This window comes from Streptomyces sp. NPDC046862 (genome assembly GCF_040704615.1).
GTDB lineage: Bacteria > Actinomycetota > Actinomycetes > Streptomycetales > Streptomycetaceae > Streptomyces.
On sequence record NZ_JBEYXP010000007.1, the window covers coordinates 69,361 to 152,556 of the forward strand.

Annotated in this window: 63 protein-coding genes and 1 tRNA gene (1 of these 64 only partly in view); 19 read left to right on the forward strand and 45 right to left on the reverse strand. The window is 70.8% G+C overall.

All coding sequences use genetic code 11. The features are described from left to right. Together AB0959_RS09730 and dacB are read right to left on the reverse strand one after the other, a co-directional pair. A protein-coding gene (locus AB0959_RS09730) for a zinc-dependent metalloprotease (RefSeq protein ID WP_366825787.1) crosses the window boundary here: on the reverse strand, positions 1 to 965 show its 5' portion. Its footprint begins 160 nt before the window's first position; only the first 965 of its 1,125 coding nucleotides appear in the window; it begins with the start codon at positions 963 to 965; the stop codon falls past the left edge of the window. A gap of 222 nt (positions 966 to 1,187) precedes the next feature. Continuing rightward, positions 1,188 to 2,759 carry a D-alanyl-D-alanine carboxypeptidase/D-alanyl-D-alanine-endopeptidase gene (dacB, locus tag AB0959_RS09735; RefSeq protein ID WP_366825788.1) on the reverse strand — a complete coding sequence of 524 codons (1,572 nt, stop codon included), beginning with the start codon at positions 2,757 to 2,759 and terminating at the stop codon, positions 1,188 to 1,190. A 79-nt stretch (positions 2,760 to 2,838) separates the two neighbouring features. Between dacB and AB0959_RS09740 the strand changes: the two genes are divergently transcribed. Both AB0959_RS09740 and AB0959_RS09745 read left to right on the forward strand, forming a co-directional pair. Then, positions 2,839 to 3,330: an inorganic diphosphatase gene (locus tag AB0959_RS09740; protein ID WP_366825789.1), complete on the forward strand. Its 492-nt coding sequence runs from the start codon at positions 2,839 to 2,841 to the stop codon at positions 3,328 to 3,330. A 290-nt stretch (positions 3,331 to 3,620) separates the two neighbouring features. After that, a complete protein-coding gene (locus AB0959_RS09745) occupies positions 3,621 to 5,321 on the forward strand; it encodes a threonine/serine exporter family protein (protein WP_366825790.1) in 1,701 nt (566 codons plus the stop codon). Between the two features lie 116 nt (positions 5,322 to 5,437). On the opposite strand, the gene AB0959_RS09750 is transcribed toward AB0959_RS09745, so the two are convergent. Then, entirely contained in the window at positions 5,438 to 6,346 is a 909-nt protein-coding gene (locus AB0959_RS09750; RefSeq protein WP_366825791.1) for a VTT domain-containing protein, read from the reverse strand. Between the two features lie 132 nt (positions 6,347 to 6,478). Between AB0959_RS09750 and AB0959_RS09755 the strand changes: the two genes are divergently transcribed. Further along, positions 6,479 to 6,844 carry a YbjQ family protein gene (locus tag AB0959_RS09755; protein WP_366825792.1) on the forward strand — a complete coding sequence of 122 codons (366 nt, stop codon included), beginning with the start codon at positions 6,479 to 6,481 and terminating at the stop codon, positions 6,842 to 6,844. A gap of 80 nt (positions 6,845 to 6,924) precedes the next feature. On the opposite strand, the gene AB0959_RS09760 is transcribed toward AB0959_RS09755, so the two are convergent. Continuing rightward, positions 6,925 to 7,686, reverse strand: a complete 762-nt coding sequence (locus AB0959_RS09760) for a MerR family transcriptional regulator (RefSeq protein ID WP_366825793.1) — start codon at positions 7,684 to 7,686, stop codon at positions 6,925 to 6,927. Positions 7,687 to 7,781: 95 nt separating this feature from the next. Here AB0959_RS09760 and AB0959_RS09765 point away from each other — a divergent pair, with 95 nt between their 5' ends. Continuing rightward, positions 7,782 to 9,200 carry a glutamate decarboxylase gene (locus AB0959_RS09765; protein WP_366825794.1) on the forward strand — a complete coding sequence of 473 codons (1,419 nt, stop codon included), beginning with the start codon at positions 7,782 to 7,784 and terminating at the stop codon, positions 9,198 to 9,200. 26 nt (positions 9,201 to 9,226) lie between these two features. Here the strand turns inward: AB0959_RS09765 and AB0959_RS09770 are convergent, their stop codons facing one another. The 3 genes from AB0959_RS09770 to AB0959_RS09780 all read right to left on the reverse strand — a co-directional run bounded on the left by AB0959_RS09770 (position 9,227) and on the right by AB0959_RS09780 (position 12,395). Continuing rightward, a complete protein-coding gene (locus AB0959_RS09770) occupies positions 9,227 to 9,868 on the reverse strand; it encodes a PadR family transcriptional regulator (RefSeq protein ID WP_366825795.1) in 642 nt (213 codons plus the stop codon). 83 nt (positions 9,869 to 9,951) lie between these two features. After that, positions 9,952 to 11,412: an aldehyde dehydrogenase family protein gene (locus AB0959_RS09775; RefSeq protein ID WP_366825796.1), complete on the reverse strand. Its 1,461-nt coding sequence runs from the start codon at positions 11,410 to 11,412 to the stop codon at positions 9,952 to 9,954. Between the two features lie 158 nt (positions 11,413 to 11,570). Further along, positions 11,571 to 12,395: a helix-turn-helix transcriptional regulator gene (locus AB0959_RS09780; protein ID WP_366825974.1), complete on the reverse strand. Its 825-nt coding sequence runs from the start codon at positions 12,393 to 12,395 to the stop codon at positions 11,571 to 11,573. A gap of 335 nt (positions 12,396 to 12,730) precedes the next feature. Here AB0959_RS09780 and AB0959_RS09785 point away from each other — a divergent pair, with 335 nt between their 5' ends. Continuing rightward, a complete protein-coding gene (locus AB0959_RS09785) occupies positions 12,731 to 13,255 on the forward strand; it encodes an ATP-binding protein (RefSeq protein ID WP_366825797.1) in 525 nt (174 codons plus the stop codon). Positions 13,256 to 13,366: 111 nt separating this feature from the next. Here AB0959_RS09785 and AB0959_RS09790 read toward each other — a convergent pair whose 3' ends face one another. The 4 genes from AB0959_RS09790 to rpmG form a co-directional block, all read right to left on the reverse strand. Beyond that, positions 13,367 to 13,627, reverse strand: coding sequence for a DUF397 domain-containing protein (locus tag AB0959_RS09790; RefSeq protein ID WP_366825798.1), 261 nt, complete (start codon positions 13,625 to 13,627; stop codon positions 13,367 to 13,369). A 273-nt stretch (positions 13,628 to 13,900) separates the two neighbouring features. Continuing rightward, positions 13,901 to 15,136: a GTP-binding protein gene (locus AB0959_RS09795; RefSeq protein WP_366825799.1), complete on the reverse strand. Its 1,236-nt coding sequence runs from the start codon at positions 15,134 to 15,136 to the stop codon at positions 13,901 to 13,903. 3 nt (positions 15,137 to 15,139) lie between these two features. After that, positions 15,140 to 15,388 (reverse strand): type B 50S ribosomal protein L31, encoded by a 249-nt coding sequence (locus AB0959_RS09800; protein WP_366825800.1) that lies wholly within the window; start codon positions 15,386 to 15,388, stop codon positions 15,140 to 15,142. 8 nt (positions 15,389 to 15,396) lie between these two features. Next, on the reverse strand, positions 15,397 to 15,561 hold the full coding sequence (rpmG, locus tag AB0959_RS09805) for a 50S ribosomal protein L33 (protein WP_366825801.1): 165 nt from the start codon (positions 15,559 to 15,561) through the stop codon (positions 15,397 to 15,399). 62 nt (positions 15,562 to 15,623) lie between these two features. On the opposite strand from rpmG, the gene rpmB reads away from it, so the two are divergent. The 4 genes from rpmB to AB0959_RS09825 all read left to right on the forward strand — a co-directional run bounded on the left by rpmB (position 15,624) and on the right by AB0959_RS09825 (position 17,516). Further along, a complete protein-coding gene (gene rpmB / locus AB0959_RS09810; protein WP_366825802.1) occupies positions 15,624 to 15,860 on the forward strand; it encodes a 50S ribosomal protein L28 in 237 nt (78 codons plus the stop codon). Next, the gene (rpsN, locus tag AB0959_RS09815) at positions 15,860 to 16,165 is read left to right on the forward strand and encodes a 30S ribosomal protein S14 (protein ID WP_366825804.1); all 306 of its coding nucleotides are present in this window, start codon (positions 15,860 to 15,862) and stop codon (positions 16,163 to 16,165) included. Before rpmB ends, rpsN begins: the two co-directional genes overlap by 1 nt. A 134-nt stretch (positions 16,166 to 16,299) precedes the next feature. Beyond that, a complete protein-coding gene (locus AB0959_RS09820; RefSeq protein WP_366825805.1) occupies positions 16,300 to 16,818 on the forward strand; it encodes a hypothetical protein in 519 nt (172 codons plus the stop codon). A gap of 137 nt (positions 16,819 to 16,955) precedes the next feature. Beyond that, complete coding sequence (locus tag AB0959_RS09825; RefSeq protein WP_366825806.1) at positions 16,956 to 17,516, forward strand: DUF4232 domain-containing protein; 561 nt, start codon at positions 16,956 to 16,958, stop codon at positions 17,514 to 17,516. 33 nt (positions 17,517 to 17,549) lie between these two features. Here AB0959_RS09825 and AB0959_RS09830 read toward each other — a convergent pair whose 3' ends face one another. Further along, positions 17,550 to 18,698 (reverse strand): DUF2786 domain-containing protein, encoded by a 1,149-nt coding sequence (locus AB0959_RS09830; RefSeq protein WP_366825807.1) that lies wholly within the window; start codon positions 18,696 to 18,698, stop codon positions 17,550 to 17,552. A 113-nt stretch (positions 18,699 to 18,811) separates the two neighbouring features. Between AB0959_RS09830 and AB0959_RS09835 the strand changes: the two genes are divergently transcribed. The 4 genes from AB0959_RS09835 (at position 18,812) to AB0959_RS09850 (ending at position 23,419) form a co-directional block, all read left to right on the forward strand. Then, positions 18,812 to 19,600, forward strand: coding sequence for an ABC transporter ATP-binding protein (locus tag AB0959_RS09835; RefSeq protein ID WP_366825808.1), 789 nt, complete (start codon positions 18,812 to 18,814; stop codon positions 19,598 to 19,600). Next, positions 19,594 to 21,852, forward strand: a complete 2,259-nt coding sequence (locus AB0959_RS09840; protein ID WP_366825809.1) for an FtsX-like permease family protein — start codon at positions 19,594 to 19,596, stop codon at positions 21,850 to 21,852. Before AB0959_RS09835 ends, AB0959_RS09840 begins: the two co-directional genes overlap by 7 nt. A 131-nt stretch (positions 21,853 to 21,983) precedes the next feature. Continuing rightward, positions 21,984 to 22,613: a LysE family translocator gene (locus tag AB0959_RS09845; RefSeq protein ID WP_366825810.1), complete on the forward strand. Its 630-nt coding sequence runs from the start codon at positions 21,984 to 21,986 to the stop codon at positions 22,611 to 22,613. Positions 22,614 to 22,678: 65 nt separating this feature from the next. Continuing rightward, positions 22,679 to 23,419: a Clp protease N-terminal domain-containing protein gene (locus AB0959_RS09850; RefSeq protein WP_366825811.1), complete on the forward strand. Its 741-nt coding sequence runs from the start codon at positions 22,679 to 22,681 to the stop codon at positions 23,417 to 23,419. A gap of 158 nt (positions 23,420 to 23,577) precedes the next feature. On the opposite strand, the gene AB0959_RS09855 is transcribed toward AB0959_RS09850, so the two are convergent. After that, a complete protein-coding gene (locus AB0959_RS09855; RefSeq protein ID WP_366825812.1) occupies positions 23,578 to 24,150 on the reverse strand; it encodes a hypothetical protein in 573 nt (190 codons plus the stop codon). 371 nt (positions 24,151 to 24,521) lie between these two features. Between AB0959_RS09855 and AB0959_RS09860 the strand changes: the two genes are divergently transcribed. Next, positions 24,522 to 26,219, forward strand: a complete 1,698-nt coding sequence (locus AB0959_RS09860; protein ID WP_366825813.1) for a bifunctional 3'-5' exonuclease/DNA polymerase — start codon at positions 24,522 to 24,524, stop codon at positions 26,217 to 26,219. 59 nt (positions 26,220 to 26,278) lie between these two features. Here AB0959_RS09860 and AB0959_RS09865 read toward each other — a convergent pair whose 3' ends face one another. From AB0959_RS09865 to AB0959_RS09875, 3 genes are all read right to left on the reverse strand, one after another. After that, positions 26,279 to 29,335 carry a BTAD domain-containing putative transcriptional regulator gene (locus AB0959_RS09865; RefSeq protein WP_366825814.1) on the reverse strand — a complete coding sequence of 1,019 codons (3,057 nt, stop codon included), beginning with the start codon at positions 29,333 to 29,335 and terminating at the stop codon, positions 26,279 to 26,281. Between the two features lie 476 nt (positions 29,336 to 29,811). Further along, positions 29,812 to 30,705 carry a glycosyltransferase gene (locus AB0959_RS09870; protein ID WP_366825975.1) on the reverse strand — a complete coding sequence of 298 codons (894 nt, stop codon included), beginning with the start codon at positions 30,703 to 30,705 and terminating at the stop codon, positions 29,812 to 29,814. A gap of 262 nt (positions 30,706 to 30,967) precedes the next feature. Next, positions 30,968 to 32,545, reverse strand: a complete 1,578-nt coding sequence (locus AB0959_RS09875; protein WP_366825815.1) for a long-chain fatty acid--CoA ligase — start codon at positions 32,543 to 32,545, stop codon at positions 30,968 to 30,970. A 534-nt stretch (positions 32,546 to 33,079) separates the two neighbouring features. Between AB0959_RS09875 and AB0959_RS09880 the strand changes: the two genes are divergently transcribed. The 4 genes from AB0959_RS09880 to AB0959_RS09895 all read left to right on the forward strand — a co-directional run bounded on the left by AB0959_RS09880 (position 33,080) and on the right by AB0959_RS09895 (position 37,412). Further along, positions 33,080 to 34,390, forward strand: coding sequence for an extracellular solute-binding protein (locus tag AB0959_RS09880; protein ID WP_366825816.1), 1,311 nt, complete (start codon positions 33,080 to 33,082; stop codon positions 34,388 to 34,390). 115 nt (positions 34,391 to 34,505) lie between these two features. Beyond that, positions 34,506 to 35,441: a sugar ABC transporter permease gene (locus AB0959_RS09885; RefSeq protein ID WP_366825817.1), complete on the forward strand. Its 936-nt coding sequence runs from the start codon at positions 34,506 to 34,508 to the stop codon at positions 35,439 to 35,441. Then, the gene (locus AB0959_RS09890; RefSeq protein ID WP_366825818.1) at positions 35,438 to 36,460 is read left to right on the forward strand and encodes a carbohydrate ABC transporter permease; all 1,023 of its coding nucleotides are present in this window, start codon (positions 35,438 to 35,440) and stop codon (positions 36,458 to 36,460) included. Before AB0959_RS09885 ends, AB0959_RS09890 begins: the two co-directional genes overlap by 4 nt. A 580-nt stretch (positions 36,461 to 37,040) precedes the next feature. Continuing rightward, positions 37,041 to 37,412 (forward strand): hypothetical protein, encoded by a 372-nt coding sequence (locus tag AB0959_RS09895; protein ID WP_366825819.1) that lies wholly within the window; start codon positions 37,041 to 37,043, stop codon positions 37,410 to 37,412. 91 nt (positions 37,413 to 37,503) lie between these two features. Here AB0959_RS09895 and AB0959_RS09900 read toward each other — a convergent pair whose 3' ends face one another. The 8 genes from AB0959_RS09900 to AB0959_RS09935 form a co-directional block, all read right to left on the reverse strand. Continuing rightward, complete coding sequence (locus AB0959_RS09900; RefSeq protein WP_366825820.1) at positions 37,504 to 38,757, reverse strand: extracellular solute-binding protein; 1,254 nt, start codon at positions 38,755 to 38,757, stop codon at positions 37,504 to 37,506. Then, entirely contained in the window at positions 38,754 to 39,782 is a 1,029-nt protein-coding gene (locus AB0959_RS09905) for a hypothetical protein (RefSeq protein ID WP_366825821.1), read from the reverse strand. The genes AB0959_RS09900 and AB0959_RS09905 overlap by 4 nt, the downstream gene beginning before the upstream one ends. After that, the gene (locus tag AB0959_RS09910) at positions 39,779 to 41,206 is read right to left on the reverse strand and encodes a VWA domain-containing protein (RefSeq protein WP_366825822.1); all 1,428 of its coding nucleotides are present in this window, start codon (positions 41,204 to 41,206) and stop codon (positions 39,779 to 39,781) included. Before AB0959_RS09910 ends, AB0959_RS09905 begins: the two co-directional genes overlap by 4 nt. 519 nt (positions 41,207 to 41,725) lie before the next feature. Beyond that, entirely contained in the window at positions 41,726 to 44,035 is a 2,310-nt protein-coding gene (locus tag AB0959_RS09915) for a tetratricopeptide repeat protein (RefSeq protein WP_366825823.1), read from the reverse strand. A 55-nt stretch (positions 44,036 to 44,090) separates the two neighbouring features. Beyond that, positions 44,091 to 45,563 carry a serine protease gene (locus AB0959_RS09920; protein WP_366825976.1) on the reverse strand — a complete coding sequence of 491 codons (1,473 nt, stop codon included), beginning with the start codon at positions 45,561 to 45,563 and terminating at the stop codon, positions 44,091 to 44,093. A gap of 164 nt (positions 45,564 to 45,727) precedes the next feature. Next, the gene (locus tag AB0959_RS09925; protein WP_366825824.1) at positions 45,728 to 46,111 is read right to left on the reverse strand and encodes a hypothetical protein; all 384 of its coding nucleotides are present in this window, start codon (positions 46,109 to 46,111) and stop codon (positions 45,728 to 45,730) included. 14 nt (positions 46,112 to 46,125) lie between these two features. Then, complete coding sequence (locus AB0959_RS09930) at positions 46,126 to 46,275, reverse strand: hypothetical protein (RefSeq protein WP_366825825.1); 150 nt, start codon at positions 46,273 to 46,275, stop codon at positions 46,126 to 46,128. 52 nt (positions 46,276 to 46,327) lie between these two features. Continuing rightward, the gene (locus tag AB0959_RS09935) at positions 46,328 to 48,793 is read right to left on the reverse strand and encodes an MMPL family transporter (protein ID WP_366825826.1); all 2,466 of its coding nucleotides are present in this window, start codon (positions 48,791 to 48,793) and stop codon (positions 46,328 to 46,330) included. Positions 48,794 to 48,914: 121 nt separating this feature from the next. Between AB0959_RS09935 and AB0959_RS09940 the strand changes: the two genes are divergently transcribed. Further along, entirely contained in the window at positions 48,915 to 49,529 is a 615-nt protein-coding gene (locus AB0959_RS09940; RefSeq protein WP_366825827.1) for a TetR family transcriptional regulator, read from the forward strand. 177 nt (positions 49,530 to 49,706) lie between these two features. Here the strand turns inward: AB0959_RS09940 and AB0959_RS09945 are convergent, their stop codons facing one another. The 21 genes from AB0959_RS09945 to AB0959_RS10045 all read right to left on the reverse strand — a co-directional run bounded on the left by AB0959_RS09945 (position 49,707) and on the right by AB0959_RS10045 (position 82,997). Then, positions 49,707 to 50,612 carry a ThiF family adenylyltransferase gene (locus tag AB0959_RS09945; protein WP_366825828.1) on the reverse strand — a complete coding sequence of 302 codons (906 nt, stop codon included), beginning with the start codon at positions 50,610 to 50,612 and terminating at the stop codon, positions 49,707 to 49,709. Continuing rightward, on the reverse strand, positions 50,612 to 51,670 hold the full coding sequence (locus tag AB0959_RS09950; protein WP_366825829.1) for a hypothetical protein: 1,059 nt from the start codon (positions 51,668 to 51,670) through the stop codon (positions 50,612 to 50,614). Before AB0959_RS09950 ends, AB0959_RS09945 begins: the two co-directional genes overlap by 1 nt. A 113-nt stretch (positions 51,671 to 51,783) precedes the next feature. After that, positions 51,784 to 53,028: an acyl-CoA dehydrogenase family protein gene (locus tag AB0959_RS09955; protein ID WP_366825830.1), complete on the reverse strand. Its 1,245-nt coding sequence runs from the start codon at positions 53,026 to 53,028 to the stop codon at positions 51,784 to 51,786. 98 nt (positions 53,029 to 53,126) lie between these two features. Next, a complete protein-coding gene (locus AB0959_RS09960) occupies positions 53,127 to 53,516 on the reverse strand; it encodes an SCP2 sterol-binding domain-containing protein (RefSeq protein ID WP_366825831.1) in 390 nt (129 codons plus the stop codon). An 854-nt stretch (positions 53,517 to 54,370) separates the two neighbouring features. Then, on the reverse strand, positions 54,371 to 55,024 hold the full coding sequence (locus AB0959_RS09965; RefSeq protein ID WP_366825832.1) for a response regulator transcription factor: 654 nt from the start codon (positions 55,022 to 55,024) through the stop codon (positions 54,371 to 54,373). A 4-nt stretch (positions 55,025 to 55,028) separates the two neighbouring features. Beyond that, positions 55,029 to 56,537, reverse strand: a complete 1,509-nt coding sequence (locus AB0959_RS09970; protein ID WP_366825833.1) for a histidine kinase — start codon at positions 56,535 to 56,537, stop codon at positions 55,029 to 55,031. Positions 56,538 to 56,631: 94 nt separating this feature from the next. Further along, positions 56,632 to 57,900 (reverse strand): Clp protease N-terminal domain-containing protein, encoded by a 1,269-nt coding sequence (locus tag AB0959_RS09975; RefSeq protein WP_366825834.1) that lies wholly within the window; start codon positions 57,898 to 57,900, stop codon positions 56,632 to 56,634. Between the two features lie 294 nt (positions 57,901 to 58,194). Then, positions 58,195 to 58,689: a hypothetical protein gene (locus AB0959_RS09980; protein WP_366825835.1), complete on the reverse strand. Its 495-nt coding sequence runs from the start codon at positions 58,687 to 58,689 to the stop codon at positions 58,195 to 58,197. Then, positions 58,686 to 62,288, reverse strand: a complete 3,603-nt coding sequence (locus AB0959_RS09985) for a CHAT domain-containing protein (RefSeq protein WP_366825836.1) — start codon at positions 62,286 to 62,288, stop codon at positions 58,686 to 58,688. Before AB0959_RS09985 ends, AB0959_RS09980 begins: the two co-directional genes overlap by 4 nt. 133 nt (positions 62,289 to 62,421) lie before the next feature. Beyond that, positions 62,422 to 63,000, reverse strand: a complete 579-nt coding sequence (locus AB0959_RS09990; protein WP_366825837.1) for a hypothetical protein — start codon at positions 62,998 to 63,000, stop codon at positions 62,422 to 62,424. Beyond that, on the reverse strand, positions 62,934 to 63,890 hold the full coding sequence (locus AB0959_RS09995) for a hypothetical protein (protein WP_366825838.1): 957 nt from the start codon (positions 63,888 to 63,890) through the stop codon (positions 62,934 to 62,936). The genes AB0959_RS09990 and AB0959_RS09995 overlap by 67 nt, the downstream gene beginning before the upstream one ends. A gap of 26 nt (positions 63,891 to 63,916) precedes the next feature. After that, complete coding sequence (locus tag AB0959_RS10000) at positions 63,917 to 65,167, reverse strand: hypothetical protein (RefSeq protein WP_366825839.1); 1,251 nt, start codon at positions 65,165 to 65,167, stop codon at positions 63,917 to 63,919. Beyond that, positions 65,164 to 67,437, reverse strand: coding sequence for a hypothetical protein (locus AB0959_RS10005; RefSeq protein WP_366825840.1), 2,274 nt, complete (start codon positions 67,435 to 67,437; stop codon positions 65,164 to 65,166). The genes AB0959_RS10000 and AB0959_RS10005 overlap by 4 nt, the downstream gene beginning before the upstream one ends. Before the next feature lie 695 nt (positions 67,438 to 68,132). Next, positions 68,133 to 68,209 (reverse strand) — tRNA-Thr (locus AB0959_RS10010). Between the two features lie 101 nt (positions 68,210 to 68,310). Next, on the reverse strand, positions 68,311 to 70,017 hold the full coding sequence (locus AB0959_RS10015) for an alpha/beta hydrolase (RefSeq protein WP_366825841.1): 1,707 nt from the start codon (positions 70,015 to 70,017) through the stop codon (positions 68,311 to 68,313). 192 nt (positions 70,018 to 70,209) lie between these two features. Beyond that, positions 70,210 to 71,415 (reverse strand): DNA polymerase III subunit delta', encoded by a 1,206-nt coding sequence (locus tag AB0959_RS10020; RefSeq protein ID WP_366825842.1) that lies wholly within the window; start codon positions 71,413 to 71,415, stop codon positions 70,210 to 70,212. A gap of 156 nt (positions 71,416 to 71,571) precedes the next feature. Then, on the reverse strand, positions 71,572 to 75,045 hold the full coding sequence (gene tmk / locus AB0959_RS10025) for a dTMP kinase (RefSeq protein ID WP_366825843.1): 3,474 nt from the start codon (positions 75,043 to 75,045) through the stop codon (positions 71,572 to 71,574). A 292-nt stretch (positions 75,046 to 75,337) separates the two neighbouring features. Then, positions 75,338 to 78,184 carry a type I DNA topoisomerase gene (topA, locus tag AB0959_RS10030; protein WP_366825844.1) on the reverse strand — a complete coding sequence of 949 codons (2,847 nt, stop codon included), beginning with the start codon at positions 78,182 to 78,184 and terminating at the stop codon, positions 75,338 to 75,340. Positions 78,185 to 78,523: 339 nt separating this feature from the next. After that, positions 78,524 to 78,721 carry a hypothetical protein gene (locus AB0959_RS10035; protein ID WP_366825845.1) on the reverse strand — a complete coding sequence of 66 codons (198 nt, stop codon included), beginning with the start codon at positions 78,719 to 78,721 and terminating at the stop codon, positions 78,524 to 78,526. Positions 78,722 to 78,819: 98 nt separating this feature from the next. After that, on the reverse strand, positions 78,820 to 81,228 hold the full coding sequence (locus AB0959_RS10040) for a protein kinase (RefSeq protein ID WP_366825846.1): 2,409 nt from the start codon (positions 81,226 to 81,228) through the stop codon (positions 78,820 to 78,822). A 197-nt stretch (positions 81,229 to 81,425) separates the two neighbouring features. Then, positions 81,426 to 82,997 (reverse strand): class I SAM-dependent methyltransferase, encoded by a 1,572-nt coding sequence (locus AB0959_RS10045; protein WP_366825848.1) that lies wholly within the window; start codon positions 82,995 to 82,997, stop codon positions 81,426 to 81,428. Positions 82,998 to 83,196: the final 199 nt, after the last annotated feature.

Sequence of the window (83,196 nt, forward strand, 5' to 3'; positions counted from 1 at the left end):
TGCCTGAGCTTGGCGTCCAGGCCCAGCAGCTTGCGCAGGGCGAGGTCCAGGCGCGAGGCCCCGCGGGCGCGGCGCTGCTGGAACTTCTCGCGGATCTCACCCACGGACGGCACGACGTCCGGGCCCACTCCGTCCATCACGAAGTCGGCGTGGCCCTCCAGGAGGGACATGACCGCGGTGAGGCGGCCGAGGATCTCGCGCTGCGCGGGCGTCTGGACGAGTTCCACGAGGGACCGCGACTCGTCGCCCTCCTCGCCCTCGGGGCGCCCGCCGGCGAGCGACTGGGCGGCCTCCCGGATGCGCTCCAGGACGGTCATGGGGTCGACCTCGGTCTCCCCCAGGAAGGACTGGATCTCGCCCTCCAGGTGGTCACGCAACCAGGGCACCGCGGTGAACTGGGTGCGGTGCGTCTCCTCGTGCAGGCACACCCAGAGACGGAAGTCGTGGGGCTCCACGTCGAGTTCCCGCTCCACGTGGACGATGTTCGGCGCGACCAGGAGCAGCCGGCCGCCGCCGTTCTCCCCTGCCGGGAGTTCACGGGTAGAGGGGGCGAAGGTCTCGTACTGGCCGAGGACACGGGAGGCGAGGAACGACAGCAGCATGCCGAGCTCCACGCCGGTGACCTTGCCGCCGACGGCGCCGAGCACCGCGCCGCCGGGGGTGCCGCTGCGACGTTCCTGCATCTTGTCCAGCAGCGGTTTGAGGAGTTCCCGGAACCCGGCGACGTTCGCCCGGACCCAGCCCGGGCGGTCGACGACGAGGACGGGGGTGTCGTGGGCCCCCTCGGTGCCCATACGGGTGAAGCCCCGGACGTGTTCCTCCGAGGACTTGGCGTGTCGGCGCAGCTCCGCGACGACGGCCCTGGCCTCGTCGCGACTCACCTCGGGGCCCGGCCGTACGAGCCGGGTCGCGGTCGCCACCGCGAGATTCCAGTCGACCATCTCGGCACCACCGATGCGCGTCATGAATCAACCGTACGGGAGCGCTGCCGCTGGGGGCAGGCCGTGGGAGGTGGGTGGGGGGACTGCGGTTTGGCCGAGTGCGGGTTGTCGGTGGCTGGTCGCGCCCACGCGGCGGAGCCGCGCAATGTCACAGCCCCGCGCCCCTAGGGGGTGGGTGGTTCCGCCGTCCAAGAGGTGCCGGTTGTGTGTGGGTGGTCGCGCAGTTCCCCGCGCCCCTGACAACCGTTACCGGCACCCGCACGTCGCCAGTGCCGAGGCCGTGGTGTCCAGGGCCCTCTGGGCGCCCGTGGGGTCCGATGTCTCGCTGGCCATGAAGGCGAACGCCAGGAGGCGGCCGTCGGTGTCGACCACTGTGCCCGCGAGGGTGTTCACGCCGGTCAGGGTGCCTGTCTTGGCTCGTACGACGCCCGTGCCGGGTACGTCGTCGGCGTAGCGGGTGCGAAGTGTGCCCGTGAAGCCGGCCACGGGCAGGCCCGTGACGATCGAGCGGAGTTCGGGATGGGACGGGGAGGCCGCGTCGGCCAGGAGGGCGGTGAGGAGGTGGGCGGTCAGGCGGTCGTCGCGGTTCAGGCCGCTGCCGTCGGCGAAGCGGGTGCCGTCCAGAGGGAGGCCGAGTTTGTCCAGTGCCGCGCGGATCGCCGTTTCGGCGCCCTCGAAGCTCGCCGGCTCGCCCGCGGCGAGTGCCGTCTGGCGGGCGAGGGCCTCGGCGATGTCGTTGTCGCTGTTGGTCAACATGCGTTCGACCAGGGTGGACAGAGGCGGGGACTCGACCGTGGAGAGTGAGCCGGCCTTGTCGGAGGCCTTCACGGGGGCGGCCGAGGTCGTGCTGATGCCCTGGTCCGCCAGCAGTTCCGCGAACGCCTTCGCCGCGTCCGCCGCCGGATCCGCGCCGCGGTCCGCCGGGCCGCTGGAGGAGTCGTCGAGGCGGCCCTCGTCGACCATCAGGGCGCTGACGGGCGCGAGGTTGGAGTTCACCCCGATGGGGTGCAGGGCGGGTCCGCTGTAGAGCGAGGTGTCGTACGCGACCGCCACCTGGTGCACGTCGCGCTTCTTCAGGGCGGCGGCCGTCTCGGCGGCGAGGGTGCGCAGCGACGCGTAGCCGCCCGCGTCCTCGTGGGCGGTCAGGGTCGGGTCGCCGCCGCCGACCAGGACGACTTCCCTGGAGTCGGGCTGGAGGAGGGTCCGCGTCTGGATGCGGTGGTCGGGGCCCGCCGCCGAGAGCGCCGCGGCGGCCGTGGCGATCTTCGTGGTGGAGGCGGGGGTGAGTGCCTCGTCCGCGCCCAGGCCGAACAGCGTCCTGCCGGTGGTGACGTCGACGACCGCGGCCGTACGGCCGGAGCCCAGCGCGGGGGCGCGCAGGAGGGGAGCGAGGACGTCGTCGAGCGCCCGCTCCGTGGGCGCGGGCACCGAGTCGCCGAGCCCCGTCAGTACCGAGACCGCGCTCGGTGCCGGCTTGGGCGCCCCCTGGGCCGTACCGGAGGACGTGCCGGAAGCGCCTCCGTGATCTGCGCCACCCTCCCGATCGTGCGATGCCGCCCAGTCCTGCTCGGCCGTACGCTGACCCGAGGAGTCCCAGGGACCGGCCGTGACCACCGCCCCGGCCGACACGGCCAGGCCGAGCGCGGCGGCACCGGCGGTGAGCTGGAGGGTCGTGAGCTTCATGGAGCGCGTCGCGGCGGCGCGGGTGGCGTGCACGACGGCTCGCGTTCCGCGCACGACGTGCGGTTTCGCGGCGCGCGCGAGCCGCACCGCATGCGGCCGCCCGGTTCGCCAGCCCCTCGGCTCCGGCACTACCACCAGCCCCTTTCGCGATCACACACCTGCGTGAGGGACACTTAACCACCAGAACTATGTGTTGATCATGGAGGAGCCACCGGTGGAGTTCGACGTCACGATCGAGATTCCGAAGGGTTCACGGAACAAGTACGAGGTGGACCACGAGACCGGTCGGATCCGCCTGGACCGTCGGCTCTTCACCTCGACCAGCTACCCGGCCGACTACGGCTTCGTCGAGAACACGCTCGGCGAGGACGGTGACCCGCTGGACGCGCTGGTCATCCTGGAGGAGCCGACCTTCCCCGGCTGCCTCATCAAGTGCCGCGCGATCGGCATGTTCCGGATGACCGACGAGGCCGGCGGCGACGACAAGCTGCTGTGCGTCCCGGCGTCCGACCCGCGTGTGGAGCACCTGCGTGACATCCACCACGTGTCGGAGTTCGACCGCCTGGAGGTCCAGCACTTCTTCGAGGTCTACAAGGACCTGGAGCCCGGCAAGTCCGTCGAGGGCGCCAACTGGGTGGGCCGCACGGAGGCCGAGGTGGAGATCGAGCGGTCGTACAAGCGCTTCAAGGAGCAGGGCGGGCACTGACGCCCCGGAATTCTTCCGAGCGGGCCGCCCGACCCCGACGGGGAGCGGGCGGCCCGCTCGTGTGCCGGTGTTCGGTCGGCCGTGCCGGCGTTCGGGCTTGTACCGGCGTTCGGGCGTGTGCCGGTGTTCGGCCGGTATGTGTGTGCGCGGGCCGTATACCGGTACGCATACTGGGGCCGGTGGGTCACCACCGGAGACTGAGCACCACGGGGCAGGCGGGACGGCCGGTACTCAGGAGGGAGGCGTCCGCGGGAGCGGCGCCGGAGAAGGCGTGAGAAGGGGGCGCGAGGGTGACGTTCGTGGAAGACCGTAAGCCGCGGTCGGACGCGGCACGTAGTGGGTTCGGGCGGCCGGTGGGCGACGCGTTGGTCGACGGTGAGTCGCAGATCACGTCAGAGTTCGCCATCCCGGTGGGACTGGACGTGGCTCCCGTGGCCGAGCCCGAGACTCACACGACCTCGGAGTTCGCCGTCCCCGACGGGCTGGCGCCTCCACAGCCCGCGGCCCCCGAGCCCGAGGGGTCGGCGTTCAGCCCGCCGAGCACCTACAGCTCCGGGCATGCCCCGGTCGCCTTCACCCCGCCGTCCGGGGTCCCCGTGATCCGGCTGACCAAGGAGCTGCCCTGGCAGGACCGGATGCGCACGATGCTGCGCATGCCGGTGGCCGAGCGGCCGGCGCTCGAACCCGTGCACAAGGAGGACGAGTCGGGGCCCGCCATCCCGCGCGTGCTCGACCTGACCCTCCGCATCGGGGAGCTGCTGCTCGCGGGCGGTGAGGGCGCGGAGGACGTGGAGGCGGCGATGTTCGCCGTGTGCCGGTCGTACGGCCTCGACCGGTGCGAGCCGAACGTCACGTTCACGCTGCTGTCCATCTCGTACCAGCCGTCCCTGGTGGACGACCCGGTCACCGCGTCACGGACCGTGCGCCGCCGGGCCACCGACTACACGCGTCTCGCGGCCGTCTACCGGCTGGTGGACGACCTGAGCGACCCGGAGACCGCGTTCTCGCTGGAGGAGGCCTACCGGCGGCTCGCGGAGATCCGGCGCAACCGGCACCCGTACCCCGGCTGGGTGCTGACCGGCGCCAGCGGGCTGCTCGCGGGCGCGGCCTCGATCCTGGTCGGCGGTGACCTGATCGTGTTCGTCGCGGCGGCGCTGGGCGCGATGCTCGGCGACCGGCTGGCGTGGCTGTGCGCGGGGCGTGGGCTGCCGGAGTTCTACCAGTTCACGGTGGCCGCGATGCCGCCCGCCGCGATCGGCATCGCGCTCACGCTCGTCGGCGTGGACGTGAACGCGTCCGCGGTGATCACCGGTGGGCTGTTCGCGCTGCTGCCCGGGCGGGCCCTGGTGGCGGGTGTCCAGGACGGGCTGACCGGCTTCTACATCACCGCGGCCGCGCGGCTGCTGGAAGTCATGTACCTGTACGTCGGCATCGTCGTCGGCGTGCTGCTCGCGCTCTATTTCGGCGTGCAGGTGGGGGCCGAGCTGAGTCCGGACGCGGCGACGGCGGGGGCCGACCAGAGGCCCTACTGGCAGACCGGCGCCGCCATGCTCCTCGCGCTGACGTTCGCGGTGCTGCTCCAGCAGGAACGATCCACCGTGCTGCTGGTGACGCTCAACGGGGGCGTGGCGTGGGTGGTGTACGGCGCGATGCACTACGCGGGCGAGATCTCGCCGGTGGCCTCCACGGCCGTCGCGGCGGGGCTCGTGGGGCTGTTCGGGCAGTTGCTGTCCCGGTACCGGTTCGCGTCCGCGTTGCCGTACACGACGGCGGCGATCGGGCCCCTGTTGCCGGGTTCCGCCACGTACTTCGGGCTGCTCGCGTTCGCCCAGAACGACGTGGACCAGGGTGTGGTGAACCTGACCAAGGCCGCGGCGCTCGCGATGGCCATCGCGATCGGGGTGAATCTGGGGTCGGAGATCTCGCGGTTGTTCCTGCGGATCGGGTCCCCCGAGGGGCGGCGGGCTGCCAAGCGAACCCGAGGGTTCTGAACGTCGCCGCTCCGCCTACGAGCTCGGTTGGTGCTGTTGGCGGGCGGCTGCGGGTTCGTTGTGGTTGTTCGCGCAGTTCCCCGCGCCCCTCAAGGGCGCGGGGTGCCCTGGGGCGTTCAGTTCTGCGGGTAGTTGTTGCCGTACGGGTACTGCTGGCCCTGCTGGGGATACTGGCCGCCCTGCTGCGGGTACTGGCCGCCCTGTTGCGGGTACTGCTGCGCGTACTGCTGGTCCTGGTAGCCGTACGGATCCTGGCCCTGGTTGCCGTACGGGTCCTGGCCCTGGTTGCCGTACTGCTGCTGGGGCTGCTGGGGCTGTTGAGCCGGCTGCACCCGGCGGAGCTGGGTCGTCGCGTCGTCCATCATCGGCGGGGCCGGGGCCTGGTGCTGGGCGGCCGGCTGGTTCTTCTTGGCCTTACGGGCCTTCAGGAACTCGATGATGATCGGGACGACCGAGAGCAGGACGATCAGGATCAGGATCGCCTCGATGTTCTTGCGGACGAACGCGATGCTGCCGAGCCAGGAGCCGAGCAGGGTGACGCCCGCGCCCCAGAGGATGCCACCGATGACGTTGAAGGTCAGGAACGAGCGGTACCGCATGCCGCTGACGCCGGCGATGATCGGCGTGAACGTGCGCACGATGGGCACGAAGCGGGCCAGGACCAGGGACTTCGGGCCGTGCTTCTCGAAGAACTCGTGGGCCTTGGTGACGTTCTCCTGTTTGAACAGCTTCGAGTCCGGGCGCTTGAAGAGCGAGGGGCCCACCTTCTTGCCGAACATGTAGCCCGCCTGGTCACCGAGGATCGCGGCGACGCAGATCAGCGCGATGGCCGCCCACAGCGGGAAGTCCAGCGTCTTGGCCGTGATCAGCATGCCCGCCGTGAACAGGAGCGAGTCACCGGGCAGGAAGAAGCCGATGAGCAGGCCCGACTCGGCGAACACGATCAGCAGCAGGCCCCAGATGCCGAACGTGTCGAGCAGGTAGTCCGGATCCAACCAGCTTGGTCCGAGGGCAAGCGTCGTCACGTTCCGGGCTCCTGTGCGGTGAAGGGGGTAGTGCGTAGGGCTGACCAAAGTTATCAACGGCAGGCGACCCTGCCAGGTTCCACCGTCGCCTCCAGGATGCGCTGTGCACGCCCAAGCGCAAAGCTGTGAACCATGGGCATCGATGATTACGGCGGCGGCCAGGGCCCCCAGCCGGACGTCCTGGTCGTGACGACCAACGAGGTACCCGGACACCGGGTCCAGCAGGTCATCGGCGAGGTCTTCGGGCTGACGGTCCGCTCCCGCCATCTGGGGAGCCAGATCGGCGCCGGCCTGAAGTCGATGGTCGGCGGCGAACTCAAAGGGCTCACGAAAACGCTCGTGGAGACCCGCAACCAGGCCATGGACCGCCTCGTGGAACAGGCACGCGCGCGCGGGGGCAACGCCGTGCTGATGTTCCGCTTCGACGTGACGGAGGCGGCCGACGTGGGCACGGAGGTGTGCGCGTACGGGACGGCGTGCGTCATCGCGCCGGAGTAGGCCGACTGGGGGAAAACGAGTGCGGGTAAGGGGCGCCCACCCGGATGGGTGCCCCTTACCCGCGCGGACACGTCAGCCGCTCAGCCCCCGTGCCGGGCCGCGTTCGCCGTGATGGCCTCCCTCAGGTGCTCGGCGAGACCCGGGCGCATGGAGTCGTAGAACGCCTTGAAGCGCTCGTCGGCCACGTACGTCTCGGCGAGCCCCTGGTGCGTCTCGTACGAGCACTCGTAGAACCACCGGCTGATGTGCAGGCGGTGCTCCTCGGCCAGGTCCATGGCCGTCTCGCCGGCCGGCGGCTCCCCGGCGGCCATCAGGGCGTCGTAGCGCTCGCCCCAGTCGGCCACCTCGGCCTGCATGCGTTTCCAGTCGTCCTTGGTGTACGAGGCGGCGCGGCGCTGCGACTCGGCATACGCCTCGGTACCGCCCCAGCGCTGCTCGGCCTCCTCGGCGTACTGCTCCGGGTCCTTGTCTCCGAAGACCTCGAACCTCTCCTCGGGCGTGAGATTGATCCCCATCTTGCGTGCCTCCATGGCGTGCTCCACGGCCTCCGCCATCTTCCGCAGCTTCTCGATCCGGGCGGTCAGCAGCTCGTGCTGGCGGCGCAGGTGTGCGCGCGGGTCCGCGGCCGGGTCGTCGAGCAGGGCGGCGACCTCGTCGAGCGGGAAGCCGAGCTCCCGGTAGAACAGGATCTGCTGCAGCCGGTCGAGGTCGGCGTCGCTGTAGCGCCGGTGGCCCGCGTGGCTGCGCTCGCTCGGTACGAGCAGGCCGATGTCGTCGTAGTGGTGCAGGGTGCGCACCGTGACCCCGGCGAAACCGGCGACCTGTCCCACGGAGTAGTTCATCGACTTCCGCTCCCTCCTTCTCGGTACGCCCTTCAGACTGAGTCCTTACGTCGCGTGAGGTGCAAGACGAATGCGCCGGACTTACCGTCGGATTCATGCCCCTGCACCGAGGTGACCACGAGGCCGAGCACGGCGCACGCAAGCTTGCCGTGAACCCCTTCTACGGCGAGGCCAACCCCGTCGGCGGTATGACCGAGGCGCCGCCCACGCACCGGCTCGCGGACGCGCCGGTAGCCCCTATGACGGCGTACCAGCTCGTCCACGACGAACTGATGCTCGACGGCAACGCACGGCTGAATCTGGCCACCTTCGTCACCACCTGGATGGAGCCGCAGGCCGGCGTCCTGATGGGCGAGTGCCGGGACAAGAACATGATCGACAAGGACGAGTACCCGCGCACGGCCGAGCTGGAGCGGCGGTGTGTGGCGATGCTCGCCGACCTGTGGAACGCGCCCGATCCGGGGGCGGCCGTGGGCTGTTCGACGACCGGGTCCAGTGAGGCGTGCATGCTGGCCGGGATGGCGCTGAAGCGTCGGTGGACGAAGCGGAACGCCGACCGGTACCCCTCGAGGGACGCGCGCCCGAACCTCGTCATGGGCGTCAACGTGCAGGTGTGCTGGGACAAGTTCTGCAATTTCTGGGAGGTGGAGGCCCGTCAGGTGCCCATGGAGGGCAACCGGTTCCACATCGATCCGCAGGCCGCGGCCGAGCTGTGCGACGAGAACACGATCGGGGTCGTCGGCGTCCTCGGGTCGACCTTCGACGGGTCGTACGAGCCGATCGCCGAGCTGTGCGCGGCGCTCGACGAGCTTCAGGAGCGTACGGGGCTGGATGTGCCCGTCCATGTCGACGGTGCCTCGGGAGCCATGGTCGCGCCCTTCCTCGACGAGGACCTCGTGTGGGACTTCCGGCTGCCGCGGGTGGCGTCCATCAACACCTCGGGGCACAAGTACGGGCTCGTCTACCCGGGCGTGGGGTGGGCGCTGTGGCGCTCGGCCGCCGAACTGCCCGAGGACCTCGTCTTCCGGGTGAACTACCTGGGTGGCGACATGCCGACGTTCGCGCTGAACTTCTCGCGGCCGGGCGCCCAGGTGGTCGCGCAGTACTACACGTTCCTGCGGCTCGGCCGTGAGGGTTACCGGGCGGTGCAGCAGACCGCGCGGGACGTGGCGACGGGCCTCGCGGACCGCATCGGCAAGATGGGGGACTTCCGGCTCCTCACACGGGGAGACGAGCTGCCCGTGTTCGCCTTCACCACCACGCCGGACGTCACCGCGTACGACGTGTTCGACGTGTCCCGGCGGCTGCGCGAGTCGGGCTGGCTGGTGCCCGCGTACACCTTCCCGGCGAACCGCGAGGACCTGTCGGTGCTGCGGGTGGTCTGCCGCAACGGCTTCTCGGCCGACCTGGCCGAGCTGCTCGTGGAGGACCTGGAGCGTCTGCTGCCGGAGCTGCGCCGCCAGCCGCACCCGATGACCCGCGACAAGGCGGCGGCCAGCGGCTTCCACCACTGAGGGCACTGAGGGCACTGAGGCGTCCCTCAGCGGTGGTCCTCCGGGTGCCGCTCCCCCGTCGCGTACGGGTTCTTCTCACCCTCCCTCAGGACGCCGACGAACGGCTCGCCCTCGCCCGCGAACGTGTAGGCGCCGCCCTCGATGCGTGCGATGAGGCCGCGAGTCCACTCGGCACCGGTGTCGGCGGAGTGGACCCAGAAGTTCATGATCTCGCCGATGTGGCCGATCGACTCGGGGCCCGCCTCGGGCGTGTAGTACTCGGTGACGGACTTCCGCCACGCCTCGATGCTCCGCACCCGCTCCGCGAGCAGCCGCAGCACCTCGGCACGCTCCAGGTCGACCATGCAGCCGAGCGCGGTGGACAGGACGTCCGGCTTCTGGTCGTACGCCGTGAGGGAGGCCCGGAGCAGGGTGAAGTACTCCTGGTCTCCCGCGTCCGTGATCTCGTACTCGGTACGGGGCGGTCCGCCGGCGGTGGAGGGCGCGGTCTCGTGCGCGTGGAGCAGGCCCTGTTTCGCCATCTGTTTCAGGGCGTGGTAGATCGAGCCGGGCTTGGCGTTGGACCACTCGTGCGCACCCCAGTACTCCAGGTCGTTGCGCACCTGGTAGCCGTGGGCCCGCCCGTGCTGGCGCACCGCGCCGAGCACGAGGAGACGGATCGCTGACATGGGGCCAGCGTAGAACCCCGGGGAGCTCCGGCCGACCGGAGCCCCGTCCCCCGGAACTCCCCCGGAACTCCCCCAGAACGCTCTCAGAACGGGAAGAAGCTGCGCCCGTGCTGGACCGAGATCCACTTGTGGGTGGTGAACGCGTCGACGGTCGTCTCGCCGTTCAGGCGGCCGACGCCGGAGGACTTCTCGCCGCCGAAGGGGACGATCGGCTCGTCGTGGACGGTGCCGTCGTTCACGTGGAACATGCCGGTGTCGATCCGCTTGGCGAACGCGACGCCCCGCTCGACGTCGCCGGTGTGCACGGCGCCGCTCAGGCCGTACGGGGTGTCGTTGACGATGCGTACGGCGTCCTCCTCGCCGTCGAACGGGACGAGGAACGCGACCGGGCCGAACACCTCCTGCCTCAGGAGGGGAGAGTCGGCGGGGACGCCCTTGAGGACGGAGGGCTCGACCAGGTTGTTCGTGCTCGTGCCGTGCAGGAGTGCGGTGGCGCCCTCGGCGATGGCCTGCTCGACGGTGCCCGTGACGGAGTCGGCCTGCGAGGAGTTGATGACCGGGCCGATGACCGTCTGCGGGTCGCGCGGGTCGCCGGTCTTCAGCGTCTTCACCTTGGCGACGAACTTCTCGGTGAACTCGGCCTCGATGGAGCGGTCGACCAGGATGCGGTTGGCGGCCATGCAGACCTGGCCCTGGTGCACGTACCGGCTGAAGACGGCCGCGTCAACCGCGTAGTCGATGTCGGCGTCGTCGAGGACCACCACGGCGCTGTTGCCGCCGAGTTCGAGGATCGAGCGCTTGAAGTGCGAGGCGCAGACGGTGGCGACGTGACGGCCGACCTTGTCGGAGCCGGTGAAGGAGATGACCTTCGGGACGGGGTGCTCTATGAAGGCGTCGCCGATCTCGGCTATGTCGGTGACCACGACGTTGAGCAGGCCGCCGGGCAGGCCCGCGTCCTCGAGGATCTTCGCGACCAGGGTGCCGCCGGTGATCGGGGTGTTCTGGTGGGGCTTGAGGACGACCGCGTTGCCGAGGGCGAGGGCGGGGGCCACGGACTTCAGCGACAGCAGGAACGGGAAGTTGAAGGGGCTGATGACACCGACGACGCCCACCGGTACACGGTAGAGGCGGTTCTCCTTGCCCTCGGTCGGCGAGGGGATGATGCGGCCCTCGGGACGCAGCGCCAGGTGGATCGACTCGCGCAGGAACTCCTTGGCCAGGTGGAGTTCGAAGCCGGCCTTCAGGTGGGTGCCGCCGAGCTCGGCGATGATCACCTCGGTGATCTCCTGCTCGCGCTCCTCGACCAGGCGGAGGGCCTTCTCGAACACGGCGCGGCGGGCGTAGGGGTTGGTCTCGGCCCAGGCCTTCTGTGCGGCCTGTGCCGCCTTGTAGGCCTCGTCCACCTCGTCGGCCGTGGCTATCGTGATCGACGCGAGCTTCTCGCCGTCGTACGGATTGAAGTCGATGATGTCCCAGGAGCCCGTGCCCTGGCGCCACTCACCACCGATGTACTGCTGAGCAAGATCGGTGAAGTAGGACGACATGTGATCCCTCAATCCCTTGCAGCCGGGGCGGTCAGCCCGATCACGTCGCGATCAGATCACGTCCAGACGTGATCGCGTGTCATCGTACTGGTGCGTAAAGGGAGTTGGGGGACAACTCAAGAGACCCTGTGAAGACTCACAGCTCTCATGTGAAGACTTCAGGACAGCTGGAGCAGGCCGCGGAGCAGGTCGCGGCTCTCCGCCGGGGACGGGCTGTCCTGCTGGAGCTGCTGCAGCGCCGTCTCGTACTGGGCGACGTCCTCGCGCTTGTCCAGGTAGAGCGCGCTGGTGAGCTGCTCCAGGTAGACGACGTCGGAGAGGTCGGACTCGGGGAAGCTGAGCACCGTGAAGGCGCCGCTCTCGCCGGAGTGCCCGCCGAAGCTGAACGGCATGACCTGGAGCCGCACGTTCGGCCGCTCGGAGATGTCGATGAGGTGCTGGAGCTGGCCGCGCATCACCTCGCGGTCGCCGTACGGCCGGCGCAGCGCGGCCTCGTCGAGGACGCAGTGGAACTCGGGCGCGTTCTTGGCGACCAGGTACTTCTGGCGCTCCATCCGCAGCGCCACACGCTTTTCGATCTCGGCGTCGCTGCCGTCCTTCATACCTCTGGCGACGACCGCGTGCGCGTACGCCTCGGTCTGCAACAGACCGTGCACGAACTGGACTTCGTACGACCGGATGAGGTGGGCCGCGCCCTCCAGGCCGACGTAGGTGGGGAACCAGCTGGGGAGGACGTCGGAGTAACTGTGCCACCAGCCCGCGACGTTGGCCTCCTTGGCGAGGGAGAGGAGGGACTCGCGCTCCTGCTCGTCCGTCACCCCGTACAGCGTGAGCAGGTCCTCGACGTCACGGGCCTTGAAGCTCACTCGCCCCAGCTCCATACGGCTGATTTTCGACTCCGACGCCCTGATGGAGTATCCGGCCTTCTCACGCGTGATTCCCTGCGCCTCACGCAACCGCCTGAGATGCGAGCCCAGCAGCATTCGCCTCACCACCGACCCACTTGATTCACCGGCGCCCACGTTCGTCAGCCTCCCCAAGGTCTTCAGGGGCCGAAGTCTGCCACTAAACCACTCCGATCCGCACTCGTGCGGTTACAGAAAGGGAAAGTCTCAGAGGCCGGACCGCGGGAAAGGATCAGTCGGGGCACTACAAGAGGGAAGAAGGTGGCAGAAGAAATAAGCGGGAAGCGGTACGTCCAGGTCCATTTCGGGCGCGTGCACGTGCATCTGCCCTTGCATCTGCCTTGCGCATCAGAAACCATGGTTCCGCGCCACCGCTGCATCGCAACGACCGCGAACACCCGGGAGTGCCTCGCATGGGGACGAATGGATCAACCATGCTCGAACCCTTACGGCAGGGACTTCCCCCACTCGATCCCTCGACCGTGTCCAACGCCGCGTCCTGCGCCCTGCCCGCCCGCTACGAAGCGGTGCGCGAGGCACGGCAGTTCACCCGCGGCACGCTCGGACAGTGGGAGGTCGGCGACCGCTTCGACGATGTCTGCCTCGTGGTCTCCGAACTCGTCACCAACGCGCTGCGGCACGGGCTTCCCGCGAACACGCCCCGCGTCCGGGGCCAGGAGCCGCCCGTACGGCTGCACTTGATGCGGTGGACCGAGCGGCTGGTGTGCGCGGTGCGGGATCCCAGTCACGACACCCCTGTCGCGCGCGAGACGGACGACTTCTCGGCGGAGTCCGGGCGCGGCCTGTTCCTGGTCGACTCCTTCGCCGACAGCTGGGGTTGGCACCCGCTGGCGGGCGCGCTCAGCGGCAAGGTGGTCTGGGCGCTGTTCCGGCTGCACACGGAGCCGTGCGGTCCGCTGGTGGAGCTGGCCGACTGACGAACCGCGGCGTTCTTCGACGCCGCGGTTCTACGCGCGTTACGGCCCGCAAACGGGACGTAACCCCCCCGTAATTACCGGGTAGTTCCCCGTTGGTTCCCCGGTATTTCTTCAGCCGCCGACCAGATGGTCGAACTCGCCGTCCTTGATGCCGAGAAGCATCGCCTCTATCTCGGCGCGCGTGTAGACGAGTGCGGGCCCGTCGGGGAACCGTGAGTTCCGTACGGCCACCTCCCCGCCGGGCAGGCGGGCGAACTCCACGCAGGAGCCCTGCGAGTTGCTGTGCCTGCTCTTCTGCCAGGCCACCCCGTGCAGCTTCTTCGCTGCCATGCCGTTGTACACGTCGTCCACGCCGTACACGTCGCGGTCCACAGGTCGCTCCCCGGGTGGTGCATTGGCTGATGTGACCACTGAGGCAGTGGTCAACTGCCTCCGGATCATAGCTTCGTTCACGTGCCGATGCATGAGCGGATGCACGGGCAGATGCACGTGCACGCGGGGTGCTCCTGCGATTACACCTTTTACGGTCGGAAGGTTGCCCCGCGTAGTAGTTGAGACGCACGGCGGGGCAATCGTGTTCCATTCCTTGTAGGGATCCGCATTCGCCCAGGTCGGAGGGGGTCGGTCTCGCGGGCGTCGTTCTTGTCAGACCTCCAGGAAGGCGTCGAAGGGGCGGGGCAGACGCGACCAGGCGTCACGGCCGGCGGCGTACTCGGTGTCGGTCAGCAGGGAGGACTCCAGCAGCCGTTCGATCCCGTCACGGTCCAGTCCCGGCGAGGTGAACACCAGGTGCTGGCAGCGGTCGCCGTGCTCGGGGTGCCAGTCGAGCGCGGCGGCGGCCCGGCGCACCGGCGGGACCATCTCCCAGGCCGCGTCCGGCAGCGAGGCGAGCCAGGGGCCGGCGGTCTCCACGCACAGCGCGCCGCCCGCGGCGTCCCAGTGCAGCAGCGTGTCCGGTCGGTCGGCGAGCCAGAACCGGCCCCGGCTGCGCGCGGCGGCGCAGGTCAGCTCCTCCAGCGCCGCGTACAGACGCTCGGGGTGGAACGGCCGCCTGCGGTGCCAGACGAGTGTGGCCACGCCGTGGTCGTCGGCGTCCGTGGGGAGCAGGGCGCAGGCGGGGTGTTGTGCGGTGGCGGCGGCTTCCGGGTCGAAGCCGGCGAGGGCGGCTGCGGCGAGCGGGGTTGGGGCGTCTACGAGGGTGGGGTCTTGGGGGTGGTGGGCGGCTGCGGGTTCGTTGTGGCTTGTCGCGCAGTTCCCCGCGCCCCTATCGGGGGCGCACCCCCGCTCGCTCATTACCCGGACACGGCGGGCCGTGGGGTGGAGTTGGGACAGCAGGGCGTGGTCCTCGTCGTCGGACTCCGGGGAGTCGGTGATGGCCAGGACCGGGGCGTACTCCAGTTGGCGGGCGAAGGTGTCGGCGATCGTGCGCTGGTCGGTGGAGGCGGCGGCGAGGCCGTGCTCGGAGAGGTCGTCGCCGTTGGCGAGGCAGGGCAGGACGAGGGCCGGGTCGACCGCGGTGATCACGGAGGTGACGGTCAGCCCGCTCGCGGCCACCACCTCCGCCATCGCCTTGGGTTCGACCGAGTCCCACAGTTCGACGACGGCGAGCCGGGTGGACCCCGCGTCCGCCAGCCGCTTCAGCGCGGGGACCAGGTCCTCGCGCAGCGCGCAGCACGCGCAGTCGTCGACCAGGGGTGCCCGGCCCCGGTCCAGGACACCGGTGCGGTCGCGGACCGTCCGCAGGACCGTGCCGTCGGCCGCCGTCGACAGGTCGTGGTGCAGCACCACGCTGTCCGGCACCTCGGCCAGCAGGTGCGCCACGGCGGCCTTGCGGGCGTCGGCGTGCAGCCCGCCCACGATCGCGACGGAGAGATCGGCCACGGGTCAGCCCCGCTTCCCGTACCGCTTCTCGAACCGCTCCACGCGCCCCGCCGTGTCCAGCACGCGCGCGGTGCCGGTGTAGAAGGGGTGGCTGATGTTCGAGATCTCGACGTCGACCACGGGGTACGTGTGGCCGTCCTCCCACTCGATCGCCTTCTCGCTCGTCATGGTCGAGCTGGTCAGGAAGGCGTGGTTCGCGGCGCGGTCGCGGAAGACGACCGGGCCGTAGGAGGGGTGGAGTTCCTTGCGCATGGCGGGGCTCAGCGCTCCTCTCGGAAGTCGACGTGACGGCCGGCGACCGGGTCGTACTTGCGCAGCGTCATACGGTCCGGGTCGTTCCGGCGGTTCTTGCGGGTGACATAGGTGTAGCCCGTGCCGGCCGTGGACCGGAGCTTGGTGACCGGGCGGAGTTCGTTGCGTGCCATGCTGCTATCTTACTGAAAATGAATTCCATTTGCATCACTGGTTCGAGAGAGGTGCGTCACCCTTGTCCGCCCACTGCATGCTGACCGGCGCCCGGCCCGGCTTCGGCAACCGCGTCTCCCACTCCCACCGGCGTACGTCCCGCCGCTTCGACCCGAACATCCAGTCCAAGCGCTACTGGCTGCCGAGCGAGGGCCGGTACGTGCGCCTGCGGCTGAGCGCGAGGGGGATCAGGACGGTCGACGTGATCGGCGTGGAGGCCGCCGTGGCCCGTATCCGCGCGAGGGGGGTGCGCGTCTGATGGCGAAGAAGAGCAAGATCGCGAAGAACGAGAAGCGGCAGGAGGCCGTCGCGCGCTACGCGGCCCGCCGAGCCGAGCTGAAGGAGGTCATCCGCCGGCCGTCGTCGACGGAGGGCGAGCGGCTCGCCGCCCAGCGGGAGCTGCGCCGCCAGCCGCGGGACGCCAGTGCCACCCGCGTCCGCAACCGCGACCAGGTGGACGGCCGGCCGCGCGGGTACCTCCGGGCCTTCGGGCTGTCACGGGTGAGCCTGCGGGAACAGGCACACGCGGGTTATCTGCCGGGGGTGCGCAAGGCGTCCTGGTGAGGTGGGCGGGGATCGGTGGGGCATGTGTTCTGACGGTGGTCTCCCTGTGAGGGCCGGGGGGACACCTGGGAGCGCCTGGTAGCTTGCGGCTGTCGCTGCGGCGACACCATGGCCACATCCCTTGGGAGACTCCAGTGACTACGGCGACTTCGGCGACCACGGCGGCCCTTCCGCGGCGGCGGGTGCGTATCGCGGCCGCGGCGGCCGGACTGGCGGCCGCGCTCGTGCTGACCGCGTGCGGCGGCGACGGCGACTCCACGGACAAGGACTCGTCGTCGGCGCCCAGCGCGACCGAGACGGCGGACACCGGCGGCGGCTCCGGCTCCTCCGGCGCCCAGGGCTCGCTGGCGGGCAGCTGGCTCGCCACGACGAAGGGCAAGGCCGTCGCGCTGATCGTGACGGGAGAGCAGGCCGCGGTCTTCGAGACCGGCGGGTCCGTCTGCAGCGGCTCCGCCAAGGAGGAGTCCGGCATGCAGATGATCCACCTCAAGTGCACCGACGGCAGCAAGGACCGCACCGAGGGCATGGTCGACTCCGTGAGCGCCAAGTCCCTCACCGTCACCTGGGAGAGCGGCGTCGGCAAGGAGACGTTCCAGAAGACCGAGGGCGGAGAACTGCCGTCGGGGCTGCCGACGACCGGCCTGGGTTCCTGAGCCGGACGGCCGGACCACCGGACACCCTCGCCCCCCATCCCTCATCCAGTCCCCACCCCGGGGAACGGACGCGCAGTCCGTTGCGTGATGATCCACGAAGCACCGCCGCACCACCCACGACCCCCCGGGGGAACCTCATGCGCACCACGCCCGTCGTCGCCACCACCATCCTCGTCGCCGCCCTCACACTGACCGCGTGCAGCGGCGGGAGCAACGAGAGCGGCGACGACAGCAAGAGTTCCGCGAGTTCCACGAGTTCCACGAGCGAGAAGTCCACCGCGTGCAAGGCCGACCAGTTCGGCATCGAGTTCGGGCCCAGCAACGCCGCCCCGGCCGCCGGTGACACGGGCACCGTCCCGGTCACCCTGACCAACCGCGGCGCCACCTGCACCCTGCGGGGCATCCCCGGCACCGACGCGTACGCCGGCGGCACCTCCTGGGCCGTGACCCCTGACGAGGCGGCCTCGAAGGGGGCGAAGCTGACGCTGGCCAAGGACGACTCGGCGACCTTCACGATCACGTACGTGCGCGGGGCCGCGGGCGACGCGAAGCAGGCCGCCGCCGTCGACACGGTGAAGTTCACGCTGCCCGGCGACAAGGCCGTCCAGAGCTACAAGTGGCCCGACGCCGAGGTGGCCGTGAAGTCCGCGAACGAGCTGGACATGACGGTGGGGCCGTTCCTGCAGGCGGGCGACTGACGCTCCGCGGCACCTCAGGCACCGCCCTACCGTTCACGGCTTCAGCGGGGGCCGCGCCCTGACCTGCGCGCGGTCCGCCGCCGCGGCCCCCTCACGCCATCCCGCCTCGTCGCTCACCCCGCGCACGCGGGTGGTGACCGTCTCCGGGAACAGACGGGTGACCTGCTCACGCACGGCCACGTCACGGGAGGCCAGGACGGGCAGCAGTTCCGCCTGGTCCCTCTGCCCGTCCTGTCCGTCGGCGAGCGTCTGTTCCTCGGCTACCGCCGCCAGCCGGTCGCCCGTCCGGTGCGCGTACGCGGCGAGGAACGACTGCCGGAACGTCTTCGTTCGCTTGCGCCCGCCCGCGCGCTGTGCCGCCTCCGCCCTCGTCATCGCGGTCGTGGCCTGGACGAGGAGCGAGGTGTAGAGCAGCTCGACCGCCTCCAGGTCGGGCTCGAAGCCGACGACCGTGGAGAAGCCCAGGGCCTCGTTCCACACGGCCTGACAGCGGTTCGCACCGGCGACCGCGTCGAGGAGCACCGCTTTGGCGGTCTCGTACGGCGGGTCGACACCGATCCGGCAGGCGCCGGGGGTACTCGTGTCGCTGGTGCGGGCCGCGAGGAGCGCCTCGTCGATGCTGTGCCGAGCCATCAGCTCCTGCGCCTTGGCGCTGAGCGCCTCCGCCTCCTCGGGGAACCCGGTGGCCTCGGCCTTGGCCAGGAGGGCCCGGATGCGGGTGAGCATGCGGGACTCGTTGGGGGGTGCGCCGCTGCCGGGCCGGCCGGGCCGGTCCAGGGGTTCGACGGCGGGGAGACGGAGGAGCAGGCGGTACAGCTCCAGTACGGCGGTGGCGTACGAGAAGCGGTCGGTGAGCGGGGGCTCGGCCCCTCCTGCCCTGATCTCGTCGAGCTGGGCGGACCAGCGCGGGGTCGGGGGCCGCCGGTTCTCGTCGAGGATCAGGCGCGAGACGAGTCGTACGTGCGCGTCGTCCAGCTCGCGCCGCACGATCCGTACGACGTCGGCGGGCTGCCAGCCGCGCCGCCAGGCCGTGGCGACGAACTCAACGCCGCGGCGGGCGAGTTCGGCGTCGGCCGACGGGTCGGCGGCGAGCAGGGAGGCACCCGTGTCGAGGGCCGCGTCGCTCTCGGCGTAGAGGGCGGCCTCGAAGGCGCGGTCCACCGTGCTGCTGGTCGTACTCACCCGTCGATCGTGTCACGGGGGCGGCGCCACCCGTTCGGGGTAGGGCTGGCCCTACCTCCGGGACGCCCTCCAGTGGTCGTGTGCGCGGGGCGCGGGGACGGTTCGCTGGGGGCATGACCACGACAGACGTGTCCTCAGCCCTCCCGATGGCCGTGCGCATCCGGGCCCTTCGCCGTTCGTACGGTGACGTCACCGCGCTCGACGGCGTCGACCTCGACTTCGCCGCCGGGACCTTCACGGCCGTGATGGGGCCCTCGGGGTCGGGCAAGTCGACGCTGCTCCAGTGCGCGGCCGGGCTGGACCGGCCGACCTCGGGGACCGTGACCGTCGACGGGACCGACCTGGCCGGGCTGAGCGAGCGGCGGCTGACCTTGCTGCGGCGGGAGCGGATCGGGTTCGTCTTCCAGGCCTTCAACCTGCTGCCCTCCCTGACCGCCGCCCAGAACGTGGCGCTGCCCCTGCGCCTGGCCGGACGGCGCCCCTCACGCACGGCGGTGCGCCAGGCGCTGGCCCGGGTCGGGCTGGCCGAGCGGGCCGGGCACCGGCCGGCGCAGCTGTCCGGCGGGCAGCAGCAACGGGTGGGCCTGGCACGGGCGTTGATCACGCGGCCCGCGGTGCTGTTCGGGGACGAGCCGACGGGCGCGCTGGACACGACGACGAGCCGTGACGTGCTGTCTCTGCTGCGGGAGCTGGTGGACCGGGAGGGCCAGACGACGGTCATGGTGACCCATGACCCGGTGGCGGCCGCGTACGCGGACCGGGTGGTGTTCCTGGTCGACGGGCGCCCGCACGGGGAGTTGGCCGGGGCGTCGGCGGAGCGGGTGGCCGCGTACATGACCGGGCTGGAGCGCGGTGCGGAAGCGGCCGGTTCCGTGGTGGGCGGGGAGCGTGCGGCGTGCTGACCGTGGTGCTGTCGTCCCTGCGGGCGCGGTGGGCCTCGCTGCTCGGTTCGTTCGTCGCCGTTGCGCTCGGGGTCGGGGTGATGGCGGCGATGGGGCTCGGCCTCGCCGAGACGTTCGACGCACCCGGGCGGGAGCCGCAGCGCTTCGCGTCCTCGCCGGTGGTGGTGATGGGCCGGGACACACTGACGGTGGAGGTGCGGCGGGGCCCGGGCACGGCGCACGTGACGAGGAAGCTGGCGCATCCACATCCTGTGGACGAACGTCTGCTCGCCGAGCTGCGGGAGCTGGGGCGGGTCCGGACGGACGGGACGCCACGGGACGCGGTGGGCTCGGACGCGGTGGGAGTGGACGCGGTGGGAGTGGACGCTCCGGCTGCGGCCGTCCGCGAGGTCGTCGGCGATCGTGCCCTCGTCCTCACGGGTGACGACCGCCGACGGGCCGACCCCTCGTTCGAACGGGACGAGGAAGCGCTGGTAGCGGTCAACTCGCTGCTCGGCACGGCCGCCGGGGTCACGGCCTTCGTCTCCGTCTTCGTGACGGCGTCCACGTTCGCCTTCGTGGTGGCGCTGCGCAGACGGGAGTTCGGGCTGCTGAGGATGGCGGGCGCGACGCCGGGGCAGGTGCGGAGGGTGCTGCTCGGCGAGGCGCTGACGGTCGGGGTCGTGGCCTCGGCGGCGGGCTGTCTGCTGGGGGCGTGGGGAGCGCCGCTGCTGGTGCGGGAACTGGTGGACGGCGGGGTGGCGCCGTCGTGGTTCGCGCTGCGGGGTGAGGTGGCGTGGCCGTACCACGTCGCCTTCTGGACGGGGGTGTCGGTGGCCCTCTGTGGCGCCTGGGCCGCGGCACGGCGCGCGGGGCGGACGGGGGGTCCGGTCGAGGCGCTGCGTGAGGCGTCCGTGGACGCGGGGGCGGTGCCGTGGCCGCGGCGGGCGGCCGGTCTCGTCATGCTGGGCGGCGGGCTCGGCCTGCTGGCCTGGAAGGCGGGGGCGGACCCGGCGGACCTGCTGAAGCGCAAGACGTACGCGACTCTGCCGATGCTCCTGATCACGGCGGTGGCGGCGCTGGCACCCCTGCTCGTCCGTCCGGCCGTACGTCTGCTCGCGCTGCCGCTGCGTGGGATGCGCGGGTCCGGCGCTACCGGGCTGCTGGTGCGCGAGAACGCGGCCGCGGCCGTACGGCGGACCGCGGCCGTGGCCGCGCCGGTGCTGGTGACGGTCGCGCTGGCCGGGTCGCTTCTGGGATCGGCCGGGACGGTGGCGGCGACGAAGGGCGCGGAGGCGGTGGAACGGACGCGGGCGGACGTCGTCGTGACGGGCGAGGACCTGGGAGCCGTACGGGACTTGCAGGCCGCCTTGCGTACGCGGCGGTTGGCGCGCGCGGCCGTCTCCCCCTCGGCCTCGACGGCCGTGTACGTACGGGAGGAGGGCTCCGCCCTCGTCCGGTCCGACGCGCGGGCGGTGTCCGACGTGGCGGCGTTCGCGGGGGTGTCGCGGCTGCCGGTGGTCGCCGGGGACGTGCGCGGCCTCGACGACCGCTCGATCGTCGTGAACGAGGAGTGGGAGCGGCACGAGGTGGGGGCCTGGGTACGGGTGTGGCTCGGCGACGGGCGGCCCGCGCGGTTGCGGATCGTCGCCGTACTCGCGCGAGGTACCGGGGACAACGGCGCGTACGTGACGGCGGCGAACGCGCCCGGCGCCCGGGTGGACCGCCTGGAGGTGCGCGCGGGGCGCGGGGCGGACCGGTCGGAGGTCGTGGCGGCCCTGCGGTCGGCGACCGGTGTGGAGAGCGGTGCGGAGAGCGGTGTCCCGGGGGGAGTCGCCGAGGTGCGGTCGGCCGACGAGTGGCTGGCGGCCACCCGGCCGGGCACCGGCGCGCAGACCCGGCTCGGCTTCCTCGTGGTCCTGGGCATCGCCCTCGTGTACGCCGGGATCGCGCTCGCCGGGACGCTGTTGATGGCGACGTCGGCCCGGGACACCGAGCTGCGGGCGCTGCGGCTGGCGGGTGCCACCCGGGGACAGGTGCTCGGGGCGGTCGTGGGCGAGGCGCTCCTGGCGGTCGCCGTGGGAGTGGTGCTGGGGCTGGCCGTCACCGCGGTGAACCTGGCCGGGCTGGGTTCGGCGCTCGGGCGGCTGTCGGCGCCGGTGACGGTGGATGTGCCGTGGGGGGTGGTCGGTGGGTGTGCGGGAGCGTGTGCGGTGATCGCGGGCGTGACGGCCGGGGTCGCGACGGCCGTACGGACGCGGGTGAAGGTGTGATCCGGGCGCGGATGGTGCGACGGGTGCGACGGCACATGAGGTCCGTTCTTCTGCGCCCTCGCCCCACCAGCACCGTCTCGTACCTCGAAACTCGGTCGACGCCATCTCTCGCGGTGCCAAGCATGAGACGCATGGTCGACACGCATCTCTACGCAGCGTTCCTGGTCGCCGCCTTCGCCCTGTGCGTCACTCCCGGCCCCGACATGATGTTCATCGTGGCCGTGGGTGGTCGCGGAGGCCCTGCCGCGGGGGTGATGGCCGCGGCGGGCGTGGCGAGCGCCATGCTGGTGCACACGGTCGCGGCGGCCCTCGGTCTCTCGGCGCTGTTCACGGCGCTGCCCGTCCTGTACTACGTGCTGCGGTGGCTGGGTGCCGCGTATCTGCTGTACCTCGCGGTGAAGGCGTTCCGGGACCGTTCGGTGGTCGGTGAGGAGAGCGTTCGATCCGGCTCCGGGATGCGGCGGGCGTTCTGGCAGGGCGCCGTCACCAATCTGCTGAACCCCAAGGTGATTCTGTTCAACGTGGCGTTCCTGCCCCAGTTCGTGGACCCGTCCCTGGGGCACGTGCCCGGCCAGTTCCTGCTGCTGGGGGTCACGATCGTGGTGATGGGGTTCCTGTGGGACGGCACGGTGGGTCTGCTCTCCGGGCGGCTCTCGCTGGTGCTGCGGCGGAGCCGGCGGGTGGCCAGGGCGCTGAACGTCTTCACCGGGACGGTGTTCACGGGGCTGGCGGTGCGGTTGGCGGTGACGTCGCCGAAGTGAGCCGAACCGGGCGACCATGTCAACCCGCGGTTGACACCATGGAGGGCGCAACCTACGGTTGACACATGACGAAGAACCCTTCGACGACCACCACATCCGTGCGCCTCGACGACCTCATCGAGGCCATCAAGAAGGTTCACCCGCAGCCCCTCGACCAGCTCGAGGACGCCGTGATCGCCGCGGACCACCTCGGTGACGTGGCCGACCACCTGATCGGTCACTTCGTGGACCAGGCCCGGCGTTCGGGCGCGTCGTGGACCGAGATCGGCAAGAGCATGGGGGTCACCCGGCAGGCCGCCCAGAAGCGCTTCGTACCGAAGGCCGAGGCGGACCTCGACCCCAGCCAGGGCTTCAGCCGCTACACGCCGCGCGCCCGCAACGTGGTCACGGCCGCGCACAACGAGGCCCAGGCGGCGGGCAACGCGGAGGGGGTTCCCGCGCACCTCGTCCTCGGGCTCCTCAGCGAGCCGGAGGGCCTGGGGGCGAAGGCGATCACCGCCCAGGGGGTCACCCTGGACGCTGTACGCGCCGCCGCGACCGCCGCACTGCCTCCCGCCTCCGACTCGGCCCCCGAGCTCCTGCCCTACGGCTCCGACGCCAAAAAGGCCCTCGAACTCACCTTCCGCGAGGCCCTCCGCCTCGGCCACAACTACATCGGCACCGAGCACATCCTTCTCGCGCTTCTGGAGTTCGAGAACGGGGGCGGGGTGTTGAGCGGGTTGGGGGTACGGAAGGACGCGGTCGAGGAGAACGTGCTGGAGGCACTGCGGTCGCTACAGGTGTCCGCGGAGGGCGGGGACGCCTGAGCGGGCGTTTCACCGATGGTCTCCGTGGTGTCGGCCAGACAGGACACGGAACCGTCCTGAAGGGATACCCTCCACTTGGACCCCGGCCCGATTACGGCGGGCCGGGGTCCAAGTGCTGCACGGGCGGGCTTGTCGCGGAACTCAGGTCCGCGTCGAGGTCAGTGGCGGTCGTGGTTGTCGATCACTCGGAAGCTGCCCACGATCGCGGTGATCCCGGTGCCGGCGACCAACGTTCCGGCAATGGCACTGCTGGAGCTCCGGGGCCCAATAGTCGCAATGGGGGCTCCGTTGTCGCAGGTAATTCCGTTGAAGAATTCCACGGTCTCGTCGCTCTCGTTCCGGACGTTGAAGCTGGCGGATTGGCTGCTGACCACAGCCACGCACACGCCGTGCTCCGCCGCAAACGTCCGCTCGTTGACGAGGACCCGTCCCTCGTTGTTCCTGGCGGCGCTGGAGTTCGTCCGACCGTCACCGCCCTGGGGGGCAACGGAACCGGCGTCTTCCACGACGTTCGGGGCGAAGCGGCCGGCCGACTGAGCAGCGGGCTGACCAGCGGACCGGGCGGGGGACTGGGCAGCGTACTGGGCGGCTTCCTGCGGAGCGGAGCGGGGGACCGAACTGGAAGCTGAAGCGTAGTTCACGCCGGTTACGACTGCGGCCACGATGCCTGCCGACGCCGCGATCGCGACAACGGCACGCTTACGCCTGCCATTGCTCTTTCTTTCGGGCATTCCGTTTCTCCTTCTATCGGGGTGTCAGATGAGCGACCAGCCACGAATGAACCTAGTCGGGCCATTTCCTGCCGCCACCGCAGAGATATCTGAAGGGTGACGGAAAGGGGGCCGACTGGGTGTGCGAAAGTCATGCGCCGCACCTATGACGGACCGTCAAAACGACTGCCGAGAAGGGCGATTTGGCGAATGGCTGAGCCGTCCGGGGGACCGCGCTGACGCTCATTCACCCTGTCGGCAGCGTGTCGTGGATCAATGAACACTGCTCACGACTGCTAGAAAGTTTCTTTTGAATCATCGGGCGGGCAGCGGGGGGCTGCGGCTGGGCGGGCAGCGCCCGACTGTCAGACCCCCCTGTCACACTCGCACCCATGACCGACCGATGGGCTCTCGGAGTCTCCGAGGACGGTGGCGTGGACGTCGCCCCCCTCGGCGGGGACGGGCTGCCCGCAGGGCCGATCGCGCACGAGCCGGACCTCGTCGCGGCCGTACGGAGCCGGCCGCGGGTCACGCGGTGGGTGTGGCGGGCGACCGCCGAGGTGTACCCGCGGCTGCTCGCCGCGGGGGTGCCGGTGGAGCGGTGCTACGACATCGAGGTCGCCGAGAACCTGCTGCTCGGTCACGAGGGCCGGCACGGCGAACCCCGTTCGGCGGCCGCCGCCCTCGCCCGCCTGCACAAGGCCCCGGTCCCACCGGATCCGCCCCAGCGCGCCGCCGAGCCCGGATCGCAGACACCGCTCTTCGAACCCCGCCCCGTCCACGTACCGCTGACCGACCTCCTAGAGGTGTACGCGGAGCAGCGGCGCCGCCACGACGCCACCGCCCGCCCCGACCGCGTGCACCTGCTCACCGCCGCGGAGTCGGCCGGCACCCTGATCGCCGCCGAGATGAACCACGCGGGCCTGCCCTGGAGCGCCGACGTCCACCGCGAGGTCCTGCACGAACTCCTCGGAGAGCGGTACGCGGGCGGTGGCGAGCCCAGACGCCTGGCGGAGCTCGCCGAGGAGGTGTCCGAGGCCTTCGGACGGCGGGTCCGGCCCGATCTGCCCGCAGACGTCGTCAAGGCCTTCGCCCAGGCAGGGGTGAGGGTCAAATCCACGCGGCGGTGGGAGATCGAGTCCGTCGACCACCCGGCGGTGAAGCCCCTGCTCGAATACAAGCGGCTGTACCGGATCTGGGTCGCCCACGGCTGGTCGTGGCTTCAGGACTGGGTGCGGGACGGGCGGTTCCGGCCCGAGTTCCTCGCGGGCGGGACCGTCACCGGGCGGTGGGTCACCAACGGCGGGGGCGCGCTCCAGATCCCCAAGGTCATCCGGCGCGCCTGCGTCGCCGACCCCGGCTGGCGGCTCGTCGTGGCCGACGCCGACCAGATGGAGCCGCGGGTGCTGGCCGCCATCTCGCGTGATCCCGGTCTGATGGAGGTCGCCGGGCGTGACACCGATCTGTATCAGGCTGTCTCCGACCGGGCGTTCTCCGGTGACCGCGCCCAGGCCAAGCTCGCCGTGCTCGGTGCCGTGTACGGGCAGACCTCCGGGGACGGGCTGAAGAACCTGGCCGCGCTCCGCCGCCGCTTCCCCAGGGCCGTCGCGTACGTCGACGACGCGGCCCGTGCCGGCGAGGAGGGCCGGCTCGTACGGACCTGGCTGGGGCGTACGTGTCCCCCTGCGGCCGGAGCCTCCGAGGCCGCGGCGGAGGAGGCCGGCATCCCGCAGGACGAGCCGCTCGACGCCGGCACCGGCGGCGAACAGGGATGGGTCCCCGGCTACGCCTCCACCAACGCCCGCGCCCGCGGCCGTTTCGCGCGCAACTTCGTCGTCCAGGGCAGCGCCGCCGACTGGGCCCTGCTGCTGCTCGCCGCGCTCCGCCGCACCCTCGCCGGCATGGCCGCCGAGCTGGTCTTCTTCCAGCACGACGAGGTGATCGTGCACTGTCCGGAAGGGGAGGCCGAGGCCGTGGTCGCGGCGATCCGGGAGGCCTCCGAGCTGGCGGGGCGGCTGACGTTCGGGCAGACGCCGGTACGGTTCCCGTTCACGACGGCGGTGGTGCGGTGCTACGCCGACGCGAAGTGATGACCTGGCCACCGGGCACGAGGTGGCGACCGGCCACCGGCCAACAACCCCAGGAACGGTCAGCCCTCCCCCGCCAGCAGCTTCCGCAGCTCCCCCACCACCGGCGAGTCCGTCCGGCCCAGCACTTCCATGGCCGACTCCCACTCCCCGCGCGCCTCGCCGGTCCGTCCCTCCTCCGCCAGCAGCAGGCCCCGCTGGTGGCGGGCCAGACCGGTCATGTAGTGGTCGGCCCGCACCCGGGCGAGGTCCAGCAGACCGGCGCACTCGTGGCTCGCGCGCTCGGTGTGGTCCAGCGCGCGCAGGGCGCGGACGAGGCCGAGCCGGGTCTGGGACTCCCCGCCCCAGTCCTCGTCGTCGCCGAGGATCTCCAGGCTCTGCTCGAAGCTGCGTACGGCGCGGTCCGGTTCGCCGAGTCTGAGCTGGGCGTAGCCGATGTTGCAGTGCGCGGTGCTGCGCAGCAGGACGCTGTCGGCCACGTCCCCGAGCGCCAGGCTGCGCTGGTGGTGGACGATCGCGGCCCGTGGGTCGGTGTGCCAGTACAGGTTGCCGAGGTGGCTGAACGTCACGGCCTGGCCGTACGGATCGCACAGCTGACGGGACAGCTCCAGGCTCTGCCGCAGCGCCTCCTCGCTCTCCTCGTACCGGCCGAGGCTCTCCAGCAGCAGGCCGCGGTTGTTGAGGCAGCGCCGGACGCAGGACGTGGCGTCGAGCCCGCGCCACAGCCGCAGTCCCTGGTCGTTGAGGGCGAGTGCCTCGGTGAGCCGGCCCGACATGTAGTGCAGCCCCGCCCGGTCCGTGAGCGCGAACGCCTCCGCCGCGTCGTCCCCGACCGACCGCGCCACGTCCAGCGCGATCCGTCCCAGCAGGTCCAGTTCGGTGAGGTGACCGCTGCGGTGCAGATAGGGAAAGAGGTGGCGCACGAGGGCGGGAACGAGGGGCGAGGGCGGCGTCCCGGCCGGGTCCGGGCGGCCGCAGCGCTCGACGAGGGCGACGATGTTGGGCAGTTCGGGGTCGGCCCAGGCGAAGGCCGCCTCGGCCGAGGGGAAGGGACGGGTCTCCAGCGGGTCCGTCTCCCCTGCCGTCGGCCGCAGCCGTTCCTCCCGCTCGTAGCCCGGCGGCAGCAGCGCGACGACGCTCTGCCGGGCCCGGTCGGCGTACCAGCGCAGGGCGTCACCGACGACGGTGGTGCCGGACCCGTGGCCGCCGTTCTCGGCGAGTTCGCGCGCGAAGTCCCGTACCAGGTCGTGCGGGGCGTACCGGCCGTACGACTTCTCCTCCAGCAGGGCGACGTCCACGAGGCGGTCGAGGGCGGCCTCGGCGCGGTACGCGTCGGTGCCGGTGAGACGGGCGAGGAGGGGCGCGCCGTACGCGGGGAGGTCGAGCGCACCGATGCGGTGCAGGGCGAGCGCGGCGTCGCGGTCGACCTCGCGGTCGGAGGCGCTGAGGGCGTCGTGGGCGACGGCGAGGGAGCGGCGCACGCTCAGGTCGTCGTACTCCAGGTGGTGCAACCTCCCTTCCGTGGCGGCGAGTTGACCGGCGAGCGCGTCCGGGGTGAGCGCGCGGCGCGCGGCGAGACGGGCGGCGACGACACGCAGGGCGAGCGGGAGGCGGCCGGTGAGGTCGACGAGCGGGTGGGTGCCGTCGAGCCCGTCCCGGCCGGAGACCGCGCGCAGCAGCGCCGCGCTGTCCTCGCCCGACAGCGGCGCGAGTGGGAAGCGGTGGGCGCCGTCGAGCGCGGTGAGCGGCGAGCGGCTCGTCACGATCACCGCGCAGCCGGCGCCCGCGGGCAGCAGCGGCCGCACCTGCGCGGCGTGCGCGGCGTTGTCGAGGACCATCAGGGTGCGGGTCGGCGCGAGGGTGGAGCGCAGGAGCGCGGCGGCCGCGTCGGGGTGGTCGGGGATGCGGCGCGACTCGGTGCCGACGTCGCGCAGGAGTGAGGCGAGGGCCTGGCCGGGGCTGAGCGGGGTCATGCCGGGGGTGGCGCCGTGCAGGTTGACGTAGAGCTGGCCGTCGGGGAAGCGTTCCGCCAGTTCGTGGGCCACGTGCAGGGCGAGCGCGCTCTTGCCGACGCCGGCCATGCCGCTGATGACGGCGACCGTGGGGACGCGCCCGTCCGGGGCCGAGCGGGTGTCCAGGGCGTGGTGCAGGGACACCAGCGTCTCGGCGCGGCCGGTGAAGTGGGCCGGTGAGGGCGGCAGTTGGGCGGGGCGCGGCGGCTCCGCCGGGGCGGGGCGGGGGGCGCCGGGAGCTCCGGTGGCGGTCGCCTCGGCGATCTCCTCCTGGAGGACCTCCAGGTGGGCGTCGCGCACCGCCGGTCCGGGTTCGACCCCGAGTTCCTCGATCAGCCGCAGCCGCAGGTCACGGTGGACGGCCAGGGCCTCGGCCTGGCGGCCGGTGCGGTGCAGCACCAGCATGAGCAGCCGGTGGAACGCCTCCCGCAGCGGATGCTCGGCGACGAGCGCGGCCAGCTCGGGGGCGAGTGCGACGAGCCGGGCGTGCCCCGTGCCGCCCACGGCGCCCGCGCCCTCGGCGCGCACTCCCCCGAGGGCGCCCCCCGCGAGGCCCAGCTCCGCCTCGTACCGCCATTGAAGGACCAGCAGTCGCGCCTCCTCCAGCCGCTGGACGAGGGCCTGACCCGCGAAGTCCTCCGGCAGTCCGCCGAGCGGGGTGCCCCGCCACAGGGCGAGCGCTGCCACGGTCTCGCGCAGTGTGCGTCCCCAGTCCCGGCCGGAGTGCGCGGAGCGCGCGGCCACCACGTGCTCCTCGAAGACCCGGACGTCCAGCTCGCCCTCGCCGACCCGCAGCAGGTACCCCGGGGCCACGGCCCGCAGCCGCTCCGGGTCGTCCAACAGCCGCCGCAGCCGGGTCACATGGTTCTGCAGGGAGGCCTGCGCGGAGGGCGGGGGCGCCCCGCCCCACAGCGCGTCCTTGAGCGCCTCGACCGAGACGACCCGGCCGGGCTCCAGCAGCAGGGCCACGTACAGGGCGCGCATCTTGCCGCTGCCGACGGGCCGTACGTCCCCGTCGGCGTCGTACAGGACCGGAGGTCCGAGCAGTCCGAAGCGTGGCGCGACCGGTGGTCCGATACGCGGTCCGAAGCGCGGCCCGTCCCGCATAGCACCGCCCGTTGCCTTCCCGCGCGGTCTCGTCGCGCCGTGTCCACCGTGTCCTACGACGACTTCGCGCCGCCCATTGGCCATATGTTAGCGATCCGTTGGCGCCACCTGATGTGATCACTACATCGGTTCTGGCCCCGTCGCGGCGCGCGTGTGACGCGCAGCTCGGGGGAGTGTCGCCGCCGCGGCCGGATCCGGAATCATGCGGGGCCCCGGTCGCTGGGGGTGGGCGACCGGGGCCCTCGTGCGGTTACGGGGCGGGCAGGGGGACGGCGGCCGGCGGTTGCGGAACGCGGTGGGTTCGGGAGCTGGGCGGGCGTCCGGCGTCTGGCCGAATACCGCCGCCCGTTCGGCGGGTCGACGGGTCGGCGGGTCGGCGGGTCGACGCGACGCGCAGCGGGGTCTGACGAAGCGCTGTTGGACGAAACGCTGTTGGACGAAGCCCTGTTGGACGAAGCCCTGTTGGAGAAGCGCTACTAGATGACGGGTGGCCGCCCAAGCCGCGTGAGCCGCCACACCGTGCGCCACCGCATGGGCCGCCGTTCGCCGCCGGACTCGCGCCAGCCCTCCACGAAGCCGCCGAACCACGCCCGCAGGCCGCCCCGCGACCGGACGCGCAGGAGCGTGAGCACCACCCATACGCCCAGGTGGACGGGGACGAGGGGCAGCGGCAGTCGGCGGCGGGTGAGCCAGACGCGGTTGCGGGCGTTCACGCGGTAGTAGATGGCGTGCCGGGCGGGCGAGGTCTTCGGGTGCTGGAGCAGCAGTTCGGGGGCGTACAGCACGGTCCATCCGGCGTCGACGGCCCGCCAGGCCAGGTCGGTCTCCTCGTGCGCGAAGAAGAACTCGGCGGGCCAGTCCCCGATCTCGGTGAGCATGGCCATGGAGAGGGCATGCCCACCGCCGAGGAACCCCGTGACGGGGCCGCCCCGCATCGGGTCCTTCGCGCCGATCCTCGGGACGTGCCGGCGCTGGGTCTCCCCGGTCTCGTCGGCGATCCGGAACCCCACGATGCCGAGCCGCGGATCGTGGGCGTACAGGTCCCGCACCCGCCGCAGCACGTCCGCGTCGACGAGCAGGCCGTCGTCGTCCAGCTCGACGACGACGTCGACGTCCCCGAACTCACGCAGTTGCCCGAGGGCGACGTTGCGGCCGCCCGGGCAGCCGAGGTTCTCCTCCGTCTCGATGAGGGTGACCTCGCCCGGCAGGCCGAGGCGCTCGGCGAAGCCGGACAACGGGCAGCCGTTGCCGACGATCACGATCCGCTCGGGGGCGACGTCCTGTTTGGCCACGGACATGAGCAGTGCGTCGACCTCGGCGGGCCGGTTCCCCATGGTCACGACGGCGACGGCAATCCGGGGGTCCACCAGCTCCACCTCGTCTCATTCGGCTTTCCATGCCCCGGCTGCCACTCACCGCCGGGCGCCACCGTCCAGTACGTCACCGAGGACGGCGCCGTTCGTTCCGTCGGTGTTCGTTCCGTCACCGTCCGGTCGTCATCGGTACGACGCACCAACGATGCCAGCAGCGACCGATGCCCGGCGTTAACGAAGAGGGCGATTCGCGTTCGCTGGTTCTCTTTGTTCCGTAAAGGGTTCTTCCACCGGCGACTTGGCGCGAAGGCAGGACCGGTCAAGACGTGCGGGTGGGCTGCTGGGCGTCGGCCCACTGGCGCAGCTCGGCCTTGGCGAGCTTGCCGCTGGCGTTGCGGGGCAGGGCGTCGATGAGCAGGATCCTGGTGGGGAGCTTGTAGCGCGCCAGATGGCCGCCCGCGAAGTCCCGTACCTCCTCCACCGTGGGCTCCGTACCGGCCGCGCAGGACAGGACGGCGAGGACGGTCTCGCCCCACGTGGGGTCCGGCACGCCGATGACGGCGGCCTCCAGGACGCCGGGGTACTCGGCGAGGACGCGTTCCACCTCGGCCGGGTAGACGTTCTCCCCACCGCTGATGATCATGTCCTTGAGGCGGTCGACGATGTAGTAGAAGCCGTCCTCGTCCCGGTGGGCGATGTCGCCCGAGTGGAACCAGCCCATGTCGTCGAAGGCCGCGCGGGTGGCGTCCGGGTCGTCCCAGTAGCCGGACGTCACGTTGGGGCCGCGGACGCAGATCTCGCCGCGCACGTCGGCGCCGTCGATCCCGGCACCGGTGCCGGGGTGGGTCAGCCGGACCTCGGTGTACGGCATCGGCAGGCCCGCCGATCCCGTCTTCTCCAGGGTCAGCCCGGCCGGCAGATACGTGGCGAAGGGCGCCGTCTCGGTCAGCCCCCAGGCCTGCTGGAGCAGGACGCCCCGCTCGGCGTAGTGCCGGATCAGCTGCGGCGGTACGGGGGCTCCGGCGACGATCGCGGACCGCAGGGCGCCCAGGTCGGCCTCGGCGAAGCCGGGCACGCGGGCGAGGGCCGCGAACATGGCGGGCACGGCGAACACGCTGTTCACCCGGTGGCGGACCAGGTCGTCCAGGCACTGGGCGGGGTCGAAGCCGCGGCGCAGGACCACGGTGCCGCCCCGTACGAGGGTGCGCAGGGTGAGGGCGTTGAGTCCGCCGATGTGGAAGAGCGGGGCGACGGCCAGGTTCACGTCGTCGCTGCGGGTGTCCACGACACTGTCGACGTTGACGGCGTTCCACCAGAAGTTGCCGTGCGTGAGCATGACGCCCTTGGGCCGGCCGGTGGTGCCGGAGGTGTACATCAGGGCCGCGAGGTCGTCGTCGTACAGCGCGACGGGTTCCCGTACGGGCCGGTCCGGGCCGCGCAGTGAGGACAGCGGCGTCCACACCTCGGCGGGCGTCGGCGCGGCGGGGGACCCGGGGTCGGTGTCGACCAGGACGTGGTTGCGGGCGGGGACGCCGGCCAGGACCGACTCCACGAGCTCGCGGTGCCCCTCCTCGACGACCAGGGTGTGCGCGCCGCAGTCGTTCAGGATGTGGCGCACCTCGTCGGCGGCGAGCCGGAAGTTGACCGGGACGAAGACCGCGCCGAGGTGGGCGGCGGCGAAGAGCGTCTCCAGGAAGGTGACGCTGTTGAGGCCGAGGTAGGCGATCCGGTCGCCGCGGCGCAGCCCGCTCTCGGAGAGGCCGGCCGCGAACGCACCGACGGTGCGGCTGAGCTCACCCGCGGTGATCTCCCGGCCCTCGTGGACGACGGCGGCCGGGGAGGGATGCCGCGCTCTTCGGTGCAGTGCGGTGGCGGGGCTGATGTCGACGGCGGCCATGGCGTCGGCTCCTTCAACTGGCTGTCGGGAACTGGCTGCCGAAGTCGGCGCTTCTGGCGAAGGACGCGGTGGGCGTACGGTCCCGCAGGCCGAGGCAGGTGGTGACCAGCTCCTCCTCCGAGGGGAGCGTACGTCGCCGGGGACGGTCGGACCACCCTCCTGGAGATCGTCGACCAACCCCGCGCCCCGGCCCCCCGGAGGGGCGGGGAATTCAGTCAGAAGCGCATGTCAGGTGCGCATGTCATGGACGTGCCTTTTTTCAGAATTGGCGAAACCGCGTCCATTCAAGAAGTGCCGAATCCGAACCGAATCAAACAATTCCCCGCCCCAGCCGCCGCAAAAACATCACCGTCCGGAATCGACAGCCTCGGACACCTCGACACCGTGCTCCCGAATGCCCGACACTCTGCGACAAGAACATCGGATGTATCGGAGATGGCGAGTATGAGAGGCAGTGGCTTTACCGAAACGGCAACGGATGCGGTGACCTCTCCGCACAGGCTTCAGCGTTCCACCACACGAGGCTTTGCCGCCGTGGCGGCGGTGGGTGTCACTCTCGCACTCGCCGCCACCGGATGCGGTAATTCATCGGATGGCCAGAGCGCCGACGGCCAGACAACGATCACTGTCCAGCAGCAGGCCGGTGACAACAACGTGGCGATGATGAAGAGCGCGGCGAAGCTCTTCGAGGCGGCCAACCCACAGGTAAAGGTCAAGATCCAGATCATCACCGTGCAGACGAAGAACACCACGAACGCGAATGTCCTCAGCGGTTCCAATCCACCCGACGTGGGTGTCGTCCCGACCAACAGCGCCGCCTACGGCCAGCTGGTGAAAAGCAGGAAACTGCTTCCGCTGGAGGACGTCTGGGCGTCGTCCGATCTGAAGTCCCGTTACGGCGGCGCCATCGCCTCGGCTCTCACCGCACCGGACGGAAAGCACTACGTCGTCTCGATCGACAGCGTCTACTACAGCCTCGTCTACTACAACAAGGAGCTGTTCAAGAAGGCCGGGATCACCGTGCCGGCCGACCACCGGATCGAGTCGGCGGACCAGCTGTACTCGATGGTGAAGGCCCTGAAGAAGACCGGCAAGCAGGGCCTCGGACTCGGTGGGAAGTCCGGGTACGCGGCGAGCTGGATGCTGGACGCCCTGCTCCCCACCTCGGCCTCCGCGGACCAGCTCAAGAACTACCTGTCCTCCTGGCAGTCGTCCGCTCCGGAGAGCTCCAAGTACACCGACCCCGCCTTCGTCGACGCGGTCTCGCAGCTGAACGACTACCGCAAGCACGGCATCTACCAGGACGGTTTCCTCGGCGCCGACACCCCCGCGGTCGAGGCGGCCTTCCAGAACGGCCGGCTGGGGATGGCGATCGACGGAAGCTGGCAGGCCGCCGTCTTCCGCAAGGTCATGAAGTCCAACGTGGGCTGGCTGCTGCTGCCGCCGGTCAACGGTTCCGCCAAGACCCAGGTGACGGCCTATGCCGGTGACGGCCTGGGCATTCCGGTGGGAGCCAAGCACCAGGCCGCCGCGAAGAAGTTCCTCGAGTTCTTCATGACGGAGAAGAACCTGGCGCAGTCGGTGATCAAGGCCGGCGGGAACCTGGCCCCGGTGAACGACATGCCGGACTCCGCCCACGCCCAACTGGACCCACTCGTCCAGGAGATGCTGGCCGACGTCAAGGCCAACGGAGCCCAGTCGGGGTGGACCTCCACGGTCCCGGGCACGCTGGGCCAGGGGTTCTTCGACCCGCTGATCCAGTCGATGTACGCAGGTCAGGCCACCCCCGCGGCGATCTGCGCCAAGCTGGAGGCCCAGCTCGCCGAGACCCGGTCCGGGAACTGACCCGCCCGGGATTTTTCATGCCCTGGTGTGGTGGCTCCTACCACCACACCAGGGCGCTCAAGCCGGTTCGATCACCCATCCAGTCTCACCCCTCCAGTCGGTTGGAGTGCCTGACATGACCGCTGTCCACGAGGCCGGGGCGCGAGCGACGGCCCACGCCCGCCCGTCCCGTCGCCCCCGCCTGCCGCGCAAGGCCGTCACCGCCCTGGCCGTCGCGCCCGCGGGGCTGCTCATCCTGGCCTTCGCGGGGTATCCGCTGGTCCAGTCGGTGTGGCTCAGTCTGACCGACTGGTCCGGCATCGGGTCCGCCCACTTCGTGGGTCTGCGCAACTTCCGCGCCGCCTTCTCGGACGGATCGGTGGCGCACTCCACCCTGGTGACCGTCCAGTTCGCGTTCCTCACGGCGGCGGGCACCGTCGTCGTGGCGACCCTGCTGGCGGTGGCGGTCAGCGCCGGGGCCAGGGGATCGGCGTTCTACCGGATCGTGTGGTTCCTCCCCGGCATCGCTCCGGTGACCGCCGTCGCCATCTTCTGGGCGCAGAGCATGGCGCCGCAGCAGGGGGCGGTCAACGTCGTCCTCGGATGGCTGGGCCTCGGCGACACGCACGCCTGGCTGGCGGGGACCTCGACGGCCATCTATCCGACGATCGGCGCGGCCGTGTGGGCCGGGGTCGGATTCGCCTTCGTCCTGATCCTCGGGGCGACCGAGCAGATCGACGTCTCGCTGTACGAGGCGGCGACCATCGACGGGGCGGGCAGGGTCCGGCAGTTCGTCTCCATCACGCTGCCCATGATCCGGCCCGTGCTGACGGTCACCACCATGCTGGAGGTGGTCTGGGCGGCGAACGGCTTCACCATGGTCTGGGCCATGACCAACGGCGGTCCGGGTAACGCCACCACCACCCTTCCGGTGCTGATCTACCAGCAGGCCTTCCAGTTCACCAACTACGGGCTGGCCAGCGCCATGGCCGTACTCAGCGGTGTCGCCCTGTTCGTCCTGGGGCTGATCGGCCTGCGGATGAGCACCTCACGGCAGGGGGCGCAGGCATGACGGCCAGCACGGGCATGACAGGTAGCACGGGCACGGGCGGCACGGGCATGACAGCCGACGCCGGGAAGCCAGGCGGCGCCGGGAAGACAGACAGCACCGGGAAGACAGACAGCACCGGCAGGACCGGTGGCACCGGCGGCACCGGCAGGACAGGGGGCACGAGGGGCGCGGGCCTGCCCCGTGTGAGGCGTGTGCTGACCACCGGTGGCGCCCAACTGCCGCTCGCGCTCTGGACGCTGGTGACCCTCGCCCCGTTCGTGATGATCACCCTGCTGAGCTTCCGCGACAACGGGGACATCTACTCCCATCCGCTCGGCTTCGGCGGCAGCTACCACCCGTCCAACTTCAGCGGTGCCTGGAGCGGGCCGCTCGGCTCGGCCGGGATGAGGGCGTTCTTCTCCAACACGGTCACCGCCGCGCTCACCGCCCTGGTGGTGAACCTCTGCGCCGGGACCACCGCCGCGTACTTCGCCACCCGGCTCTCCCCCAGGCAGCGCACCTGGTACCTGCGGCTGTTCCTGCTGGGCACCGTGGTGCCGTTCGTCCTGCTGCTGATCCCCTACTACCGCGCGTACAACGCCCTCGGCCTGATGGACAGTCCGGTGGCCCTGGGTGTCGCGTACGGCGCTCTGGGACTGCCGACGACCGTGCTCGTCCTCAACGCCTTCTTCACCGACTTCCCGAAGGAGATCACCGAGGCCGCGGCTCTGGACGGCCTCGGCGACTTCGCGGCCTACCTGCGGATCGTCCTGCCGCTGTCCCGGGGAGCCATCACCGGCGTGTCCATGCTGCTGCTGGTCTGGGTGTGGAGCGAGACCCAACTGGCCATCGTGCTGCTGCAGGACGCGGCCAGCCAGACGGTCGCGGTCGGGCTGCTCGGCTTCCAGTCGCAGTTCACCTCCGACCTGGGCCCGCTCTTCGCCGGCCTGACCATCTCCATGCTGCCGATCCTCCTGCTCTATCTGGTCCTCAACAGGTTCATCAGCAAGGGCATCGCCCTCGGCGGCGCCATCCGCTAGCGCGCACGACCGCGAACGCGGAGGGAGGGTGGGCGCGTTGGGGAGGAACCGTGGGGAGGGACCATAGGGGCACTCTTGACGCCGCCATGATCGACTAGCCGGCTGGGCCGTTCGATGGACGCGTGGCGGGGGGGGGACGCACATGAGCGGGTCGCTGGGGCGTCACCGGCGGCGCGGCGGCGGTCGTCCTGGGCGGGCTCGGCATCGCCGGGTACGAGGCCGTGTCCGCCGACGACGAGGTGTGCTGCGCGCTCCCGAAGCCGTTGCAGGGCGTGCCGCGCGGCCCCGACGGGGAGATCGACGTCGCCTCGCAGTCGGTGCGGACCACGGTGCTGACCGGCCACGACTTCTCGCTGCACGTCCGCCCGGGCGGCGACGCCGACGACTGGGAGGTCGCGGAGGCGGGCGAGTCGGGGAAGGTCCTGCGCGCCAAGGGCGAGAAGACCGTCAAGGGCACGCACTACTTCACGTTCCGGGCGCTGAAGCCCGGCACGGCGCGCGTCGTGCTGAAGGAGACCGACGGCGACCGCACCATGACGTACCCGGTCGAGGTCAGGGGGACAGCATCCAGGGCACCGTCGTGGCCCGGGATCCGAAGGCGGAGTACAGCGAGGCCGCCGACTCGTCGGAGTACCGCAGGCTCGACGGGGACTTCGCGGGCACGGTCACCGTACGGCCCGGCGAGCGGTTCCTCGTCGCCAACCGGTACTCCAACCAGCCGGGCTACACCTGGAAGGTCACCAAGGAGCCGGACGGCACGGTGGTGGGCCTGCGGCCCGGACCGCCACGCACCACCGGTGCCCCGGCCGCCGACCGCCGACCGCCGACCGCCGGGACTGGTACGGCTTCACCGCCCGCGAGTCCGGCACGACCACGGTCGAACTCTCCGGCTGCCACCACTGCGGGTACGACAGCGGTCCCACGTCGGCCGAGAGCGGGAAGTTCTCCGTGACGAAGAGGCTGACCGTGGTCGTGCGCTGACCGTGCTCGCGCGCTGACCGTGCTCGTGCGCTGACCGTGCCGGTCGCGCGTCCCCGGGGCGCTCACCGCGTGCTGCACACCGTCCGTGGTGCCGAACCGCTGGTGCGCTGCTCGTCCTGCACCTCCTGCACGTCCTTCAGGAGACCCCGTATGCCGAGGTCCTCACCGGCGGCGGCCCTCGCGATGGTCAGCAGGACGGCCTCGTAGAAGGCGTCTCGCACGGTGGGTGCCATCACGTCCGAGGCGTCCAGGCAGCGGGGGCCCTTCCCGGTGAGCCGTCGGGCGATGTCCTCCTCGACCGCGCCGCCGTGCGCCCGCACCAGGCGGTTCGCCGAGAAGACGCCCGCGGTCTCGGCCCACTTCTGCTGGCCCTCCCGGGAGGCCAGCCGTTCGATCAGCGCGCTCGCCTCGGGGCGGTCGCTGAACAGCGCGGCGAAGTCGCCGGTCACCTCGTGGGCCCGTACCTCGTGGCGGCCACCGGGCAGCAGCGGAGCGGAGTCCGTCAGCTTCGCGTGCGTACGCATCGACCGGTAGAAGGAACGGGCGAAGGAGCCCTGGTGCTCCAGGGAGCAGCCGTCCGGGCCGTCGAACAGCAGCCCGTTCTTGTCGGGCTCACCGCGGTGATCGGTGAGCAGGGCACGCCGTGCCGCCTCCTTGTCCTGCCGGAGCAGACCGGCCCATGCCTCCCACGCGGTGCGCACCGCCTTCCCGGTCCACTCCCCTCCCTCCTCCCCCAGCGCCCACTTCCCGTAGACGTCAGGACCCTCCCGTTGCAGCACGAGGTCCTCGATCCAGTCGCTGCCGGGCCAGCCGGAGGCGCCGTCCTCCCCCATGCCCATGCACCAGCTCTTCAGCGGTGCCGGTGCACGGGCGGGCGGGTCGTCCTCGCGGTACCAGACGATGCTCTTCAGGTCCGCCTTGACCGGGACCCAGTACACGTGTCCCGCGGACTCGCTCACCGACTTCCAGGGCGAGCCGTACTCCTCCTCCGAGAAGAGGTCGTCGAGCGATTTGAGGCGCTGTTGGTCGGCGTACTCCGCCAGCTCCCCCACACCGGGCATGATCGCGATGTCCGGGGGCTCCCCCGACTGCACCTTGGACAGCAGCACCTCGCGCTGGGCCGCGGTGCCCTGGTACTCGAAGGGGATGCCGAAGTCGCGCAGCACCGTCTCGAACTGGTCCGCCTGGTCGTCGGTCCACGGCCCGAGGATGGTCACCGGGTCGTCGTCCTGCTGCGCCCAGACCACCACCATGCTGCCGGCGGAGAGCAGCATCAGCACCACGAGGAACACCAGCACCTTGAACCGACGGGTCACGGTCGCCTCCCGTAGTCGCTCTCGAGCCGAAGACCGAGCCCCGCCGCCGGCAGGACGACGAGCAGCAGGCCCCCGATCAGGGCGCCCTGGTACACCCCGTAGGTCCAGGCGTCATCGGCCAGTTCCCGCCGGACCTCGTCGGACTTGTCCGCGACGGACTGCTGTGCCTCGTCCAACCCCGGGCCGCAGCAGTGTTGTCGGGAGACTTCGGTGATCTGTCGCAGGTCCCCGGCCACGCTGTCGAGGTCTTTCTGCGCGGAGGACATCGTCAGCAGCGGGACTGTCGCGAGCAGCACGGTGAGGGCGAAGGCCGCGATCAGGTACGGGTTCCAGTCGCGCCCGCAGCGGTCGCGCAGCACGAACAGCGCGGAGAGCAGGGTCAGCGCCAGGCCCGCCAGGGCGAGTTCGGCGATCCACCAGCCGCCGCGCTGCAGCCACCCCATCGTGGCGGTGGCTTCGACACGCTTCATCTGGACCCGCTGCAGTTCGTGCAGGCGGGGTACGAGCCCCACGTCCGGGCGGGTGAGCAGCGAGCGCGCCTCGGCGAGCTTCTGCTGCCGCATGAGTGGCTGGTCGCGGTACATGGCCGTGCCGAGGCTGATCGAGTTGCCGTACGTGGCGAGCAGCCCGTTGACGGTGCCGAGGTCCTGGTCCGTCCGGTCCGCGATCCGGGACAGCCCCTGGTCGGCGGCGGACAGCTGGGCCCGGTACGTCTCGCCCGAGCCGGCGACGCCGACGGGGTTGGGGTCCCCCAGGTCGTGCGCCTGCTCGTAGGCCCGCAGCACCGCGAGCCGGGCGGCGGCGAACCCCTGCACGGCCGGCGCCTCCCGGGACTCGAACGCCGCGGCGCCGCCCTGGATCTTCCAGCAGGACAGGAACAGGGCGCTCGCCCCCACGAGCGCGAACGTCACCAGGACCAGCAGGTGCGCCTTCAGCAGTCGACGAGTACGGAAACGGCTCAGGCGCCCGCGCCAGAAGGCGGCGGGGGAGTATCCGCTCCAGGAGGTGGCGCTTCCGGTCGTCACAGCAGCTTCTCCCCGCAGACGATGCAGTAACGGGCCTCGCTCCCGGCCGGAGTGGCGCAGTTGCCGCAGCGCGGGCCGGGCTGTGGGCCGACGGTGTCGGTCAGGGGTGCGCCGGGACGGGACCCGGCGCGCAGGATCATCGGGGCGAGCGTGTGGGCGTCGATGGCGGTGCGCAGCCGGACCCGCCCGGCGGGCGCGTCCTCGATGTCGGCGACCGCGCCGATCTCGTCCAGCACCCAGTCCGTGCCGAACTGCGCCGCCAGACGTGCGGCCCGCCCCAAGTGACCTTCGGCGGCGTCCCGTTGGTGCTCCCGCAGAGCGACCAGCCCGCGGCGCAGGGCGTCGCGCATCACGGCGGTGGCGTTCAGGCTGCGCACGATGTCACCGCCCGAACCGCTCGAACCGCCCGAGCCGCCCGAGCCGCCCGCCGGGGCCTGGGGCGGCGGCTGCTCGGGGCGGTGCCAGCGGGCGACGACGGGTGCGTGGACATCGCCGACGGAGACCATGGCGAACTGCAGGTCGGTCTCCAGCGGGTCGGCGTCGGCGTCCGCGACGAGGGTGAGCAGGTAGTCACGGCTGCCCTGCTCCCACTGGTAGGTCGGGAAGCTCCAGCGGTGCGACCGGCCGGGCCGGCGCAGCCCGCCGAGGCGGTGCGGCCGGGGCGCCCTCTCGCTCAGCGCGACCTGGCGCACGGAGGGCCGTACGGCCACCTCGACCGGCAGTTGGGGAGCGTGCACCCGGCGCAGCCGCTGGATGGCGGCGGTGACGGCCCGGCCGAGGCCCTCGCCCACGGACTCGGCGGTGCCGTGCAGCCGTTCGGCGAGGGTCAACAGGGGTTCGGGAGCCCAGTCGGCGCCCACGGCGAAGACGTCGCAGGTGAAGTGCCCGGCGCAGGCGTCCAGTTCCTCCTCCAGGCGGGTCTCGCCCGGGGCGCTGCTGCCGTCGGTGATCAGCAGCAGATGGCGTACGGACAGCGGGCGGGCGGCGAGCAGGGCGCGTGACGTGGCCGCCCAGGCGGCGTACCCGGCGGGGCGCGGGCCGTCCCGGTGCAGCGGGAGCGCTCCCGCGCTGAAGGCGGCCCGGCGCTTCACGTCGTGGTCGGCGACGGCCCACTCGTCACCGTCCCGCGGATACCACCGCACGGGCTGCGGGCCGCCGCCGAGCACGGTGAAGGAGATCCCGTCGGGCAGGGCGCGCAGGGCGGCGGGCAGCGCGTGCCGGACGGCCGCCCGGTGCTGCTCGGCGACGTCCACCGCGATGATCACGGCGAGTTCGATCGCGGGCAGGGCGGCGGGAGCGCCGGTGGCGGCCACGTCGACCCGCAGGTGTGCCTCGATCTTCGCGCTGCGATGCGGTCGCAGGTCGTGTCCGAGGTCGACGCTCAACCGGATGTCCGGCTGCGACGGCCGGGTGTGGCTGCTCATGTCGTACGTCACCGCTCCTCCCCCTTCGTCACGGTCCGGACCGCGTGGGGGCGTCCGGTCTTTGGCTGCCGTGTGTCGCTGCCGTGCGTTGGTGCTGTGCGGGTGTGTCGCTGCCGTGCGTTGTCGCTCTGCGGGTGTGTCGCTGCCGTGCGTTGTCGCTCTGCGGGTGTGTCGCTGCCGTGCGTTGGTGCTGTGCGGGTGTGTCGCTGCCGTGGGTCGCTGCCGGGTGGTCTTTCGCTGTCGCGCGGGTCTTCGTCTGCCGTGCGGGTCTGTCGCTGCCGTCCGGTCTCCGGCTGTCGCCCTCCGGACCGTCGCTGCCGTGCGCAATTCGCTGCCGTGCGGGCTTTCGCGCCGCGCGGGCTTTCGCGCCGTGCCGGCTTTCGCGCCGCGCGGGCTTTCGCTGACGTCCTCCTCCTGCCGTCCTCCGGTCCGTCGCTCACCGTGCGGGCTTCGCTGCCGTCCTCCTGTCCATCACCGCCGCGCGCTCTCGCTGCCGCGCGGGTCTCCGTTGCCGTGCGGTCAGATCAAGGTCTGGGGTCGTACCGCGTGCATGAGGTCCACGAGGTGTTCGTGGGCCTCGCGCGGCTCCCGGTGGCGTGCGGCCAGTTGCCGGTAGTGCGATTCGATCTCCTTGCGCAGCGCGCGCTCCTGGTCGCTCAGGTGTCTCAGGCCGCGGGCGTCGAGCCGTCCGGCGTCCCCTCCCGGAGGGCCGGGCCGGTCGCTGCGGCTGTACAGGGCGTCCAGCTTCCATTCGAGGAGTTCGGTCCTGAGGCGCAGCGCCTCGTCCTCGGACAGGCTCGGCTCGCCGGCGCCGGGTTCCTGGCTCACGAGGCCGCGCAGTTCGGACAGCGCCGCGTCGACCTCGGTGGGCGCGGGCAGCGGTTCACCGTCTCCGGGCAGCCGGGCCGCGCGGATGCGCAGGGAGGCGATGCGGGCGACTGTGTGGTCCAGGGTGCCGGGGCGCACCCGGCCGAGCACGTCGAGGGCGGCCCGGCGATCGCCCGCGCGGAGCGCGAGCCGGGCGAGACCCAGGGCCGCGCCACCGTGGGCGGGGTTGCGGGCGAACACGGCCTCGTACAGTTCCTTGGCGGTGGGCCCGGCCTTGTCGTCGCCGAGCCGCTCCCCGCAGTAGGCGAGGGCCAGTTTGGGCGCGTACTCGCCGGGAAGTTCGAGGCGGACCCTGGTGAAGTGGGCCTTGGCATCGGCGACCCGCCACGGGGCGTCGTCCAGGCCGGCGCGGCACAGCGCGACCAGGGCGCGGTGCCACTCCAGCCGCCACCGGCGCACGGCGGACGGCCCGGGAAGGGAGTCGGCCGTGTCGAGCTCCTCCTGGGCCAGCTCCAGGTCCTCCCACGTGTTGCGGCCCAGCAGGACGCGCACGTTGTGCAGGTGGATCTCGACCGAGGGCGGCTTCTCGTCCTCCTGGCCGAGGAGCACACCGGGGTCGTAGCCACTGCTCACCTCGAACCGCGCGGTCTGCGGATCGCCCGGGTAACGCCTCGGCAGCGGCAGACAGCGCCCTATCTCGGTGGGCGTGGGGGCGCCGAGGTCGAGGGCGGGGGCCACGGGAGCCTCGTACCGGTCGCGACGGGGCCGGTCCAGCCAGTGCTCGATGCCCGGTACGGTCCCGAGGCGGGCGCCGAGCAGCTGCGGGGAGGGCCGGAAGTAGTCGGAGGGCTCGGGCGGGTCGCTCTTGCCGCGCAGGGCCCTGATCTCCCGCAGGGCACCCCGCAGTTGGCCCGCCATCTCCCGGGCGTCGGCGAAGCGCCGGCCGGGGTCTCTGCGGGTGGCGCGTTCGACGACCCCCCATAAGGAGGCGGTGCCGAGCCCGGGCACCTCGTCCACGGCCCAGCCGGCGAGTTCCCGCAGGGTGACGCCGACGGTGTGCAGGTCGTGGGCGACGGTGGGCACGGCCGAGGACCCGGTCTCGGGCGCCATGTAGTCGGGCGTGACGTGGGCGGGAGGCTGGCTCTGGCCCTGTTCGCGCATGCCGCCGAGATCGATGACCTTGACGCCGTCCCCGTGGTGCACGACGTTCGAGGGCTTCATGTCCCCGTACACGAAGACCCGTTCACCGCCGGCGTGCAGATGGACGAGGGCTTCGAGGATCTGGCAGCCGTACGCGGCGACGTGCTCGATGTCGAGGACCGACTCACCGCGCCGGGTCTCCTCGACGACTTTCGCGAGGGTGCCGTCGCCGACGTCGTCCATGACGATGTAACCGCCGGTGACCTGTCCGGTGCCGTCGCGCCGGGCGACGAAGTCGCGGATCTGGACGATGCGGGGGTGGCGGATGGCGACGAGGTTGCGGCGTTCGACGTCGGCGAGCCGGGCGCCGTCCTGTTCGTAGCGGTTGAGCAGTCCCTTGACGGCGACGACGTCACCGAGATGGGAGTCCTCGGCGAGATACACCCAGCCCTGGCCGCCGTGCGCGATGGGTCCCATGATCCGGTACTGGTCGCGCAGCACGTCGCCCTCGGCGAGTTCGGGCCGGTACGAGTAGGGCTCGCCGCAGGCCGGGCAGTGCCCCTCGACCGGCACCGGACCCACGGTGTAGGGCGGTGCGAAGGTGATGCCGCACTCGGTGGACGAGCAGCTCATACGGATGCGCAGCGGCGCCTCGGAGTGGATGAGGCGTTCCTGTGCGGGGCGCGGCGCGCGCTCGGGCAGCGCGAGGAGCTCGTGAGGGCCGAAGGCGCCCGGGTCCTCGGGGAGTACGGGCAGCCGGGGGCCCTTCTCCGCGCGGCCGCACTCGGCGCAGTAGCCGGTGGGCAGTACGGCTCCGCCGCAGAGAGCTCCGGTGAAGCGCCGGTGCGGGCAGGTCGTCATGGTCTCGTCGTCCCCCTCCCTCTCCCCCTCCCCCGCCCGGGCCGGGCGGAGCACCTCATGCCCGGTCTCCCCGGTCTCCCCGGTCTCCGGGACGCCGCAGGTCGGCGCGCAGGGTCCTGATCAGTTGCCGCGCCCGGGTGAGCTGCTGCAGCGGATCCGTCAGGTCGTCGATCAGGCGGCGCTCGCGTCGGCGGCGGTCAGCCGTCTCGGTCATGAAGCCGAGGGAAGCGCTGTCCACCACGCCGAGGCGGACCGCACGGCTGAACTCCGCGCGCTCCAGGCGGTCGAGCAGCGCGTCCGCGTGGTCGAGGAGCGCGGGCCGCAGGAGTTCGTCACGGGCCGCGGTCCAGCCGGTGCCGCCCTCGTGCCGGAAGACGAGCAACAGCCGGAAGCCGAACGTCCGCAACCGGGACAGGAGTTCGATCAGCGGGCCCGGCTCTGGTTCCTCGTCGAGTCCGTCCACGAGGACGGTGACCTGACGGCCGGGCTCGAGGGCGGGAGTCTGCCCGGACCGGGGCGCGGGTCCGGGTCCGGATCTGGGCTTGGGCCCGGGCCCGGGCCCGGCTCCGGATCTGGGTCCGGGTCCGGGTCCGGATCTGGGTCCGGGTCCGGATCTGGGCTTGGGCCCGGATCTGGGCTTGGGTCTGGCGCCGAGTAACCAGTCCCAGTACGCCAGGTACTGCCCGGGCGGGAAGGTGATGTGGCCCAGGGCGTGGTCGGCGAGGTCCGGCCTGCTGGAGGCGCCGCCGCGGTAGACGAGGTGGGCGCGGTGCAGCAGATGGCGCAGGGAACGGTCCTTGCCGCTGCCCGGCCCCACCACGGTGATCTTCACCGGATCCTCGTCCGGATCCTCCAGCCACCGGGTCAGCCGCTCCCCGAAGTCGTGGTCCCACGCCTGCGGGCCGCTCAACTCCGCGATGATCGGCGACAGTTCGGCGATACGGTCGACAGGGATCAGGTACGAGACGGCGAGCCGGTTGTCCTCGGGCAGCAACGCGCCCATGTCGCCGCGCCAGCTGACGACGAGGCCGACCACGCGGGAGCGACGCCCTTCGTGCGGCCGGGTGCACACGGCGGCCCCGCTGAAGCCCGCGCGCACCACCTCGGCCTTGGTCACGGCGTCGAGTTGCACCCGCTCGCCGCTGGCCCCGCCGATACGGCCCCACAGGGTCAGACCGTCGTCGAAGCCCTTCGCGTAGCCGGTCGCGTACACCTCCATACCGGCCCACAGCCCGGATGCCAGCCGGGCCGGACGCGCCCGCGGACGCGGACTGTCCAGGCGCAGCACGGCGACGTCCTCGCCACCGTCGATCCCGGGCAGCCAGCCGCCGGGCGGCACCCGTGCGGCCACCGGCTCCAGATCGCTGTTCTCCGCGAACTCCAGCCACATCACGGCATCCGGCCGACGCACCACGTGTGCGCAGGTCAGCGCCGTGTTCTGGTCGACGAGCACACCGGCACCGCAGACAGGACCGTGCGCGTCCTCGCGCCGCAGCCTGAGTCTCCAGTCCGCGCGCAGTTCCCCCATACGCAGTTCCCCCATACTGCATCAGACTACGCGCGGAGCATCGTACGTCCCTAGACTCGTGAACCAACTTGAATGGGCCAACCAACGGAAAACGCCGGTGGATCGACACGGGGGATACGGAACCATCCGGCCCCCGGAGACGATTCCCCCTGCCCCGGGCTCCGCTACAGATGCCAGGTGACGGAGTCGTTGGCGGCGAGCAGGGCCGCGAAGACGGCGATGTCGGCGAAACCGAGGAACATGCCGAACCAGGCGCGGCACGGCCGCCTCGTGCCGCGCCCCAGCGCGAGCGTCGAGAACACGACGGCGGTGGGGCCCAGCACGAGGTTCCCCACCAGTAGTCCCGTGAGGCCGAACATGAAGGACGCCACGGCCATGCCGTCGGTGTCCTTGGCGCCGACGTCCTTCGTCCCGCCCGGAGCCTTCCCGCCCGGAGCCTTCCCGCCCGGAGCCATCCCGCTCGGCTCGGGCGCGGCCCGGTGCCGGCTCGGATCCTTCGACAGCCTGCACGTCCTGGCGGGCGACGGCCGGGTTGCGGTCAGCGGCATGGGGTCACACTCCTTCAGCGTCCGGTGAGGTGCTCGCGCACCAGGAAGACGGTCAGCCAGCCGCCGATGACCGCGCCGCCGATCAGGCTGACGTGGACCGGCAGTTGGGCGACGGCGCCCAGCATGGTGCCCAGCAGGAGGAAGGTGGCGATCAACGCGTCCATGTCCGTCCTTTCGTCGGTGTCCTCAGGTGTCCTTACGGGCGTGGCCCTGGGCCTACGTGCGTCCCGCCTCGGCGCGTTCGGGTTCCGAGGCGGCTTCGGCCCTCTCGGCGGCCGGCCGCCGAACGGGCGCCCCGTCGCCGCGGCCGGGGAACCACCAGTTCCAACGGCCCATCAGCCGCATCGCCGCCGGAACCAGCAGGAGCCGTACGAGCGTGGCGTCCAGGAGGATGGCGACAGCCATGCCGAAGCCCAGCTGCTGGATGGGCACGATCCCGGAGAACCCGAACGCCCCGAAGACCGCGACCATGAGCACGGCGGCTCCCGAGATCAGCGGTGCGGTCCGGGTGAGGCCGCGGGCCACGGACACCGTGTTGTCCCCGGTCGTCAGGTACTCCTCGCGGACCCGGTCGAGCAGGAAGACCTCGTAGTCGGTACTGAGGCTGAACAACAGCGCCAGCAGCAGGACCGGCACGAAGTTCTGCAGGTAGTCGGTCTGCTCGAAGCCGAGGAGCCCGGTGCCCAGGCCCTTCTGGAAGACCAGGACGAGCACGCCGTAGGTCGCGGCGATGGACAGCAGGTTCATCGCGATGGCCTTCAGCGGCAGCAGCAGCGACCGGAAGGTCAGCAGCAGGACGAGGTAGACGGCCGCGAGCATGATGAGGATGACCTGCGGCAGACCGTCCTGGATGACACGGTTGGCGTCGATGCCCTCGGCCGTCTCGCCACCGATCGCCGAGGTGAACGAGGAGGCGGGGAGCTTGTCCGCCTCCTCATGGACTCGGTCGAGCAGCTCCCGCGCCGCGTCGTCGGAAGCCGTGGTGTCCGGGACGACCTCCAGGACGAAGGCGCGGTCGCCCTCGGCGACGTAGTGCCGCACCGTGTCGCGGGCGTCGTCGGGCAGCCGGTCCAGGGAGGGCGCGGCCAGTGCCTTGAGAGGCGCCTGCGGGGAGGCGGACTCCAGGACGGGCAGGGCGGAGTCGACCCGCTCGACGTGCGGCAGCTTCTCCAGTCGGCTGCTGAAACGGGTGAGGTCCTCGGACCGCTCCGCCTCCCCCAGCGGTGCGCGGGAGCTGACGACCACCTGGATCGGGGAGGTGGCGCCGACCCCGAACGAGTCCTGCATGTGGTCGTATCCGACCCTGACGGACGAGGTCTCCGGCAGGATGCGGGCATCGGGGGAGAAGGTGCGCAACTGCGCGACGGGAGCCGCGAGCGCGACGAGGACCACACTGGCCGCGGTGAGGAAGAGCACCGGCTTGGCCATGACCTTCAGGGACAGGCGGAACCAGCGGCTGTTCTCCTCGCCGGCCACGGAACTCGTGGCGTCCGCGCGGTCGTCCGCGGCCGCGCGGTCGTCCGCGTCCGCGCGGTCGTCCGTCTCCCCCGCGGTACGCCGGTGCCGGAACCGCTCGCGCAGGCTCCTCGGCAGGCGGACGCGGCCCGCGTTGATGCGGTCTCCCAGCAGGTGCAGCAGCACCGGCAGGAAGAGGACGGTGGTCAGCACACAGAAGGCGACGACCACGACGGCCCCGAGGGCCAGCGAGAAGATGACGTTGAGGTCGATGAGGAAGAGGGTGCACATCGCCAGGACGATGGTGGCGCCGGAGGCGAGGACGGTGTGCCCGGAGGTACGCAGGGTCGCCGCCACGGCTGATGCGACGTCCTGCCCCCTGGCCAGCTGTTCCTTGAACCGTGTGATCACGAACAGTGAGTAGTCGACGCCTACGCCCAGTCCGAGCATGGTGGCGGCGTTCTGCACGAAGACCGACAACTCGTGGTGCTGGGCCACCGGGGCGAGGAGACCCAGGGTGAAGACGATGGCGGAGACGCCGACGGCCAGTGAGACCAGGGCGGCGGCGACGCTGCGGAACAGCAGCAGAAGGATCACGATGATCAGGGGCATCGTGATCAGCTCGGCCTTGGCCAGTCCCTCCTGGCTGAGCGTGTTGATTTCACCCCAGAAGGACGAGGGACTGACCAGGGAGACGTCGAGGTCCTGCCGGCCGAAACGCTCGTCCAGATCCGCCTGCACCTCGGGCAGTTCACGGCGCGCCGTGCCGTCGTCGAGATCCAGGGCCAGGGAGTCGATGACGGTGTGGTGGTCGTCGCCGGCGTAGTCGGACCGGTTCTGAGGGGTGAGGCTGGTCCAGCCGTGGCTGTCGGTGACCTTCAGCTCCGGTTCCGCCGTCACCTGCCGTGCTATGTCCCGGGCCCGCTGCTCGAACCGCGGGTCGTCGGACTCGTAGCGCTTGTCGTGGATGACGAGGGTGACCGTGGTCCGGCCCCTGCCCTTGAAGCCGTGTTCGAGCTGGCCTGCCGCCTTGGTGGAGTCGGCTCCCGGCACGTACCAGCCGCCACCGCTGAGCGAGTCGGCGATGGACGAGGCGCCCACGCCGCTGATCGCCAAGGCCACCAGCCACAGGACGAGCAGAGGCCAGCGGGCCTTTCTGATCAGCCGGGAAGCGTGGTGGGCGAGTCCTCCTGGGGGCTTCGGTTCGGCGGTGCGTGCGGACGACATGTGACGGCTCCCAGCGTTGGAGATGTCAGGGGGCAGGCTGGATAATGACGGAACTCCGAGTCGTACACCGACTTGGAGTCTGCAAACGACTCACAGTCGGTCAGTATTCTTTGGAGGAAACATGGCAGTCAAGTCACGACGTGAGGAGTACGCGGCGCTGACCCGCGCCGCGGTGCTGGAGGCAGCCGCGGAACTCTTCGCCGAGAAGGGCTTCGACGTCACCTCCGTCGACGACATCGCCGGCACGGCCCGCGTCAGCAAGGGCGCCGTCTACCACCACTTCGCGGACAAGCGCGCCATCTTCGACGAGGTCTTCCAGGTCAGCCAGCAGGGCGTCCTCGACCAGGTCGGGATCGCCCTGAAGGACCTCGGCGGCGAGGAGCCTTCGCCGTGGTCGGTCGCGCGTGCCGCCGTGCAGGGCTTCCTGGGCGCCTACGTCGCGGACGCGCGCCGGAGGTCACTGCTGCGCCAGTCCGCCGGCGTCCTCGGCGTGCAGCGCTGCCGGGAGATGGACGACGAGCTGGCGCTGCCCCTGGTGCTGGGACTGCTGAACCAGCTGGCCGAGCGGGGCGAGTTGCAGCCGGTGCCCATCGAGATGACGGCGACCGTGATCTTCGGAACGCTCTGCGAGGCGGCCACCGCACTGGCCTTCGCCGAAGACCACGAGCAGGCGGGCAAGGACGCGGCACAGGTGGTGGGCTACATGCTGTCCGGCCTGGTCAAGGAGGCTTCGTAAGGCCGACGGGTTGCGTACGGCCAAGGGCGCGGCGACGCCCCCGGCTACCGGACGGGACGGGGGCCCGGCGCCGCACGGCGCGCCGCGGGCAGGTTTCCCCACCCCCGGCGCGCCCGGCACGTGGTACGCCCCGCGTGCCGGAGGGACCGAACACGCGGAGCTCGGTGACGGGGTGCCTCAGCGGGCTGCCGCCGACGCCGCCGTCGCCGCCAGCTTGCGCAGCCCGCCGATCAGCTCGACCGGCCACCGCAACCCGGTGCGCACCCGCGCCGCCAGCGGCCGGGTCACGCCGTGGACGTCGACCGCCACGTCCTGGCGCACCGGTTCACCGACCAGGATCTGCGCGGTCATCCGGGTGCTGAGCGCGCCGAACAGCAGTGACGCGTACACCAGTTGCGGCACGCTGTAGCCCTCCTCGCCCAGGTGTTCGCGCGCGTCGCTGATCATCTCCAGCGGGATGTACCGCGTGGGTACGGCACGGTAGAGCAGGGACCAGATACCCGTCCGTTCGACGTCTCCCGCCGTGATCCTGCCGTCGAAAGGGGAGGAGCCGTCGCAGCGGTAGTCGTAGAACCTGATGTACTGGGTGCCGGCCATGTCGTATCCGGTCAGTACGGGGCGGCGGGAGCGGACCGCGGCCTCATGGAGGAGGTACTTGGCCCGCCAGCCGGAACGTTCGGTGACGTCCACACCGTCGATCACCACGGACGCCCCGCTGACGAGGGCCTCGGCGTTGTCGCCGGTGACGCCTTCGGTGACCACCTCCACCCGGGCGTGCGGGTTGACCGACAGGACGCGCTCGGCGGCCACTTCCGCCTTGTGGCGGCCGATGTCGCCGTAGGCGGCATGCTGCCGGTTGAGGTTGTTCAGTTCGAACTCCCCGACATCGGCCAGGAGGAAGTCCTGTACGCCGATCCGAGTCAGGGGTTCCACCGCGGCCCCGCCCGTCGAACCGCAGCCGGCGACGAGGACACGGGCCCGGGACAGGGCTTCCTGCGTCCGCTCGGGGACGAACCCGCGGTTGCGTTCGGTGAACTCCTCGTAGAAGTCGCGGCCGGGCGCGGACTCATGGGTGAGGGCCATCAGGCGGCCACCTCCCCGGCCGCCGCGTCCGCGCGGGGAACCGTCCGGCCCACTCGCCGCTCGGCGTCCGTGTACCGCACCGACCCGGTGAGTTGTGCCATGAGTTCGCGCAGCGCGCGGAACGGGGAGTCGGACGCGGCGGCCCGCTCCAGCAGCCGGCCGCGCCGGTCGACTTCCTCCGCCGCCGGCGCCCAGGCGTAGAACGGGAGGACCTTCTCCCTCGCCGTGTACATGGGATGCATGACGTTCTGCCGGTTCAGGCGGGGCTCGGTGCCCAGCAGGAGACGCACGTCGAGTCCGAGCAGCACGAGGTGGCGCAGGGCCACATGCTCCTCCACGTCACCGATCAGCAGCCGGGTCGGGCACCCTTCCAGCCGGGACGCCCGGGTGAGGGCGGCCAGCAGTTCGAGTGTGATCCGCAGCCGTAACGAGCGGTCGGTGACGGCGTGGGCGTGTACGAAACGCTTGACCTCCCTGACCGCGTGCGTGGTCAGGTCCCCGGCCTCGCGCAGCACGTCCTGCAGACGCACGTCGTGGGCCTGCTCGCACGGGAACGGGTGCCGGTCGGCGGCGTTCAGCGGCCTGGGTTCGGGATCCTTGGTGTGGGCAAGAGCCACGTACCCGAGGATGCGGCCGCTGGCCACGTCGGTGGTGATCACATGCAGGTCCGCCGGGTGGAACTCCCGCACCGGCTCACAGAACAAGGACCGGCTGAAGACGAGGTCCTCGCTGGCGAAACCGGCCCTGAGGTACTCGGAGAGCCGGAATCCGGCCAGCCCGACGAGGTACCGCTCGGGTATGGACTCCGAGCGGGCGACGGACGTGACCACCCCGCGCCCGTGATCGGAGCGGTAGAGGCACGCGTCGGTCCTTCGGAGTTCCGCGTCCAGGCGGCCGAAACTCTGTCGGCTGTGCAGTCGGAGGATGTCCCTGATGTACCGCTGCCGTGCTCCCTCGGACGGTCCGGCGGCGCGATGGTCGCCGGACAGGCCGAGCGGCACGTTCCAGGGACGGAGAGCGGCCGCGCCACCGGCCATGGAATCGGCATTCCTGCCCATGAGTTGCCCTACCTGCCTTGCCTGCCTTGTTTGCCTTGTTTGCCTTATTGCCTTGCTTGCCTTGCTTGCCTTGCCTGGCTTGCTGGCCTCGCCTTCCTTGTGACGGGGCGGGGTCAGAAGTCGTCCTCGGCGTACAGCGACTCGGTGATCGCCAGCGCGAGAACCTCAGGGGTGCCTTCGTAGATGCGAGCACCGAGGGACTCCCGTACGAACTTCTCCATGCCGTACTCCCGCAGGTAGCCGCGGGCGCCCATCAGCGACATCGCCTCCTGGGCCACGTCGATGGCGACGCGGTCCGCGAAGAGCTTCGCGGTGGCCGGCTCGAACACCGGGGCGGGGATCTCCGTGTCCGCGGTGTGGGCCGCCTTGAGGTACATCAGCCGGGCCGCCTCGATCCGCGCGGCCATCTCGGCGAGCTTGCGGGCTGAGAACTGGTGCTCGTACAGCGGGACTCCGCCCTGAACGCGGTCGGCGCACCACTGCTTGGCGATCTCGAAGGCGCCCCGTGCGATACCGGTGGAGATGGCGGCGACTGTGGCGCGCGCCATGTTCATCTGCTGGATGTTGATGAGCATGCCGTTGCCCTCGCCGGCGACGACGTTCTCCGCCGGCACCCGCACCTCGTCGAACACCAACTCGCTGCCGAGGCAGGCCCGGTACCCCATCTTGTCGGCGACCGGCCCACGGGTGACGCCCGGGGAGTCCAGCGGCACGATGAACGCCGTGAGGCCGGTGGCGCCCGGGTGTCCTTCGACGTTCGCGTAGACGGAACCGAATTCAGCGACCTTGGCGTTGGTGATGAAGCGCTTCCGCCCGGTGAGCAGGTAGCTGTCGCCGTCCCGTCGGGCCTGGACCACATCGGTGGCGTGCTCGGCGTTCTCCGGTATGAGCAGGTCGCAGCCCGCCTGGTCCTCGGTGATCGCGTTGCAGGCCAACACCGGGTCGTCACCGGAGAACAGCGGCAGGAAGCGGGACTGCAGCTGCGGATCGCCGGAGAGCAGGACCGGGGCCTGGCCCAGCAGGGTGGCTCCGAAGATCAGGGCGGTGCCGGCGCAGACTGCGGCGATCTCCTCCAGTGCCACCGCGACCCCGAGGACGCCGAGCCCCAGACCGCCGTACTCCTTCGGCACGACCAGGCGGAACAGACCGGCCTCATGGCCCCTGCGGACCAGCTCCCGGTCGAAGTCGTCGTGCGGGGCGCGGTCGTTCTCCACGGCCTTGGGACGGACCTCCGTGTCGACGAATTCCCGTATGCGCTGCCTGAGTTCCTGGATCTGCCGCGGCTCGTCGAGGAAAGCGCCGCTGTCGGCGGTGATGTCAGGGGTGAGGTCGGGGGTGATGGCGGGGGCGTTGCCCATGCTGTGATGAACCTCTTACTGGATCGGGCGTGGATCGGGCGTGGATCTGGCGTGGATCTGGCGTTGGCTCAGGTGCGGGGCCGGAATCGGCCGCCTGCTCAGACCGGCAGGCCCTCAGCCCTGGCGATGTCCGGGTACTGGTCGAAAGCGGGTCGCAGCAGCGGTACGAACTCGAGGACCTTGGCCACGTTCCCCTTGATCCGCACCTTTCCGGTGGCGACGGCCACCGGCATCAGCAGCTTGCCCAGCCAGAGGTCGTGGGCCGTGTCGGAGCTCATCTTCAGACGGATGGCCGCCGGCTGCGCGGGAGCGCCCGCCATCACGCCGTCGGGGGTGACGTGGAGTTCCACGTCCGGCTTGGACTGGATCAGGTGCAGCGAGATACGGGATTCCCTCATGCGCTGGGTGAACGTCTCGTCTTTGAGGAGGATTTCGAACAGGTGGGTGAAGATCCGGGTCGCCTGGTCGCTGGACTGGAATGTGGGCATGGCGAAATTCCTCGTGATTCCTCGTATCGAAAGGGAAATGGGCACGAGCACGCGAACGGGCACGAGCACGGGCAGCATGATGAGTGCGCCGTGCACGCGGCAGGGACAACGGTGAATTCGAGCGAACGGTGCGGTAACGCGTCGAAGCGCTATGCGTCCGGGCGCGAGAAGGGCGCCTCTCCGGTACGCGGAGAAGAAATCCGGCTCAGCCGAACGACAGACTGCCCGTGTCAGCCGGACCCGATCGCCGGCTCACCTCCGCAGGTCCGCTCTCGGCATTCCCGAGGCCTGGAGCCCTGCTGCGACGCTGTGGACAGACGTATGCATGGCTGCCGCCACGTAAGTACACCCCCGTGTGCTTGCGTTCGTGCTCACCGACGTCCTTCCGGAGCCTGCTTCCTGAGGCCGGAAAGCCTGGTGTCGACTCCTCGGGCGAGAACGGGGCGTTGACCGGTGCACGGACCATCGACCGCCACATACCCGAGTTCGACCGCCGACGCGGAGTCGGTGTGATTTGACCTTCGCAGGGATCCGTCAATGCGTCAAGCCGCCGCAAATTCGATCGGATCACATGTGGAGCAAGTGTGAACCGCCGCCAGGGATAACTGTTAACGCGAGTAATACCAATGAGCTCGGTCCGGCGCGGCTTACCGGGGTGGTTACCCGTCGGTTGCGCAGGGGGTTCAGTGGCCGGCTCGGGAAAATGAAACCATGGCGTGCAGATCGGGCCACGGACGGTGAGCTCCCCCTCCGGCGCCCGTGCAGCCACCCGAGCGAGCGATCTCGTGAGAGGGGAGACGAGTCACTCGCCCTCCCCGTCCGCATCCCTGCCGCCGTGCCGACGGAAGGGCCTCTCAACGGTCGTCGAGCAACCCGGCGTCATGGGCGAGCACGGCGGCCTGTACGCGGTTGGCGCAGCCGGTGCGGGTGAGGATCCGGCTGATGTGGGCCTTGACCGTGCCGGCACTCAGATACAGCTGATCGGCGATCTCCGCGTTGGACAGGCCAGTGCCGAGCAACCGCAGGACGTCCCGTTCGGCCGGGGTCAGTTCGTCGATCCGGCGCAGAGCGGCCTCGGTGTCCCGGCCGGACCGTACGTGCCTCTCCAGCAGCTGCCGGGTGATCCGGGGTGCCAGTACCGGCTCACCTTTCGCGGCGAGTTGCACGGCGCGGATCAGGTCGGCGGGACCGGTGTCCTTGAGCAGGAATCCGCTCGCCCCGGCCCGCAGGGCGCGCGTCACGCTCGCTTCCTCGCCGAACGCCGTCAGCATCACCACACAGGTACGGGGCGAGAGGCGGGCGATGTCCTCGGCGGCCGCGATCCCGTCCCTGGCCGGCATCTGGATGTCGAGCAGGGCGACATCGACGTCCTGGGCACGGCAGGCCGCGGCGGCCTCCCGCCCGTCGCCCGCCTCGGCGACCACCTCGATGTCGTCCGCGTTCTCAAGGATCAGCCGGATTCCCGCGCGCATCAGCGCCTCGTCGTCGGCGACCAGGACTCGGATCATCGGCTCATCTTAGAACCGCGTTCGCCAGCAGTACGACGAGGAAGACGACCGTCGGGACGACCACGAGCAGCGCCAGGCACCCCGAACCGAGGACGCGCGGCCAGGTCAGAATCTCTTCCGGCAGAGGGGCACGCGCCCCTCTTTGCTCGGCACCTATCGGAGAGCTGCTGCTGGACGGCCGGGTGGACAGCTGGGTGGACATCTGACTGGACGGCCGGGTGGGCAGCCAAGCCGCCACACGGAACCCACCGTTCGCCAAGCCACCCGCCTCGAACATGCCACCGAGCAGCGAGATCCGCTCCTGACACCCGGCCAGCCCGCTGCGGCTCCCCCCGTGGGAACGGCCCGCCACGCGGGGCGCCTGGTTGGTCACGGACACCTCGATCCCGCCGGCCGTGCCCCTGACCTCCACCCGGGTGGGCGCTCCGGACGCGTGCTTCAGTACGTTCGTCAGCCCCTCCCGGACCACCCGATGGATCGCCTGACGCGTACGGATGCCCACCTCGTCCTCGTCGGGAACGGACCAGTCCAGCTCGACCGTGCTCCCCGTCTGCCGGGATTCCGTCACCAGAGCGGCGATGTCCTCACGCGTTCCCCGTTCGCCCCCGGTCCCGTCCGTCGGGTCCGTCATGTCCTGCGGGTCCTGGAGGTCCTTGTGCCGCAGGACGCTGAGGATCTCGCGCAGTTCCTCCATGGCCGTACCGGCGGTCGTACGCAACAACTCGGCCTGTCCGGCGAGGGCGGGCGCCTGCCGGGCCGCGGCGAGTTCGAGCGCCCCGGCGTGCACGGAGATCAGGCTCAGTCGGTGGCCCAGGAGATCGTGCATCTCTCCCGCTATCCGGGTGCGTTCCTCCATCCGGGCCGCCGTGGCGGTCAGCGTACGGGCCTGCTCCAGATAGGCGTTGCGTTCCCTCAGCAGGCTGACCAGCGGCCGCCGCCGACCCAGCAGGGTCCCTGCCAGGGTGGGGAGGAGAAGCAGCAGCACCGCCGAGACCGCGTTGTCGGCCAGTTCCGACGGCAGGGGTTCGGGGCGGACCAGAGCACGGGCGACGGTCAGGACACCGACGGCGGCGCAGGCCACCCCGACGACCCGCCACGCCCACCGCGGCGGTGCGATACGGCGGGTGGCGGCGAGCACGACCAGCGGCGCCACCGCCAGCGTCCACACGTTGTCACCCACGACCAGTACCGAGGACCCCAGGACCGCGGCGACCGGCCGGCCGCGCCGGGCGGGGACGAGCAGCACCGCCCACAGAGCCTCCAGGACGGCCGGCACCGGCCGGTGCGGGGGCGCCAGCAGCAACGGCATCAGACAGAAAGCTGCCACCAGAACACACACGAGTGCCTCGACGACGACCGTACGGCGCTCAGCCGCACGCACCGCGGCCCAGCTCCCGACCGCTTCACGGCGCACCCACCGCGACGCAGCGCCCGCCGTGTGCCCCAGCCGTAAGGACGGACTGGACGGACTGGACGGGCTGGACAGACTGGACGGCTGTGTGTCCTCGGACATCTGACTCATCATCACCCCTGCCCCGCCACGGTGGATCTCCCGCGAGGAACGGTAGCCGTGCCGTTGGCGGTCGCCGCGCGGCGGGCCACGGAGGTCATGCACCCAGCCCGAGGCTCAGTTCCGCCCGCAGCGCGGCCACGTCCACGTGGTCGGCGGCCAGCAGCCGTACGACCTCGCCACCGGCCCCGGCGTCCGCGTCCCCCTCGTCGAGCAGCGCGGACAGCAGATGGACCGTACCGACCGTGGGCGAACCGTGCTCGGCGGCGGACAGCCGCGCGACGGCCACGACCCGGTCGGCGGCGGCAGACAACCACACACCGTCGCCGTCGCCGTCGCCGTCGCCGTCGCCGTCGGGGACAACGGCGGCCGGGCTCGCGCACGAAGCGGAGGAGACCAGGGAGACCTGCCGTACCCCGTGCCGGCGCAGCAGGGCCGGAGCGGCGTTGGCATCCGCCAGACTCCCGGGCAGCGAGCGCCCGGCAACGGACAGCGCCCGGTCCAGGGCCAGTATCCCCAGCAGCAGATCGACCGGCTCCGCCGCGGCACGCCCGCACCGCACCGCTTGCCGTACGGCCTCCGCGGACACCACGAACAGCACCGGCGAGCCGTTCACGGTGCTCTGGGAGGTCCACGAAGCGAACGCCCGGGTCAGGCGGTTACCGCTCTTGCCGACCGTTCCGGTCCGGCGGAGATGGGTGACGCCGCGGGATTCCGGCCCCTCGGTCTCCTCGGCGGCGCGCGCGTCCAGCCCGTCGAGCGCGGTCGCCGCGGCGGCCGTGTCCAGCCTCTCCAGCAGCATGGCCTCCCGCGCCCTGGTGTCCGGCAGGTCCAGCAGGGCACGGGCCACATGACGGCAGCGCACCGAGATCGTCCCCTCGGCACGCGCCGACCTGAGCGCGAGCAACAGACAGGCGCGCATCGCCCCGGTCATCCCGGGCAGCCCCCGGCCACCCTCCGGAACGGCTCCACGCCCACCGAGACCGAAACGCCACTGCGCCTCACGCCACGCGGCATCGACCTCGCACTCGTCGGCGTCGTGATCAGCTCTGTCCTCCGCACCGGCCGCGACCGGCACACCGTGCCCCTCGTCGTCGCTCACCCAACCCCGGCCCGCGTGCCCCTTGATCAGACCACTGAGAGAACCGGCCTTCCGCATCCCCGGAGCGATCGCCGCACCGGCGTCCGTGTCCCCCAACACGAGCTCCCCCAGCAGCGTGTCCGTCCCGACGACCGCCAACTCCCCCTTGACCGCACGGCGCACTGTCTGCTCAAGCAGGTCCATGACGTCCGGCTCGAACTCCGTGGTCGCCCCGACCACGCCCATGCCGTCGGCGTGCACTCCGGCTGTCGCTCGCTGCCCCATCAACGTTCCCCTCAAAGCGCGGTGACCTGACGAGAACGACGCTAGGCGCACCCTCCACACCACCGCGTCGGCCGACCGTCCAGTTCCCCGGTCCGATCGGCGAACCGACGTCACCGCGACATCGACCCGGGACAGCCCACGTGACACACCACACCCCGAGCAACACAAATGGCACATGTCTCAGTCCCGCTGCTCGCACCCAATGTCAGTCTTGGACACCCGGCTGGGATTGAGGGCCAGGCATCAAGGAGCCGTGACAGCAGCGAGAGTCACGCCGCAGAGGTCGGAGATCTGCTACGGCGGCGGCTGGTTGAACAGCCGGACCAGTGCAGAGAAGGGGTGGGACGGGGGGAAGTACTCCGTTTCCACCGATTCCGTGAACCCCTTCTCGGTCCGATGGACGGTCCTCTTGTGTGTTTTCCGATTGCGGGTCGTGATGAGGTACATGCCGTACATGACGACAATGCCCAGAATGGCTGTCTCGATGACCGGCAGTTTCGCCTTCGCGTCCAAGAGCGCGTTGCGGACGAGTTCGGCTTCGTCAGGGTCTTCCCAGGCTGCTGAGAGGATGAGTAGAGCGCCCTGTTCCAGATGGCCGGAGTGCACGGTCAGCAACTGGAGCAGTTGCTCGGCCTTCGCCGGATCGCTGGCTGCGGACAGCACCTCGGCTCGCATGTCCTCGTACTCGAGGTCATCGGTCCGTTCGGCGAGGTAGTAGCGGGCTGCCTGCTGGACGGTGTCCGCATCGGCACCGAGGGACTCCAGGCATTGGGCCAAAGATTCCGTCATCGCCAGTCTCCTTCGAGTGTCAGGGCCCAGGCCAGCCAGGCCGGTTGGTGTTCTGCCGCGGCCAGGGACGCCTGCCTCAGCGCTGGGCCGAGGGGCTCGCCTGCCAGGAAGCGAGAGAGCGCGTCGTCGAGGACGGGAAGGACCGCTGAGGCGACCACGTCCCACCCGGGGGCCACGACCGCGGTTGTGCCCGCGGTACGCAGCGCGCCGAAGAGCCCTAGCCGGTCACCGAGTCCGGCGGGGTGGCTTACTCCACTGGAGCACGCTGCGGAGAAGACCGTGCGTGACGCCCTCGGCAGGCTGGTGCACTCGCGCCAGCTGAGCCGGTGGACATTGCCGAGCGAACTGCTCGCGGCGACCGAATTGGCCAGGGGCAGCTTTCCCAGGTGTGAGAGCGAAAGGGCGACTTCGCGCTCGCTGGGGTTGACGAAGCCGTGGCAGAGCAGGACTGCGACATCGCATTCGTTCATGACTGTGCGGAATGCGGCGAGGTCGCACGCGGCTTCGCTTGGCGCGAGCGCGCCCGGTGCGAGCACTGCGGCTCTTGCCGCAGAAGCGCGGAGAGCGGTGGCGACCTCAATGTCCTCACCCGTGCGGGGCACGGTGAGGACCCCGATCCGGCCTCTGGGCGGCTCTGGCGACCGTAGGAACGACTGCAACGCAGTCCAGCCCGAGGCGTAGGAGACGGACCAGTGAGGACCGATGGCCGCGTGCCAGGGCAGGTCGGCCGTCGCCGCATGTTGGAGGACTACGACATGATCGCCAGGCTGGGCCACGCTGCGCAGCACGTGCAGGATCCACTCCTCGGTCCGGCGCCATTCGGGCCGGTCCAGCGGGTCACCGCGGCGGCGGGGGGTCCAATCGAACAGACGCTTACGAAGCTTCTTTGCGAGTGCCGAGTAGTCGATGGAGAGTTGGGGGATGAAGTACGTCAACACATCGCCGGAGGCGTCGATCCGGGTGAGGATGGAGCAGAGGCCGGTTTGAGGCTCGGCGTTTCGCCTACGGGTGTAGAACCATTCCACTACGACCAGGCCCTGTTGCGGCGAGGCCAGTTGGGCGAGCGCGCTGTCGCTGAAGCCCTCGTCGAGCATGGTGACCGTCGGCAGCTGACGCAGGGCGGCCGTCCGCCCGGCGGCGTCTCGCTGGAGTTCGGCAACCAGCCGGAAGTCCGGCCACTCCACCTGCGGGGCGCCGCGCTCTTGTGACCGGGGTCCCTCTGTCTCATCGGGGAGTAGATCGATCAAGAGGCCCCCGAGGTCGGCGAGGGGGGCGGCGAGCTTCGCCGGTTCATGCACGACCTTGGTGATGTCGGGTACGCCGCCGATGTCGCCTGCCACCGCTGCAGGGACCTGTACAAGGCGCTTGCGTGCTTCTGGCATGTCCCCGCTCAGGTACGCGGCGAAAGCCAATTTCAGCAGGGTGACGCCTTGGGGATTCAGGCCATGACGCTCTCGGATCGCGTGGGCTTCCCGCCACGCCTCCCGCACGGTGTCGTCATGCGACCCGTCGGTGCGCGCAGCTTCGAGGAGTCCGGCTCGCCCGCTGAGAGCCGCGGCGCTGAGTACGGCTTGGCCGTCGACCTCGGCCCGCTCGGCGAGGTCAAGCAGCAGTGCGGGCAACACGGCGACGCGCTCCCGAGCAGCCTGGTGCAGGACGACGCGCCGTCCCAGAAGGGTCGTCCAGGCTTCTGCTTCCGTAACCAGGTTCCTGGCATCGTTCGGGCTGTGCGGCCTGTGCGGCGTCACGTTGGCGATCAGTAACTCCGCTGCCTCCTCGGGGCGGCGTCCCATAGCGAACCGGTGGGCTCGGAGCAGGGCGTAGTGCCGGGCTTCGTCCGGCGGAGCGACCTGTTGGGCTGTGGCCAGCGCGACGTCTGCGGCCGCACGCTCGTTGAGCGCCTCGTGCGCCATGGCCATGTAGCACAGGAGAGACGGGTCCGGACCCAGCATGCTCATGGCCTCGTTGAAGCCAGGCAGTGCCAGGTCGGGCCGGCCGAATGCGAGTTGAGTCAGTGCCAGATTGGTCAGGGCCCACGGGCGTCGAGAGGACGACTCGCCCAGCAGACCGAGCACATCCAGGCGGATGGACAGCGCTTCTGCCAAGCGTCCGCTGTCTTCCAGCGCGCTGGCGCGCTCGTGATGCAAGCCCACCTTCAGATCGCTGGCCAGCTCCGCCTCCCACGGTTGGGGAGCGGCCCCCAACCGGGCAAGCACCCGCGCCGGTCGGTGCGCACGGTTCAGCGCACCGGCGAGCCACGCCTCCGCGCGGGCCCGCGCGGCGATGCCGCCTCCCAGGCACGCACACAGGGCCTCGCCCACGGTCTCCAGATCGTCGGTGCGGCTCTGTCTCACGAGGAACTCGGCATGAAGTCTGGCCGTGGCGACGAGGGCGTCGGGCACGAGCTTTCCGGCGCGGTCACGCAGCTCGTCGATCACTGCCTCCACCGTGGTGACAGTACTGCGCATGGCCGACTGGCTGATCGCCTCCATCAGTTGAGGGTGCCCGGCGTCGCGGGCGATGTCCTCCAGTAGAGCGGGCTGCGCGAGGGGGACGAGTTCGGCCGGTTCGCCGGTCATGGCAGTGTTCAGCCAAGTGGAAGCAGCCTGCCACGCATGCTCGAACCGGATGGTGGCTCTTGCTCGTTCGCGTGAAATACGGCTCGATTCCACGGCCCGTGTCAGCGGCTGCTGTGTCCGTGCCCAGAGTTCGTGCGCAAAGTACAGGTCCGCCCAGTGCCGTCCCTGCGGATGAGGGCGCTCCGCCATTGCATGAAGGCTTGCCCTGACCGCCTCGAGAACGTACGGCGACAGCCCTGCCTGATCTTCGAGCAGGGCATGTGCCGCCAGTGCCAGCCGGACCCGGTGCGGCCCTGTATCGGCGTATGTCCGCAGATCGCTTTCCAACGAAACCCCGACCGGCGGATCCTGCCGAGCACTGATGCGATCGGTCCACTCTCGGCACAGTTCGTCCAGCACCGCGACCTGCACGAGCGTCAGTGCCGCCATTCGATCCTCCTGGTCATACCGGTCAGGTGCGACGAGAGGAGTGAGCGACGCGTCGTCGGCATCATCAGACTGGAAGCGACCGATCTGCAGTTCGGGGAAGTCACCGGACAGAGCCAGGTGCGCAGCGGCGAACACGGGCGGGGTGAACGCGCGCCAGTCGGTCGACAGCACCTCGGCCACATCTCCGCATACGACCGCACGGGCCACCACACGAACCGGCTCCAGCCGTTCGGCGAGCCGTGTCAGAAGAACATCCCGCAGGATCACAGCATCGGGACACTCGATCACGTGCGGGGCACTTTCAGTCCTCAGCAGGGCCCGCCAGTCGGTGTGGGCGAGCGCCCCTCGGTCACCCGCAAGGATCGCTCCTGCCGTGTACAGGGCCGTCCCACTGCTGGGGAGAAGCGTGACCAGTGATGCCGTCCTGCCCAGCGGCTCGCTGCATGCCTGACACACCGCCGTATCCAGAGCACCCAGGAGAAGGAGACGGAGTCCGTCGACATCGGTCTCGTCGATCAGCCGGAGGGAGCCGGCACCCAGGGCTTTGGCGGAAGCGCCACAGCGACCGCAGGTGATCACGACTGCCGCCACGAAGAAGCCGCAGGACGGGCAGCGGAACGCAGCACCTCGGGTTCCACCCGGTCATCCACGGTGACACATCGTTCCGCGAGGTCACGCTGCACCCCTTGGGCGAGGGCGCTCGTCCGGCACGGTTTGGTATTCACTACCACAGTTCGACCTCTATCGAGCGCTGAACGCCAGGCGAATCAATGAAAATGCACATGAAACCCCAACGCTGTGGGCGCGGATTGGCCTTCTTGGCCACACCCTTTGCACGGCGACCGTCCCGGTAGATCAGGATCAGTTCAACCTGCGCCTGCCACTGCCAGATCCCCTCGCGTACTGCCTGAGGTGTCATGCTGATCAACGACGCGACAAAGCGCCCGAAATTCCCCCCGAGCGATGTCGGCAGATCCTGTGTGCCAAACCAATCGCGGGACACGGCCCGCAATACCGCATCAACCTTCTCCAACGAGGTGATCCGCAGTACGGCAGAATTCGGGGCGGCCTCCGCCGTGGGACCAGTGGGCGCTAGGTGGCACTCATGGCCAGAAGTTACAGGCTGCCATTCGATGACCTTCCACAGAGTTCCCGCAGGGTCCGGACTCAGCCGCATGTATCGCCATTCCGGCTGGTAGCCGTGGCCGATATCAGGTGCTCCGTTGCCGGCTTCGTCTACAGAAGCAGCGTGACCACCAGCATCACGATCATTATGAACAGCACCGCTCCCGCGCAGCTCCACGCCACCCGTCGGAGGAATCGCTCGGGATCGGTTTGATGTGGGTTCCGCTCGTTTGTCGGGGGCTTCGGGTTCGCGGTCGCCAGTGTCGGCGCCGCCATCCCTTTTCCCTGCCCCACCTCTCCTCCCGGCGAGGAGGTCACGCGAGGGGATCCCGGGCGAGCTGGAACAGTGGGGCGCTCGCCGGGGCGTACGAGCAGGGTCAGTGCGGTGTCCGGCCAGGCCTCGCGGAGCCTCGTCACGGAGCTGGATTCCGCGAAGTCGTTCTTCGCATCCGACTCGTAGACCAGGTTGCCCAGGACTGCGATGCCTTCCTCACTTCCAGAAAGCAGGCGTGACACTCGCTCCAGAAATCCGCACCGGTCCTTCGCCTGGTCGTGCACGCCGCACCACACCGCAGAGAGGACTTCCCTGGGCTGTGTGTCGGCCGAGGGATACGGGTCCAGGTCCAGGTTCCCCACCACTGCGTCGAACCGTTGCCTTGTCTCTCTGCGGTGGTTCGGGGTGTGCTTCCCTCGCAGACGACTGATCGCCTCATCGGGGAACTCGTCGGAGAGCGCGTCGGCCAGGCACGAGGTGTCCTTCGCACCCGGAACCTCTTCCAGCCAAAGGGCGAGCAGGGGGAGCACGACCGCTGTCACTGTTGGGTGGCCGCATGTGCCGTTGAGGGCGATTTTGAACTCGCGTTGGCGTCCCCGCGCATCTCGCCGTCCCGAGGGGATCGGAGACAGGTACACCGACCAGTCGCCGGAGCGGGCCTGAACGCCGAGCCCTTGCCTGTTCCAGTCCACCAGATCCGCGAGGTCGAGCCACCACTCCTTGTCGGGCTCGCCACCGAGGAAGTCGTACTCCTCGTTCACCCCCTCGCCGCGCATCTTGATGTGCACGTCCATGGGTCCCCCACTCCGCCGCTGCCCGCTCACAGACGCCGAACCCGGTCGCTGTATTCGCTCTTGGCCAGGCCGTCGATGACCGACTGCAGGTTGTGGAGAGCTTTCAGAGCTTGCAGACGTTCACGGCCGACCTGGTCAGCAGCTTGCTGATCACGAGCCGACTGGCTCAGACCGACGCTGCGCAACCACCTGAGGAGAGGAAACGGCCCGTTCGGCTCGGTCAGCCTGATGAGTTCGGACTGCCCTATCCATCCGGAAACGACGCTGTCCGCAGCACGGAAGAAGTTGCCCACCAGGCCGCGGTCCCGGTTCGCATACGACTGGACGGATCGATGCTGCTCGGTGAGAGCCCACTCGTGCTCCTGCTCGGCCTTCTGGCGGGCCTCGGCCAGGGTGCGGCAGAGGGCGATGAGGAGGTCGTCGACCCCGCGAATATCGCGCTTGCCGTCGTTGACGACGCGGAAATGGGATTCGCACCGCACCCCGGTGTCAGGGTCGGGCGGCCACGTGACATAGGTGCGGTCCACGCAGCCAAGGGTGTCGATGGGCAGGTAGAGCATGTCTACGTGCGGGGCCTCCGTGCGTACCGCCTTGATGCAGTCGGCGTAGGTGGTGCGAAACCGCTCGTAGAGCTCGGCCGAGCGATCAGCGCCGCGAACATGGTGGCCGTCGGTCTGGCGGCGGACGTACGTCTCACACTTGACCGGCACGAAGACCACCAAGGCCGGTGAGTCCGACGCCGCCGCGCGTCCCCTCGCCCACATGCGCAGCACCTGCATGGCGTCGTGCAGGCGCAGCATCAAGGGTACGGCTCTGTTCTGACGCGGTGTCACGGCCTCCATGAGCGGCGGCGCCTCGACCGGCACCAGCAGCACGGAACTGCGCAGCATGAAATCCTTCAGCGGCTCCCAGGCCTCCTTGACCTTCGTGCTGTCGCGGCGCATCTTGGGGTCCAGCCAGCCTCCCGGGTAGTCCTTGAGGTGCAGGGCGATGCCGCTGTCGGGCAGACCCGGGTCGAGCCGCAGACGGAAGTCCACGACGGCTTCATTCGCTTGGAGCGACTCGCTCACGAACTGGCCGCGCTGTACCACGCCCGCCAACGCATGAGCGTGATCGGCCATCAGGCCCGCGGTCGGCTCGTCGTCCGCGACGACCGTGACACCGCTTCCCGCCAGCATGTCCTGACCGGAAAGGAACACGGCACTGATCAGGGAGGTCTTGCCGACGCCGCTCGGGCCGACAAGGCCGATTTCGAAGGCGACCTTGTCGCTGCTCATGCTTCCTCGCCCCCTCGCCGAGCTCGCCGGGCAAGAGCTTCACTGACCGTGCGCGCGAGTTCGGCCAGGTCCTGTGCCTGCTTCGTGGCAGCGTCCAGCTGACGGAAGTCATCGGGCCACAGGACGTCTCGGTGGCTGCGGGCCAGCCGCAAGAACTCCCGTCGCGAGTCACCCGAGAGAATCAACTCGTCCTCGAACTGCTTCACCGCGGCATAGAGCACCAGTGCGGGCAGCACGGCTTCGCGCTGCAGGGCGACCATGGTCTCGAAGGCCGCCTTGTGAATTCGTTCGCGGAGTTGCTGTTCGAGCAGCTCGACTCCGGTCTCGTCGGCCGGCACCAGGAGTGCCACGCTGTGTCGCCCGGTGTCCGGATCGACGCCCTCGAAGTTGAACCCGTCCAGTTCCTCGCGCACACGAGGATGGAGATGCGTTCGATAGTCCAGTCGGGTCTGCAACAGGTCGTTTACGGCGTCCGCCAACACGGAACACGACGACCTGCGCAGACGAGCTTCCAGATTGCGCAACGCGTGCTCTCCGCTCTCCCCCTCCACCAGGGGCTCGCAGGCACCGCGGAAGGCAGCGGCGATCTGGTTCCAGATGCGAGCCAGCTGCTCGTGGAAGAAGCCGTCGAGTGCTCGGAACCGTCGAGTGACTTCGACTCGGACCCGGTGCATCTCCTCGACGATGAACGGAGAGGCGGCACGTTCGGTGGGCATGCTGAGCCGGGCCTCTTCCTGCCAGCGGGCCGTACCCAGTCCGAAGCCGTCCTCCGCCCACTCGCGCACCTCGTTGAACACGGCCTCCACGGCGTCGGTGTACCGCTCGTCCACACCCTCCCGATGGGCGGCGCGCCACAGCCCTTCGACCACTTCCCGCAGGCCTTGATCCACTTTCCAACGCAGCTCGGACGCCCGCCGCTGGAGCAGTTCCGGGGCTTGGTGCGCCAGCTCGGCGGGGTCGGCCCGGTCGGCGAGCAGCAGGGGCAGTGCTTCGTCGATCCGGCGGGCGGTGTCCCCGGCCCGCGCCATCACCCCGGCGAACACTTCGTCGTCCATCTTCGGCAATGTTCGAGACAGTGTGTCCAGCATCGGGAGGAGCAGAGTCTGGTGCACGGCATCGGGGTCGATGGCGTTCGTCTCCAGGACCTCGTAGAACCCGCCGTCCGTACCGGCGTTCACCCAAGAGCGCAGTTGGTTCCGCAACACGTCGATCCTGCCGAGGGCCTCTCCACCATGGTTGATCACGAAATAGACATAGTCACCCGGGGTACGAACATGGCCCCTGGCCCTGTCCAGAAGCTTGAGCGCCTTGTCGTCGGAATCGCCGTAGTAGGCCGCAGTGGAACTCGGACGTACGACAAGTAGCACGGCATCCACGTCATGCCGCAGGTTGCGCACATGTCGCTCGTCGGCATCAGCCACCACCTCCCCGAGACCCGGCAGGTCAACGATGACCAGACGTGCGACGTCGCTGCGCGGAAAGGGGCTTTCGATCACTGCCTCGCGCACGGCCAAGTGGGGCCGGTATGTCGTGCCGGCCACAGCCTCTTCGCTCGTCGGGTAGGCGATGTAGGGTCTCAGCCCTTCCAAACTGCGTTCCACCCTCTTGCCGTCGAGCAGGCCGGCATACGAATCGAGCGACTCCTGCATGCCCAGCAGGGTCAGCAGCTTGGCGTTGTTGCTGTGCTCAGCGGGAGCGTCGCGATCCGGCTTCGGGTAGCCCCGGTCCCGGAACTCCTCCAGGGTCCGCGGTACGTCGTCAAGGCCAAGATCCCGGTGGTATGGGGCAATGACGTCGGCCAAGAAGGACTCGACGCTGTGCATGTGCAACACGGCGCGCTGGCGATCGCTCTGCATGATTCGACTGCGCACGGCGGTTACCGGTACGTCCGGTCCGGTCGGTATCTGCTCGTCCGTCAACCCTGAAATGCTCTGCAAGAGTGTGCTCTTCCCGACCCTTGCCTTGCCACTCACACCGATATTGATCGTGGGTCGGGCAAAACGGCTGCGCGCCGCTCTCAGATCCTCCAGCGTTGCCGACACCTCGCCCCTCAGCCGCTCCAGAGCGACAGCATGATCGGTTACGGCATTTGCGGCGTGGCCGCTGGAGAAACCCACGACTTGGTGATCCACTGCCCCATCAAGCGACTGCGCGAGCCTGCTGAGGCCATCTTCGGCCTCGGACCATCCAGCGATCTCAGCGTCAATTTCTCCCAACCGACCGTGCCGTGCGGCCACCAGCGCTTCGATGCGACCCGCGACTTCCCCCACTGCTCCCCCTCATAAAGAACTCCTGCCACTCCCTCAAGCCGACGGGCCCCGTCCACGCCGGCGGAATTCCCGCCCCATCTCATCGCGATCACTCGCCTCGGACAATGTGAGTGGCTGTCCGCTGCGCTCTACAACGGCGTCCCCGCCTTCGAAGGTCCCGGTTCAAGGCAGTGTCATCAGCCTGTCCGCGCCTGCAACTGCTCCCCCGAAGCACATAAAAGACCCGAGTCGAGCCCCATGGCCTCGACGCGTTACCTCGGTCCATTCTCCAATGTTGAGGCCTCCGCTTACCCGGGCTCATGGCGATTCTCCGCAGGCATTGGGAGCGCGCCTTTAACGGACGCGCCCCCTTGCGCGCCCTTGAGCGCCTAGAGCCGGACCTCCAGCATTTCGGGACGCGCCCGATCTCCGGGTTGCTCATCAGAGGCTGATTGCGGTCGGCGTCAACGCCGACGGCCACCGCAAAATCCTTGTCGTACGGCCGCAACGCTGAGACCGGCCCCGAGGGGGCCCTCCACGCCATCCTTCCGCCCAGTTCCTCACCCAGGCATGACGCGCCGGGGAAGCAACGCTCCAAGCCGCTCCGCTCACGCATCGCTCACGCAAGCAATCTCACGGCACCCCCAGCCGTGTGACGCGCCATGCCCCGAGCAACAGAAAACCCCAGGTCAGCGACTATCTGACCCGGGGTTTGATGGAGCCGCCTTCGGGATTCGAACCCGAGACCTACGCATTACGAGTGCGTTGCTCTGGCCATCTGAGCTAAGGCGGCGCGCTGTCCGCACTATGGTGCGATCAGCAACGTCGGTAAGTCTACACAGTTTCCAGGGTGCTCCGTACCGGCCCCCCAGGCACCCCGGAGGGCCGGCGTGATCAAGGCTGTGAGCAGCGTTTTCCTCGGGTGGGAGGGGTGCCGGTGAGGAGGTAGGTGTTGATCGCGGAGTCGATGCACGCGCTGCCGCGGCCGTACGCCGTGTGACCGTCGCCGTCGTAGGTGAGGAGTCGTCCCGAGGACAGCTGGGAGGCGAGGGCCCGGGCCCAGGGGTACGGGGTCGCCGGGTCGCGGGTGGTGCCGACGACGACGATCGGGGCCGCCCCCTTCGCCTCGATGCGGTGAGGCGTGCCGGTGGGCTTCACCGGCCAGTACGCGCAGCCCAGCGCCGCCCAGGTCAGGAACCGGCCGAAGACCGGGGAGGCCTTCTCGAAGGCGGGGAGCGCCTGCCGTGCCTGCTCGGGGGTGGAGAACGCCGACGGGGTGTCCAGACAGTTCACGGCGGAGTTGGCGGAGATCAGGTTCTGGTACGCGCCGTCCACGCCCCGCTCGTAGTAACTGTCCGAGAGGGCGAGCAGACCGGAGCCGTCCCGGTGCTTGATCGCCCGGGTGAGTGCCTGGCGCAGCCGGGGCCACGTCCTCTCGTTGTACATCGCCGCGACCGCCCCCGTGGTCGCCAGCGACTCGCCGAGCATGCGGCCGCCCGAGTCACCGGCCGGAATGGGTTTCGCGTCGAGCCGGGTGAAGAAGGCCTTCAGGTTCCTGCCCACCTGCGTCGGGCTCGTGCCGGCGTCTCCCAGCGGGCAGTCCCGGCGACGCACGCAGTCCTTCGCGAACGACCGGAACGCCGTCTCGAACCCCGCCGCCTGGCCCTCGTTGAGCTTCCGGGCGGGCAGGGACGGGTCCATCGCGCCGTCCAGGACCAGTCGGCCTACGCGCTCGGGGAACAGCCCCGCGTACGTCGCTCCGAGGAACGTCCCGTACGACGCCCCGAGGTATGTCAGCCGCTTGTCGCCCAGCACCGCGCGCAGGATGTCCATGTCCCGGGCCGCCTCGACCGTCGAGACGTGGCGCAGCAACCGCGGGGAGTGCGCGCCGCAGCCGTTCGCGAACCTCTTGAAGGCGTCGACGAGTTGGTCGGTCTCCCGCCGGTCGTCGGGCGTGAAGTCCGTCTGTGTGTACGCGTCCATCCGGCGGCCGGTGAGGCACTGGACCGGCTCGCTCCCGGCGACGCCGCGCGGGTCGACGGCCACCAGGTCGTAGCGGGCGCGGACCGACTGGGGGTAGGTGATGCCCGCGTACCCCTGCAGGTAACGGACGGCCGAGCCGCCGGGGCCGCCCGGGTTGACCAGCAGCGAGCCCAGGCGCTCGCCGGGGCCGGTGGCCTTCTTGCGGCTGACCGCCAGTCTGATGTCGCCCGCTTCCGGCGCGGCGTAGTCGAGCGGCGCCTTCATCGTGGCGCACTGAAAGCCCGGTTCACCGCAGTTGCGCCAGGTCAACTTCTGCCCGTAGTACGGGGTCAGAGACGATGGCGTGGAGCCGGGCAACGCGTTGAGCACGGGCGCCCTCGTCGCCGCCGTGGCCCCCGACGTCGCCTTGGTCCCCGATGGTGCCGTGGCCCCCGATGGCGCCGCGACCCCCGTCGTCGACGCCGCCGATGTCGAACCGCCCAGGGAGCAGGCCGAGATGAGCAGCGCGGAGGCGAGGAGGAAACCGGGGGTCGTGCGCAGGGGTCGGTTCCGGCGGTCGGGACGAGCCCGGGTGGTCGTGCCGCTGGAGGGCAACCGGGGGCAGCTCCTGATGTGCATGGCGCGATCGTAACTCTGCGCGATCACCTGGTCACCATTCGCAAGCCGAGCGGCTCGTACGGGTGACGGCGTCGACGCGTCGGTCCGCCAGATGGCCCCCTTCACACCCGGGGCCCATGGATCAACGGGGCCCATGGACCAACGAGGCTCATGGATCACCGGGACCCATGGATCAACGGTGCCCGTCGGACCTCATCCCGTCCGCAGCGCCATCGTCATCGCCTCCACCGCCAGCAGGGGGGCCACGTTCCGGTCGAGGGCGTCACGGCACGCGGCGATCGCGTCGATGCGGCGCAGCGTCGACTCCGGTGTGGTGCCCCGTACGACGCGCTCCAGCGTGTCGTGGGCCTCGGTGTTCGCGAGGGCGACGCGGGAGCCGAGCTGGAGGGCGAGGACGTCGCGGTAGAAGCCGGTGAGGTCGGTCAGGGCCAGGTCCAGGCTGTCGCGCTGGGCACGCGTCCGCCGGCGCTTCTGTTTGTCCTCCAGGTCCTTCATGATGCCGGCCGTGCCGCGCGGCATCCGGCCGCCCTGGGCCGCGCCCAGCGCCGCCTTCAGCTCCTCGGTCTCCTTGACGTCGAGCTCCTCGGCGAGTTGCTTGGACTCCTCCGTGGCCGCGTCGACCAGTTCCTGCGCCGCCTTGAGGCAGCCGCCGATGTCCTCCACGCGCAGGGGCATCTTGAGCACGGCGGCCCGCCGCTCCCGCGCGCGCGGATCGGTGGCCAGACGGCGGGCCCGGTCGATGTGCCCCTGAGTGGCGCGGGCCGCGGCGGCGGCCCTGTCGGGCTCGATGCCCTCACGCCGCACGAGCATGTCCGCCACCGCGTCCACCGAAGGTGTGAGCAGACTCACATGGCGACATCGGGAGCGGATGGTGGGCAGGACGTCCTCGAGCGAGGGCGCGCACAGCAGCCACACCGTGCGGGGGGCGGGCTCCTCGACGGCCTTGAGGACGGCGTTGGCCGACTTCTCGTTCAACCGCTCGGCGTCCTCGACGAGGATGATCTGCCAGCGGCCGTTCGCCGGCGAGGTGAACGACTTGCGGACCGTGTCCCGCATGTCCTCGACGAGGATCTGCGAGCCCACGGCGGCGACGGTGCTCACGTCGGCGTGTGTGCCCACCAGGGCCGTGTGGCAGCCGTCGCAGAAGCCGCAGCCCGGGGTCCCGCCCAGCGCGCGGTCCGGGCTGACGCACTGGAGGGCCGCCGCGAAGGCCCGGGCGGCCGCGGTGTGTCCGGCGCCGGGCGGGCCCGTGAACAGCCAGGCGTGGGTCATCTTCGACGCCTCGGGCAGCGGGGCGTCAGCGGCGGCCGCCGTGACGATCGCGTCGGCATCCCGGGCGGCGGCTTCGAGCTGCGCGCTCAGCCGCTCCTGGCCCACCAGGTCGTCCCACACGGGCATGCGGCACCGCCCCTTCCGTCACGCTCTGCCTTGCCGCACCCCATTGTGCGCGAGACCACTGACAGCCGGGGCCGGACCGGCGGGGCGGGCCGCCGGGCCGGACCACCGGGACCCGACCACCGGGACCCGACCCGACCGCCGGGGCCGGATCGACGGTCAGCGCCGCCGTCCGCCCCTGCCACGGCCCCGGCCGCCGCGGCCCCCGCCACGTCCGTCGTCGTCGCGGTCGCCGTCGTGCCGGCCGTTGTCGTCCTCGTAGCCCTCGCGCGGTCCCAGCAGCTCGTCCGCCAGGGTCGGCAGGTCGTCCAGCGGGGTCTCCTCCGCCCAGTCGGAGCGGCGGCGCGGGATGCCCTCGGCGTCCACCTGGGGCAGCTCGCGGGTACGGTCCTCGGGGCCGCCCGGCGCCGTCCGCTCGTCCCGGAAGTAGCCCGGAGGCACCCGGTCCGCCGAGTCACCCGAGCGCCCGGCCCGGCCCGATCCACGTGTACCGGTCCTCGGAGCGGCATCCTCCTCCCGTACGGGAGGCAGTACGGCCGTCTCGTCGGCCGCACCCGGCGGCACCGGCGGGAGCACCGCCGTCTCGTCGGCCGCGCCCTCCGGCACCGAGGGCTTCCGCAGGACCGTGGTCTCGTCCGCGGCCCCCGGAGGCACCGACGGCTGTGGCAGCTCGGTGGTCGTCTCCGAGTCGGGTCCATCGGGTCCACCGGGTCGGTCGAATCGGTCGGACCGGTTGGGTTGGCCGGACCCCTCTGGTGGCCCATCGGGCCGTACCGGCGGCAACACCGCCGTCTCGTCCACCGGGCCGCCCGACGCGTTCGTCGGCGTCACGACCGGCGTGGGGACGGTCATCTCGTTGTCTGGCGTATCCGGCGTGTCCGGAGCCTCCGGAGTGTCCGACGTGTCCGGCGAGGACGAGGGGGACGAGGGGGACGAGGGGGACGAGGGGGACGAGGGGGAGGATGCGGGAGAAGACGCGGACGTACCCGTCCTGGACGCCGTCCCGGCCGAGGCCGCGGCCGAAGCGGCAGCCGCGGCCTCGGCCGCCACCCGCCGTGCCTCCTCGGCCCGCAGCAGCGCGTCCTCGGCCTTGCGCTGCTTCTCCAGCCGACGCGCCTCGGTCTCGGCCCTCAGCCGGGCCTCCTCCTCGGCCTGCCTGCGGCGACGGTCCTCCTCGGCCTTGCGGCGCGCTTCCTCCTCGGCCCGCGCCTTCTCCTCCGCGAGGAGCCGGGCGCGCTCCTCCTCGGCCCTCCGCTGCGCTTCCTCGGCCCGCCGCCGGGCCTCCTCCGCCTGGCGCTCGGCCTCGCGCCGCTGGGCCTCCTCCAGCTCCCGCCGCTTGCGCTCCTCCTCCTCGGCGCGCAGCCGGGCGAGCTCCTCCTGGCGCTCGCGCTCCAGGCGCTCCTCCTCGGCCTTGCGGGCGGCCTCCTCCTCGGCCTTCCGCTTCGCCTCCTCCTCGGCCTTGCGGCGGGCCTCCTCCTGGGCCTTCACCTCGGCCTCGGACAGCGGCAGCATCAGGTCGAGCCGGTGCCTGATGACGGTGGTGACCGCCTCGGTCTCCTGGCCCGCGTCGACGACCAGGTAGCGCCCGGGGTCGGACGAGGCCAGCGTCAGGAAACCGGACCGCACGCGCGCGTGGAACTCGGCCGGCTCCGATTCCAGCCGGTCCGGCGCCTCGGTGAACCGTTCGCGGGCGGTCTCGGGCGAGACGTCCAGCAGCACCGTCAGATGCGGCACCAGTCCGTTCGTCGCCCAGCGGGAGATCCGCGCGATCTCGGTGGGCGAGAGGTCCCGGCCCGCGCCCTGGTAGGCCACCGACGAGTCGACGTAACGGTCCGAGATGACGACGGCGCCCCGCTCCAGGGCGGGCCGTACGACGGTGTCCACGTGCTCGGCGCGGTCGGCGGCGTACAGCAGCGCCTCCGCGCGGTGCGACAGTCCCGCCGACGACACGTCCAGGAGGATCGACCGCAGCCGCTTGCCCACGGGTGTGGCGCCCGGCTCGCGCGTCAGCACGACCTCGTGTCCCTTGGCGCGGATCCACTCCGCGAGGGCCTCGGCCTGGGTGGACTTCCCGGCCCCGTCGCCGCCCTCCAGGGCGATGAAGAAGCCCGAGGCGGCCGGGGCGACCTCCGGGTCGTCCCCGCCCCGGAGCGCGTCCAGCAGGTCGTGCCGCAGCGGAACCCCGGAACGGTCGTCCACCTTGGCGAGCACCAGCGCGGCCACCGGCAGCAGCAGCGCGCCCACCAGCATCAGCGTGAAGGCGGCGCCCCCGTGCGCGAACACGAACTTGCCGTTCTCCAGCCGGTGCGGCCCGATCAGTGCCGCCAGCACCGGGGCGATCACGGCGCCGAGCGCCACGAAGACCCGTACGACCGCGTGCAGGTGCTCGGTGGTACGCGTCCGGCGGAAGTCCTCGGCCTCCTGGTCCAGCAGCGTGTGCCCGGTGTTCGCGGCGATGCCCGCGCCGACGCCCCCGAGGGCGAGGATCAGGATCACGCTGGTGACGTCCGGTACGAGCCCGGCGGCGAGCAGCGCCACACCGGTGAAGGCGATGGCCAGGGCGAGCAGCCGGCGCCGCGACAGCGCGGGCAGGACCGACGGCGCCCTGCGGATGCCGACGACGACGCCACCGGTCAGCGCGAGGACCAGCAGCCCGTAGGTGACCGGCCCGCCGTCCAGGTCCTTGGCGTGCAGAACGGCCACGGCGACCGCGGCGGCGACGGCGCTCGCGACGGCCGCGCAGGCCAGCACCAGGATCGCGATCGCGCCGGTGCGGCCCTTGTCGGCGCCGGTGCCCGACTTGGGGCGGCGCAGGCCCTCGAGCGGCGACCGCGCGCGCGGAGTGCGGATGTCGGGCAGTTCGAGGAAGACCAGGACCGAAAGGGACGCGGCGAACAGTCCGGCCGCCACGTACGAGGCGAGTGCCGCCTGGTGCTGGCCGAACCAGTCGATCCCGGCACCCAGCAGGTTGTTGAACAGGGAGACCACGACGAGGCCGCCCGCCGCGAGGGGCACCGCCACGAATCCCGTACGCAGGGCCAGGCGCCGCAGCGCGTCCATGTGGTCCGGCAGCGGGCGCACGGTCGCGCCCTCCAGCGGGGGCGAGGGCAGCAGCGCGGGCGCCGCGCTCTCGCGGCACACCGTCCAGAAGCGCTCGGCGACTCCGATCACGAAGGCGGTCACCAGCAGGGCCGCGAGCGCGTTCGGAGGAGTCCAGTCGATCCACAGGGGAGCCACGATCAGCAGCGCGGCGCGCAGCCCGTCCGCGCCGACCATGGTCCAGCGGCGGTCGAGCGGGCCCTCCTGGGACGTGAGCGACGTGAGCGGTCCGAGGAGGACCGCCCCGAAGAGCAACGTGGCCAGAACGCGCGTGCCGAAGACGGCGGCCACGGAGAGGGCGACCCCGCGATAACCACCGCCGAACGAACCCTGGTCGATCGCCGCCTGGAACGCCAGTAGCACCAGGACGAGCAGGGCGAGGGCGTCGCCCACACCGCTCACGAGCTGCGCACTCCAGAGCCGCTTGAGCTGCGGCTGGCGCAGCAGGGCGCGGACGGCGCGCTCGCGGGAGTCCGCGACCAGGGCGTCGTCGGGGGCGGGATTGTGGGCCGTTGGCTGCTCGGCTCGCGTCATCTCTCTCTTCCGTCCGGAGAACCGTCGGATCCCTCTATTGGGCGATGGTACGCGGGCTCTCCGTCGCGCTAGTTTGGGCCAAGTTCGGGCAACAGGGCCTACCGCCGGGTCGGCGGGAAGTCAACGTCAGGTAGCCCGTTGGGCGGGTACCCCGTCCGCGGCGGTCGACATTGAAGCAGAAAACACCCTGACGGGCAGGGCCACACTTTCAGCCCATCGGCGAGCGGATACCAAGATTCACAAGGCTTCTACAAGTGGGCCCCGGCTTCTGCCGGGGCCCACTGTGCGCTGTCTACTCGGCGTCGGGTGCCTTGACCGCCGCTGTCTTCTTGGCAGGAGCCTTCTTCGCCGCGGTCTTCGCCGCGGTCTTTGACGTCGTCGTCTTCTTGGCGGCCGTCTTCTTGGCCGGGGCGGCCTTCTTCGCGGTCGCCTTCTTGGCGGGGGCCTTCTTCGCCGCCGTCTTCTTGGCCGTCTTCTTGGCGGGCGCCTTCGCCCGCTTCTCGGCGAGCAGCTCGAACCCGCGCTCCGGAGTGATCTCCTCGACGCTGTCGCCCGACCGCAGGGTCGCGTTGGTCTCGCCGTCGGTGACGTAGGGACCGAAGCGCCCGTCCTTGACGACGACCGGATTGCCGCTGACCGGGTCCGCGCCCAGCTCCTTCAGCGGCGGCTTGGCCGCGGCCCGGCCACGCTGCTTGGGCTGGGAGTAGATCTGCAGTGCCTCTTCGAGCGTGATCGTGAAGAGCTGGTCCTCGGCCTGCAGCGAACGCGAGTCCGTGCCCTTCTTCAGGTACGGCCCGTAGCGCCCGTTCTGCGCGGTGATCTCCTGGCCCTCGGCGTCGGCGCCGACGACACGCGGCAGCGACATCAGCCTGAGCGCGTCCTCCAGGGTCACCGTGTCCAGCGACATCGACTTGAACAGTGAGGCCGTGCGCGGCTTGACCGCGTTCTTGCCCGTCTTCGGGGTGCCCTCGGGGAGCACCTCGGTGACGTACGGGCCGTAGCGGCCGTCCTTGGCCACGATGGTGTGGCCGGTCGACGGGTCGGCGCCCAGCTCGAAGTCGCCGCTCGGCTTGGCGAGCAGCTCCTCCGCGAGCTCGACGCTCAGCTCGTCGGGGGCGAGGTCGTCGGGGATGTCCGCGCGCTGGTGGTTGTCGGAGTCCTTCTCACCGCGCTCGATGTAGGGGCCGTAGCGGCCGACGCGGAGCACGATGTCGCTGCCGACCGGGAAGGACGACACCTCGCGTGCGTCGATCGCGCCCAGGTCGGTGACCAGCTCCTTCAGGCCGCCCAGGTGGTCCCCGTCGCCGTTGCCCGCCTCGGCGGCGCTGCCGGCCCCGTTCGAGCCTTCGCCGAAGTAGAACCGCTTCAGCCACGGCACGGCCTGCGCCTCGCCGCGCGCGATGCGGTCGAGGTCGTCCTCCATCTTGGCGGTGAAGTCGTAGTCGACGAGCCGCCCGAAGTGCTTCTCCAGGAGGTTGACCACGGCGAAGGACAGGAAGGACGGCACCAGGGCGGTGCCCTTCTTGAACACGTAGCCGCGGTCGAGGATCGTCCCGATGATCGACGCGTACGTCGACGGGCGGCCGATCTCGCGTTCTTCGAGCTCCTTGACCAGGCTCGCCTCGGTGTAGCGGGCCGGGGGCTTGGTGGCGTGCCCGTCGACCGTGATCTCCTCGGCGCTCAGGGCGTCGCCCTCGCGGACCTGCGGCAGCCTGCGCTCGCGGTCGTCGAGCTCGGCGTTCGGGTCGTCGGCGCCCTCGACGTAGGCCTTCAGGAAGCCGTGGAACGTGATGGTCTTGCCGGACGCGCTGAACTCGACGTCCCGCCCGTCGGCCGCCGCGCCGCCGATCTTGACGGTGACGGAGTTCCCGGTCGCGTCCTTCATCTGCGAGGCGACCGTCCGCTTCCAGATCAGCTCGTAGAGCTTGAACTGGTCGCCGGTCAGTCCCGTCTGGGCGGGCGTGCGGAAACGATCACCCGAGGGCCGGATCGCCTCGTGCGCCTCCTGCGCGTTCTTGACCTTCCCGGCGTACGTGCGCGGCCGGTCCGGCAGGTAGTCGGCGCCGTACAGCTGCGTGACCTGGGCGCGGGCCGCCGCGATGGCCGTGTCGCTCAGCGTCGTGGAGTCCGTACGCATGTACGTGATGTAGCCGTTCTCGTACAGCTTCTGCGCGACCTGCATCGTCGCCTTCGCGCCGAAGCCGAGCTTGCGGCTGGCCTCCTGCTGCAGCGTCGTCGTACGGAACGGCGCGTACGGCGAGCGGCGGTACGGCTTGGACTCGACCGAGCGCACGGAGAACCGCGTGCTCTCCAGGGCCGCGGCCAGCGCGCGGGCGTTCGCCTCGTCCAGGTGCAGGGTATTCGCGCTCTTGAGCTGCCCGAGCGAGTCGAAGTCACGGCCCTGGGCGACACGCCTGCCGTCGACCGTGGTCAGGCGCGCGACCAGCGAGGACGGGTCGGACGCGTCGCCGGCGCGGCCGGTACCGAAGGTGCCCGTCAGATCCCAGTATTCGGCGGATCGGAACGCCATGCGCTCGCGCTCCCGCTCGACCACGAGCCGGGTCGCCACGGACTGCACACGGCCCGCCGACAGCCGCGGCATGACCTTCTTCCACAGGACCGGCGAGACCTCGTAGCCGTAGAGGCGGTCGAGGATGCGGCGGGTCTCCTGGGCGTCGACGAGCTTCTTGTTGAGCTGGCGCGGGTTGGCGACGGCCTCGCGGATCGCGTCCTTGGTGATCTCGTGGAACACCATCCGCTTGACCGGGATCTTGGGCTTGAGGACTTCCTGAAGGTGCCAGGCGATCGCCTCGCCCTCGCGGTCCTCATCGGTGGCGAGGAAGAGCTCGTCCGATTCCTTCAGAAGGTCCTTGAGCTTCTTGACCTGGGCCTTCTTGTCGGCATTGACCACGTAGACGGGCTGGAAGTCGTGATCGACGTCCACGCCGAGGCGCCGGACCTCGCCGGTGTACTGCTCGGGCACCTCCGCGGCGCCGTTGGGGAGGTCACGGATGTGCCCGACGCTCGCCTCGACGATGTAGCCGGGGCCAAGGTAGCCCTTGATCGTCTTCGCCTTGGCAGGCGACTCGACGATGACGAGTCGGCGGCCGCCCTTCGCGGTCTCGCTGGTCGGGGACAACTTCGCTCTTCTCTCCGGTCGACGCTGGGTCTCCCCAGGTTTTCGTCCCGGGGGCGGGTCACACCCCCTTCGCGACCGGCGCCTCACGGGAGGCACCAGCCGTCGGCCCGGGGGTCGGGTCATGCTGACGCTGCGGAGTGTGACGGTACATCCCGCCCCCGTGTCAAACGGGAAAAGCCCGCAACGGCCACTCGAACGGTAACCCGACTACCGCCATTCCTGCCGCCCGGAGTGAGCACCGACTCTACCGACCCCATCCGGAGGGTGACTTCCCGGTTACCCAGAGGCGTTTTCCGGCCAGGTCCCCGAAGTCGGCCGGCCCGGTCCTCAGAGCTGTCCTCAGAGTTGTGTGAAGCACCACGCACCGGCCGCCAGGGCGGCCAGCGCGGCGACGCCGGCGATGGTCGCCGACACGGCGGGACGTACGCCGTGGGCGACCGGCAGGCGCTGTCTCAGCCGGGTCGCGGTCCACACCGCCAATCCCGCTCCGAACAGGGCGAACACCGCTCCCGCGAAGATCGCCGATCCGCTCTCCATGTCCCGTTCCTCCCGTCCTGGGGTGCCCAGCGACGGGAGGCTGACACGCACGGGAAGCGGGCACGCGAATCCGGGGTGAACAGCAGGCGACCGGCTGGTCAGACGGAGCCCGGCGCGGATATCTTCCCGGTCGTCTTCTGGTCGGCGTCCGCGCTGCCCACGGTGCAGACGATGGTGGTGAAGCCCTCGTTCCAGTCGTCCTTGCCGGACGTCCAGCCGTAGACCGCGCGCTCCGGCCCGGACGCCCAGGTCGACGCGAACTTGTTGCCGCAGAGATCGCTCGCGTTGTCGAGTGCCTTCTGGAACTCCAGGTTCCCGGGCGGCTCGACGAACCCGATCACCTGGTCGGTGTGCGGCTTGGCACAGTCGGCCAGGGGCGTCGTGGCCGTGTCCTCCTTCTCGTCCTTGATCCAGACGAAACAGTCCTCGATCCCCATCTGCGCCACCCAGAGGTCGATGCCCTCGTCCCGGAAACGCCCGACCTCACCCCTGATGGGAACATGCCGTCCGAGTACGAGACATGCCGTACCGCCACCGGCCTCAGTGAACCCTTCCTCGGTCGGGACAACGGCGTAGTAACCCGCGTCGGGGAGGCTGTTCGCCATCGGCCTGGTCTGCTTCTCGCACCGCTTCGCGCCGTTGTCCCGGGCGTCCGCGTAGTCGGTCGCCGTGTCGATCGCGACCACCTGGCCCGCCGGGTAGTCGTCCTCGCAGTCCACTACGCCGAGGTTGGGGACCGACTTGAAGCTCTCCCCCGCCGACCAGACCGCCTTCACGCAGTCGCCCGCCTTCAGCGGCTTGGCGAGTCCGGCCTGCTTGCCGTACGGGTACACCGGGCCGGTGGGCTTCCGCGAGGGCGACGAGAGCGCTGTTGAGGACTTCGTCGGCTTCGGGTCCGGGTCGTCGCCACCGGTCAGGGAGACGGCCGCCCATGTGCCGCCGACGATCACCATGAGGACGGCCGCCACGATGGCGACGATCCCGATGGCGGGCGCCTTGCGACGTGGGCCTCCCGGCGGCGGGCCGCTCGCGGGTGCCACGCCGAAGGTCTGCTGGTGGGGCTGGTGCTGGTGCGGTTGGTGCTGGTGCGGTTGGTGCTGGTGCGCTTGGTGCTGCTGGTAGGCCTGGTACGGGCCACCTGCCTGAGGAGAAGTCCCGCCGTCGGCGTACGGGTTGGGTGTGTCCGCGTAGGGAGCCCCGTAGGGAGAGGCCTGGTTGCCCGCGTACGGGTTCCACGGACCGTACGGCGACGGGGTGCCGAACGGCGGCGCCGCCCCTGGAGTGTGTGGCGTCTGTGGGGTGTTGGGCGTGGGACGCGCCCCGGGTGTCCGCGGACCACCCGGCGTGTGCGGCGTCTGAGGGGCGCCGGGGGTGGTGGAGTGCGCGCCCGGAGTGCCCCGCGTGTGGTGCGCCCCCGGCACACCCGGCGTGTGTGGTGCGCCCGGAGTCGGGGCGCCGCCCGGCGTGGCCGCCGCGTACCCGGGCGGGGAACTCGCCCCGTACCCCGGCGGCGGGCCGAAGCCCTCCGGTGCGGGGGCCGGCGCACCGCCGGGCGCGGGCGACCAGGGGGGCGGTGCCCCGCCGCCCGGCAGAGGCCCGCTCTCGGTGTCGGCCACCCCCTCCAGACCGCGCGCCACGGCCTCCGGTGACAGCCTGCGCACCGGGTCCTTGATGAGTAACCCCTGGAGCACAGGGGCGAGTTCGCCCGCGCGGGCCGGCGGTGTGGGCTCCTCGCCGAGGAGGGCCGTCAGGGTCGCGTACTCGCCGTTGCGGTCGAACGGGCCGCGGCCCTCGACCGCCGCGTAGAGCGTGGCGCCGAGCGAGAACAGGTCCGCGGCCGGTGTCGGCGGCTCGCCCCGTGCGCGCTCGGGTGCCAGATACCCGGGTGTGCCGAGGATGCCGGCGGTGGCCGTGAGCCTGGGCTCGCGGGACTCCGGCTGGAGCGCGATGCCGTAGTCGGTGAGCAGCACGCGCGCGTGAGGGTCGCCCGAGGCGTCGGCCGCCAGAAGGATGTTGGCCGGCTTCACGTCGCGGTGCAGGATGCCGATCCGGTGTCCCGCCATGAGCGCGTCGAGGACGGCGAGCCCGATCCGCGCGACCTGCCGGGGCTCCAGCGGCCCCGACTGCCGGACGACCGCCTGGAGGTCGATCGCGTCCGGCACGTACTCCATGACGATCCAGGGCAGTCCCTCGTGCACCACCACGTCGTGCACCGTCGCCACGTGCGGATGGCCGCGCAGGCGCGCCGCGTGCCGTGCCTCGCTGCGGGCCCGCGCGATCCTCCCCCGCTCTCGGCTTCGCTCGAGCGGGGGGACCCCCATCGCCGGCTCCGTGGCGTCCATCGGCACGTCGGGCAGCGCGATCTCCTTCATCGAGACCTCGCAGGCCAACTCCTCGTCGTACGCGAGCCATACGCGGCCCATGCCGCCCGCGCCGAGCGTGCGCAGCAGCCTGTACCGGCCGCTGATGATCCTGTTCCGGCCCTGGTCCGGCGTCTCCCCCGCCATCACGTCCCCCGATCCCCCGAGACAGCGCGCCTCCCCCGAGGACGCGTGCGATCCGTCTCTTGAAAATAGCTTCGCACGCACCACTGACAGGAGCCCTTTTGCGGACCAATCCTGCCAGACCGGACACTTGCGACTCAGGGGTACGGACGCGCACCATCCGCCGCCGCTCGAAGCCCGGCGACAGCGCGTGAGACCCGTCACCCGGCCGGTTCGAGGAACCCCTGCTGCACCAGCAGCCGGATCTGCGCCGGGGTCCGGTCACGCAGCAGCACCGGGTCCTCGCCGACCAGTTGCGCGATGGCGTCGAGGATCCGGCCCGCGCTGAGCGTGCCGTCGCACACTCCGGCGAAGCCCGCGCCGACCGTGTCCACCTTGGTGGCCCGGCGCATGCCCCGGTTCTGCCGCAGCACCACGTGCTCGGGGTCCTCCGCGCCCGGCAGCCCCACCTGCTCCTGGACGATCTCCTCGACGAGCCTGAAGTGCCCGGTGAGCAGGGCCGCGTCGTCGTGCCCGCGCAGGTAGTCGAGGCGCTCGAAGTGCGCGCGCACCGTGTCGCCGAGCGGCTGTTCGACCGGATGCGGCCACTCCTCCACCGTGATCGACGGCTCGGCGGCACCGGTCTTCCGCAGGGTGATCCAGCCGAAGCCGACGGCCCTGACCTTGCGTGCCTCGAACTCGTCGAGCCAGGCGTCGTAGCGCGCCTGGTACTCGGCGGCGTCCCCGCGGTGGTCGCCCGCGTCGCGCAGCCACAGCTCGGCGTACTGCGTGACGTCCTGCACCTCGCGCTGCACGATCCACGCGTCGCACCCGCGCGGCACCCAGGAGCGCAGCCGGTCCTGCCAGTCCTCGCCCTCCACGTGCTGCCAGTTGGCGAGGAACTGCGCGAACCCGCCCTCGTTCAGCCGCTCCCCCGCCTGCCGTACCAGCGCGCGGCACAGGTCGTCGCCGCCCATGCCACCGTCCCGGTAGGTGAGCCGGGCTCCGGGAGAGATCACGAAGGGCGGGTTGGACACGATCAGGTCGTACGTCTCGTCGTCCCGCACCGGCTCGAACAGCGAGCCCTCACGCAGGTCGGCCGCCGGGGCAGCGGACAGCGCGAGCGTGAGCGCGGTGATGTGCAGCGCGCGTGGGTTCACGTCGGTCGCCGTCACCCGGGTGGCGTGCCGCGTGGCGTGCAGGGCCTGGATCCCTGAGCCGGTGCCGAGGTCGAGCGCGGCGCCGACCGGGGTCCGTACGGTGATCCCGGCGAGCGTGGTGGACGCCCCGCCCACGCCGAGTACGACGCCTTCCTCACGGCTGCCGATACCGCCGGCTCCGCCGACCGCGCACCCCAGGTCGGACACGATGAACCAGTCCTCGCCGTCGGGCCCGCCGTAGGGCCGTACGTCGACGGTGGCCGCGAGATCGCCCCCTGAGTCCTCCGAGTCCCCGGCGTGCCCTTCGACGTGCCCGCCGGCGCGCACCAGCCAGCCGCTCTCCAGGCACGCGTCGACCGGCAGCACGTCCGCCACGCGCGCGGACGCCACGGGCTGCTGCAGCAGGAACAGCCGCACGAGCGTCTCCAGCGGCGTGTCCCCACGTGTCGCCCGCAGCGCCGGCACGGTCTCGCTGCGGGCCAGCGCCGCGTACGCGGGAGCGCCGAGCAGCTCGAGCAGCCCGTCAGCGGTGAAGGCGGCTCGGATCAGGGCGTCCCGGAGCCGCGCGGCGACGTCGGGGCGGTCCGTGGAGGGCAGGGTGGACGGCGGGGAAGACAGGCTGGAATCGCTCACGGTCCCATTGTGTCGGCTCCCGCGGACATGGGGCGTGCACCTGTGGACGGCCACCTGTGGACAGCTGGGCGCCCACCTGGGGGCTGGACGTCCACCTCGGGACGGCTGGACGTCCACCTCGGGACGGCTGGACGTCCACCTCGGGACGGCTGGACGTCCACCTCGGGACGGCTGGACGTCCACCTCGGGACGGCTGGAC

Excerpts from the sequence above, each read along its gene's own strand:
- AB0959_RS09755 (WP_366825792.1), top strand. The coding sequence starts at position 6,479 with ATGGGCATCGATGATTACGGCGGCGGCCAGGGCCCCCAGCCGGACGTC.
- AB0959_RS09760 (WP_366825793.1), bottom strand. The coding sequence starts at position 7,686 with ATGAACTACTCCGTGGGACAGGTCGCCGGTTTCGCCGGGGTCACGGTG.
- AB0959_RS09765 (WP_366825794.1), top strand. The coding sequence starts at position 7,782 with ATGCCCCTGCACCGAGGTGACCACGAGGCCGAGCACGGCGCACGCAAG.
- AB0959_RS09770 (WP_366825795.1), bottom strand. The coding sequence starts at position 9,868 with ATGTCAGCGATCCGTCTCCTCGTGCTCGGCGCGGTGCGCCAGCACGGG.
- AB0959_RS09775 (WP_366825796.1), bottom strand. The coding sequence starts at position 11,412 with ATGTCGTCCTACTTCACCGATCTTGCTCAGCAGTACATCGGTGGTGAG.
- AB0959_RS09780 (WP_366825974.1), bottom strand. The coding sequence starts at position 12,395 with ATGCTGCTGGGCTCGCATCTCAGGCGGTTGCGTGAGGCGCAGGGAATC.
- AB0959_RS09785 (WP_366825797.1), top strand. The coding sequence starts at position 12,731 with ATGGGGACGAATGGATCAACCATGCTCGAACCCTTACGGCAGGGACTT.
- AB0959_RS09800 (WP_366825800.1), bottom strand. The coding sequence starts at position 15,388 with ATGCGCAAGGAACTCCACCCCTCCTACGGCCCGGTCGTCTTCCGCGAC.
- rpmG (WP_366825801.1), bottom strand. The coding sequence starts at position 15,561 with ATGGCACGCAACGAACTCCGCCCGGTCACCAAGCTCCGGTCCACGGCC.
- rpsN (WP_366825804.1), top strand. The coding sequence starts at position 15,860 with ATGGCGAAGAAGAGCAAGATCGCGAAGAACGAGAAGCGGCAGGAGGCC.
- AB0959_RS09825 (WP_366825806.1), top strand. The coding sequence starts at position 16,956 with ATGCGCACCACGCCCGTCGTCGCCACCACCATCCTCGTCGCCGCCCTC.
- AB0959_RS09835 (WP_366825808.1), top strand. The coding sequence starts at position 18,812 with ATGACCACGACAGACGTGTCCTCAGCCCTCCCGATGGCCGTGCGCATC.
- AB0959_RS09845 (WP_366825810.1), top strand. The coding sequence starts at position 21,984 with ATGGTCGACACGCATCTCTACGCAGCGTTCCTGGTCGCCGCCTTCGCC.
- AB0959_RS09850 (WP_366825811.1), top strand. The coding sequence starts at position 22,679 with ATGACGAAGAACCCTTCGACGACCACCACATCCGTGCGCCTCGACGAC.
- AB0959_RS09855 (WP_366825812.1), bottom strand. The coding sequence starts at position 24,150 with ATGCCCGAAAGAAAGAGCAATGGCAGGCGTAAGCGTGCCGTTGTCGCG.
- AB0959_RS09860 (WP_366825813.1), top strand. The coding sequence starts at position 24,522 with ATGACCGACCGATGGGCTCTCGGAGTCTCCGAGGACGGTGGCGTGGAC.
- AB0959_RS09865 (WP_366825814.1), bottom strand. The coding sequence starts at position 29,335 with ATGCGGGACGGGCCGCGCTTCGGACCGCGTATCGGACCACCGGTCGCG.
- AB0959_RS09875 (WP_366825815.1), bottom strand. The coding sequence starts at position 32,545 with ATGGCCGCCGTCGACATCAGCCCCGCCACCGCACTGCACCGAAGAGCG.
- AB0959_RS09885 (WP_366825817.1), top strand. The coding sequence starts at position 34,506 with ATGACCGCTGTCCACGAGGCCGGGGCGCGAGCGACGGCCCACGCCCGC.
- AB0959_RS09890 (WP_366825818.1), top strand. The coding sequence starts at position 35,438 with ATGACGGCCAGCACGGGCATGACAGGTAGCACGGGCACGGGCGGCACG.
- AB0959_RS09910 (WP_366825822.1), bottom strand. The coding sequence starts at position 41,206 with ATGAGCAGCCACACCCGGCCGTCGCAGCCGGACATCCGGTTGAGCGTC.
- AB0959_RS09915 (WP_366825823.1), bottom strand. The coding sequence starts at position 44,035 with ATGACGACCTGCCCGCACCGGCGCTTCACCGGAGCTCTCTGCGGCGGA.
- AB0959_RS09920 (WP_366825976.1), bottom strand. The coding sequence starts at position 45,563 with ATGGGGGAACTGCGCGCGGACTGGAGACTCAGGCTGCGGCGCGAGGAC.
- AB0959_RS09925 (WP_366825824.1), bottom strand. The coding sequence starts at position 46,111 with ATGCCGCTGACCGCAACCCGGCCGTCGCCCGCCAGGACGTGCAGGCTG.
- AB0959_RS09930 (WP_366825825.1), bottom strand. The coding sequence starts at position 46,275 with ATGGACGCGTTGATCGCCACCTTCCTCCTGCTGGGCACCATGCTGGGC.
- AB0959_RS09935 (WP_366825826.1), bottom strand. The coding sequence starts at position 48,793 with ATGTCGTCCGCACGCACCGCCGAACCGAAGCCCCCAGGAGGACTCGCC.
- AB0959_RS09940 (WP_366825827.1), top strand. The coding sequence starts at position 48,915 with ATGGCAGTCAAGTCACGACGTGAGGAGTACGCGGCGCTGACCCGCGCC.
- AB0959_RS09945 (WP_366825828.1), bottom strand. The coding sequence starts at position 50,612 with ATGGCCCTCACCCATGAGTCCGCGCCCGGCCGCGACTTCTACGAGGAG.
- AB0959_RS09950 (WP_366825829.1), bottom strand. The coding sequence starts at position 51,670 with ATGGGCAGGAATGCCGATTCCATGGCCGGTGGCGCGGCCGCTCTCCGT.
- AB0959_RS09955 (WP_366825830.1), bottom strand. The coding sequence starts at position 53,028 with ATGGGCAACGCCCCCGCCATCACCCCCGACCTCACCCCTGACATCACC.
- AB0959_RS09960 (WP_366825831.1), bottom strand. The coding sequence starts at position 53,516 with ATGCCCACATTCCAGTCCAGCGACCAGGCGACCCGGATCTTCACCCAC.
- AB0959_RS09965 (WP_366825832.1), bottom strand. The coding sequence starts at position 55,024 with ATGATCCGAGTCCTGGTCGCCGACGACGAGGCGCTGATGCGCGCGGGA.
- AB0959_RS09970 (WP_366825833.1), bottom strand. The coding sequence starts at position 56,537 with ATGTCCGAGGACACACAGCCGTCCAGTCTGTCCAGCCCGTCCAGTCCG.
- AB0959_RS09975 (WP_366825834.1), bottom strand. The coding sequence starts at position 57,900 with ATGGGGCAGCGAGCGACAGCCGGAGTGCACGCCGACGGCATGGGCGTG.
- AB0959_RS09980 (WP_366825835.1), bottom strand. The coding sequence starts at position 58,689 with ATGACGGAATCTTTGGCCCAATGCCTGGAGTCCCTCGGTGCCGATGCG.
- AB0959_RS09995 (WP_366825838.1), bottom strand. The coding sequence starts at position 63,890 with ATGGACGTGCACATCAAGATGCGCGGCGAGGGGGTGAACGAGGAGTAC.
- AB0959_RS10000 (WP_366825839.1), bottom strand. The coding sequence starts at position 65,167 with ATGAGCAGCGACAAGGTCGCCTTCGAAATCGGCCTTGTCGGCCCGAGC.
- AB0959_RS10015 (WP_366825841.1), bottom strand. The coding sequence starts at position 70,017 with ATGCACATCAGGAGCTGCCCCCGGTTGCCCTCCAGCGGCACGACCACC.
- AB0959_RS10020 (WP_366825842.1), bottom strand. The coding sequence starts at position 71,415 with ATGCCCGTGTGGGACGACCTGGTGGGCCAGGAGCGGCTGAGCGCGCAG.
- tmk (WP_366825843.1), bottom strand. The coding sequence starts at position 75,045 with ATGACGCGAGCCGAGCAGCCAACGGCCCACAATCCCGCCCCCGACGAC.
- AB0959_RS10035 (WP_366825845.1), bottom strand. The coding sequence starts at position 78,721 with ATGGAGAGCGGATCGGCGATCTTCGCGGGAGCGGTGTTCGCCCTGTTC.
- AB0959_RS10040 (WP_366825846.1), bottom strand. The coding sequence starts at position 81,228 with ATGGCGGGGGAGACGCCGGACCAGGGCCGGAACAGGATCATCAGCGGC.